This is a genomic window from Paraburkholderia dipogonis (genome assembly GCF_046027395.1).
GTDB classification, from domain to species: Bacteria; Pseudomonadota; Gammaproteobacteria; order Burkholderiales; family Burkholderiaceae; genus Paraburkholderia; species Paraburkholderia dipogonis_A.
The window spans coordinates 1-114,298 of sequence record NZ_JAQQEG010000017.1 but is presented as its reverse complement, the minus strand read 5'-3'; the positions used below and the strand labels follow the sequence as shown (position 1 = coordinate 114,298).

108 protein-coding genes and 1 pseudogene (1 of these 109 cut by a window edge) are annotated in these 114,298 nt (G+C 61.8%); 55 read left to right on the top strand and 54 right to left on the bottom strand.

Annotated elements, in window-relative coordinates; translation table 11 throughout:
- Positions 1-920, bottom strand: partial view of a nitric oxide reductase transcriptional regulator NorR gene (gene norR / locus PQR32_RS18850; RefSeq protein WP_408230092.1) — the 5' portion only. 673 nt of this gene lie to the left of the window's left edge; 920 of the gene's 1,593 nt are visible here — the first part of the coding sequence; the start codon lies at positions 918-920; its stop codon lies off the left edge, out of view.
- A gap of 112 nt (positions 921-1,032) precedes the next feature.
- On the opposite strand from norR, the gene hmpA reads away from it, so the two are divergent.
- Positions 1,033-2,214: an NO-inducible flavohemoprotein gene (gene hmpA / locus PQR32_RS18845; protein ID WP_408229910.1), complete on the top strand. Its 1,182-nt coding sequence runs from the start codon at positions 1,033-1,035 to the stop codon at positions 2,212-2,214.
- Positions 2,215-2,298: 84 nt separating this feature from the next.
- On the opposite strand, the gene PQR32_RS18840 is transcribed toward hmpA, so the two are convergent.
- The 4 genes from PQR32_RS18840 to PQR32_RS18825 form a co-directional block, all read right to left on the bottom strand.
- The gene (locus PQR32_RS18840; RefSeq protein WP_408229907.1) at positions 2,299-2,586 is read right to left on the bottom strand and encodes a hypothetical protein; all 288 of its coding nucleotides are present in this window, start codon (positions 2,584-2,586) and stop codon (positions 2,299-2,301) included.
- A gap of 487 nt (positions 2,587-3,073) precedes the next feature.
- Positions 3,074-3,598, bottom strand: coding sequence for a phasin family protein (locus PQR32_RS18835; RefSeq protein ID WP_408229904.1), 525 nt, complete (start codon positions 3,596-3,598; stop codon positions 3,074-3,076).
- 453 nt (positions 3,599-4,051) lie between these two features.
- On the bottom strand, positions 4,052-4,570 hold the full coding sequence (locus tag PQR32_RS18830) for a cupin domain-containing protein (RefSeq protein ID WP_408229901.1): 519 nt from the start codon (positions 4,568-4,570) through the stop codon (positions 4,052-4,054).
- The gene (locus PQR32_RS18825) at positions 4,567-5,304 is read right to left on the bottom strand and encodes an NAD-dependent epimerase/dehydratase family protein (RefSeq protein WP_408229898.1); all 738 of its coding nucleotides are present in this window, start codon (positions 5,302-5,304) and stop codon (positions 4,567-4,569) included. Before PQR32_RS18825 ends, PQR32_RS18830 begins: the two co-directional genes overlap by 4 nt.
- 136 nt (positions 5,305-5,440) lie before the next feature.
- Here PQR32_RS18825 and pdxR point away from each other — a divergent pair, with 136 nt between their 5' ends.
- The 3 genes from pdxR to PQR32_RS18810 all read left to right on the top strand — a co-directional run bounded on the left by pdxR (position 5,441) and on the right by PQR32_RS18810 (position 8,090).
- Positions 5,441-6,976, top strand: a complete 1,536-nt coding sequence (gene pdxR / locus PQR32_RS18820; protein WP_408229895.1) for a MocR-like pyridoxine biosynthesis transcription factor PdxR — start codon at positions 5,441-5,443, stop codon at positions 6,974-6,976.
- A 103-nt stretch (positions 6,977-7,079) separates the two neighbouring features.
- Positions 7,080-7,478 (top strand): bestrophin-like domain, encoded by a 399-nt coding sequence (locus tag PQR32_RS18815; RefSeq protein WP_408229893.1) that lies wholly within the window; start codon positions 7,080-7,082, stop codon positions 7,476-7,478.
- A gap of 114 nt (positions 7,479-7,592) precedes the next feature.
- Entirely contained in the window at positions 7,593-8,090 is a 498-nt protein-coding gene (locus PQR32_RS18810) for a low affinity iron permease family protein (protein WP_408229890.1), read from the top strand.
- A 103-nt stretch (positions 8,091-8,193) separates the two neighbouring features.
- Here the strand turns inward: PQR32_RS18810 and PQR32_RS18805 are convergent, their stop codons facing one another.
- The 3 genes from PQR32_RS18805 to PQR32_RS18795 all read right to left on the bottom strand — a co-directional run bounded on the left by PQR32_RS18805 (position 8,194) and on the right by PQR32_RS18795 (position 10,708).
- The gene (locus PQR32_RS18805; RefSeq protein WP_408229887.1) at positions 8,194-9,225 is read right to left on the bottom strand and encodes an alpha/beta fold hydrolase; all 1,032 of its coding nucleotides are present in this window, start codon (positions 9,223-9,225) and stop codon (positions 8,194-8,196) included.
- A gap of 126 nt (positions 9,226-9,351) precedes the next feature.
- Positions 9,352-9,666 carry a DUF4148 domain-containing protein gene (locus tag PQR32_RS18800; protein ID WP_408229884.1) on the bottom strand — a complete coding sequence of 105 codons (315 nt, stop codon included), beginning with the start codon at positions 9,664-9,666 and terminating at the stop codon, positions 9,352-9,354.
- Between the two features lie 238 nt (positions 9,667-9,904).
- Positions 9,905-10,708 carry a helix-turn-helix transcriptional regulator gene (locus PQR32_RS18795; protein WP_408229881.1) on the bottom strand — a complete coding sequence of 268 codons (804 nt, stop codon included), beginning with the start codon at positions 10,706-10,708 and terminating at the stop codon, positions 9,905-9,907.
- A 191-nt stretch (positions 10,709-10,899) separates the two neighbouring features.
- Here PQR32_RS18795 and PQR32_RS18790 point away from each other — a divergent pair, with 191 nt between their 5' ends.
- Genes PQR32_RS18790 through PQR32_RS18780 form a run of 3 tightly spaced genes read left to right on the top strand, consistent with a single transcriptional unit; the run spans position 10,900 to position 13,920 of the window.
- Entirely contained in the window at positions 10,900-12,003 is a 1,104-nt protein-coding gene (locus tag PQR32_RS18790) for a DmpA family aminopeptidase (RefSeq protein WP_408230089.1), read from the top strand.
- A 48-nt stretch (positions 12,004-12,051) separates the two neighbouring features.
- On the top strand, positions 12,052-13,161 hold the full coding sequence (locus PQR32_RS18785; protein ID WP_408229879.1) for a polyamine ABC transporter substrate-binding protein: 1,110 nt from the start codon (positions 12,052-12,054) through the stop codon (positions 13,159-13,161).
- Between the two features lie 39 nt (positions 13,162-13,200).
- Positions 13,201-13,920, top strand: coding sequence for a hypothetical protein (locus PQR32_RS18780; protein ID WP_408229876.1), 720 nt, complete (start codon positions 13,201-13,203; stop codon positions 13,918-13,920).
- A 46-nt stretch (positions 13,921-13,966) separates the two neighbouring features.
- On the opposite strand, the gene PQR32_RS18775 is transcribed toward PQR32_RS18780, so the two are convergent.
- A complete protein-coding gene (locus tag PQR32_RS18775; protein WP_408229873.1) occupies positions 13,967-14,953 on the bottom strand; it encodes a LysR substrate-binding domain-containing protein in 987 nt (328 codons plus the stop codon).
- A 131-nt stretch (positions 14,954-15,084) separates the two neighbouring features.
- Here PQR32_RS18775 and PQR32_RS18770 point away from each other — a divergent pair, with 131 nt between their 5' ends.
- The 5 genes from PQR32_RS18770 (at position 15,085) to PQR32_RS18750 (ending at position 19,808) form a co-directional block, all read left to right on the top strand.
- Entirely contained in the window at positions 15,085-16,311 is a 1,227-nt protein-coding gene (locus PQR32_RS18770; RefSeq protein ID WP_408229870.1) for a M20 aminoacylase family protein, read from the top strand.
- Complete coding sequence (locus PQR32_RS18765) at positions 16,308-17,096, top strand: ABC transporter substrate-binding protein (protein WP_408229867.1); 789 nt, start codon at positions 16,308-16,310, stop codon at positions 17,094-17,096. The genes PQR32_RS18770 and PQR32_RS18765 overlap by 4 nt, the downstream gene beginning before the upstream one ends.
- 29 nt (positions 17,097-17,125) lie before the next feature.
- A complete protein-coding gene (locus PQR32_RS18760; protein WP_408229864.1) occupies positions 17,126-17,815 on the top strand; it encodes an ABC transporter permease in 690 nt (229 codons plus the stop codon).
- Positions 17,812-18,525 carry an ABC transporter permease gene (locus tag PQR32_RS18755; RefSeq protein ID WP_408229861.1) on the top strand — a complete coding sequence of 238 codons (714 nt, stop codon included), beginning with the start codon at positions 17,812-17,814 and terminating at the stop codon, positions 18,523-18,525. The genes PQR32_RS18760 and PQR32_RS18755 overlap by 4 nt, the downstream gene beginning before the upstream one ends.
- Before the next feature lie 95 nt (positions 18,526-18,620).
- Positions 18,621-19,808, top strand: coding sequence for a porin (locus PQR32_RS18750; RefSeq protein ID WP_408229858.1), 1,188 nt, complete (start codon positions 18,621-18,623; stop codon positions 19,806-19,808).
- Positions 19,809-20,253: 445 nt separating this feature from the next.
- On the opposite strand, the gene PQR32_RS18745 is transcribed toward PQR32_RS18750, so the two are convergent.
- The 4 genes from PQR32_RS18745 to PQR32_RS18730 all read right to left on the bottom strand — a co-directional run bounded on the left by PQR32_RS18745 (position 20,254) and on the right by PQR32_RS18730 (position 25,003).
- A complete protein-coding gene (locus PQR32_RS18745) occupies positions 20,254-21,723 on the bottom strand; it encodes an MEDS domain-containing protein (protein WP_408229855.1) in 1,470 nt (489 codons plus the stop codon).
- 329 nt (positions 21,724-22,052) lie between these two features.
- Positions 22,053-22,913, bottom strand: a complete 861-nt coding sequence (locus PQR32_RS18740; RefSeq protein WP_408229852.1) for a class I SAM-dependent methyltransferase — start codon at positions 22,911-22,913, stop codon at positions 22,053-22,055.
- A gap of 305 nt (positions 22,914-23,218) precedes the next feature.
- Positions 23,219-23,659: an ester cyclase gene (locus PQR32_RS18735; RefSeq protein ID WP_408229849.1), complete on the bottom strand. Its 441-nt coding sequence runs from the start codon at positions 23,657-23,659 to the stop codon at positions 23,219-23,221.
- A gap of 99 nt (positions 23,660-23,758) precedes the next feature.
- The gene (locus PQR32_RS18730; RefSeq protein ID WP_408229846.1) at positions 23,759-25,003 is read right to left on the bottom strand and encodes a LysR substrate-binding domain-containing protein; all 1,245 of its coding nucleotides are present in this window, start codon (positions 25,001-25,003) and stop codon (positions 23,759-23,761) included.
- A gap of 521 nt (positions 25,004-25,524) precedes the next feature.
- Here PQR32_RS18730 and PQR32_RS18725 point away from each other — a divergent pair.
- Entirely contained in the window at positions 25,525-26,580 is a 1,056-nt protein-coding gene (locus tag PQR32_RS18725; protein WP_408230086.1) for a Dyp-type peroxidase, read from the top strand.
- The gene (locus PQR32_RS18720) at positions 26,573-27,376 is read left to right on the top strand and encodes a family 1 encapsulin nanocompartment shell protein (protein ID WP_408229843.1); all 804 of its coding nucleotides are present in this window, start codon (positions 26,573-26,575) and stop codon (positions 27,374-27,376) included. The genes PQR32_RS18725 and PQR32_RS18720 overlap by 8 nt, the downstream gene beginning before the upstream one ends.
- Before the next feature lie 18 nt (positions 27,377-27,394).
- Here PQR32_RS18720 and PQR32_RS18715 read toward each other — a convergent pair whose 3' ends face one another.
- Complete coding sequence (locus PQR32_RS18715; protein ID WP_408230083.1) at positions 27,395-28,384, bottom strand: LysR family transcriptional regulator; 990 nt, start codon at positions 28,382-28,384, stop codon at positions 27,395-27,397.
- 345 nt (positions 28,385-28,729) lie between these two features.
- Between PQR32_RS18715 and PQR32_RS18710 the strand changes: the two genes are divergently transcribed.
- Positions 28,730-30,157, top strand: a complete 1,428-nt coding sequence (locus PQR32_RS18710) for an aminotransferase-like domain-containing protein (protein ID WP_408229840.1) — start codon at positions 28,730-28,732, stop codon at positions 30,155-30,157.
- A 28-nt stretch (positions 30,158-30,185) separates the two neighbouring features.
- Here PQR32_RS18710 and cydB read toward each other — a convergent pair whose 3' ends face one another.
- From cydB to PQR32_RS18685, 5 genes are all read right to left on the bottom strand, one after another.
- Positions 30,186-31,193, bottom strand: a complete 1,008-nt coding sequence (gene cydB / locus PQR32_RS18705) for a cytochrome d ubiquinol oxidase subunit II (RefSeq protein WP_408229837.1) — start codon at positions 31,191-31,193, stop codon at positions 30,186-30,188.
- A gap of 4 nt (positions 31,194-31,197) precedes the next feature.
- Positions 31,198-32,586: a cytochrome ubiquinol oxidase subunit I gene (locus PQR32_RS18700; protein ID WP_408229834.1), complete on the bottom strand. Its 1,389-nt coding sequence runs from the start codon at positions 32,584-32,586 to the stop codon at positions 31,198-31,200.
- Positions 32,587-32,797: 211 nt separating this feature from the next.
- On the bottom strand, positions 32,798-35,578 hold the full coding sequence (locus tag PQR32_RS18695; protein WP_408229831.1) for an ATP-dependent Clp protease ATP-binding subunit: 2,781 nt from the start codon (positions 35,576-35,578) through the stop codon (positions 32,798-32,800).
- A gap of 392 nt (positions 35,579-35,970) precedes the next feature.
- Entirely contained in the window at positions 35,971-36,351 is a 381-nt protein-coding gene (locus PQR32_RS18690; RefSeq protein WP_408229828.1) for a TraR/DksA family transcriptional regulator, read from the bottom strand.
- A gap of 48 nt (positions 36,352-36,399) precedes the next feature.
- The gene (locus tag PQR32_RS18685) at positions 36,400-36,597 is read right to left on the bottom strand and encodes a hypothetical protein (protein WP_106313048.1); all 198 of its coding nucleotides are present in this window, start codon (positions 36,595-36,597) and stop codon (positions 36,400-36,402) included.
- Between the two features lie 77 nt (positions 36,598-36,674).
- On the opposite strand from PQR32_RS18685, the gene PQR32_RS18680 reads away from it, so the two are divergent.
- Positions 36,675-37,331: a DUF1345 domain-containing protein gene (locus PQR32_RS18680; protein WP_408229825.1), complete on the top strand. Its 657-nt coding sequence runs from the start codon at positions 36,675-36,677 to the stop codon at positions 37,329-37,331.
- Between the two features lie 47 nt (positions 37,332-37,378).
- Here PQR32_RS18680 and PQR32_RS18675 read toward each other — a convergent pair whose 3' ends face one another.
- Positions 37,379-37,627, bottom strand: a complete 249-nt coding sequence (locus PQR32_RS18675) for a hypothetical protein (RefSeq protein ID WP_408229822.1) — start codon at positions 37,625-37,627, stop codon at positions 37,379-37,381.
- Positions 37,628-37,874: 247 nt separating this feature from the next.
- Between PQR32_RS18675 and PQR32_RS18670 the strand changes: the two genes are divergently transcribed.
- Complete coding sequence (locus PQR32_RS18670; RefSeq protein WP_408229819.1) at positions 37,875-38,192, top strand: DUF6566 family protein; 318 nt, start codon at positions 37,875-37,877, stop codon at positions 38,190-38,192.
- Positions 38,193-38,252: 60 nt separating this feature from the next.
- Here PQR32_RS18670 and PQR32_RS18665 read toward each other — a convergent pair whose 3' ends face one another.
- Positions 38,253-38,612 carry a host attachment protein gene (locus PQR32_RS18665; protein WP_408229816.1) on the bottom strand — a complete coding sequence of 120 codons (360 nt, stop codon included), beginning with the start codon at positions 38,610-38,612 and terminating at the stop codon, positions 38,253-38,255.
- Positions 38,613-38,786: 174 nt separating this feature from the next.
- Complete coding sequence (locus PQR32_RS18660) at positions 38,787-39,719, bottom strand: LysR family transcriptional regulator (protein ID WP_408229813.1); 933 nt, start codon at positions 39,717-39,719, stop codon at positions 38,787-38,789.
- A 119-nt stretch (positions 39,720-39,838) separates the two neighbouring features.
- Between PQR32_RS18660 and PQR32_RS18655 the strand changes: the two genes are divergently transcribed.
- The gene (locus PQR32_RS18655; RefSeq protein WP_408229810.1) at positions 39,839-41,065 is read left to right on the top strand and encodes an MFS transporter; all 1,227 of its coding nucleotides are present in this window, start codon (positions 39,839-39,841) and stop codon (positions 41,063-41,065) included.
- A gap of 18 nt (positions 41,066-41,083) precedes the next feature.
- On the opposite strand, the gene PQR32_RS18650 is transcribed toward PQR32_RS18655, so the two are convergent.
- Positions 41,084-41,446 (bottom strand): cupin domain-containing protein, encoded by a 363-nt coding sequence (locus PQR32_RS18650; RefSeq protein ID WP_408229807.1) that lies wholly within the window; start codon positions 41,444-41,446, stop codon positions 41,084-41,086.
- Positions 41,447-41,731: 285 nt separating this feature from the next.
- Here PQR32_RS18650 and PQR32_RS18645 point away from each other — a divergent pair, with 285 nt between their 5' ends.
- Positions 41,732-42,601 (top strand): LysR family transcriptional regulator, encoded by an 870-nt coding sequence (locus PQR32_RS18645; protein WP_408229805.1) that lies wholly within the window; start codon positions 41,732-41,734, stop codon positions 42,599-42,601.
- A gap of 55 nt (positions 42,602-42,656) precedes the next feature.
- On the opposite strand, the gene PQR32_RS18640 is transcribed toward PQR32_RS18645, so the two are convergent.
- Together PQR32_RS18640 and PQR32_RS18635 are read right to left on the bottom strand one after the other, a co-directional pair.
- Complete coding sequence (locus PQR32_RS18640; RefSeq protein ID WP_408229802.1) at positions 42,657-43,643, bottom strand: zinc-dependent alcohol dehydrogenase family protein; 987 nt, start codon at positions 43,641-43,643, stop codon at positions 42,657-42,659.
- Positions 43,644-43,848: 205 nt separating this feature from the next.
- A complete protein-coding gene (locus PQR32_RS18635; RefSeq protein ID WP_408229799.1) occupies positions 43,849-44,784 on the bottom strand; it encodes a LysR family transcriptional regulator in 936 nt (311 codons plus the stop codon).
- A 133-nt stretch (positions 44,785-44,917) separates the two neighbouring features.
- Between PQR32_RS18635 and PQR32_RS18630 the strand changes: the two genes are divergently transcribed.
- The gene (locus PQR32_RS18630) at positions 44,918-46,468 is read left to right on the top strand and encodes an acetolactate synthase large subunit (protein ID WP_408229796.1); all 1,551 of its coding nucleotides are present in this window, start codon (positions 44,918-44,920) and stop codon (positions 46,466-46,468) included.
- Between the two features lie 206 nt (positions 46,469-46,674).
- Positions 46,675-47,022 carry a DUF4148 domain-containing protein gene (locus tag PQR32_RS18625; protein WP_408229794.1) on the top strand — a complete coding sequence of 116 codons (348 nt, stop codon included), beginning with the start codon at positions 46,675-46,677 and terminating at the stop codon, positions 47,020-47,022.
- A gap of 151 nt (positions 47,023-47,173) precedes the next feature.
- Here the strand turns inward: PQR32_RS18625 and PQR32_RS18620 are convergent, their stop codons facing one another.
- Positions 47,174-47,866 (bottom strand): GntR family transcriptional regulator, encoded by a 693-nt coding sequence (locus PQR32_RS18620; protein ID WP_408229791.1) that lies wholly within the window; start codon positions 47,864-47,866, stop codon positions 47,174-47,176.
- 219 nt (positions 47,867-48,085) lie between these two features.
- On the opposite strand from PQR32_RS18620, the gene PQR32_RS18615 reads away from it, so the two are divergent.
- The 7 genes from PQR32_RS18615 (at position 48,086) to PQR32_RS18585 (ending at position 56,295) form a co-directional block, all read left to right on the top strand.
- Positions 48,086-49,501: an MFS transporter gene (locus PQR32_RS18615; protein ID WP_408229788.1), complete on the top strand. Its 1,416-nt coding sequence runs from the start codon at positions 48,086-48,088 to the stop codon at positions 49,499-49,501.
- Positions 49,498-50,853, top strand: coding sequence for an MmgE/PrpD family protein (locus PQR32_RS18610; RefSeq protein ID WP_408229785.1), 1,356 nt, complete (start codon positions 49,498-49,500; stop codon positions 50,851-50,853). Before PQR32_RS18615 ends, PQR32_RS18610 begins: the two co-directional genes overlap by 4 nt.
- Positions 50,846-51,583, top strand: coding sequence for an MmgE/PrpD family protein (locus PQR32_RS18605; protein WP_408229782.1), 738 nt, complete (start codon positions 50,846-50,848; stop codon positions 51,581-51,583). Before PQR32_RS18610 ends, PQR32_RS18605 begins: the two co-directional genes overlap by 8 nt.
- A gap of 100 nt (positions 51,584-51,683) precedes the next feature.
- The gene (locus PQR32_RS18600; protein ID WP_408229780.1) at positions 51,684-52,229 is read left to right on the top strand and encodes a GlcG/HbpS family heme-binding protein; all 546 of its coding nucleotides are present in this window, start codon (positions 51,684-51,686) and stop codon (positions 52,227-52,229) included.
- 99 nt (positions 52,230-52,328) lie between these two features.
- Positions 52,329-53,093 carry a gluconate 2-dehydrogenase subunit 3 family protein gene (locus PQR32_RS18595; protein WP_408229778.1) on the top strand — a complete coding sequence of 255 codons (765 nt, stop codon included), beginning with the start codon at positions 52,329-52,331 and terminating at the stop codon, positions 53,091-53,093.
- A gap of 64 nt (positions 53,094-53,157) precedes the next feature.
- The gene (locus PQR32_RS18590) at positions 53,158-54,942 is read left to right on the top strand and encodes a GMC family oxidoreductase (RefSeq protein ID WP_408229775.1); all 1,785 of its coding nucleotides are present in this window, start codon (positions 53,158-53,160) and stop codon (positions 54,940-54,942) included.
- 9 nt (positions 54,943-54,951) lie between these two features.
- Positions 54,952-56,295, top strand: coding sequence for a cytochrome c (locus tag PQR32_RS18585; RefSeq protein ID WP_408229772.1), 1,344 nt, complete (start codon positions 54,952-54,954; stop codon positions 56,293-56,295).
- Between the two features lie 105 nt (positions 56,296-56,400).
- On the opposite strand, the gene PQR32_RS18580 is transcribed toward PQR32_RS18585, so the two are convergent.
- From PQR32_RS18580 to PQR32_RS18560, 5 genes are all read right to left on the bottom strand, one after another.
- The gene (locus PQR32_RS18580; protein WP_408229769.1) at positions 56,401-57,570 is read right to left on the bottom strand and encodes a porin; all 1,170 of its coding nucleotides are present in this window, start codon (positions 57,568-57,570) and stop codon (positions 56,401-56,403) included.
- Between the two features lie 181 nt (positions 57,571-57,751).
- Complete coding sequence (locus PQR32_RS18575) at positions 57,752-58,504, bottom strand: SDR family NAD(P)-dependent oxidoreductase (RefSeq protein WP_408229766.1); 753 nt, start codon at positions 58,502-58,504, stop codon at positions 57,752-57,754.
- The gene (locus PQR32_RS18570) at positions 58,501-59,802 is read right to left on the bottom strand and encodes an MFS transporter (protein WP_408229763.1); all 1,302 of its coding nucleotides are present in this window, start codon (positions 59,800-59,802) and stop codon (positions 58,501-58,503) included. Before PQR32_RS18570 ends, PQR32_RS18575 begins: the two co-directional genes overlap by 4 nt.
- A 117-nt stretch (positions 59,803-59,919) precedes the next feature.
- The gene (locus PQR32_RS18565) at positions 59,920-61,203 is read right to left on the bottom strand and encodes an MFS transporter (protein ID WP_408229760.1); all 1,284 of its coding nucleotides are present in this window, start codon (positions 61,201-61,203) and stop codon (positions 59,920-59,922) included.
- Positions 61,204-61,333: 130 nt separating this feature from the next.
- A complete protein-coding gene (locus tag PQR32_RS18560) occupies positions 61,334-62,695 on the bottom strand; it encodes an MmgE/PrpD family protein (RefSeq protein ID WP_408229757.1) in 1,362 nt (453 codons plus the stop codon).
- A 191-nt stretch (positions 62,696-62,886) separates the two neighbouring features.
- Between PQR32_RS18560 and PQR32_RS18555 the strand changes: the two genes are divergently transcribed.
- Together PQR32_RS18555 and PQR32_RS18550 are read left to right on the top strand one after the other, a co-directional pair.
- Positions 62,887-63,633 carry an FCD domain-containing protein gene (locus PQR32_RS18555; protein WP_408229754.1) on the top strand — a complete coding sequence of 249 codons (747 nt, stop codon included), beginning with the start codon at positions 62,887-62,889 and terminating at the stop codon, positions 63,631-63,633.
- 81 nt (positions 63,634-63,714) lie between these two features.
- A complete protein-coding gene (locus PQR32_RS18550; protein WP_408229751.1) occupies positions 63,715-65,100 on the top strand; it encodes an MmgE/PrpD family protein in 1,386 nt (461 codons plus the stop codon).
- 143 nt (positions 65,101-65,243) lie between these two features.
- Here PQR32_RS18550 and PQR32_RS18545 read toward each other — a convergent pair whose 3' ends face one another.
- On the bottom strand, positions 65,244-65,984 hold the full coding sequence (locus PQR32_RS18545) for a GntR family transcriptional regulator (RefSeq protein ID WP_408229748.1): 741 nt from the start codon (positions 65,982-65,984) through the stop codon (positions 65,244-65,246).
- A 335-nt stretch (positions 65,985-66,319) separates the two neighbouring features.
- On the opposite strand from PQR32_RS18545, the gene PQR32_RS18540 reads away from it, so the two are divergent.
- Together PQR32_RS18540 and PQR32_RS18535 are read left to right on the top strand one after the other, a co-directional pair.
- Positions 66,320-66,751 (top strand): VOC family protein, encoded by a 432-nt coding sequence (locus tag PQR32_RS18540; protein ID WP_408208600.1) that lies wholly within the window; start codon positions 66,320-66,322, stop codon positions 66,749-66,751.
- A gap of 131 nt (positions 66,752-66,882) precedes the next feature.
- Positions 66,883-68,196 carry an MFS transporter gene (locus PQR32_RS18535; protein WP_408229744.1) on the top strand — a complete coding sequence of 438 codons (1,314 nt, stop codon included), beginning with the start codon at positions 66,883-66,885 and terminating at the stop codon, positions 68,194-68,196.
- A 91-nt stretch (positions 68,197-68,287) separates the two neighbouring features.
- On the opposite strand, the gene PQR32_RS18530 is transcribed toward PQR32_RS18535, so the two are convergent.
- The 3 genes from PQR32_RS18530 to PQR32_RS18520 all read right to left on the bottom strand — a co-directional run bounded on the left by PQR32_RS18530 (position 68,288) and on the right by PQR32_RS18520 (position 71,254).
- Positions 68,288-68,620, bottom strand: coding sequence for a DUF190 domain-containing protein (locus PQR32_RS18530; RefSeq protein ID WP_408229741.1), 333 nt, complete (start codon positions 68,618-68,620; stop codon positions 68,288-68,290).
- 298 nt (positions 68,621-68,918) lie between these two features.
- The gene (locus PQR32_RS18525) at positions 68,919-70,130 is read right to left on the bottom strand and encodes a mechanosensitive ion channel family protein (RefSeq protein ID WP_408229738.1); all 1,212 of its coding nucleotides are present in this window, start codon (positions 70,128-70,130) and stop codon (positions 68,919-68,921) included.
- A gap of 164 nt (positions 70,131-70,294) precedes the next feature.
- Entirely contained in the window at positions 70,295-71,254 is a 960-nt protein-coding gene (locus PQR32_RS18520; RefSeq protein ID WP_408229735.1) for a GlxA family transcriptional regulator, read from the bottom strand.
- A 109-nt stretch (positions 71,255-71,363) separates the two neighbouring features.
- Here PQR32_RS18520 and PQR32_RS18515 point away from each other — a divergent pair, with 109 nt between their 5' ends.
- The 5 genes from PQR32_RS18515 to PQR32_RS18495 all read left to right on the top strand — a co-directional run bounded on the left by PQR32_RS18515 (position 71,364) and on the right by PQR32_RS18495 (position 74,705).
- On the top strand, positions 71,364-71,669 hold the full coding sequence (locus PQR32_RS18515; protein WP_408229732.1) for a putative quinol monooxygenase: 306 nt from the start codon (positions 71,364-71,366) through the stop codon (positions 71,667-71,669).
- A 95-nt stretch (positions 71,670-71,764) separates the two neighbouring features.
- Entirely contained in the window at positions 71,765-72,379 is a 615-nt protein-coding gene (locus PQR32_RS18510) for a hypothetical protein (protein ID WP_408229729.1), read from the top strand.
- Between the two features lie 105 nt (positions 72,380-72,484).
- A complete protein-coding gene (locus PQR32_RS18505) occupies positions 72,485-73,258 on the top strand; it encodes an alpha/beta fold hydrolase (RefSeq protein ID WP_408230080.1) in 774 nt (257 codons plus the stop codon).
- A 74-nt stretch (positions 73,259-73,332) separates the two neighbouring features.
- Positions 73,333-73,926 (top strand): cytochrome b/b6 domain-containing protein, encoded by a 594-nt coding sequence (locus PQR32_RS18500; RefSeq protein ID WP_408229726.1) that lies wholly within the window; start codon positions 73,333-73,335, stop codon positions 73,924-73,926.
- A gap of 2 nt (positions 73,927-73,928) precedes the next feature.
- Positions 73,929-74,705, top strand: coding sequence for a molybdopterin-dependent oxidoreductase (locus PQR32_RS18495; RefSeq protein ID WP_408229723.1), 777 nt, complete (start codon positions 73,929-73,931; stop codon positions 74,703-74,705).
- A gap of 75 nt (positions 74,706-74,780) precedes the next feature.
- Here PQR32_RS18495 and PQR32_RS18490 read toward each other — a convergent pair whose 3' ends face one another.
- Together PQR32_RS18490 and PQR32_RS18485 are read right to left on the bottom strand one after the other, a co-directional pair.
- Positions 74,781-75,269 (bottom strand): SRPBCC family protein, encoded by a 489-nt coding sequence (locus PQR32_RS18490; protein WP_408229720.1) that lies wholly within the window; start codon positions 75,267-75,269, stop codon positions 74,781-74,783.
- A gap of 189 nt (positions 75,270-75,458) precedes the next feature.
- A complete protein-coding gene (locus PQR32_RS18485) occupies positions 75,459-75,932 on the bottom strand; it encodes a VOC family protein (RefSeq protein WP_408229717.1) in 474 nt (157 codons plus the stop codon).
- Between the two features lie 246 nt (positions 75,933-76,178).
- Between PQR32_RS18485 and PQR32_RS18480 the strand changes: the two genes are divergently transcribed.
- On the top strand, positions 76,179-76,613 hold the full coding sequence (locus PQR32_RS18480; protein WP_408229714.1) for a MarR family winged helix-turn-helix transcriptional regulator: 435 nt from the start codon (positions 76,179-76,181) through the stop codon (positions 76,611-76,613).
- Between the two features lie 65 nt (positions 76,614-76,678).
- On the opposite strand, the gene PQR32_RS18475 is transcribed toward PQR32_RS18480, so the two are convergent.
- Positions 76,679-77,452, bottom strand: a complete 774-nt coding sequence (locus PQR32_RS18475; protein WP_408229711.1) for an enoyl-CoA hydratase — start codon at positions 77,450-77,452, stop codon at positions 76,679-76,681.
- A 206-nt stretch (positions 77,453-77,658) separates the two neighbouring features.
- Entirely contained in the window at positions 77,659-79,401 is a 1,743-nt protein-coding gene (locus PQR32_RS18470) for an IlvD/Edd family dehydratase (protein ID WP_408229708.1), read from the bottom strand.
- 383 nt (positions 79,402-79,784) lie between these two features.
- Between PQR32_RS18470 and PQR32_RS18465 the strand changes: the two genes are divergently transcribed.
- From PQR32_RS18465 to PQR32_RS18455, 3 genes are read left to right on the top strand one after another with little or no spacing between them, the layout of a single operon-like run.
- The gene (locus tag PQR32_RS18465) at positions 79,785-80,864 is read left to right on the top strand and encodes a sugar ABC transporter substrate-binding protein (protein WP_408229705.1); all 1,080 of its coding nucleotides are present in this window, start codon (positions 79,785-79,787) and stop codon (positions 80,862-80,864) included.
- Entirely contained in the window at positions 80,861-81,862 is a 1,002-nt protein-coding gene (locus tag PQR32_RS18460) for an ABC transporter permease (protein ID WP_408229702.1), read from the top strand. The genes PQR32_RS18465 and PQR32_RS18460 overlap by 4 nt, the downstream gene beginning before the upstream one ends.
- Positions 81,862-82,632 carry an ATP-binding cassette domain-containing protein gene (locus PQR32_RS18455; RefSeq protein ID WP_408229699.1) on the top strand — a complete coding sequence of 257 codons (771 nt, stop codon included), beginning with the start codon at positions 81,862-81,864 and terminating at the stop codon, positions 82,630-82,632. Before PQR32_RS18460 ends, PQR32_RS18455 begins: the two co-directional genes overlap by 1 nt.
- A gap of 153 nt (positions 82,633-82,785) precedes the next feature.
- Here the strand turns inward: PQR32_RS18455 and PQR32_RS18450 are convergent, their stop codons facing one another.
- The 4 genes from PQR32_RS18450 to PQR32_RS18435 are packed head-to-tail and all read right to left on the bottom strand — an operon-like array spanning position 82,786 to position 86,573.
- Positions 82,786-83,640 (bottom strand): amidohydrolase family protein, encoded by an 855-nt coding sequence (locus PQR32_RS18450; protein WP_408229696.1) that lies wholly within the window; start codon positions 83,638-83,640, stop codon positions 82,786-82,788.
- Positions 83,637-84,485 carry a sugar phosphate isomerase/epimerase family protein gene (locus PQR32_RS18445; RefSeq protein ID WP_408229693.1) on the bottom strand — a complete coding sequence of 283 codons (849 nt, stop codon included), beginning with the start codon at positions 84,483-84,485 and terminating at the stop codon, positions 83,637-83,639. The genes PQR32_RS18450 and PQR32_RS18445 overlap by 4 nt, the downstream gene beginning before the upstream one ends.
- Positions 84,482-85,222: an SDR family NAD(P)-dependent oxidoreductase gene (locus tag PQR32_RS18440; protein ID WP_408229690.1), complete on the bottom strand. Its 741-nt coding sequence runs from the start codon at positions 85,220-85,222 to the stop codon at positions 84,482-84,484. Before PQR32_RS18440 ends, PQR32_RS18445 begins: the two co-directional genes overlap by 4 nt.
- Positions 85,223-85,229: 7 nt before the next feature.
- Positions 85,230-86,573, bottom strand: a complete 1,344-nt coding sequence (locus PQR32_RS18435; protein WP_408229687.1) for an MFS transporter — start codon at positions 86,571-86,573, stop codon at positions 85,230-85,232.
- A 232-nt stretch (positions 86,574-86,805) separates the two neighbouring features.
- Here PQR32_RS18435 and PQR32_RS18430 point away from each other — a divergent pair, with 232 nt between their 5' ends.
- Positions 86,806-87,720 (top strand): LysR family transcriptional regulator, encoded by a 915-nt coding sequence (locus PQR32_RS18430; protein WP_408229684.1) that lies wholly within the window; start codon positions 86,806-86,808, stop codon positions 87,718-87,720.
- Here the strand turns inward: PQR32_RS18430 and PQR32_RS18425 are convergent.
- Together PQR32_RS18425 and PQR32_RS18420 are read right to left on the bottom strand one after the other, a co-directional pair.
- Positions 87,717-88,253, bottom strand: a complete 537-nt coding sequence (locus PQR32_RS18425) for a chromate transporter (protein WP_408229681.1) — start codon at positions 88,251-88,253, stop codon at positions 87,717-87,719. The two genes, PQR32_RS18430 and PQR32_RS18425, sit on opposite strands and share 4 nt — an antisense overlap.
- Positions 88,254-88,287: 34 nt before the next feature.
- Positions 88,288-88,914, bottom strand: a complete 627-nt coding sequence (locus PQR32_RS18420; protein WP_408229678.1) for a chromate transporter — start codon at positions 88,912-88,914, stop codon at positions 88,288-88,290.
- 429 nt (positions 88,915-89,343) lie between these two features.
- Between PQR32_RS18420 and PQR32_RS18415 the strand changes: the two genes are divergently transcribed.
- The gene (locus PQR32_RS18415) at positions 89,344-90,978 is read left to right on the top strand and encodes a D-alanyl-D-alanine carboxypeptidase/D-alanyl-D-alanine-endopeptidase (RefSeq protein ID WP_408229675.1); all 1,635 of its coding nucleotides are present in this window, start codon (positions 89,344-89,346) and stop codon (positions 90,976-90,978) included.
- Between the two features lie 600 nt (positions 90,979-91,578).
- Positions 91,579-92,427 (top strand): DUF6566 family protein, encoded by an 849-nt coding sequence (locus tag PQR32_RS18410; protein WP_408229672.1) that lies wholly within the window; start codon positions 91,579-91,581, stop codon positions 92,425-92,427.
- Positions 92,428-92,470: 43 nt separating this feature from the next.
- Here PQR32_RS18410 and PQR32_RS18405 read toward each other — a convergent pair whose 3' ends face one another.
- The 6 genes from PQR32_RS18405 to PQR32_RS18380 all read right to left on the bottom strand — a co-directional run bounded on the left by PQR32_RS18405 (position 92,471) and on the right by PQR32_RS18380 (position 98,051).
- Entirely contained in the window at positions 92,471-92,680 is a 210-nt protein-coding gene (locus PQR32_RS18405) for a hypothetical protein (protein WP_408229670.1), read from the bottom strand.
- A 31-nt stretch (positions 92,681-92,711) separates the two neighbouring features.
- Positions 92,712-92,915: a hypothetical protein gene (locus PQR32_RS18400; protein ID WP_243658557.1), complete on the bottom strand. Its 204-nt coding sequence runs from the start codon at positions 92,913-92,915 to the stop codon at positions 92,712-92,714.
- A gap of 174 nt (positions 92,916-93,089) precedes the next feature.
- A complete protein-coding gene (locus PQR32_RS18395; protein WP_106312758.1) occupies positions 93,090-93,722 on the bottom strand; it encodes a response regulator in 633 nt (210 codons plus the stop codon).
- Positions 93,700-95,349, bottom strand: coding sequence for a response regulator (locus PQR32_RS18390; protein WP_408229667.1), 1,650 nt, complete (start codon positions 95,347-95,349; stop codon positions 93,700-93,702). Before PQR32_RS18390 ends, PQR32_RS18395 begins: the two co-directional genes overlap by 23 nt.
- A complete protein-coding gene (locus PQR32_RS18385; protein ID WP_408229664.1) occupies positions 95,346-97,511 on the bottom strand; it encodes an ATP-binding protein in 2,166 nt (721 codons plus the stop codon). The genes PQR32_RS18390 and PQR32_RS18385 overlap by 4 nt, the downstream gene beginning before the upstream one ends.
- Before the next feature lie 198 nt (positions 97,512-97,709).
- Positions 97,710-98,051: a hypothetical protein gene (locus PQR32_RS18380; RefSeq protein ID WP_408229661.1), complete on the bottom strand. Its 342-nt coding sequence runs from the start codon at positions 98,049-98,051 to the stop codon at positions 97,710-97,712.
- 358 nt (positions 98,052-98,409) lie between these two features.
- On the opposite strand from PQR32_RS18380, the gene PQR32_RS18375 reads away from it, so the two are divergent.
- Positions 98,410-99,291: a transporter substrate-binding domain-containing protein gene (locus PQR32_RS18375; RefSeq protein WP_408230077.1), complete on the top strand. Its 882-nt coding sequence runs from the start codon at positions 98,410-98,412 to the stop codon at positions 99,289-99,291.
- A gap of 239 nt (positions 99,292-99,530) precedes the next feature.
- Positions 99,531-100,028: a hypothetical protein gene (locus tag PQR32_RS18370; protein WP_408229658.1), complete on the top strand. Its 498-nt coding sequence runs from the start codon at positions 99,531-99,533 to the stop codon at positions 100,026-100,028.
- A 23-nt stretch (positions 100,029-100,051) separates the two neighbouring features.
- Here the strand turns inward: PQR32_RS18370 and PQR32_RS18365 are convergent, their stop codons facing one another.
- The gene (locus tag PQR32_RS18365; RefSeq protein ID WP_408229655.1) at positions 100,052-100,201 is read right to left on the bottom strand and encodes an ATP-binding protein; all 150 of its coding nucleotides are present in this window, start codon (positions 100,199-100,201) and stop codon (positions 100,052-100,054) included.
- A 332-nt stretch (positions 100,202-100,533) separates the two neighbouring features.
- On the opposite strand from PQR32_RS18365, the gene PQR32_RS18360 reads away from it, so the two are divergent.
- The 7 genes and pseudogenes from PQR32_RS18360 to PQR32_RS18330 all read left to right on the top strand — a co-directional run bounded on the left by PQR32_RS18360 (position 100,534) and on the right by PQR32_RS18330 (position 109,983).
- Entirely contained in the window at positions 100,534-101,853 is a 1,320-nt protein-coding gene (locus tag PQR32_RS18360; protein WP_408229652.1) for an MFS transporter, read from the top strand.
- A gap of 49 nt (positions 101,854-101,902) precedes the next feature.
- Positions 101,903-102,871, top strand: a complete 969-nt coding sequence (locus tag PQR32_RS18355) for a dihydrodipicolinate synthase family protein (protein WP_408229649.1) — start codon at positions 101,903-101,905, stop codon at positions 102,869-102,871.
- A gap of 128 nt (positions 102,872-102,999) precedes the next feature.
- Complete coding sequence (locus PQR32_RS18350) at positions 103,000-104,076, top strand: LacI family DNA-binding transcriptional regulator (protein ID WP_408229646.1); 1,077 nt, start codon at positions 103,000-103,002, stop codon at positions 104,074-104,076.
- A gap of 333 nt (positions 104,077-104,409) precedes the next feature.
- A pseudogene (locus PQR32_RS18345) lies at positions 104,410-105,688 on the top strand (MFS transporter).
- Between the two features lie 79 nt (positions 105,689-105,767).
- Positions 105,768-107,456, top strand: coding sequence for a GMC family oxidoreductase (locus PQR32_RS18340; protein ID WP_408229643.1), 1,689 nt, complete (start codon positions 105,768-105,770; stop codon positions 107,454-107,456).
- A 153-nt stretch (positions 107,457-107,609) separates the two neighbouring features.
- On the top strand, positions 107,610-108,527 hold the full coding sequence (locus tag PQR32_RS18335; RefSeq protein ID WP_408229636.1) for a TauD/TfdA dioxygenase family protein: 918 nt from the start codon (positions 107,610-107,612) through the stop codon (positions 108,525-108,527).
- A gap of 34 nt (positions 108,528-108,561) precedes the next feature.
- Positions 108,562-109,983 (top strand): aldehyde dehydrogenase family protein, encoded by a 1,422-nt coding sequence (locus tag PQR32_RS18330; protein WP_408229633.1) that lies wholly within the window; start codon positions 108,562-108,564, stop codon positions 109,981-109,983.
- A gap of 77 nt (positions 109,984-110,060) precedes the next feature.
- Here PQR32_RS18330 and PQR32_RS18325 read toward each other — a convergent pair whose 3' ends face one another.
- Both PQR32_RS18325 and PQR32_RS18320 read right to left on the bottom strand, forming a co-directional pair.
- Positions 110,061-110,411 (bottom strand): BON domain-containing protein, encoded by a 351-nt coding sequence (locus tag PQR32_RS18325; protein ID WP_408229630.1) that lies wholly within the window; start codon positions 110,409-110,411, stop codon positions 110,061-110,063.
- Between the two features lie 101 nt (positions 110,412-110,512).
- On the bottom strand, positions 110,513-111,676 hold the full coding sequence (locus PQR32_RS18320; protein ID WP_408229627.1) for a porin: 1,164 nt from the start codon (positions 111,674-111,676) through the stop codon (positions 110,513-110,515).
- Between the two features lie 291 nt (positions 111,677-111,967).
- Here PQR32_RS18320 and PQR32_RS18315 point away from each other — a divergent pair, with 291 nt between their 5' ends.
- Together PQR32_RS18315 and PQR32_RS18310 are read left to right on the top strand one after the other, a co-directional pair.
- Complete coding sequence (locus PQR32_RS18315) at positions 111,968-112,585, top strand: DUF2889 domain-containing protein (protein WP_408229625.1); 618 nt, start codon at positions 111,968-111,970, stop codon at positions 112,583-112,585.
- A 206-nt stretch (positions 112,586-112,791) separates the two neighbouring features.
- Positions 112,792-114,298 (top strand): winged helix-turn-helix domain-containing protein (locus PQR32_RS18310; RefSeq protein WP_494471420.1); only part of this gene is annotated, 1,507 nt, incomplete at its 3' end.

The following is a 114,298-nucleotide window of genomic DNA, read 5'->3' as shown; positions in this document are numbered from 1 at the left end:
AGAAAAATCGTGCCGCCGTCGGCCAGTTCGAATTTGCCGCGCCGGTCCGACGATGCGCCGGAGAACGCGCCCCGCACATGGCCGAACAGTTCGCTCTCGACAAGCGTGTCCGGTAACGCGGCGCAGTTCAGACTGATCAGCGGCTTATTCGCCCGCGACGAGAGCGCGTGGATCGCATTGGCCACGAGTTCCTTGCCGACGCCGGTCTCGCCGGTGATCAGCACGGTCAGATCGCTGCCGGCAACGATCTCGATCTCCTTCATCAGATGCGTGTGCGCGTCGCTGCTGCCGACCATCTCGCGCCGGCTCTGGCTGCTCGCCTGCCGGTAAGCCTCCGCGCGGCGCCGCTCCTCTTCGCTGCTGCGCGCGAGCGTGTCGATTCGCTCGACGACGCTCACCGTGGCGGCGGCCAGGCCCAGAAACGCCCGCAGCGACGCCATGTCGATGCTGTCGAAGCGTGCCGGGTCGAGCGCATCGAGCGTGAGCAAACCCCACGGCCGGCCGCGAACGAACAGCGGACAGCCGAGGCAATCGTGGACTTCGAGATGCCCGGCCACGCCTTGCACGAGGCCGTCGTAGGGATCCGGCAGATCGGAGTCGGCGGCGAAGCGGGTCGGCTCCGGCCGCGACAGAAGCTGCTCGAAGCGCGGGTGGTCACCGACACGAAAACGCCGCCCAAGCGTATCGCTGCTCAATCCGTCGATGGCGAGCGGCACCAGCATATCGCCCTCCAGACGCAATAGAGCGGCCGCGTCACCGGGGAACAGCGCGCGCAGGCTGCTGAGCAGACGGCGGTAGCGTTCGCGGTCGGACAGGTCACGCGAGAGGTCGAGGATCAGCGGCGTCAGGACGTCGAGAAGCGCTTCCGCAGTCAGATTGACTCCATCTGGAGTCTTTTCGACTAAAGTCGAATTGACCATCATTAAATTCAGATCGTTGATTTAATTGCATTTTATACCTGGCACGAAACATGGATAGAGAAGCACGTCAGTCGAAGCCCGACTGGATCTCCACCAACAACCAGGACTTCCTATGCTTTCCGCCGAACACCGCGCCATCGTCAAAGCCACCGTTCCTCTTCTCGAAAGCGGAGGCGAGGCGCTGACCACGCACTTCTACGACATGCTGATCAGCGAACATCCCGAAGTGCGTCCCATGTTCAACCTCGCCAACCAGGCGAGCGGCGCGCAGCAGCGCGCGCTGGCCAACGGCGTGCTGATGTACGCACGTCACATCGATCAACTCGAACAACTTGGCGGGCTGGTCTCGCAGATCATCAACAAGCACGTCGCGCTGAATATCCTGCCGGAGCATTATCCGATTGTCGGGCAGTGTCTGCTCAAATCCATCCGCGAAGTGCTCGGCGCCGAGATCGCAACCGATGCGGTCATCGAAGCGTGGGCCGCCGCCTATCAGCAGCTCGCCGATCTGTTGAGCGGCCTCGAAGAGAAAATGTACGCCGAGCGGGCAGCGGCGCCGGGCGGCTGGCGCGGCACGCGGCTCTTTCGGGTCGCCCGCAAAGTGCGGGAAAGCGACGAGATCACGTCGTTCTATCTGCGTCCCGACGACAACGGCGAGTTGCTCGCGTTTCATCCGGGGCAATACATCGGCGTGCGGCTCTTTATCGACGGCGAGGAAGTGCGGCGCAATTATTCGCTCTCGGCCATGTCGAACGGCCGCGAATACCGTATCAGCGTCAAGCGCGAACCGAATGGCAAGGTGTCGAACCATCTGCACACGCGCGTCAATGAAAACGACACGGTAGAACTGTTCGCGCCGGCTGGGGATTTCAAGCTCGAACACAACGACAAGCCGCTGGTGCTGATTAGCGGCGGCGTGGGCATCACGCCTACGCTGGCCATGCTGCAAGCCGCGTTGCAGACCGATCGCCCTGTGCACTTCATTCACTCGGCGCGTCACGGTGGCGTTCATGCGTTCCGCGACATGATCGACCAGTTGGCCGCGCGTCATCCGAAATTGAAGCGTTTCTATTGCTATGAGCAGCGCCGCGCGGAAGATGCCGACGCGCATGGCATCGGCTATCTCGACGAAACGCGCCTCGACGCGTGGCTGCCCAAGACGCGCGACGTCGACGTCTATTTCCTCGGACCGATCGCGTTCATGAAGGCCATCAAGAAACACCTGAAGGCGATTGGCGTGCCGGAATCGCAAAGCCGTTATGAATTTTTTGGTCCGGCTTCCGCACTGGAATAAAGGCGCGGGTTGCGCTCGACGTGCAAATAGCCGGAGCCGGCTATTTGCATGCAACCGTCGGTCGCGTTGAAGTGACTTACGCCCTCAGCAAAGCGTTGCGCTCGTCACCCAGGACATGCTCTTGAAGCGCGCGATCATGGCATCCACCAACTCGCGTTGCGCTTGAGCCAGCGCGATCGTGACCTCTTCAAACCCGCTGCCCGGAAGCGTCGTCACAGCGACTGTCTCGACGTTGCGGGAGAAGGGAAATAGCACCTGCCAGATTGCGGCAATGCGCATACCATGAAGCGCCGCGCGCACCACGAGTCGATGACGGCCCGAGGTTTGCGACGAAAGCACCTGCAAACCGCTCTCAGAAGATTCACTGGTCATGTCGTACCCTTTTATATTGACTGAGCCGCATTGCTCGCGGCATTCAGATGTGTGTTCGATTCTGCCGCCTTATTAAGGCATCTTGATGATCCCGCTTAAGCGTCTCAGCAAAGCGTCAGCATGCTCCCGATCGACCTTTGATATTTCACGCTGATTCAGTATCGTCTCGATGCGTTGACGCCAATAATCCGGCTCATTGACTACCGACGTGCAAGCCATCGAATCACCTTTTGAAAGCAATCTCTCTAGCGTTGTGACTATCGTTTCAATGTGCGAGAGATCGTTCTTATAAGAAGCGTGACTTCCCATTACATTCCCGGCTAACTTTTTTAAGCGCCTTCGGATCGCCCTTCGAACGAGTTGGCAAGCAATGCGATACCCATTTCGTTTCCGAATCGGCCGATCCGTCCTGCTTGGAGGAAAGCGAAACAACAGCCCTGGAGCGTTTGCTCCAGGCTGCGTGAGCATTGCTGTTGGCTGAATTGCGTTATTTGGCCCGCGCCGAGGCAGGCGCGGTCAGCTGACTGGCCTCCGCCAAGGCAATGGCTTGCGCGGTGGCTTTGCGCATCGCGTCGTAGGCGGCGCCCGCACTGGAAACCGCCGACTTGAACGCGGTGACCGCGAGTTCGGAGCCTGCCGGCGCGTTGCGCGCGAAGTCGTCGAAAACCGTCTGCATTTTCGTGTTGGACTGGGCAAACCGGTCTTCGAAAATCTTCAGAAATTCGGCCTGGGCGGCATTGGTAAGGTCAACCACGTGACCGTTATAAGACAGTACTTTCTCTGCGACGGGTTTCGCGTTGCTGGCCTGATGAATAAACAGTTCGACCGGCGTCTTACCCGACACCGCCATCTGCCACGCCTGTTCGCTCTCCGCGAACGTGGCCTTGGCCGCCTGCAGGTTCAACTTAGCCAGCTCTTCAAAATACTGGAATGTTTGCTGCGCCAACGAAAACGCGACGGCAACATTGGCACTTTGAATGGAGACGAATTGCTCTGGCGTCGAAAAATACACTCTGCACTCCTTCTTTAAACGTTCACATTGCTCAGACAAGAGGTATGCGATACCAGTCGGGACGCAAGCAGTGGCTAGCTCTTCGGCTTGAGCCAACCCGCTCGAATCGTTCTGCGATGCAGCATTAGATGAAACATTCTAACTTTGTTAAATCTGCAGTTGGCGCACTGTTTTGTAAGTAATTACCCTTGGGCGACGGCATGATTTTGGCTGAAGAAAGGCGCGACTTTGATCGTCGAAAGATCAGCGGAATATTCGCGACCTCGGCGTATGCGCCGACCTGTGGGAAATAGCGTGGGAAGCACTGTCCGTAAGCGGCTTGATCGCGCGACGAAGTGCATGAGCAGATGTGCGATAGACGGTCAAATGCATGCGTATGCGACCGTCTATCTCATGAGGAAAGGACAAAATGTGATGCGGATTTACAACCAATTGGCAGTGACACTGCCGGCCTCAGTCAGGCGGCAATACCAGCGGACCGCAATTGGTATCAGCGATGAATGTCGCAAGTAACTTCGCCGGGCCGACCGGATCGGGATTCTCAGCGAATAAATGAAGCGCGCGCGGCGGCTCGAACCAGGTCTGTCCAATCGCGTAGTTGACGGGCGGCCCACCTTGCAGTTGCGAGCGGATCGTCCCTTCCAGCACGACCGCCGTCACTGAGCCTGGGTGACGATGCGCGGGCGTAAAGCCGAGCGGCGGAAAGTCGACGATGGCCGTCGTCACCGACTTGCCCGGCGCGTTGGGCAGCGCTTCGCACGACAGTACTTTCACGGTCGATGCAGGGCGCCTCGCTGCGTCGGTGCTCGTCGATGCGTTGGACATCAATGAATCGCCACCGCAGATGTCGGCGAACCAGTCGATGGCCGACCGAGGCGCCGCCGGGCCGAGCGCCAGCATCGTCATCGTGGCCAGTGCGAGCATGGCGGGCTTGCGCGCAGGACGCGGTAGCGTCAGTGTCAGCGGATTCATACGCGCGCCGCCGATCGCATATCCGGCGACCAACCCAACTCACGGCGCGCCTTCGCGCTCGTCACTTCGGCTGCGTCTTGCGCGACGTTGTACACGCCGGCGTTGCCCCGTTGAAGCGCAAGCAAGGCCGCAACGGCCGCCGCTTCGACGTGCAGCGGACTTGCACCAGCCGGGGCATCGGCGCCTGTGCCAGGTCCGTAGATCTGTCCATAGCGAAGCACCGTGCCGTTCAGCGACGCCGCTTCCAGCACGTGCCGCTCGAGCGCCGCGACGCCACGCACGCTCGTGCCGCGCGCGCCCGGCGCATCGATGTCGAGCGGACAGCTTTCGTCGTAAGGCGTCGTTCCCGGCCGGTACGCCCATGCAATGCTTTGCGCAATCATCCGGCGGCTGCCCGCCGCGATCGCCGCGGCCACCAGATTGCGCGTGCCCTCATCGCGTATCCGCGCGTTCGCCGTCACTGCCTGGCCCATTCGAGCGGGGTCGAGCCCGGGTGGCAGATCGGTCAATTGATGAAGCACGCTCGCCGGCGCGATGCGCACGAGCGCGTCACGCAGCGCGGCCGCATCGAACACATCGACGACGACCGGCACCACGCCCGCGTCCTCGAGTTCTCTCGCGCGGTCGGCGCGCCGCGTGCTGCCGAACACCGTATAGCCCGCGTCGATCAGCAGCGGCGCAAGCGCGCTTCCGATGGCGCCCGTTACTCCGGCGACGAACACCTTGTGTGCCATTTCCTTTCTCCCGAGAGTCATTACGCGAAATCGGCGACATGCCGCGTTTCCAATGACCCCCAGCATAAGACTGTGAATGGTCATCAAAAAGGTCCATTATTCGGAAATTGATTGAGCCAATTCGACGAGGACCAGAGTGCGGCGAGCCGAACAGATTGAACTTGCGCTAGCGCCCAGGCCGGAAGGCGTGCCGCTTCAGCGCTGGCTCTATGACGAGTTGCGCAAGGCGATCTTGTCCGGGACGTTGCCGCCGGGCGCGCGCCTGCCTTCCACGCGCGATCTCGCGGCATGGTTTCGACTGTCGCGCGGAACGGTGCTGGGCGTTTTCGCGCAACTCGACGCCGAAGGGTATCTGTCGGGCGCAGTGGGGCGAGGCAGTTTCGTTGCGGCTGAGCTGCCGGATCGGCGTATCGACAGCGGCGAGCAGACGTCGCCCAGAAAGCGCAGTGGCCGGCCGCTCGCCCGCGAGCGTCATCGCAACGGCGACAGCGGCACGCAGCCGCCTGGTGTCGAATTGTCGGCGCGTGGCCGCTTGCTCGCGCGGAGCGCATTTCAACTCAGCGGCCGCACGCGCCCTGCGCGCGCGTTTCGCGCCAGCCAGCCCGATCTCGACGCGTTTCCATTCGAATTGTGGGCACGGCTCGCGGCCAACCGGGTGCGTCGCGCGCAGCGGGATCTGCTCGGCGATGGCGAGGCGCAAGGCTATCGGCCGCTGCGTGAAGTAATCGCCGCTTATGTCGGTCCGTCGCGCGGTATTCGATGTTCGGCGGACCACGTCGTCGTGTTGGGCAGTGTTCAGCAGGCGATCGATCTGACCGCTCGCCTCCTGCTCGATCCGGGCGACACCGCGTGGATGGAAGATCCCGGTTACCCCGGCGCCCGTTTCGTGCTCGAAGCAGCGGGCGCGCGGGTGATCGGCGTGCCGGTCGACACGGCCGGCGTCGATGTCTCATGGGCTCGTCAGCACGCGGCAGCAGCGCGGCTGGCCTATGTCACCGCCGGGCGCCAGGCGCCGCTGGGCCCGCCGCTCGCGCTCGAACGGCGCCTGTCGTTGCTCGAATGGGCGCGGGCTAGAGGCGCCGTCATCATCGAGGACGACTACGACAGCGAGTACCGCTTCGTGGGCCACCCGCTCGCCGCGATGAAGAGCCTCGACGACCACGGACACGTGATCTACTGCGGCACCTTCAGCAAGCTGCTGTTTCCCGCTTTGAGAACCGCGTACGCGATTTTGCCCGACCGGTTGGTCGAGCCGTTCGTGGCCGCGCTGTCGTCGACGGCGCGGCATGTTCCAACCGATCAGCAGTCGGTGTTACACGACTTCATCGCCGACGGCCATTTCGGCCGGCACATACGGCGCATGCGCATGCTCTACGGGGAGCGGGCCGAGGCGCTGACGTCGGCGGTCGAGCGGCATCTCTCGGGCTTGCTCGCGCTTGCACCGATCGTGGCGGGACTCGATGCGCCCGCCTTCCTGCCGCAAGGCGCGGACGACGCCGACGCGGCGCGGCGCGCGGCACGCGAAGGCATCGAGACGCGCCCACTGTCGCTGTATGCGATCGACCGTTCCGCGCCGCCGGGGCTCGTGCTCGGTTTTGCGTCGATCGATGTCGAGGAAATAGAGTCGGGCGTGATCGCTCTGGCTCGAGCGTTGACGCGCCGTTCGCGATGAACCATCGCGTACGCGCAGACCGGATTGACGCTACCGCGTGGCCCAGCCCGTAGACCGTTTACGACGTTTTGTCTGCGAACGCAAATGGAGGAGCAGCGACCCGTTGCTGGTTTCCGACAAGACTTCCGAACAGTTGCTCAACGACGTCGGCAGTGGCTTGAGAGCCCTCACGCCAACCGACGAGCAGCATCTTTCCGTCTGGAACGACGCTCGCCAGGAATACCGCAGGATCGTGGAGTTGCGCTGGGCTTTGCTCGAGCAGGCGGAGGGTTCGATTCCCCCGCCAATCGTCGTGATGGTCGTCATGTGGTTGCTGCTGATATTTGCGAGTTTCGGATACCGGGCGCCGCGCAATACCGTGGTCGTCATCAGCCTCCTCGTCGCGGCGGCGTTAATGTCGGGAACGATCTACCTGATACTGGAACTGGACGCTCCGTTTTCGGGGCCGATCAGCGTATCGCCCGCCCCTCTGCAACGGGCGCTGGCGGAGATGACACGGTAACGCGGCGCAGCGACGAAATTTGTACGCGCCGCCACGTCGGCAGGACGCTCAAGGGAAAAGGCGGCGGCTGAGTCTGTGCGATCATGCCTTACGTCGACCCGACTCCCGGAGATCATGATGAGCGGCAAATGGTTTTCGAAGTTCTCAAGCTACCTTTCCACGATAACCGGCAGGCCGGCCACCTTTGTGCTGGCCGTCGTCATGGTGATCGTCTGGGCCTTCACCGGCCCGCTCTTTCACTACAGCGATACGTGGCAACTCGTGATCAACACGTCGACCACGATCGTCACATTCCTGATGGTCTTCCTGATCCAGAACACCCAGAACCGCGACACCGCCGCGATGCAAATCAAGCTCGACGAATTGATCCGCGCATTGGAAGGGGCTCATAACGCCCTGCTCGATCTTGAAGAGCTCGAGGAAAAAGACTTGACGCGCTTCCGGAAGCATTACGAAAAACTGGCCGATGAAGCGCGGACCGCACTGCGTGCCGGTGGCAACGACACCGACTCGCCGTTCGTCGACAATCGCGATGACGATGGCGGTGACGAAAACCGAAGAAGCGGTAAAGATCGAGATAGCAAAACAGGAGCGGCGGTGCAACGCGATTAGTCAACGCTTCGTCCGCGACAGTCCCGCCATCAAGACCTGCCAGGCTTTTGGGAGCGCCAGCAAGGGAGCGGCGCTTTGAATCAGTCACTAACACGCAGTCCGCTTAGAAACGTGCGATGTCGATCACGGCATCGGCAAATGCTTTCGGCGCTTCCTGCGGCAGGTTGTGTCCGACCCCACCGCCGATGTTCCGGTGCGCGTACTTGCCGGTGAACTTCTTCGCGTACGCCGCCGGTTCGGGATGCGGTGCGCCGTTCGCGTCGCCTTCCATCGTGATGGTCGGCACGGAAATCGTCGGCGCCGTTGCCAGACGCTTCTCCAGATCGTCGTACTGCGCCTCGCCCTTCACCAGCCCCAGCCGCCAGCGATAGTTGTGAATCACCACCGCAACATGGTCCGGGTTGTTGAACGACTGCGCCGAGCGCTCGAACGTCGCATCGTCGAAATTCCATTTCGGCGACGCCGTATGCCAGATCAGCTTGTTGAAGTCGTGGCGATTCGCTTCATAGCCCGCATAGCCGCGCTCCGTGGCGAAGTAGAACTGATACCACCAGGCCAGTTCCGCCTTCGGCGGCAGCGGCGTGCGGTTCGCCTCCTGGCTGCCGATCAGATAGCCGCTCACCGACACCATCGCCTTGCATCGTTGCGGCCACAGCGCGGCGATGATATTCACCGTACGCGCGCCCCAGTCGAAGCCGCCGAAAATCGCCTTGTCGATCTTCAATGCATCCATCAGCGCGATGATGTCGACCGCCACCACAGCCTGCTGCCCGTTGCGCGGCGTGTCCGCGGACAGGAAGCGCGTCGTGCCATAGCCACGCAGATACGGCACGATGACGCGATAGCCGGCTGCTGCGAGCAACGGCGTGACTTCGGCAAAGGCATAGATATCGTACGGCCAGCCGTGCAGCAGGATCACAACCGGTCCGTTCTGCGGACCCGCTTCGGCGTAGCCGATGCTGAGCGCGCCGGCGTTGATCTGCTTCAGGTTGTCGAACGAGGCGACACTGGCTCCCGCCTTCGTGCTATCGGACTGCGCGTTGGCAATTCCGCTCAGGCCCAGTTCCATCAGGCTGAGGCCCGCAACCGTCGTTCCGAGCAGACGGCGGCGCCGGGTGTTGATCTGATCAGACATGGCTAATTCTCCTTATGTGCGACAGCGCTGAATTGAACGGTGCGCCCACAGGAGGCACCGAATGGTTAAATCAAAACACCGCGAGGCGTGGCCGGCAGAAACACTCGCCCTCGAAGCGGGCCTCCCTTACGGCTTGGCGTAAATCGCGCCGAGGCCGATTATTGCCGAGTCCGACGCACGCGAGCCCGATGCCGAGTTGCCGCCCGTCGACGGCCCGTATGACGACGCGACCACGCCGTGCTGGGCACTTACGCGAGCCTCGGCAGCTTCGATATTCCTTGGATACTGCGTTTCATCGCCGGCGGGGTTGTAACCGGCCTTCTCCAACTGGACGAGTTCCGCGCGGACCTCCGCCCGAGTGAGCGGCTGGTTCGATTGCGCGAACGACAAAGCCGGCAAAGCGATAGCAGCAGCGACGATAAGCGATTGAATGACTTTCATGACTTTCACCTCGAGAAAATGTCTTCCACGCAAACGCCCGTCTGCGCTTCCAGTTAGCAAGGCCAGTTCGGCTGGCCTGGAAGCATTAGACCCCGTGGACGTATCTGGCTTATGTCGGCAATGCCCGTCGGTGAAACGTTATGTACCCTGCTACGGCGCAGATACATTGCGATACAAAGAAGGCGGGCGACGCAAAGCCGCTCGCCTGCTTGAGATTGCCGATCCGAATCGGGCTGGTTCAGCCTGCCTCTGATTCCCCATCCATGATGAGCAGAAAGAGTGTTGCCTGGGAGGAAATATTCAGTTTCCTGTAGAGATTGCGCCGGTGAACTTTGGCAGTGGCGGGTGAGACACCCAGTTGCCTTGCCATGTTCTTGGTCGAGTGACCGGCGAGGATCATCAGCGCGATCTCGATCTCGCGATTGGTCAGCGATGCATTGGATCGCTTGCGCAACGCCTGTTCGAAGTGAAGGCGCCGGTCGCTTCCCGCAGCCGAACTCGCCGGCGGCGGCAGCACGGCAGTCTGCGCGGAGAGCGCATGGCACATCAGTGGAAGTAACCACGCGCCGTAAAGGCAGAGGGTGCCGATTTCGGCCGAACTGAAGCGCCGCTCACTGCCCATCGACACCGACAGCGTTCCTCCCGAGGGCAGCGGCGCCAGAAACTGCACCTCGTCTTCAAGCACGTTCACCGAAAAATAGCGGCGAAAGTATTCGGTCTCGCGGAAATGATCGGGCGCGACTTCATCCAGACAATACACGCCGGGGCTGATCGCGCCCAGGCTGAATTGATAGAAAGGGTCCAGCAAATAGACGCTGTTCAGATACCCCTTGAACAGATCGTCGTGCGGCGTGCGGGTTTGTATCTCCGCGATCAACTGAGGTTTTCCGTTGGGCCAAAAGATCATCGCCACCCAGTTGTCGAAGTGGACCACTTTGCGCAACAGGTCGATCAGCGTATGCCAGAACTGTTTGTCGTCGAGTTTTTCGACCAGACGTCCGAGCCGCTGATGAAATGCAACGTCCGATACCTCAAGCGGCATGTCAGTTTCCCCCACTACCCCTAAAAGGGTAGGTCGCTCCATCGTTCTAGCCCTTCGGCCTGATTTTCACCCGTTTCTCCCCACCCTACCATCTGAGTACCCGACGCATGCGCGCGGGCAACACAGCAACCATCTTGCATGGGACCCGAGTAACGAGCTTTGCATCGAACTCTCGTCGACAGGAGAAAAGTATGGGTATCAGAGACATCGGTGTTCGAGTCGGCCACGGCACACCAGGTCCATTCAACAGCATCACCGACGTGCAAGGCGTCAGAGTCGGTCATCGTACCCTGGTCGAAAATCGGGCAGAAGTCTCGGTTCGGACCGGCGTGACGATCATCGAGCCGCGCCCCGGCATCGCACGGTTCGATCCATGTTATGCCGGCGTTCACGTGCTCAACGGAAACGGCGATGCCACCGGCCTGGAATGGATACGCGAATCCGGTTTGCTGACCACGCCCATTGCCTACACCAACACGCACAGCGTCGGTGTGGTTCGCGATGCACTGGTTGCCGCCGAACGTGCAACGCTCGGCGATAGCCAGTACTGGTGCATGCCGGTCGTGCTGGAAACTTTTGATGGGGTGCTGAACGATATCTGGGGGCAGCACGTTACCGCGGCGCATGTTCATGAGGCGCAGTCCGCGGCGCGCAGCGGACCTGTCGAGGAAGGGTCGGTTGGCGGCGGCACCGGCATGATTTGCCACGAGTTCAAAGGCGGCATTGGCACCGCGTCGCGCCGGCTTACGCAGCAGGACGGTGGTTGGACCGTCGGCGCATTGGTCCAGGCGAACTATGGCCGCCGCGATGCGCTGCGCGTGGCCGGCTATCCGGTCGGCGACGTGCTGCGGGATCTGCCGTCGCCATTCGACAAGCGTCAGGCGGGCGTCCCCGGAATGGGGTCGATCGTGGTGACGCTCGCGACTGACGCCCCGCTTCTTCCCCATCAGTGCGAGCAGGTGGCACGACGCGCAAGCATTGGCCTGGCGCGCGTGGGAGGCGGCACCGAATATTCCAGCGGCGACATCTTCATCGCGTTCTCGGTCGGCAATCACGGCATACCTCCGGCGGATTACGGCAAAGCGGTCGAACCTGTCATCAGGGTGCGTAGCGTCACTCACGATTTCATTTCTCCGCTATTCGTCGCGGCCGCCGAAGCAGTCGAAGAAGCGATTCTCAACGCGCTTGTCGCTGCTGAAGATACAAACGGACAGCGCGTGCAGGTTCCCGCGCTGAGCGCGGCCCGACTGCTGAAAGCATTGGAGCAGGTTGGCTGGCGCCCGTTCACCAACTGACTCTTCTTCCCCTTGTATGCGTTCCTTCATTCAAACCGAAAGGTCACTATGACATCCCGCCATCTCATCAGCATCGTCACCGGAATCCTCGCAGCCTCGGGGATGCTGGCGGCGACCACTCACCATGCCGACGCCGAAGAACTGAACGTCTACAACTGGTCGGACAATATCGCCGAGGACACCGTGTCGGGCTTCGAAAAGGAAACCGGCATTCACACGCGCTACGACGTGTATGACGGTGACGACACCTTGCAGGCAAAGTTGCTAAGCGGTTCATCGGGCTATGACGTGGTAGTGCCATCGTCCGCCTATGCCGGCAAGCAGATTGAAGCGGGCGTCTATCGCAAACTCGACAAGAGCAAGATTCCAAACCTCGCCAATCTGGATCCCGTTCTCATGAAGATGCTTGCATCCGCCGATCCCGGCAATCAATACACGGTGCCGTGGTCATGGGGGACGGACGGCATCGGCTACAACGTCACGAAGGTCACGCAAATACTGGGCAAGGACGCACCCTACGATAGCTGGGACTTGCTATTCGATCCGCAATACCTGTCCAAACTGAAAACCTGCGGCGTTTCCGTACTCGACTCTGCGGAGGACGCCTTCTCGGTCGGCTTGATCTACCTGCATAAGGATCCCAATAGCACCAACCCGGCTGATTATCAGGCCGTGTACAAGCTGTTCAAAACGATTCGCCCGTACATCACCCAGTTCAATTCATCCGGCTATATCAACGACCTGGCCAATAACGATGTCTGCATCGCGCTAGCATGGTCGGGCGACGTCGGGATTGCGAAACGGCGTGCGGAAGAAGCGCACCGCGCCTACGAGATTCGCTACGTCATTCCCAAAGGCGACGGCGTGCTGTGGTTCGATCTGATGGGTGTGCCAAAAGATGCGCCTCATCCGGAAGCTGCAATGCAATGGATCAACTACATCCTTCAACCGAAGGTCAGCGCGGCGATCACCAATCAGGTTTACTACCCGAACGCTAACGCCGCCGCGCGTGCTTATGTGAAGCCGGCTATCCTCGACAATGATGCGGTCTATCCTCGCGGTGAGAAGATGAAATCGCTCACTCTGTCATTGCCTTTGCCGGCCGAAATCCTTCGCCTCCAAAACAGGCTGTGGACACAACTCAAAGCGGGGCGGTAACTTACAATGCTATAGATGAGCCCCTCATCCACAGCATCGATGCGAGACGTACTGACTTCCTATTTCTGGAGTGGCGATGCCATTCGCAGTCGAAGCGTGAGTGACATCGTGCTGTCAGGCACGCTCGACTTGCCTGTGCCCCCTGCTCGTGTGCTCGCGGATTGGGACAGGGAGACGTCGTCGCGCATGGTCCTCGAACCCGGTGACGTCGAGGTCATGCGGTTGGCGAGAACGCAGATGCGCTGGCCGGACTACACACGCTGCGTGCGGGCGATGTCCGAGTGGACGGGTGCGCTCGGACTGCCCGGGGTGCTTGCCTCCAGTGACATCGCCCTCATGGCCTGCCGTGGCGCGAGGTATCACCATGACGGCGCGCAATATGGCGGTGCGGCCTTTTGCAATCTGTTCCTCAGCGAGGACAAGGGGCTGGATGTGCATTTCCCCGGTACAGGTCATCGCATTCCTCTGACTCGCGGAACGGCCTTGATATTCGACACCGGTCAGCCTCATGGTGTGATCCAACGCGGCAGCAGCGGCTTTGATGCGGCCGACTTCGCGCTGGATCAGGATTGCACGCAAATATTCCTGACGTGGGAGCTTCCGGTCGAAGATATTCGTGTTGCGCGTGCGCTTAACGTTGACTTCGACATCGACATAGCCCCTTCGACCCGATTGCAAGCGGATGAAGAGCAAGTTTGCGTGAATGGTGAACCGGCTATCGTGTGCCCGGAATCCGGTCGCTGGTGCCGGGTTGAATGAGACGGTATCGTCGATTCGCACGCTCCCGGCATGCGCGGACGCGATATCAAACCAGTATCGTCAGGGTGTCGAACAAAGCGAGATCTTCTTTCTTCGCCGATCGCGCGTGCTTGCGGATCACCTGCAACAGGCATTCGATAAAACAACGTGCCGCGCCGCCAAGCGTACTGTTTCGACGCGTGACAATGCTCAGTTGTCGCGAATCGAACTTCTCTTTCAGCGGCAGCGCCACCAGTTTGCCTTCAAACAGAGGAGCCGTCTGGAGGACGGTCGGGCACCACGTACACATGTCGGCACGTTCAACCAGCATCTGCAGCGTGCCTAGCGAATGGGCCCGCACAATGCGGTTCGCTTCGATCTGCGCTCCATGGCGCGTGAACAGATAGTCGATAAGCGCATCCTGCCCGTCGGGCGCGAAGTTGAGAGCCCAGTCCTGGTCCAGTAAATCGTGAATCGAACGGCAGTGCTGGCGCGAATGTCCCCGGCGAACCATCACAGCCGTTTCATAGTTCAAAACCGGTTCACAGGAAAACTCCTGAGTGGCCGCCGACGACTGCAACTGGCCAATCACGAAGTCCATGTCACCGGCGCGTAAAAGCGGTTGCGCGACCGCCATGAGACTCTCGAACAACTCCAACTGAATATCGGGCATTCGCTTGCGAAACAGCAATACCGTCTCGGCCAGAAACGTCAACGTAATCCACGGTGTCACCCCGACGCTAAGTCTCCCCTCCGCTCGTCCGCGCAATCTCGCCAGGTCGTTCTGCGCGTGCTCCAACTGATTGAGGACCAGCCGCGCGTGCGTCAGCAACGTCTTGCCGTATTCGGTAAAGCTGATTCCCTCAGGCGCGCGTACCAGCAGCGGCAGTTGCTCGGTGGCTTCCAGTTCGCGCAGCGCGCGCGTGACAGCGGCCTGTGAAAGTCCCAATGAACGCGCGGCCGCTCTGATGCTGCCCGTTTCCGCACTGGCGACCAAGGCCTGCAATTGATGAATCTTCACGAAACCACCCCGACAACAAATGGTTGTCAGCATAACAAAACTGCGGCTTCACCCTCGATATTTAGCTGAATAGCATTCCGACCAATGCAGACAATTGCGCGGCCCGAAATTCGGCCTGACGGGTCGCGACGACCGGATCTGCGGGCTTTCCAAGGACTTCATCGATGATTCAAGACTTCGTTTTGCCCGGCATCGCCGCTATTCAGGAAGAAATGATCGGCTTGCGGCGCCGTATTCACGCGTATCCGGAACTCGGCCTTCAGGAGGTCGCCACCAGCGAACTGGTCGCCGAATGCCTCGACAAGTGGGGCTTTCAGGTCACGCGCGCAGTCGGCAAAACCGGCGTGGTCGGCACGTTGAAGAACGGACTCGGGCGGTCCCTCGGCTTGCGCGCCGATATGGACGCGCTACCCATCCACGAAACGACGGGCCTGCCCTATGCCAGCCGGAACAGTGGCGTCATGCACGCATGCGGCCACGACGGGCATACGGCCACATTGTTGGCCGCAGCCATGCATCTCGCCGAAACACGCGCCTTTTCCGGCACGCTGAACCTGATTTTCCAACCGGCCGAAGAAGGCCTCGGCGGCGCGCAAAAGATGATCGAGGACGGTCTCTTCGAACGCTTTCCGTGCGATGCCGTGTTCGCTCTTCATAACGTGCCGGGGTATCCGGCGGGCCATCTGGGCTTCTTTAACGGCGCGTTCATGGCGTCGGCCGACACCGTCAACGTGCGCGTGGTGGGCCGCGGCGGCCACGGTGCCGCGCCGGACGAGGCGATCGACCCGATCGTCGTATGCGCGTCGATCGTGACGGCGCTGCAAAGTATCGTGTCACGCAATGTGAGTCCGCGCGATCTGGCCATTATCAGCGTCGGTTCGATTCATGCGGGCACCGCATCGAATGTGATCCCCTCATCGGCGCAGATGCTCCTGACGGTCCGGGCTCTTGCGCCGGATGTGCGCGACTTGCTCGAACGCCGGATTCACGAACTCGTGCACGGGCAGGCGGCGAGTTTCGGCGCGCAAGCGGAGATCGACTATTTCCGTTGTCATCCCGTGCTGATCAATCATCCTGCGCAAACGGACTTCGCGCGCAAGGTGGCTACGGACTGGTTCGGCGCGCACTCCGTCATCGACGACCTTGCACCCTTCACGGCCAGTGAAGACTTCGCCTGCATGCTCGAACAATGTCCGGGCAGCTATCTCGTGATCGGTAATGGCGACGGTGAACGCGGTTGCGCGCTACATCACTCAGGCTACGACTTCAATGACGACTGCCTCGCCGTGGGCGCCACCTATTGGGTCAAGCTGACCGAGCGATTTCTGGCCGAGCCTGATTGCCCCGAACACCATCATTTCAACAATGACATTGAGGAGAAGCACACATGAAGAAAAAACTCGCGGCGATCTCGTTCGCTTTGGCCGCGCTGTCCGCCAGCGCCCACGCCGCCGACTGGTCAGGCAAGGAGATCAGGCTGGCGGTGGACCCGACGTATCCGCCGCTGGAGTACAAGACGCCGGACGGCAAGCTGACCGGCTTTGGCGTGGACATCGCCAATGCACTCTGCGCCGAACTTCACGCACGGTGCGTATGGGTCGAAACCAGCTTCGACGGAATGATCCCAGGACTGCTGGCGAGAAAGTTCGATGCGATTTCTTCGTCGATGACCATCACCCCCAAGCGCATGCAGCAGATCGCGTTCACGAACAAGATCTCCAATGCACCCGCGCGGCTGGTTGTCAAACGCGACTCGGATCTGCAGCCGACCGCTGCCTCGCTAAAAGGAAAACGTGTCGGCGTCGAACAGGGCACGAGTCAGGAAGATTACGCCCGCGCACAGTGGCAACCGGCCGGCGTGCAGATCGTCTCGTACCAGAACCAGGACCAGGTCTACGCGGATTTGACGTCGGGCCGACTCGACGCGGCGTTTCAGGCATCGATCGAGGCGAGCGATGGCTTTCTCAAGAAGCCCGAAGGCAAAGACTACAAGTTTGCCGGCCCTGCTCTGGACGACCCGAAGTATTTCGGTCTTGGCGACGGACTCGGACTTCGCAAAGAAGACATCGCGTTACGTGATGCCTTCAATCAGGCACTCGCTGCCGTGCTGGCCAATGGCACGTATGCGCGGATCAATCGCAAGTATTTCGACTTCGATATCTATGGTGCGAAGTGAGCGGGCCTGAGCCAGCCACAGGAGACAAAATGATACTTGGAGGATTCGGGCCGGCGTTCGTCGCCGGTACCTATGAAACGATCGAGCTCGCGCTGCTGTCGCTACTCGTTTCATTTGTGTTGGGGCTGTGCGGCGCCGCGGCCAAACTGTCCGGCCGTCGCTACCTCGTCCGGATCGGCGTCGGATATACGACCTTGATCAGGGCGGTGCCGGATCTCGTGCTGATGCTGCTGCTCTTTTATAGCATCCAGATCGCCCTGAACCATATCACCGATACGTTGGGCTTCAACCAGATGGATATCGATCCCTTCTCGGCCGGTGTCGTGACGATTGGCTTCATCTATGGCGCGTACTTCACCGAAACATTCCGAGGTGCGTACATGGGCGTACCCAAGGGGCAACTGGAAGCGGGCATGGCATTCGGCATGTCGGGCTGGCAGATATTCACCCGCATCCTGTTTCCGCAGATGATGCGACTGGCGTTGCCGGGTATCGGCAACAACTGGCAGGTTATCGTCAAGGCGACGGCACTAGTGTCGATCATCGGACTGTCGGATGTTGTCAAGGTGTCGCAGGATGCCGGCAAGTCGACGCAGGATTTCTTCCTGTTCACGGTTGCCGCCGGCGCAATCTATCTGGCGATCACCACGCTGTCCAACGTGGTGCTGTGGCGACTTGAAGTACGGTATTCAGCGGGTGTGAGGCGCGTGACGACATGATCGATATCGTTCGCCAGTATTGGCAAAACTATCTGTACACAGACGGCTTCCAGTTCACGGGGCTTGCCGTCACATTGTGGCTTCTGGTGGCATCGCTCGGACTCGGCTTTATGCTGGCGTTGCCGCTCTCGGTGGCACGGGCATCGCGCAACCGGCTTCTGTCGATGCCGGTCTGGCTGTTCACCTATGTGTTTCGAGGAACGCCGCTCTACGTCCAATTGCTGATTTGCTATACGGGACTGTACAGCTTGCATGTCGTGCATTCACACGCGCTGCTCGACGCATTCTTTCGCGATGCCATGAACTGCACGCTACTTGCCTTCGCGCTGAACGAATGCGCTTACGCCACGGAGATCTTTGCGGGTGCAATCAGGGCAACGGCATACGGAGAAATCGAGGCCGCGCTCGCAGTGGGCATGTCCACATTTACCGTCTACCGCCGGATCATTCTGCCTTCGGCACTGCGACGTGCGTTACCCATGTACGGCAACGAGGCGATTCTGATGCTGCACTCTACAACGCTCGCCTTCACCGCCACGATTCCCGACATTCTCAAGGTAACCCGCGACGTCAATTCGGCAACGTATGCATCATTCGAGGCATTCGGAATTGCGGCGCTACTGTACGCAATGATTGCTTTCGCTCTGGTCTGGATATTTCGGCAGCTTGAGCGACGCCTTCTGGCGTATCTGAAACCACGAGGCGGATAACGGCACTTTGCCCCGCGATTTTCCATTCTGCCGAACGACTCGATTGGTCAATGAAAATCGATTAAAAAAAACCACTTCACATTCAGGATGACGAATTGAATAAGAAAATCTTTTGTATCGCAATAACGTCAGTATTTGCAACGTCGGCTTTTGCGCAGAGCAGCGTCACCCTCTATGGCGTCATTGATGAGGGGCTCGACTTCACGAACAACGTCGGCGGAGGCCACGTGTACGAAATGGCAAGCGGCTATGCCCAGGGCAGTCGCTGGGGACTGAAAGGCGCCGAAGATCTGGGCGCAGGGCTGAAAACGGTCTTCCAGATCGAAAGCGGCTTCAACGTCAACACCGGCAAGCTCGCACAAGGCGGTTTGGGGTTTGGTCGCCAGGCGTACGTCGGTATCGAGAGCGAGCGGTACGGGTCGGTTACGCTCGGCCGCCAATACGACTCGGTGGTCGACTATCTTGCGCTGACAACGGCCAATGGCAACTGGGGTGGCTATCTGCTATCCCATCCGTTTGACAACGACAACACCGATAACACGTTCCGCGTGAACAACACAGTCAAGTATGCGAGCCCGGATATTGCCGGCTTCCAGTTCGGCGGCGCATATAGCTTCAGCAACAGCGCGGGCTTCGCCGACAACCGGCAGTTCAGCATCGGCGCACAGTACACCTACGGCGGCCTGTTGATCGCGGCTGCCTATCTGAATGCGGACAACCCGGGATCGACGTCCGGCGGCGCGATTGCCGGTTCGAGTTCGACCGTCTCCGCGGACGCGAACTTTCAGTCCGAGCGCTTGCGCATCTTCGGCGCGGGGATCAACTACACAATGGGTCCGGCGACGGTAGGCTTCGTCTATACCAACACGAACATCGGCAATCCGGCGGCGAATGTCGCCTACCTCGGTGCGCAGGAGAGTATTCAGCCGACCAGCGGCGCCCTGGCAGGCGGAACACTGACCCGTCTGAAATACCAGAATTTCGAACTGAACGGAAAATATCAGTTCACACCGGCGTTCTTTGTGGGCGCGCAATACGTCTATACGCTGGAGAACTACGATGCAACGACAGGCAGCGTACGCCCGAAGATTCACACCGTCGGCTTGATGGCGGACTATAACCTCTCGAAGCGCACCGATGTCTATGTCCAGGGCGCCTTTCAAAAGATCGCCGGCGATGCAACCGGATCGGCGTTAGATCAGGCATACGTGCCCGGTGCGCAGGACCTGTCGTCGTCATCGAGTCAGATCGTCGTCCGGGCGGCGATCCGGCACACGTTCTAACCTGCACTGAGTGGTTTGCATGTGGGCAAAGTTAATTTGCCTTGCTGGAGCACGTTCTTGGGCGATGCCGACGCATGGCGGCATCGCCCATTCGATCAAAGCGACGGTCTTCGAGAGGGGAAGCACGGAACGATCGAATACCGGAGACGCTCCGCATCTAAACGCGGCCTTGATTGCTCGCGCGGCCTCGTCTAATGCTTCGGCCGTTGCAAGTGGAACTCGTGGGATTGCGTTGCCTGCTGCTGCGCTCGTCGGTCGCGCGGCCTGGTCGGGGTAGGACGAAAACTCGACTATCGTGTCCGGCTTTCGGATCCAGGACGAAGCCGGGAAAAGCGCTGAAGACCGACCACCCCTTGCGCATCAATTCACCGAAACGCGCGGCGTCAGCTGAGCCCTGCCTCGTGCGGACAACGGCCTCAAGATTGGCCTCCAGGCAGCCGTTAACCTAGCAGCAGATGCCTTGCGTGACCGGTGCAGCGCAAACCGCTTCGCACTCTTGTGCTTCGGGCGCGATCGTCCTGACTGGCGTGACCATGCTTGCCAGCGGCAAGCGCACCACGAACTCAGAGCCGCGACCGAGTCCCTCGGAAAACGCCTCGACGGCTCCGCCATGGCTCGCGACGATATCGCGCACCACCGCCAACCCGAGTCCATGACCCTTGGCGCCCAATGCGCAGCCCGCAAGTCCGCGCTGGTAGGGCTTGAAGATGGTCGCAAGCTCGCCCGGCGCGATGCCGATCCCTTCATCGCTCACGCTGATATAGCAGTAACGCCCGGCGCGGGACGCCGTCACCTTGATCGCATCCGCAGCCGCCGAATATTTGAGCGCATTGACCAGCAGATTGACGAACACCTGGGTCAGCTTGCCGAAGTTGCCTTGCACCCGCAGCGGCGCATCGCTCGCCGTCAGTTGAATGGGCGCGTGATCTGGCGCGCCCGCTACCGCCACCTGAACACAATGCGCGAGCAGATCGTCGACGTCGACCGGCGCGGGATGCGCGACCGTTCTCTCGTGCGACGCACATGCCAAAGCGCCCAGCGCCGGTTCAAGCGAACCAGCGACCTCCGCATCATCCGGCGCCATCAATTGCTCGGCCAACTGCCCGAGCAGGCCTGCTTGCCGCGAGAGCAGAAGCGCATACCGCATCAACTGCTGGTCATGGCCGTACTGGGTGTTCAACAGACGCGCGAGCAGGCCAAGCGGCGTGATCGCATTGCGGATCTCGTGGCCTATCGTTGCAGCGATCGATGCTTCTTTCGTTTCATCGCTACGCTCGGCACGGGTCACTACGTTCTCCGAACATTGGACGCTCTGCCGACCCGCTTGTGCGCGCGAATCCCCGGAAGTCCCGACGCGCGGCGGCTCGATCTTCGCATCGTGCAGGCGCTCAATTTCCCGCGCCTGTGCAGTGCGAAGCTTTTGCACGCAGTACGTGCACAAACCGATGATCGGCCGCGCCGCCAGCTTCTCCTTCAATGAGGCTTCGTAGTCGAGCAGCGCGACCCAGTCGGTGGTTTCGTTGCAGACGGCGTCGCCGGCCACGCGCAGTCCTTCGAAGCCTCGCCCCAGCGCGTCGTTGATCGCCTTCGACCACAGACCCACGGTGGCGCCGCCGTTGAAGCCCCTTTTAGGCGAGGAATAGATCTGCGCGCCGTCGAGAATCTGCAATTGGCCCGCGTCGATATATCTAGCGAGTGCGGGCGCGGTTCGCGTGAGCATATAGCGGGCTTTGTCGGGTCCCAGCAACGCGGGCGCGACCCACACGGCCGCTTCGCGATTGGCGAGTCCGGCATGGAGGAAGTCCGCGGTGACGCTGAGCAATTCGCTACGCGATTCGTAGAAGTGGCACAGATGTGAGCCCCAAGAGAGGGCTCCAAGCGCGGGAAAACCGCTGTTGCGCGTTCCGGTGGTCATCGTTTCCCTGAAAGTGCGTGGGTCAGAACCACAGTCGCGCTAGGTTTAAACGATGGCCCGCGCGCTCGAATAGGAATGTCACGGCACCTCCCGCGTCGATCCCGCGATCCTGAAGGACAGGAAGCGGAATTGCCGCGCTGGTGCTCGATATTTGGGATTCAGCAGGATTTAAAAGTACGCGAGGGGAGATTTTGAATGAATAGTTGTTTTCCCTAGGCATGTTTTTTGAGGCAAATAAGCGCGTGGTCCTATACGCGTCAATAGCAATTGGTATAGGACGTGGGACGTCGTCCGTGCGCTCATGTTGATCGGATCATGCGCGGGCAGCTCTACGTGTTCGCTACAAGCAGTTCCTCCGCATTGTTCGGCGGACGCAGATCGTCAGTCCTGTCCGCGAAGTAGCGCTGCGTAAGATCGGCCGCCGAGACGTGCCGTGCCTCTCTAAAGCCGGCTTCACGGGCCAGCGCCAGCATCTCCGGCGGGCTGAAGAAGCTGAGAAAAGGTGTGCCGCTTGCTCGCGCGCCCTTCTCCGCCATCTCGAGCCCCGGCCGTACCTCCGGGTCCGCCAGCTCCAGCGGGAGCAGGAACGTCATGGCGAGCGTCGATCCCGGGGCGAGGGTCGCGACCTGGCGCAGCGCGGCCGCGTTCGCGTCTTTGGTGAGATACATACTGACGCCCGTGGAGACCACGATTGCCGGCTTGCTTTCATCGAAGCCGGCAGTCATCAACTCGTCCCGCCAGTTCCGGCCCGCCTCGAAATCGACCGGCACGAAGCGCAGCCAGTCCGGGACGCCGAAGCCGAGTTCGATCAGGCGCTGACGCTTCCATGCTTGAGGACCTGGCTGGTCGATCTCGAACACCTTGAGGCGGGACGCGATCTCCGGCCTGCGCTGTGCGAAGCTGTCGAGGCCGGCGCCGAGGATGACGTACTGACTCAGCTCTCGCCCGGCCTGTTCCACGACCAGGTCTTCGATGAAGCGAGCCCGAGCCACGATCGAGGCGCGAAAGGGCCGCGTGAACTGCGGGTCCATGTCGCCGCGGGCGCGCCAGTCCTCGTCCGGAGCCAGCAGCTTAAGGCCGATTTCGTCTTCCAGCACATGCGGCGGCGGGTCGGCCTCGACATGCAGCGCGCGCCACAAGGCGACGCGCGCCGCTGTACTGTCCGGCGCTACATCTCGCTTGTCGTTCATGACTTTCAATCCTGTTGATTCGTTCTCGGCTCCTACGCGCCTTCGCACGGAATCACCTGCGGCGATCCTGCCGCCCACAACAGGCTATGATGGAGAAGTGGGTATGACGAGCCGATGACGAGGGACAGCGTGTCACAGACAAGCCCTGATCGCAAGACGACGTTCAGCAAACGCCTCTTATGGTTCGTTGGATTGTGGCTGCTCGGAGTGGCCGGGGCAGTGCTGCTCGCGCTGCCGTTTCGTCTTCTGATCGCTGCGGCAATGCATTATCAGCATTGAGACGCTGCCGATACCCGATGTCTGCTTCAAGGCCGATCAAGCATTTTTGGCAATTGTCCAAGCTGTCGAAACAGCGATAGCCAGTCCTCGAGGTGCCAGGTTTTCTCGATCAGATTTCCACGCATCTGATGGAACGAATGAATCGCGAATCTCACGTGCTTGGAACTCGCGTCAATGCCGAGCAGTTTCCCGGTTTGCGTACCGCTGATCTCCGCGCGAACACCTATTCGGTCTCCATGCACCAGCAAGTCGAGAATTTCGACTTTCATGTCCGGGAGCGCGGTCGCAATGTCATGGAACACCTGAACCATTTGACCGGGTCCGTGCGCGGCCCCGCGAGGCTCCGGAATATACTGCCAGTCAGGGGTGACAACTTTCCCCAACAATTCGACGCTTTTCTGCTCGAACGCCCGATAGAAGCCTTCAACCGCTTCACGAGCCGCCACTTCGTCGGTACCTGAGGTCATGATCCGTTGCTCCTGAAGATGCAAGTCACCATGTTAGACCGAATCATCTCGGGCAGCTTCAGGCATTCGCGTGACAAGCAAGTATCCGGCGCGCCGCCATCAGCCAAGTGGTTTGCGAAAAACACTTCCGCCATAGCCGCGCACGATATTGTCGACTTCGAACGGTGACGCTTCCTGGGCCTCGAGGATGAACGCAACGCTGCCGGAGGTAAGCTTGCTGGTTATCGATGCAACCAGTTCATTATCGAGTGTTTCCTTGATCGCATGCCCGGCCAGTCCGCCGCTCGCACCGATCGTGAAGCCCACGAGCGCGCCTGCCGGTCCACCGAGCATGCCGATCAGGCCGCCAGACAGCGCGCCGATCACGGTCCCCCAGAACGGCCGCGTGTGCTCGTCGAGCACGTTCAGTTGACCTGTGGCGTCTTTTTGCACCAACACGCCGCTCTCGATCTTGAAACCAAGGTCTTTTTCTTCGAAGTTCCTGAAATCCCGTCCCGCTCTTTCGGCTACGTCAACGTTATCGAACACCGCGACGATCAACTGTTCTGCCATTTGATAGCTCCTCACATCGCAAACGTTATCTGTCAAAGATAGCGACTTCCGGAAAGCGCACCACTTTTTTGTTTCCGATTCCTGGCATCGGTTGGAACAGGAAGCGGCCGCCGCGCGCGCTCCCCGGAGAATTTCCGGCACGCACTTCAGCAGTATCGCCACGATCAGCCGCACCGGCGTCGGCACCTCGTGTTGTGTTTGAGTCAACAGATTCAGCTCGAAAGGCGGCAGATCGAAACCCGGCAAAAGTCGAACCAGCCGACCGGCCGCGAGCGCGTCGACGCAGGCCGGCTCTTCCAGCACGCCAATGCCCGCACCCGCGACGATCATTTCATACACGGGCCGCCAATGACTGGTCTTCACCGCGGCATGGGTAGGAACACTCTCCACGACACTTGTCAGATGCCTGAGCGGCAACTGGTCCGCGCCGAACATGCCCCGGACTCGAATGAACGGATGTTTTTCCAGGTCGGATGGCTCGCTGATCGGACCATGCCGATCCACATAGCCCGGCGCGGCAACGAGGACACGCGCAATCTGCCCGAGTCGGCGGACAATGAACGCGCCATCTCCGACTTGCCCGACACGAAAGGAAATATCCACGCCCTCCAACCCAGGATCGGCGATCCTGTCGTTCAGCACGAGTTCCAGATCCAGTTGCGGATAGGTTGCACAGACAAGCGCCAATGCCTTCGGCACGACCGTCTCGCCGACGCAGTGAGGCGCCCCGATGCGAACCGTGCGAGGTCGATGGTATGCAAAGGATTTTCTCTTCGGTTTGGACTGGTTCATGCTGTCGCTCCAATCCGTAGCACGCAATCGACTCGTGCCGACGTCGCTCGGTGGCGGCTCATTGCACCAATATCTATTTGCAATGCGAACGAATCTCTCGTGTCCTTTAGCCAATCCGATAGACAGGCTGGATGGATTGCCTTCCTACCGGCGGATATTAGCGAGGTGACAGTGGAATGAAAAGCCGCTCGACCCGATATGAAGTATCGAAAGGAACCGCGAGTGCTGGCGCGGAATCACCGTAGAATTTATCCTGTCGCGAAGCCGGCGCGCAGTTTCCACAAAGTACCTGCTCGGTATAACATCTGTGGGGCGTGATGGACGTCAAGCATGTCACGCGTGTTGCGCCCTCCCGGCGACGAGGCAAGGCGGTACGCATGCCCGAGGTGGCCGCAACAGCTAACCTGCTTCAATCATTCAAACGAAACTCGCGCCCGCCTCCGGCATGTGAAACGCTTAGGCGGAACGACATGGGTTCTACTGCTGTCGGAACCCGTAACGGTCTCTCAACACTCAAGCCGATGCCCAACGAAACCCCGGAACCGCAAGCAATTTGTAATGACGTCTCCCGCAGCGCGATCTTTATTGTCGCGACCATCGCGAACGGCCGCGATCAGGAGGCCAAGGTGCGCGAATGGTGCGGCGACATTGCCGCCCTCGTGCGCTCGGTCGGCAAGCGTGCGCCTTCCGGCAATCTGTCGTGCGTCTGCTCCTTCGGCTCCGACGCATGGGACAGGCTGTTCGGCGCGCCCCGGCCCGCCCTCCTGCATCCATTCCGGGACATCGGCGAAGGCGAACGTCGCGCGCTTGGAACGCCGGGCGATTTCCTGCTGCATATCCGCGCCGATCACATGGATCTCTGTTTCGAGCTCGCCACGCAGTTGCTCGGCGCACTCGGCGACGCGGTCACCGTGGTCGATGAAGTTCACGGTTTTCGCTACTTCGATATGCGCGACATGGTGGGCTTCGTCGACGGTACCGAGAACCCGACAGGCCGCGCCGCCGACGAGTTCACGCTCATCACCGAAGACCCGGGATTCGAGGGCGGCAGCTATGTGCTGGTGCAGAAGTACCTGCACGACATGGACGGCTGGAATGCGCTTTCCGTCGAGACTCAGGAGCGCATTATCGGCCGCAAGAAACTGTCCGACGTCGAGCTCGACGCAGCGGTCAAACCGTCGTCGTCGCACAGCTCGCTGACCACGATCACCGAGAACGGCAAGGAAGTGAAGATCTTGCGCGACAACATGCCGTTCGGCCGCCTCGGCGCGGGCGAATTCGGCACCTACTTTATCGGCTATGCCCGTTCGCCCGCGCCGATCGAGCAGATGCTGGAGAACATGTTCATCGGGCGGCCGCCGGGCAACTACGACCGGCTGCTGGACTTTAGCCGCGCCGTCACGGGTGGCCTCTTCTTCGTGCCGTCAACCACCTTGCTCGAGGAACTCGCGGACCGCGATCCGCCGAGCGTCACGGCCGCTATTGAATCACAGCCCGAACCGGCGTCGCCCGCCGAGCCGCGCCACGACGGCTCGCTGAATATCGGCTCTCTCAAGGGAATCTCCCAACATGAATAACCTGCATCGCGAGCTTGCCCCCATCTCCAGTGCCGCCTGGTCGCAGATCGAAAACGAAGTGGCGCGCACGTTCAAACGCAGCGTAGCCGGCCGTCGCGTGGTCGACGTCAAGGGTCCCGGCGGAACCGAGCTGTCCGGCGTCGGTACGGGGCATCAGATTGCGATTACCGCGCCCCAACAGGGCGTCGCGGCGAAGCTGGCGGAGGTCAAGAGTCTCGTCCAGTTCACCGTGCCGTTCGAGTTGCAGCGCGATGCGATCGACAGCGTGTTACGCGGCGCGAACGACGCCGACTGGCAGCCCGCGAAAGACGCAGCGAAAGAGCTCGCCTATGCCGAAGATCGCGCGATTTTCGACGGATATCAGGCTGCGGGAATCGGCGGGATTCGCGAAGGCTCGTCGAATCCGCCGCTCGCGCTGCCCGCCGACATCGGCGACTATCCGGACGCGATCAGCAACGCGCTCGAAGAGTTGCGGCTTGCCGGCGTGGACGGTCCCTATTCCGTACTGCTCGGCGCGGACGCCTACACGGCGCTCAGCGAGGCGCGCGATCAGGGCTATCCGGTGATCGCTCACATCAAGCGGATCGTGAACGGCGACATCATCTGGGCACCCGCGCTGACGGGCGGCAGCGTGCTCTCCACGCGTGGCGGCGACTTCGAGTTGCACCTCGGTGAAGATCTGTCGATCGGCTATCTCAGCCATACCGACACGGTAGTGCGCCTCTATCTGCGCGAGACGCTGACGTTCCTGATGTTGACGAGCGAAGCGTCGGTGTCGTTGACGCTCGCCGAATAAGCGCTGGTCGTTGCGGGCTCAGGCACGCAACGACGGCTTCAGCAGCGCGGCGTCAACGTCGTCGGCCAGCACATCAAGACCACGGGCCAGTTTCCCGCACTCGAGGTGCACTCTCTCGATGATTTCCGGCGTGCACTGTTTCAACATCGTCACGATCAGGCGTACCCGCGGCGGCACCGGACGTTGCGCCTGAATCAGTACATTGACGTCGAAGGGCAGCGCCTCGAATTGCGGCAACAACCGAACCAGCCGGCCGTCCGCGAGCGCCTCGACGCACGCCGGCTCTTCCAGCACGCCAATGCCCGCACCCGCGACGATCATTTCATACACGGGCCGCCAATGACTGGTCTTCACCGCGGTACGGATGGGGGCGCTCTCCACGACGCTCGCCTGATGTCTGAGGGGCAGTTGGTCCGTGCCGAACATGCCCTGCACCCGAATGAAAGAATGTTTGATCAGGTCGGACGGCGCGCTGATCGGACCATGCTGGCTCAGATAGCCCGGCGCTGCGACGACGACACGGCCAATCTGCCCGAGTTGGCGGGCAATGAACGCCCCTTCTCCGAGTTGCCCGAGACGAAAGGAAATATCCACGCCCTCCGTCACGAGATCGACAATCCTGTCGTTCAGCACCAGTTCCAGATCCAGTTGCGGATAGGCTGCACGTACGAGCGTCAACGCCTCCGGCACGACGGTCTCGCCGAAGCAGTGAGGCGCCGCGATGCGAACCGTGCCTCTGAGCGCCTGCTCGTCATTCGACACGTCCGCGACCGCCTGCTCGACGGCGCACAGAATCCTCTTGCTACGCTCGTAGAAGGTCACGCCTTCGGGCGTGCAATTGAACGCACGTGCACTACGCAGCAAAAGCCGGCAACCAAGGTACTTCTCGAGCCGCTCGATGCGTTCGCTCGCGGCGGGCTGCCCGATATTCAGATCCCTGGCGGCGCCGGAAATGCTCTCGCGCTCCACCACTCTCACGTAAATGCGCATGGCTTCGAGCAGATTCATCATCCCCCGCCTCCGTTTGCACCGGTCCTGCGTGATGCCAACGTCGAAGCGTCGGGACACTGACGGCGTGCGTGGCGGTTTCCCTTCAGATCTACGTCTTGCATGGTTTGGCTCCAGTCTTCTCGCATCCAAAGGCCCCTGTTCCGGGCCCCGTGTGCATTCGTTCGATGAAGAACAGAGTAAGGCTGGGCGGTCTGCCGCAGAGTGCACAAATCGGCCCGGCTGGCATCAGTACAGTTCTGCTAGGATTTGCGCACCGGACGGCAGTACACCCACGCGAGCGCGTGTCAGCCGGCGGACTGACTGGTGCAACTTGCCGTTGCGAAACGCCAGGGAAATCGTCCGATGAATCTCTATGAGAAGCTTGCAGACGACATAGAAAAGCTGATCCGGCAAGGCGTCTACAGCCACGGCGAACGCCTGCCCTCGGTGCGGCAGACCAGCCAGCAGCATCGGATCAGTGTGACCACGGTCATCCGCGCCTATTTATTGCTGGAAAGCCGAGGCCTGCTCACGAGCAGGCCGCAATCGGGCTATTTCGTCAATTTCCGCGGCGACGGAGGGGAGCGCAAGACACTCGAACTGCGGCCATCGAAACCGATTCCGATTTCATCGCCGGTCGACGTCAGCCGGTTGGTGCTTTCCACGCTACGCTCGATCGGTGTCGACGACGCCGTGCCGCTCGGTTCGCCCTACCCTGACGCGAGCCTGTTTCCCTTCGAGAAACTCAACCGCTACGCATACGACGCGGGACGAGGCAAGACACGGTGGGGCGTGACCGACGCGCTGCCGCCGGGCAATGCGGCACTGGTGCGCCAGATTGCGCGTCGCTACCTCGAGAACGGCATGGCCGTCGATCCCAACGAGATCATCATCACGGTCGGCGCGACCGAGGCGATCAATCTGTGCCTGCAGGCCGTCGCCAAGCCAGGCGATACGATCGCCGTCGAGTCACCCACGTTCTACGCGATGCTGCACGCGATCGAACGGATGGGCATGAAGGCGATCGAGGTGTCCACGCATCCCGAACATGGTATCGACATCGAAGCGCTTGCCGCGATCGTGGAATCGCAGACGGTCACCGCCTGCATGGTCATGCCGAACTTCCAGAATCCGCTGGGGTTTCTGATGCCCGACGAGCGCAAGCGCGAGCTCGTCGAATACGTGACGAAACGGGATATACCGGTGATCGAGAACGGGGTCTACAACGAGTTGCACTTCGATAGCACGTATCCGAGCACGTTGAAGTCCTACGACACGAAGGGATTGGTGCTTCACTGCGCGTCGTTCTCGAAGACGCTCACCGCAGCGTACCGGATTGGCTGGGCGATGCCGGGCCGCTATCGCGATCAGGTCGAGAAGCTCAAGTTTCTGAACACGTTGACCACGCCGACCATTCCGCAACTGGCGATCGCGGAATTTCTGGAGCGCGATGGTTACGAGCATCATCTGCGGCGCGTTCGGAAAACGTATGCGCAGCAGGCGAAACTGATGAAGGCGATCGTCTCGCGCTTCTTCCCTGAAGGTACGCGCATGTCCAACCCCGCGGGCGGCTACGTGCTGTGGATCGAATTGCCGCCCAAGGTCGACGCGATGCGGCTTTATAAGCTTGCGCTCGAACAGGGCATCACGATCGGACCGGGCTACATGTTCTCGGTCTCCGAGACGACCTATCGGAATTTCATCCGCCTGAATTACAGCAGCCCCTGGTCAAGCGAAATCGAACAGGCAGTGATTACTGTCGGCAAGCTGGTTGCTCTGTGCGCGCGCTAACCGCCGTGCCCGCGCAACCCTTCTCCCCTCAGTGGTAGCCAGCATCCCCTTCCCGCACCTTGCCGCGAAACACGCGGTACTGCATGGCGTTGTAGACGAGGATGATCGGCAGCACGATCACCGTGCCGACCAGTGTAAAGAGCTGGCTCGAATGACTCGACGAGGCTTCCCAGATCGTCAGCGATGGCGGCACGATGTTCGGCCAGATGCTGATCAGCAAGCCGCTATATCCGAGAAAGCACAGCGCAAGCGTGAGCAGGAACGGCAGCGCTTCATGCTGAAGGCGAAGCGAGCGAAAAATGCCCCACACACAGGCGATCACGAGAATCGGCACCGGCATGAACCAGCCGAGATAGCCGCTCCCGAACCAGCGATGCTCGACCGCTGGCAATCCGATCACGGTCCAGAGACTCACCACGAAGATTATCCCCAGCAGCACGGCCAGCAACGGCCGCATCACCTCGCGAATCTTGCGCTGCAGTTCGCCTTCCGTCTTCAGGATCAGCCAGCCGCAGCCGAGCGTCGCATAGGTGAACAGCACACCGATCCCGCAGAACAGGCTGAACGGCGACAGCCAGTCAAACGGGTCGCCGACGAAACGGTCATCGACGATCTTGATGCCTTGCAGCAGCGATCCCAGCACGATGCCCTGGCAGAGCCCCGCGAGCGCGGATCCGGCAATGAAGGCGAGGTCCCATGCGTGCTGGGTCCGCGTGGCCTTCGCGCGCAATTCGAAAGCCGCCCCGCGGAAGATCAGCCCCACGACCATCAGGATCAGCGGCAGATAGTTCGCCGGCAGCAGCGTCGAATAGACGACGGGAAACGCGCCGTATAGCCCCGCGCCGCCGAGCACGAGGAACGTCTCGTTACCGTCCCAGACCGGCGCGATGGTGTTGAGCATCACTTGCCGATCGGCTTTTTCCTCGAAGAACGGAAACAGCAGGCCGATGCCGAGATCGAAGCCATCCAGCATCACATAGATGAAAACGCCGAGTCCGATGATCGCAGCCCACACAACCGGAAGATCGATTTGCATGGCGTCACTCCTGTTCCAGCGCGTCCAGCGGACGATTGCGCAACACCGGGTGCTTGACGGACTGGCGGGCGTCGACATGTTCCTCCGGTCCGCGCTTCATCATCTTGAGCATGTAGTAGACCCCCATACCGAATACCAGGAAGTACACCAGCACAAAGATCAGCAATGAAACGCCCGCTTGCTGGGCACTGATCGGCGAGAGTGAGTCTTCTGTGCGCAGAACACCGTAGACCGTCCAGGGCTGGCGGCCGACCTCCGTCGTGACCCACCCGGCCAACAGCGCGACGATTCCCGACGGGCCCATGCACAGCACGAAAACCTGATACCACCGCGTCTCGTAAAGCCGGCCTTTCAACCTGAGCAGCAGCCCCAGCAACGCGGTCAACAGCATCAACATGCCGAGGCCCGCCATGATCCGGAAAGTCCAGAAGATGATTGGCGAATACGGACGGTCTCTGGCGGGAAACTCCTTGAGCCCGCGGATTTCTCCGTCCCAGCTATGGGTCAGAATGAGGCTGCCCAAATGCGGTATTTGCACCGCGTAGCGCGTGACCTCCGCTTTCATGTCGGGCAGACCGACCAGATTGAGCGCCGTGCCGCCTTTCTCGGTTTCCCACAGGCCCTCTATCGCCGCGATCTTGGCGGGCTGATATTCGCGGGTATTGAGGCCGTGCGCATCGCCGACGAAAATCTGGATCGGCGTCAGCAAAAGCAGAATCCACAGCGCCATCGAAAAACTGCGCCTGATGGGTCCGTCGCGCCGGCCATGCAACAGGTGCCACGCCCCGCACGCGGCGACGATGAAGCCCGCAACAATGAACGCGGCGATGGTCATATGCGCGAGCCGGTACGGGAAAGACGGGTTGAAAATCACTTTCATCCAGTCGACCGGCACGATCCGGCCGTTCTCCATGGCGAATCCTTGCGGCGTCTGCATAAAGCTATTCGACGCCAGAATCCAGAACGTGGAAAGCAACGTGCCGACCGCCACCATCAGCGTGGCGAAAAAGTGCGCGCGTGGACTCACCCGCTGCCAGCCGAACAGCATGACGCCGAGAAAGCCGGCCTCGAGAAAGAATGCCGTCAATACTTCATAAGTCAGGAGCGGCCCTGTGACGTTGCCGGCTATGGTGGAAAATCCACTCCAGTTGGTGCCGAACTCGTAGGCCATCACCACGCCTGACACCACGCCCATGCCGAAGCCGACCGCAAAGATCTTCGACCAGAACAGAAACATGTCCTTGTAGACCACGTCGCCGGTCAGCAGCCATCGCCCCTCCAGCACGGCGAGGAAACTGGCCATTCCTATACTGATCGCGGGGAAAATGATATGAAATGAAACCGTAAATGCAAACTGCAACCTGGCGAGGTGGAATGCATCGAAGATTTCCATGATTGATCGGCGGCTCCAGGTTGTACCGGCACTTGCGTGAAGATAAATGCCTCGTGAAGCTGAGGCATCACTCAGCTGACGTGCCGTGCGCCTCTTGTCTCCCCGTTCGTCGATGAACTCGAGAGGCATCAGCACGTCCGCTTCCGGATAATACGCGCCACACCGCCGACATGCGCGCAGCGTGCACTTGCCCGTTGCTCACGCCCTGTATTCAGGACCCGGCGCCTTGCGTGGACTCAGTGCTGCTGACTTCGTCGGACGACTTTTTCTTTGCCCGGCTATTGGCGCGCTTCGCCTTAGGCGGCGGCGCCTCGCTACGAGTGAACTTCACTTCGCCGCTGTCCTTGTCGTAGCTGACCTCGACACTGTCGCCCGACTTCAGGTCGCTGTTGAGAATCTCCTTGGCGAGTCGCGTTTCCAGTTCCTGGCGGATCTGGCGTTTCAGTTCACGGGCACCGAATTCCGGCCGATAGCCGGCGTCAGCAAGGTGATCGACAATAGATTCGTCCATCCTGAGCGTAATGTCTTGCGCCGCCGCGGTGCGCGTGACCCGTTCGAGCTGGATCTGCACGATCGAGCGAATATTCTCGCGCGAGAGTCCGTGGAAGACGATCACCTCGTCGATCCGATTCAGGAATTCCGGACGGAAGTGCCCCTTCAGCACGCCCATCAATTCTTCGCGCATCGCCTTTTCGGCGAGGCGTTCTCCCTCGGGTTTCTCGAGGTTGTCCATGATGATGTGCGCGCCGAGATTGCTCGTCGCAATGATGATCGTGTTGCTGAAGTCCACCACGCGGCCCTTCCCGTCGGTCAACCGGCCATCGTCGAATACCTGGAGCAGCACGTTGCTCACGTCCGCGTGCGCCTTCTCGATCTCGTCGAGCAGAATCACGCTATACGGCCGCCGCCGGACCCGCTCGGTCAACTGGCCGCCCTCGTCATAACCGACATAGCCCGGCGGCGCGCCGATCAAGCGCGCTACGGCGTGACGTTCCATATACTCGGACATGTCGATCCGAATGACGGCCTGTTCATCGCCGAACACCGTTTCCGCCAGCGCCTTCGCGAGTTCGGTCTTGCCGACGCCGGTCGGACCGAGGAACAGGAAGGTCGCGATAGGCCGGTTCGCCTGCCCGAGTCCCGCGCGCGAGAGGCGCACGGCGTCGCTCACGGCGACCACCGCGTCGTCCTGGCCGACCACGCGTTCGCGCAGCTTGTTCTCCATGTCCAGCAGCTTCTGGCGTTCTTCCTGTGTCAGTTCCGTGACCGGGATGCCTGTGAGACGCGACACCACTTCGGCGATTGCCGCCACCGTCACTTCGAGCGTTTCCGAGCCGGTCTTGCGCTGCCATGCCTCCATCTGCTCGTCGAGTTTCGTCTGCTTTTCGCCGATACGTTCCTCGAACTTCTTCGCTTCGTCATAGCGCTTGCGCGAGGACGCATAATCCTGCTCACGCCTGTGCTGGGCGATTTCGGCTTCGAGTTCCTGGATGTCCGCCGGACGCGAGGTGGCGCCGATGCGCACGCGCGCGGCCGCCTGGTCAATCAGGTCGATGGCTTTGTCGGGCAAAAAGCGCGACGTGATGTAACGGTCCGACATTTCGGCGGCGGCGACGAACGCATCATCCGCAAACGTCACCTGATGATGCGCTTCGAGCTTGTCGCGAAGCCCGCGCAGAATGACGATGGTCTGCTCGACGGTCGGCTCGGGCACCAGCACCGGCTGAAAGCGCCTCTCGAGCGCGGCGTCCTTTTCAATGTATTTCTGGTATTCGTTGAGCGTCGTCGCGCCGATCAGACTGAGTTCGCCACGGGCCAGCGCCGGCTTGAGCACGTTCGCGATGTCGAGGCCACCCTCGCCGCCGCCCTGGCCAGCACCCACGATCATGTGCAATTCGTCGATGAACAGAACCAGTTCGTCCTTCTTTGCCGTCACTTCGTCGATCAGCGTTTTTGCGCGTTCTTCGAACTCGCCGCGATACTTCGCACCCGCCACCATCGAATTGATGTTGACCTCGACGAGCCGCTTGCCGCGCAGATTTTCGGGGACGTCGTCGTTGACGATACGCTGCGCCAGACCTTCGACGATCGCGGTCTTGCCGACCCCGGGCTCGCCGATCAACACCGGATTGTTCTTCCTGCGCCGCGCGAGCACCTCGATCGTACTTTCGATTTCCTGCGCGCGACCCAGCACGGGGTCGAGCTTACCCTGCCGCGCGAGAGCCGTGAGGTCACGCCCGAACTTGTCGAGCGTGGGCGTGCCGGTCGGCGTGTCGACGCGGCCGTCCTCGGCACCTTTGCCGACCACTTTCACCACCTTCTGCCGCAGCGATTCCGGCGTCACGCCGTACTTCTTCAGCAAGGTGCCCGCGATACTGTCCGGCACCGCCGCAAGCCCAATGAGCAAATGCTCCGGGCCGACATAGGAATGACCCAGATCGCGCGATGCCTGGAACGCGTTCTGGAACACTTTTTTCATGCGAGGCGAGATGGTCATCTTCTCGATCGGCGCATCGGGATTCGCGGTGCCCTTCTGGGCATGCTGATCGATATAGCCTTTGATGTCCTGCGGCGACAACTTGAGTTCCTTGAGCAGCGCCGCGCACACGTCCGTGTCCGCCAGCACGTAAAGCAGGTGCTCGGTGTCGAGTTCGGTGCGTTGAAGCTCATGGGCTTTTTCCGCCGCACGCTGCAACAATTCGAGCGTCTGTTCGCTGAAAGCGTCGGTTGCGTCGACCGATTCGCGCGGCAGCTCCGCGGCGAACCCTTCGTCCTCGTCATCTTCCTCGGCCGCGCCGCCAAGACCGCCGAAGAACCGCGACAGACCGCCTCCTCCCAGCAGCGAGTCGAACGGGTTCGCCATGCTCTGGTGCCGCATTAATTGCCGATAGTCGTAGTCGCAGATCGATAAAGTTTTCCGCTGGCCGTTCTGCACAACGGTCACACGGGCGACAGCGGGACGGGCGTTACAGATTTCGCAAAGGGCGGGCATCGTAAATTCACCTTTATCAGTTAAGGCATCCGACGTTGTTGAAGGTTATGGGACGCGTTCATGTGTGGGGCGAATGCTCGAAACCTGTCGCCGGCCTTTCGATTTGTTGTGCGCCAGGGACCGATGCTTCGCCGGTCAGCGTTCAAATGCCGGCGTCTCTTTCGGAGAGAAAGAGACGCGCGAGCGGCTTCCGGCAACCGGCATGCGCTCGCGTGTTCGCGCTACGCGCCTGATCACCACATGATTGGCATAACGAACCTAAAAAACCGCCCTTGAATTCTATGAGTGGATCGTTAGTAAGGGAACATTGGTTTTTCCGATGATAGGCATTGGCAGGCATGCCCAACGCTATCAGGCTGCGAGATGACGCGCTTGAACGCGCGTGAATGCCCCTACTTGCCGGTCTCTCGGCGGCTCTGCTCCGTAACGGTGAGGATCGCCTCAGGCATGACCTCGAGCCGCTCTTTGGGGATCGGCTGGCCGCTTTCATCGGAGAGACCGTAGGTGCCTTCGTCGATCTTCCGCAGCGCACGCTGGATATCGGCAACGCGCTGGTCGTTCACGTCATGCAGCGACTGGTTGATCTCATTCTGTGCCATGCCCTGCGCTTCGTCCTCATACTCCTCGGCCTCGTCGCCATGCTCCTCCTGAGCCGTTCTCTGGTCTGCGATCGTATCTTCCTCTCCGCCCAGCAGTTCCCGACGCAGCGCCTCGAGGCGCTTGCGCTGCTGCGCGATGAACTCGTCACTCAGCTCACCCTGTTGCTCCGGCATGGTCTTCTCCCTCAGCTTGATTCGCTCTACTCGCCGTAGAGCCAGGCGTCACGCACCCAGTTCCTGAAATACGTGGCCGTTGGCCTCGAGTCCTTTCAGCAGTTCGGGTGTCAGTTCGCTTTGCCAGACATGCCCCTCGAATTGCCAGTCGCTCTTGTCGGCGAGGTCGGGCAGGCCCGCGCCATTGCGTACATAGAGTCCGAGTGTCGGCTTCTTCAGGTTAATGTAGAAATCGAATTCCTGCATTGTCACCACCTCATGCAAGTTAAGGTCTCAATGACTAGAATCACCGGAACAGATATCCGCGGCGCTCCGTTCATACAATGAGTCTATATCCCCAGGTGCTTCGCAACCGGCCGCACATGATGATCGGTCTGCTCGCCGGTTTGAGCGCCTGCATGCTCGCGCCAGCCTCGATACGGATCACGGCGCGCCTGCTGCTCGGTTGGGACATCGCGATCTGGACGTACCTCGTCATGATCTGGTTCCACATGGCCTTCGCCAGCGAAGAAGACGTGCGAAGCCACGCCCGGCGCGAGGACCAGAATGCGGTCACGGTACTGACGGTGATTTGCGCGGCGACCATTGCCAGCATTCTCGCGATCGTGCTGGAGCTCGGCACCACCAAAGATCTGACCTTCGAATCGAAGGTGTTGCATTCGCTGCTGACAGGACTGACATTGTTCGGCGCCTGGTTTCTGATCCCGACCATCTTCACGATGCACTACGCGCGGCTCTACTATGGCTCCGATCCGAATGCGTCCGCGCTCGCCTTCCCCGATAACACACTCGTACCGGACTATTGGGATTTTTTGTACTTCTCCTTCACGATCGCGGTTGCGTCGCAGACCGCGGACATCAGCCTGCGAGGGCGCAGCGCCCGGCGCGGTGTGCTCGCGCAATCGATCCTGTCTTTCTATTTCAACGTTGCCGTGCTGGGTCTGTGCGTGAATATCGCCGCGAGCATGCTGCGCAACTGATCGGCATCGGATCGGGCCCTCATCCGCTACCGGTGTCCAAAGACGCGTCAACTATCGTCGACGTTGTCCGCGTAATGGTCGACAGTCACTTTGCATTCGTCGACCACGACCTGAAGGAAAGCGGGATCGTTTCTTTCCACCCATCGCTCCACGTGAAGGAAACGCTGCGTGCCGAGATCGGCGACGCGTTCAGCGTCCGAGGTCGTGACGTCGACGGTGACTATGCCCCGGCTCCCTTGCAGAGGCGAGATCGTTGCGGAAAACAGGAATCGTCGATATGAGAATTCTTGTGCCATAACGCCTCCTTACCAAAGATCAGTTGAGCCCACGATTTCTTCATACGAGTACGCGTCTTCGCGTGCGGCACGCCACATGGGATTCTATGAGCAAGTCACGACCCGGTGAACGTAGGTTTCTCCAATGCTAACTATCGGCGAAATACGGTCGGCGTGCGCCATTCAAACGCAATTTTCTTTGTGTCGGAATGCTGAGATTACGGCATGATGGCGCTGAGCAGAGACCCGCTCGCTAAAGGAGAAAACGATGCCAGCATCTACTGTTTTTTACGGCGAGTTTGAGATGGTCGTGCGCCCCGAGACCAACAAGTTCGGCGCATGGATCGCGAGCGTGAGCCTGAAGAATGGCGCGGGAAAAGTCGTCGATATTCGCCCGATGACCGTTCAACCTGAATGGCTGACTGAAGAAGAAGCGATTAGAGACGCGGTCGAATGGGGCCGCCGGTTCATCGATCGTGAGTTCGAGACGCCGCAACCGCACTCCTGGGTCAGCGCCAGGTCTCGCGCAGAGGTCTGGTTCCGCGATGCGGAAGAAAAATCGCACGGGCCCGAGATCAGCTCCTGAACGTCTCATGGCCGCGCTTGCAAAATCCTTGCAGGCCCGGTGAAATTCCCTCTCAGCCGATCACTGCTTGCGCAGACGTGCCTCGATTTCCTGGGTACTGAGCGCCAACAGATCCTCGCTGATCTGCTCGAATATCAATCGACGCGTGTCCTCGCTCAGATTCGAACGCACCATGCCGAGGAATTTCGCCTCGATGGCGAGGCGCAGCCGATTGTAGAGTTGATGGAGCCGCCCCTCCTCCAGGTAGTCACCCACGCGCTTTGCAAACTTCTCCCGATCTTTTTCAGTCAAGACCGTACCGGTGTATTCATCGTTGACGAGAACTTCGACCTCCTGCAAGTCCAGCGTGAGCCCAGGCATCCGGAAAACACGCGCGCGACCTCCGTCAGCCACGACAAGCCAGGTAACTTCGACCATCATGCACCTCTAAGCAGGGATTTTTCAGCGCATATGCGGCGCTCGACCGCCGACTGTACTGATGACACTCACTCAAGATAGCAGTTCGGACCGGATACGCCCAAGGTCAATTCACCGATTCATCGTATCGGTCTGAAGTTCACCACTCGCCCGGCATCGGTACAACAGCTTCGAACGCTACGAGCGCTTGCCTCTTGCCGGAGTTCTGAGCCGTTTCGCATCCGCAGCAGGCAGCAGATTCGCCGCGAGGAAATCGACAAAGACCCTCAGCTTGGGCGACACGTACGGACTCGACGGCCACACCGCGCGGAACACGCCGCTGTGTTCGACGTACTCATCCAGCACCATCACGAGGCTGCCATCGGCAAGTTGCCGGCGGATCGCAAAGTCCGGCACGCAGGTCACGCCGAGCCCTTCCTCGGCGAGTGCAATCAGCGGCTCGATCGTGCTCGACGAGGCCGTCACGGGCAGCGCCACGTCATTGCCGGAAGCCGGCGTCACCAAAGGCCAGCGCTGCAACTTGCCGCTGGTCGGATAACGGTGATGCAGGCAGGCGTGATTCAACAGGTCCTTGGGTTTCAACGGCGTGCCGGCGCGAGCGAAGTAAGACGGCGCGCCGACGAGTTGAAGCCGGTAAGCGCCGAGCGTGCGCGCGATCAGCCGCGAGTCGCTCGCGTCGCCGGTGCGCACGACGACGTCGAACCCGTCGTTGACGACATCGACCAGGTGATCGCTGAAATCCAGATCCAGTTCGATCTCGGGATAGGCGCGCATGAAGCCGCTCAAGGTCGGCATCATCAGCATGCCGACCATCGGCAAGCTCACGCGAAGCCGGCCCTTGGGCGCGCCTTTGGATTGCGCGAAGCCGGATTCGATCGCGTCGATTTCGGAAAAGATGCGGCGACAGCTCTCGAGGAACTGCTGGCCTTCCTGCGTCAGTGTGATGCTGCGCGTGCTGCGGTGAAAAAGGCGCACGCCGAGACGCTTCTCGAGCCGCGCCACCGCTTTGCCGACCGCGGACGAAGACAGGCCGAGCTGCTGGCCGGCATCGGTGAAACTGCGCAGTTCAGCGGCGCGGGAAAAGACTTTCAATGCGTTGAGACTGTCCACGCCGCGTCCCCACGATTGCGGACATTGGTGTCCGATAAGTCGGGAACTCTAGCATATTGATGGCCGCGAACGCCGCCCTCAGAATCATGCAACGCATCACTTTCGCCTTGAGGCATTGCATGAAATCCGCACACGCTACCTCCGCTCTTCCCGCTCCGATCTACTGGCTGGCGCTCGGCGCTTTCGCGATCGGCACCGAAGGCTTCATGATCTCGCCGCTCTTGCCCGGACTCGCTGCCGACCTCTCGGTGAAGATCGAAACCGCGGGCCAGTTGGTCACCGTTTTCGCTCTGGCCTATGGCCTCAGCTCGCCGGTGTTGACGGCGCTAAGCGGCAGTCTGAATCGCCGCACCTTGTTGCTCGCAAGCATGATCGCCTTCGCGCTCTCCAACGTACTCGCCGTTGTCGCACCGAACTTCTGGGCGCTGATGGGCGCGCGCGTGCTGCTGGCGCTGTCCGCCGGTCTGTATGTGCCGGGCGCGAATGCGCTGGCGAGCGTGATCGTGCCGCCCGAACGCCGTGGCCGTGCAATCGCGGTGGTGAACGGCGGCATCACGATCGCCATCGCACTCGGCGTGCCCCTCGGCGCGGTCGTCGGCCATGCGCTCGGCTGGCGCATGACGTTTGCCGGCGTCGCCGGACTGGCGACGCTCGCCGCGGCCGGGCTGGTCATCGGTCTTCCGCGCGACATTGGAGCGGGCATCCCGGTTGCAACGCTGCGCGAGCGCATCGCGGTGGCGCGCAACCCGGTCGTGCTGGCCACGCTGCTGACGACCACGCTCTGGGCCACCGGCGCCTATACGGTCTACACCTACCTCTCGCCGTTTCTCGCCAGCGTCGCCGGTCTGGCCGGTACGCAGATCGGCATGGTGATGTTCATGTGGGGTCTCGCTGCCGCGGCCGGCGTCGTGACCGGCGGCAACGCCAGCGACCGGTTCGGGCCGCTGGCCGTGATCGTGCCGACGATCGCGTTGTCGGGCCTCGCCTTTGCCACGCTGTCGATCAGCGCACGCTTCCTGTCACCCGCCGCCGCATTGCTGCCCGTGCTCGCGGCCATCGCGTTGTGGGGCGTCGCGCACTGGGCGTTCTATCCGGCGCAGCAGGCGCGGCTCATCGACATCGGCGGCCTGAAGGTCGCGTCGATCGTGCTGTCGCTCAATGCATCCTTCATGTACATCGGCTTCTCGATGGGCGCCGCGCTCGGCGCGCTAACCCTGGCTCATGGCGGCGTGGCCGGCCTCGGATGGGTCGCGGCGGCTTGCGAACTGGCGGCGGTGCTGCTGGCGCTGGCGATCGTCGGACGGCCTGCCGTGGTGAGCGCGCCTTGCCAGGCGGAGCGTGGATAGTCGCCGATCATCGCCCTGCTAGCACTCAGGACGCCCTGTCCAATGCGGCGGCGCATCGCACTGGACAGTCGTCGCATCGTGCTTTTCAACCGTGAGATTCACGGAGCGCGCACCAACCGCCCGCGTTCGATGGTGCGTGCCCGCAGGCACGGTCAGCAATTGGCCGGCTTGCAGGTCGATTGACCCGTCTTCGAAATCGATGGAAAGAACGCCTTCGACGACGAAAAATGTTTCGTCCGAATTCGGATGAAAGTGCCAGAAAAATGGCGCGTCCATCACGCTCAAATGGACGTCGTGGTCATTTACGCTCGTCAGTACCTTGTTTGAATATCCTTCGGGCGTGTCGCCGGCGACCGCCCCAATATCGATCATCTGGATCATGTCGTCTCCGTTTAACGTTACAGGCAGGATTGAGCCACTAGTGCGCAGAGCACGCCCGGCGTACTGACTGACTCGGCACGTCCAGCGTACCCGGTATCGACGTGGTCGCTAAGGCAGAAATTTTCGTGAGTATGTGAGCGAGATTCGCCGGTCGCCGCACGCTTGCCGATGTTCCTGCCCGTTAAGCAAGACCGTTCCGAAGATGACGTGGTCGTCGGCATCGCCCACCGCCAAACCTCGAAGTTCGGTACGATAAGCCCGCCTGTCGCACGAGCACATCCTGCTATGAACGAAATGACCATGGACTGGGGCGATGTCCGCGTGTTTCTCGCGATTGCCCGTTGCGGCACACTGGGCGCAGCCGCGCGCCAACTGGGACAGACCCAGCCCACCATGGGCCGCCGGCTGCGTGCGCTCGAAAACGCGGTCGGCCAGGCGCTGTTCCAGCGCACCGCCGACGGCTTCGTCCTGACCGACGAAGGCAATGCGGTGTTGAGTTTCGCGGAACGAATGGAGGAAGAGGCGCTCGCGTTCACACGTTCGCTCGCAGGAACCACGCAGCAGTTGACGGGGTTGCTGCGCGTGTCGTCTTCGGACTGGTTCGGCATTCATGTGCTCACACCCGTGTTCGCCGGGTTCCTCTCGCGGCATCCGCAGCTCGCGATCGAGTTGATCACCGATTCGCGACGCTACAGTCTCTCGCGCCGTGAAGCGGATCTCGTGTTTCGCATCACGCCGTTCGACGAACCCGACGTCATCCAGCGAAAAATCATGGATTTGAACTACGCGCTGTACGGGCACGTCGATCTGGTGGCGCCGCACGCCGGCGATGGCGCGGGGCAATCGCTCATCACGATGGACAGCGCCTTCGAGGCGTTGCCCGATGTGACTTGGATCCGCCGCATGCTGCCGAATGCGCGGGTCGCGTACGCCAGCAACAATCGTGGTGTCCAGGCGCGCATGTGCGCCGAGGGCGGCGGCTTCGCGGTCCTGCCGTGCGCGCTGGGCGACAACACGCCGGGCCTGCGGCGCATCGACCTCGGCGAAACGCCGCCGGGCCGCGAGGTCTGGCTCGGCTACCATCGCGACCTTCGGCGGCTTGGGCGGTTGCGGGCGCTGATCGACGTGGTCGTCGACAGACTCGCCAACACCTGACAGGCATCTGGCCGCCGCTGAAATCACTCGCGTTCGCCGACTCGCGAGACCGGCGTCACTCGATATCGACGACGATTTTGCCGCGCGCGCTGCGATCGGTGATTGCGTCGTATCCGCGCTCAGCCGAGCGAAGATCGAAGCGGCGCGGATCGAGCCGCGGCGTCAATCGACCCGCTTCGGCGAACCGCGTCGCCTCGCCCAGCATCTCGCCGTGATGCGCCCGATTCTCGCCGGTCAGCAGCGCATGCAGGGTGAACACGCCGGAGTAGGTCGCCTCGCGAAACGACAGCGGCGCAAGTGCATGTGTACCCCAGCCGAGCGCGCTGACGACATGGCCGAAATGCTTGACCGCCGCGAACGATGCATCGAGCGTTGTACCGCCCACCGTGTCGGCGACCAGATCGAAACCCGCGCCGCCGGTATGCTGCGCGACGTATTGCTCGACATTCTGGGCGGCATAGTCGATCGGCGTCGCGCCGAGGCGCGTGAGCTCGTCGTGATCGCGCGAGCTCGCCGTGGCGAACACTCGCGCTCCGAGCGCCCGCGCCAGTTGCACCGACACGTGACCCACGCCACCCGCACCGCCCTGCACGAGCACGGTCTGTCCGGCCTGAAGCTTCGCGCGATCCACGATCCCCATGTAGGCGGTGATGAACACCAGCGGCAGCGCGGCGGCTTCGCGCATCGACAGATTGGAGGGCTTCAGCGCGAGCAGATCCGCGTCAACGGCGGCATATTGCGCAAGCGAACCCTGGATGCCGCCGACGCCGCCCGTCATGCCGTAAACCTCATCGCCCGCTTTGAAGCGGGTTACGCCCGCGCCCACCGCCTCGACCACGCCGGCCATGTCGATGCCAAGCACCAGCGGCAGCGGATGTTTGGCATGGGCGGCGCCGCCTGCACGGATTTTCGTGTCGAGCGGATTCAGACCGGCCGCCGCGATGCGCACCAGCACCTGGCCAGGCAACGGCTCGGGGCGCGCCAGGGTAGTGAGTTCGAGCGGTCCGTTGTACTGGGAGAGAACGAGGGCTTGCATAGTCATGGTGAACGCTCCTTGCAAACACCGGTAAGGGAAAAAGCAGATGAAGCGAATGATGGCCCATGCAAATCGGTCTGAAAACTTACAAATCTGCACACCTGTCATGCATTAACGCATGGCATGATTCTTCGCCCGGCGCGGCCGGTCGGCGGTGAATGGGTCATACGGTATGGCGGGCAGCGCTGACGGCGGCCGCGAGCCTTCCGCGTCACCGAAACATCGAGGCATCGTCGATCAGCGCGGGCGTCACTCGGGCCTTGAGCAGATCGAGCCACGCCTTGGTCTTGGCATCGAGAAAGTGTCTGGAGGGATACAAGGCGGAGACAGTGACATCAGGCGACCGCCACGACGGAAGAACGCGAACCAGACGCCCGTCACGAATCGAATCCTTGACGGTGAACCACGGCAACAATGCTATACCGCTGGCTTGCTCCGCGGTCTTCAGAAGAACGTCGGGATTGTCCGCGATGATGGGACCGACGGCTTGCGCCTGATATGCCCGCTTGCCCGACATCAGTTCCCACTCCGAGGTGACGGAAGGATTGATCAGCCGAATGCAGGCATGGTCCGCCAGGTCGCGCGGATGCCGGGGCGCACCGTACTGTTGTATGTAGGCAGGCGCCGCGCACATGACACCGAACACCGTACCCAGCGACAGCGCCACCAATCCCGAATCCGACAGCTGTCGCGACAGGTAAATGCCCACATCGATTCCCTCCGCAAGCAGCGCCGGCGCGTACTGCGAAGTCGCGTACTCGATGCTCACTTTGGGAAACGCTGCGCAAAATTCAGCGATCAGCGGGACCACATAGTAATTCCCGAAGCTACCCATGCATTGAACCCTGAGCCGCCCCGCCGGCTCGATCGTCGCCCCGGATGCGTACGCCTCCGCCACATTCACGCGCTCGAGGATATCGCGGCACTGAATCACATACGTCTCGCCGGCGCTGGTGAGCGCAATCCGGCGGGTCGTTCGCTGCAGCAGCTTGGTGCGCAGGCGCTCCTCCAGTCCTGAGACGAGCCGCGAGATCTGCGCGGTCGTGAGCTCCATCTGCTCGGCGGCGGATGTGAAGGTTCCGGCATCCACCACCCTGACAAATGCCGTCATCGCGTGAAGCAGTCCGTAATCCAGATTTTTACGCATGATGTAACTAAGTTTCCAATCCGACTTGATTGTTACTCACAGTAGGACTACCGAGAATGGTCGTCAAGCCGGCACTGCGTCCGAATCCATCAGACAGCGGCGCCCCCCTTTTCGACATCTTTGGAGCAACACCATGAACGGTGCAGAAAGTCTGCTGAAGTCGCTGGTTGCCAGCGACGTGGAAGTCTGTTTTGGAAACCCGGGCACATCGGAAATGCATTTCGTTGCAGCGCTCGATGCGGTGAAAGAAATGCGACCCGTGCTCGGTCTTCAGGAAAACGTCGTCACGGGCGCCGCCGACGGCTATGCACGCATGGCCGGCAAGCCGGCCGCCACGCTCCTGCATCTGGGACCGGGGCTGGCAAACGGTCTGAGCAATCTCCACAACGCGCGCCGCGCGTCCAGTCCGATCGTGAATATCGTCGGGGACCACGCGTCGTCGCATGCGAGGTACGACGCGCCGCTCGCCTCGGATATCGCCGGCTTTGCACGCCCGGTGTCGGACTGGGTGCATTCGTCCACGAGCGCCCGTTCTGTCGGCGCGGATGCGGCACGCGCCGTCCGCGCAGCGCGGGAGGCGCCAGGGAAGATCGCAACGCTGATTCTCCCGGCCGACACCGCCTGGGACCCCGCAGTTGAAGTTGCAACTCCACTGCCGCTTCAGCCACGCACCCACGCGGCCGGTTCGACTATCGATCGCGTAGCCAGCAAGCTGCAGGCAGGGTTAAAGGCGGTCCTCCTCGTTAGAGGCGACGCGCTTCTCGGCGAAGGTCTGGTAGCGGCGGGCAAGATCGCGGCGAAGACCGGGGCGCGGCTGGTGTCCGATACGTTTGCACCTCGTTTGGAACGCGGCGCGGGTCGCGTACAGGTCGAGCGGCTTCCCTACTTCGGCGAGCACGCCACTGAATTCCTGGCCGGGACAGAACTGCTGATTCTGGTCGGCGCACGTCCCCCAGTCAGTTTCTTCGCGTATCCCGACAAACCCAGCTGGCTGACGCCCGACGGCTGCGAGATCGCTGTGCTAAGCCATCCGCACGAAGATGGCGCGGCCGCACTGGCAGCGCTCATGGATGCCGTGGATGCACAAGGCGTCGAGGGACGCGTCGTCACGCGGCAAGCGATGCAGTTGTCGCTCGACGGCGCACTCGACGCGAAAAGCATTGCGCAGATCGTGGCCATGCACCTGCCCACGAACGCGATCGTGGCCGATGAGGGCATTTCGTCGACGCTGCCTTACTACGACCTCCTGAACAACACCGCGCCACATGATTTTCTCAACCTGACCGGCGGCGCGATTGGCAGCATGATGGCGGTGTCGACCGGTGCCGCTATTGCGCGTCCGGACCGCAAGGTTGTGACGCTGGTCGGCGACGGCAGCGCGATGTACACCGTGCAGTCGCTCTGGACCCAGGCGCGCGAAGACCTCGACATTGTGACCGTGGTGTTCGCCAATCGCGGTTACAAGGTGCTGAACAACGAGCTGGTTCGGGTGGGCGCGTCTTCGAATGGACCGGGTTCGGGGGCCATGCTCGATCTGGGCACTCCGACGTTGGACTGGGTTTCGATTGGACAAGGCCTGGGTGTCGCCGCTGTCCGCGCGAATTCCCGCCGCGCGTTCGAGCAGGCGTTCGTCTCGGCGATAGCGCAGCGTGGCCCGCGCCTGATCGAGGCGGTGCTCGAGTAAGCGTCCAGAACCTGGGGACCAGGGGCAGGCTCTACATGTCATTTTCGTAATGAACCGGTGGGGATCGCGTCATTTGCAGAAGCGCAATATGGCTTCCAGACGCTCAGAGAAGAAAGACCCGCGCAATACCAGTAGCGTCGAAGCAGCTGCTGCTATTCAGCGAATTTCCATCAGTCACCCATCGTATTTATTTCGGAGTCTAGATCATGAAGAAAGCTATTGTTTGCCTCGCCCTTGCTGCTGCCGCCTTGTCCGCTCCGGTGCTCAGCTTCGCGCAATCCGACGGTCCGGTGACACGTGCCGAGGTCCGCAGCGACCTCGTGCAGGTGGAACAGGCCGGCTATAACCCGGCGCGAGCCAGCGACCCCGACTATCCGGCCGACATCCAGGCCGCCGAAGCAAAAGTCGCGGCGCAATCGGGTGACCAACCGACGACGCAGGGCTACGGCGGTGTGCCGGCGAACAGCACGTCGTCAGGTGGTTCGGCGCACACGGCGATGCGATCGACCTGTGTCGGTCCGGTCAGCTTCTGCACGCCATACTTCGGCAAATAAGTGACATGCCGTGCAGGTCCCGTGCTTGTTGCTAAACGCACGGGACCGAACTTCATCCTGAAGCCCACCGGGCGGCATAACGAAGATTCAGCGTTGACAACATCTAGCTGAATGAAACCGGGGTTGCTCCAAGGCGCGCCGAAGACGCGCGTCAACCCTTACCGAATTCCGTCTCCCACACCTGCTCGATGGCCTGCAATGCAGTCAATACGATCGACCGGTTGAGCGCCGCCGCGAGCGTGCCGTCGCGCTCCGCATACGCCTCGCACAGCCGTTGGTGATCGGCGCACGAGCGCTGCATCCGTCCGGGCAACGACGTGCTGAGGTGCCGCAGACGGTTGGTGCGCATCCGCATCGAATCGAGCACTTCCTTGAAAATGCCATTGCGGCTCACCCGTAGCTCTTCATCCCGAAACGCCACGTTGCCCCAGAAATAACCGTCGACATCGGCGCGCGCGGCCGCGTCGGCTAGACGCGCGTGCGCGCGCCACAACGACTCGATGTCTTCGGCGGTGGCGTGCTCGACGATCGCGAGCGACACCTGCCCGTATAACAGCACGCGCAGTTGATAGATCTCGCGCACTTCCGTGAGGGTCATCGACGACACGCGCGGGCGCCGCCGCGGCGACCAGTCGACCAGCCGTTCGCGGTTCAGCACGAACAGCGCTTCGCGCACCGGCGTGCGGCTGACGTTGAAACGTTTCGCGAGATCGACCGAATTCAGGTCATCGCCCGGTTGCAGCCGGCCTTCGATGATGCCGCGCGCCACCCAGTCGACGATCTCCCCGACCGGCGATGCGTCGCCCTGCTCCTCTTCGTCGCGTGTGTCGACAGTTTCGTCCATCCCGTTATTCCTCGATATCTCTTGGCGTGCCGCCCGGCTGCGTGGACGGATTCTAGCAAACCGACGCCCGGCCAACCCGGTACGGCTGCCTGCCCGATTTCCACAAGTGTGCACAGTTTATCGAATTTATCTTGAAATTGATCCGAGATTCGCCATACACTTGGCGAAAGTGTCGACACTACCAATATAGGACGCCAAGTCCAGATCGGAGACGCAAGCATGTACATCGAAAAGGAGATCGCCGGCACACCCGGCGTCGAGGCCAGCGTTTCGGCGCGGCTCGACCGCCTGCCGCCGACGCGTTATTTCAGCGGTCTCGTCGCGCGCATCGCGATCGGCGGCTGGTTCGAGTTTTACGAAATGTTCATGGCGGCCTATATCTCACTGGGACTCATCGGCAGTGGTCTGTACCGCGCCACCACGGTCGGCCTGTTCGACGTCAACGGCTTCGCCAGCTTTCTCGGCTCGTTTTTCGCCGGGATGTTCGTCGGCACGGTGGCGCTGGGCGGCTTCACCGACCGCTTCGGACGACGCGCCGTGTTCACCTGCGCGATGCTGATCTATTCGGTCGCGACCTTCGCCGCCGCGTTCCAGCATTCGCCGGAATCCATGGATCTCTGGCGCTTCGTCGCGGGCCTCGGAATCGGCGTGCAGCTCATCACTGTCGACACTTATATCTCCGAGCTGACGCCGCATCACGCGCGCGGCCGTTACAGCGCGTTCAGCATCCTCGTGATCCTGACTTCCGTGCCGACAGTCGCCGTGCTGTCGTTCCTGCTCGTGCCGCACACAATCCTCGGTCTCGAAGGCTGGCGCTGGGTGATGATCATCGGCTCGGCGGGCGCCGTGCTGATCTGGTTCATGCGGCGCGGGCTGCCGGAATCGCCGCGCTGGCTCGAAAGCAAAGGCCGTGTCGATGAGGCGCGCGCCATCGTCGATGCGATCGAGGCCCGCGTGGTCGCCGAAACCGGACGCGCGTTGCAGGCGCCCGCGCAACACACGCCGGAACCGCCGGCCGGCGAGCACAGCGGTTCATGGTCGGAGATGTGGAAGGGGCGCTACTTCAGCCGCACGGTGATGCTGTCGTTCTTCAACTTCTTCCAGACCTTCGGCGTGTACGGATTCGGCGCGTGGGTGCCGGTGCTGCTCTACACGAAGGGCATCACGATCACGCATTCGCTGCTCTACACAATGGTGATCGCGTTCGCGACGCCACTCGGCGCACTCGGCGCGATGGCGTGCGCCGAACGCGTCCAGCGCAAGTGGCAACTGGTCGGCTGCGCGATCGTCGTCGCGGTGGCCGGCGTGTTGTTCGGCATGGTGCGCGAACCCGTGCTGATCCTGCTGTTCGGCGGCGCCGTGACCATCGCGAACAACTGGCTGATCGGCATCTTTCACACCTATCAGGCCGAGCTGTATCCGACCCGGATTCGCGCCCGCGCCGTCGGTTTCGTTTTTAGCTGGAGCCGTCTGAGTTCGATCTTCGTCGGTTTCTGGGTGGCGGCATTGCTGAAGCATTCAGGCGTGCCCGCCGTGTTCGTGCTGATTTCGTCAGCCATGTTTGTGATCGTCGTGATGGTCGGGCTGCTAGGGCCGAAGACCAACGGCATTCGTCTGGAGGAGTTGTCTCAATGAGTTCCATCGCCGCCGCATTCGCGCACGGCCTTTTCGCACTGGCGCAGCGTCCGCTGCCGGTTCCGGTCGCAGAAGAAGCCAGGCGCTCCTTGATCAATGTGATCGGCACTTCGATCGGCGCATCGCAGCATCCTGGTGTCGACGCGATCCTCGCCGCCGCCCAGGAGCTAGGCGTCGCGCAGATCGCGCCCGTGCCGGGCCGCAGCGAAAAAGTCGACCTGCATTTTTCGGCGCTCGCGACCGGCTTTGCCGGACATCTCGACGATTTCGACGACACCCATCTCGCGACCGTCATTCACCCGGCCGCTTCGGTGCTCGCCGTGCTGACGGCGCTTGCGCCCGACACGCGGCCCACCGGCGCGGCCGCGCTGACTGCTTTCACGCTCGGCTGCGAAGCGCAGTTGCGGGTCGGCGTCTCGATCTCGCCGGAACACTACGACCGCGGCTGGCACATCACCGGCACGTGCGGCGTGATCGGTTGCGCCGTGACGGCCGCGCTGCTGCTCGGTCTCGACGAAGCAGGATTGACGCAAGCCGTGTCGATCGCGGCCTCGATGTTCGTCGGCCAGCGCGAAGCATTCGGCACGATGACCAAGCCCTATCACCCCGGCAAGGCGGCCGCGAACGGCATTGCCGCCGCGCGTCTCGCGCAGCGAGGCCAGCGCGCCGCCGCCGACATTTTCGAAGCCGCCGGCGGCTACTCGCATTCGCTGTCGACCAAGGTCGATTTCGAACTGATGAACGGTGCGTTCGGCGAGCGCTGGGAACTGCTCTTCAACACGTACAAGCCGTATCCGTGCGGGATCGTCGCGCATCCGGCGATCGACGCGGGGCTGGCGCTCGCGCCGCAAATCGACGACGTGCAGTCCATCGAGTCGATCACGCTGCGCTGCCATCCGCTCGTGCCCGAACTGATGGGCAATCCGCAGCCGAAGGACGGCCTGCAGGCGCGCTTCAGCGCGATTCACGGCGTGGCCGCCGCGCTGTGCGACGGCCAGGTCGGTCTCGCGCAATACGAAGACGCGCGCGTGGTGCAGGACGACGTCACGGCGGTGCGCGCGCTGACGAAGCTCGCGCCCGACGCATCGGTCAATCGCGACGAAGTCTTTATCGCGGCGACGCTGAAGGACGGCACGGTCGTCGAGCATCACGTCGAACATGCGCGCGGCAGTCTCGCGCGTCCGCTGACCGATGACGAACTGATGAACAAGGTCCGTCTGCTGGTGGATCCGCTGCTTGGCGACGGCGTCGCCGCACAACTCGCTTCCGTCGTGGCGACACTCGACAGCGCCGCCAATCTCGACGCGCTCTTTGCACTCTGCGCACCGTCTGAGGAACTGAATCATGCATAACGCCGCTCAACATTCCGTCGTCTCCGACGCGCTCGTCGGCTTCGCCATCGCCACGCTGCCCGCTTCGGCCGACGCCGCACTCGACGCCGCCCGCGACGCCCTCACCCACGCGCGCCTGATCACCGATCCGGCGACGCGCTCCACCGAGCAGATCAGCGCACTGCTGCAATCGCAAGGCAGCGCGACGACCGATTCGCGCACCCGCGCATGGATTCTCGGCACGTCGCTGGCGACGCAGGCCGCCGCGTCGCCGGCGATGCCGGTGCTCGCCGCCGTGATCGCAGCCGGCGACACGCTCGGCTCGTCCGAAAGCGACGCGATCGCCGCCGCCGCGATCGGTATCGAAGCCGCCGCGCGCATTCTCAGCGCGGTCGATAGCGCTGAATTCCGCGCGCGCTGGAACGTGGCGTCGTCGGTGGGCCTGCTGGGCGCGGTGCTGGCGGTCTCGCGCCTGCTTCGTCTCGACGAAGTGCACACGCGTCATGCGCTCGGCGTCGCCGCAACGCAAGCCGCGGGCCTCGCGCACAACGCGGACCACGCGATGGAAGCGATCGAGATCGGCAAGGCCGCAGCGGACGCGCTCGAAGCCGCGATGATCGCGAAGCATGGCTTCACGAGCGCGGCTGCGTCGATCGACGGACGGCGCGGCTTTGCAGCGCTGATGGCGTATCGCTTCGACGGCGCCGCTATCACGGAAGCGCTGGGTACGCGCTGGACTTCGCTCGACTGAACGTGACGCGCTTCGCCCGATGTGTTTGGCGCATTGGGCGAAGCTGTCACCGACCGCCAATGCTCGACGCCTTTTATCGGCCACACCACGGGAATCCAATATGACCAGCAAGCGAATCATCCAAGCCTCGTTGCCCGCGCTGTTCTCGCTGTGCGCGGTACTGAGCGGCACGAACGCCATCGCGCAGACGCCCGCGTCGCAACCGTCGGCGGGCGGCCTGCCGGCGCACTCGCCGTTCGATATTCCATACGGCATGCCGATCAGCCTGCAAAGCGCCAACCAGGCGCTCGAAGCCGCCGAGGCTGAAGCCGCGCGGCACGGCTGGCCCGAAGCAATCGCCGTGACCGATCCCAGCGGAGAACTCGTTGCGTTCGCGAAGATGGACGACACGCAGAACGCGTCGCCGAAAATCGCGCTGCGCAAGGCCGCGACGGCCGCGCGCTTCCGCCGTGATACGCGCACGTTCTATAACGCCTTCGAAACCGGCCACACCTATTCGGCGACGCTCGATCCTTCGGTGGCCGCGTCTCCCGGCGGCTATCCGCTCGTGATGGGCGGCAAGATCGTCGGCGCGATCGGATGCAGCGGCGGCAGCGGCGATCAGGATGCGGATATCTGCAAGGCGGGGGCGGACGCGTTGAAGTAAAGGCGTGGGTCGCCGTTTTGCAGCGCTTACGCTGGTCGACAATCCTGCTCGCAAGCCAGATCGATCAGGATGCCTTTTTAATGCACGGAGAAGTTCATCATGAACGATAAACTCGCTGCCGCGTCAGCGGTGCCTCCCAAAGCATCATCGCGGCGCCGGTTCCTGATCAAAAGCGTCGCGGTGTTGCCGGTGGCGAGCGGCCTCGCTGCGTGTGATCGACCCGGCGGCGTGACGCCGTCGGCATCGGCGTCGACCATTGCTGGCACCGACGGCTCCAGCGCGACACCGTACCAGCCGAAGTTCTTCAAGCCTGACGAGTGGAGCGTCCTGCAAGCCGCAATCGACCGCTTGATTCCCACCGATGCGGAAGGACCGGGCGCGCTCGAACTCGACGTCGCGGCATTCATCGACCGGCAGATGGAAGGCGCGTTCGGTCACGCAGCAGCGTGGTATATGCATGGCCCGTTTCATCCGGATGCCACGGCGCTCGCCGGCTATCAAAGTCCGATGTCCCCTCGTGACCTGTACCGCACCGGCATCGCCGCGCTCGACGCCTATTGCAACGCGCACTTCGGCGGCAAGCCGTTCGTGCAATTGACTAAGGCGCAACAGGACACGTTGCTGCATGGCATGGATAGCGGCAAGGTCAAATTTGAGCAAACCTCGGCTGGTCATTTCATCGCGTTGCTGTGGCAGAACACGAAAGAAGGCTATTTCTCGGATCCGATTCACGGCGGCAACAAGCACGCCGCGAGCTGGACCATGATCGGCTTTCCCGGCGCCCGCGCCGACTATCTCGACTGGGTCGCGCAACCCGGCAAAGTGTATCCGCTCGGATCCGTGACGATCGAAGGCAAGGCGTAGCCACCGCCTTCATCCAGCAACGCGCACAGCAGCATCACATAAAACACACGCCGGGAGGAGACACATGGCGAACATCAGTAAACCCAAAGTGGACGCGGTGGTCGTCGGCATGGGCTGGTCGGGTTCGATCATGGCGATCGAACTGGCGGACGCCGGCCTCACCGTGGTCGGCCTCGAACGCGGCGAAAACCGCGATACGTATCCCGACTTCGCGTATCCGAAGGTCGCCGACGAACTGACCTACGTGCAGCGTTTCAAGCTGATGCAAAGCCTCGCGCACGAGACCGTCACGATCCGCCGCCAGGCGCAGGAAGTGGCGCTGCCGCTGCGCCAGTATGGCGCCTTTCTGTTCGGCGATGGCGTCGGCGGCTCGGGCGTGCACTGGAACGGCTTCACGTATCGTGCGACCGAAGCCGAGCTGAAACTGCGCACCCACTACGAGCAACGCTACGGCAAGGGCTTCATTCCCGACGACATGACGATTCAGGACTGGCCCGTCAGCGCCGCCGAACTCGAGCCGTTCTACGACCGCTTCGAATATGTGGCCGGCACTTCGGGCAAGGCTGGCAACCTCAACGGCCAACCGGTCAGCGGCGGCAATCCGTTCGAAGCGCCGCGCTCGCGCGACTACGCGTTGCCGCCGTTGCCCACTGCGTATCCGTCGATGCTGTTCGAACAGGCCGCGCGCGAAGTCGGCTTTCATCCGTATCCGACGCCTGCGTCGATTGCGTCGAAGGCGTATACGAACCCGTATGGCATGCAGCTTGGGCCGTGCAATTTCTGCGGCTACTGCGAGCTGTTCGGCTGCTACATGTTTTCGAAAGCATCGCCGCAGACCTGCATTCTCCCGGCGCTCGCGAGGAAACCGAACTTCGAACTGCGCGACCGCTCGGCGGTCGTGAAGGTCAACCTCGACGCGACCGGAAAACGCGCGACCGGCGTCACCTATATCGACGCTCAAGGACACACCGTCGAGCAGCCGGCGGATATCGTCGCGCTGTGCGCTTACCAGATGCACAACGTCCGCCTGCTGCTGTTATCGGGCATTGGAAAACCATACGATCCCGTCACCGGCGAAGGCACCGTCGGCAAGAACTACGCGTACCAGAAGAACAGCAAGATCCCGGTCTTCTTCGACAAGGACGTCGCGATCAATCCGTTCATCGGTTCGGGATCGGGCGGCGTCGTCTACGACGATTTCAATGCCGACAACTTCGATCATGGTCCGCTGAACTTCATCGGCGGTGCGATTACCTTTGCGACGGTGACGGGCGGCCGTCCGATCGCGCAGGCACTGGTGCCGCCCGGCACGCCGAAATGGGGCTCGGGTTGGAAAAAGGCCGTGAAAGACCACTATCTGCATTCGTTCGCCATCTCGACGCAAGGCTCGGTGATGTCGTACCGCGACAACTATCTCGACCTCGATCCGACTTACAAGGATGCGTACGGCCTGCCGCTATTGCGCATGACGTTCGACTGGAAAGACAACGAAGGCCGCATGACGCAGTTCGTCAGCCACAAAGCCGCCGATGTCGCGCGCGCGATGAACCCGAAGCCGCAATCGGTTGCGATCAACGCGGGCAAGCCGGGCGATCACTTCGACGTCGCGCCGTATCAAAGCACGCATACGACCGGTGGCGCGATCGCGGGCGACCGGCCGGACAACAGCGTGGTGAACAAATATCTTCAGTCGTGGGATGTTCCGAATGTGTTCGTGGCCGGCTCCTGTTCGTTTCCGCAAAATCTCGGCATCAATCCGACCGGCACGATCGGCGCCATGACGTACTACGCGGCGAAGGCGATCCGCGAGACGTATCTGAAGAATCCCGGCCCTCTCGTTCAGGCGTGAGCGACCGTCATGAAAATCACATTCGATCGCTTGAGACAGTATCTGATTCCCGTGTTTGCGCTGATGTGCAGTGGCGCGCCCGGCGGCGCAAATGCGCAAACCCCGAACGCCGCGCTCACGCCGGCGGCCGTCGATGCACAACTGGCCAAAGGCGCCTATCTCGCGAAAGTCGGCGATTGCGCTGCCTGTCACACGGCGAGCAAGGCGCAACCGTTCGCGGGCGGCCTGCCGCTCGCGACGCCCTTCGGAACGCTCTATTCGACCAACATCACTCCGGACCCATCGAACGGCATCGGCGGATATAGTTACGAGGACTTCGCCAAGGCGCTGCGTCAGGGCATCGCCAGGGACGGACATCGCCTGTATCCGGCAATGCCGTATCCGTCGTACGCGAAGATCGACGATAGCGATATGCATGCGCTGTATCAGTACTTCACGCAAGGCGTCAAACCCGTCGAGCAGCCGAATCGCGCATCCGAACTGCGCTTTCCGTTCAACGTTCGCACGCTGATGACGGTGTGGGATCGTTTGTACGCGCATGACCCATTGCCTTATCAGGCCGATCCACACCAGAGCGTCGAATGGAACCGTGGCGCGTATCTGGTGCAAGGGCTCGCGCATTGCGGCGCATGTCACACGCCGCACGGCATGCTCGGGCAGGAGAGCGTACTCGACGAGAAGGACAACACCGCGTTCCTGTCCGGCAATACGCTAGCGGGCTGGTACGCGCCAAACCTGCGTGGCCATATGGCGCAAACGTCGGACAGCGATAAGGTATGGAGCAGGGCCGATCTTGTCCCCTATCTACGCAGTGGGCGTATGCACGATGGCGCGGCATTCGGCCCGATGACGGAGGTCATCGACGACAGCACGCAATATCTGCACGACGACGATCTGAACGCGATTGCAACGTATCTGACGTCGCCCTCATTGCAAGCGGGCGCGACGCCGCCGGCCAAGCAGCAAACCAATCGAGCGGACCCGACGGCTATCGCGCTGAGAGCCGGTCACATCGATTCGACCGGCGCGCATCTCTATCTGGACAATTGCGCGGCCTGTCACCGCACGGATGGCACCGGCGCGATGCCGGCCTTCCCCAGCCTCAGCGGCAATGCATCGGTGCTGAGCAGCGATCCGGCATCACTGATTCATATCGTGTTGAGCGGCTCCCATATGCCGTCCACCGCAGCCGCGCCGACGCCGCTCGCCATGCCCGACTTCGGCTGGCGTTTGACCGATCAGCAGATCGCCGATCTGTTGAGCTTTGTGCGAAGCAGTTGGGGAAATCGCGCGGCTGCCATCACTGCTGGTGAAGTCGCCAAAGTTCGCGGCGTAGCGATCAGCGCGAAATAACCTGGCAGCGTTGGCGTGAAGTGTTAGCGCGCAAAGCTTGGATGCGTGAATGAAGCCCAGGGCCTCGCTCGACGCCCTGGGCTTTACACGTGAAAACGAGCGCCCTTAGAACTTGTGATGAATCGCGACGCGCGCCACGGCCTGATGATTGTTCGACGAATCGCCGAGACTGCCGATATCCGCAACCGCCGCAGCGCCGGTGGAGCTCGTGCCGCTCGCGGTCTGGAAGGTGCCGAGGAGATAAACATCGGTACGCTTGGACAGCGCGTAGTCGAGCAGCATCGAGAACTGGTTGTACTTCTGGTCGCCGATGTCGCCCCTCACCGCATTGCCCTTTGTATAGTTGTATTCGCCCGACAGAGACAGCGCCGGCGTGAAGCGATAGAGCGCGTTCAACTCGTAGCTGTTGAACGTCGCAGTTGCGCCACCGAATGCGCCGATATTCATGTACCTGGTATTCGAATACACCGCGCCGATTTTTGCCGGGCCGAAATCATACGAGCCGCCCGTCGTGATGATTTGCAGCGAGTTGGCGGGCTTCGTGCCGAGATAGCCCGAGTTCAGCGAATTGAACGTCGTGGCGCTCGCGTTGCTGTTCAGAATCGAGCCCAACGCGGACGGGTTCTTGAACAGTTCATACGCGACCGCAATGCCGAACGGGCCGTGACCATAATTCGCACCGAGGCTGTACCCGCTCGACTGCGAAATCTCGCCTGCAACACCGCCCAGACTCACCGTGCCGCCGAACGTCAGCCCGTTGAAGTTGGGGCTCGCGTATTTGATCGTGCTGTTTGCGCGGAACGTGTGATTGACGTTGTCGAGGTCGCCCGGATGTTCCGTCGTCGATCCACCGTAGGCTGCAGCATAGCCGTAGTTGCCGACGTAGTCGTTGATGCTGTCGTACTGGCGGCCCAGCGTCACGGAGCCGAACGAGCTGCTGGCGAGGCCTACATAGGCTTGCCGGCCGAATGCGGTGCCGCCTTGTCCGAACGCGCCCGTGCTGACGTTGATGCCCGACTCCAGCACGAAGATCGCCCTCAGGCCGCCGCCCAAATCCTCGGCGCCCCGGATGCCCCAGCGACTGCCCTGCGTGCCCGCGTTGGAATCGACCGAAAATTGCCGGCCGCCCACGTTCTTGCCGTTCACCACGTTCTTCGCGTTGGTGTTGATCATCACGCCTTCATCGACAATGCCGTATAGCGTCACCGAGCTCTGCGCATGAACAGTCACAGCAAAGGTACTCAATATCGATAATGCAAAAAGCGACTTTTTCATTCTTTCATCTCCACCAAGTCATGATTTATTTGTGCCTTGAACATTTCAATCTGTAATACTAATTAATTTGATGTCTCTACCGCATAAGCAATCCTCCCGCGAAACCCGCAACGGCGAGTCCGACTTGAAACTGTTCGACAGCGGCGCGCAGGTGTCGCCTGCCGCGTCGCCTCGGCAACGATCAGCCTAGAAAAGCGCCGCCGTTCGCGTGAATCGCCTGGCCCGTTAGATAACGCGCTGTCGGGCCGCACAGAAACTGCACGAGGCTCGCCACCTCGTCGGGCTGGCCGCGCCGGCCGAGCAAGGTGGTGCGCTCAGCGTGATGCGCGGGTTCGGTATTGCCCGCCGCGCCGCCACGCACGGTCGCGATCAGGCCGGGCACCACGCAATTGACCGTGATGCCGTCCGGACCCAGATCGTGCGCCAGTGCGCGCGTCAAACCTACAAGACCCGCTTTCGCGGCGATCACGTGCGCGCGCCCCGCCGAACCCGCATGCGCGGACATGCCGCCGATATTGACGATCGCGCCGGCCTTCGATTGCCGCAGATAGGGCAAGGCCGCGTGCGCGCACAGATACGCGCCGTCGAGAATCACCGACATCACCTCGCGCCAGCGCGCGTAATCCAGCTCCGCGAACGGCACTTCGCGACGCACGGCGGCATTGTTGACGAGAATGTCGATCTGGCCGAAATGGTGAATCGCCGCTTCCATCAGACTTTGCGCGCCCGCCGGTTCGCTAACGTCGGCCAGATGCGCGGCCGCGCGGCCGCCCGCTGCCTCGATCGCGCGCACGACTTCGGCGGCCTCGGCGGCGGAACTGCGCGCGTTGACTAGCACCGCATTGCCCGCTGCCGCGAGTTGCAGCGCGATCTCGCGGCCGATATTGCGCGCCGCCCCAGTGACGACCGCGACGCCGATGACTTCTCCATTCATGAATGCACTCCCAATGATTCCGTTGATAGTGTGGGTTTCGCGCTGGCTTGCAGCGGCCGGTCGGGACGAATCCAGAACGACAGCGCGATGCCGACCAGCAAGAGCGCAATCGACATCACGAACGGCAGGCGATAGCTGCCCGTCATGTCGGTGATCAGACCGAACGCGACCGGCGACACGACCGCCGCGAGACCGGCCGCGGTGCTGATGAAGCCGCTTGCGACGCCCGCAAAGGCCGGCGCGATATCCATCGGCACGGCCCAGATCGGGCCTTCAGTCGATTCGAGGCAGAACAATGCGGCCGCGAGACACAGCGCGATCACCGTCCGGTCCCGCACGAACAGCACGCACGACAGAAACAGCAGCGAGCCTGCGAAACCGATGATGATCACGTTGCGCCGCGCCGTATTCAGATTGCCGGTGCGTCGATAGATCGCGTCGGTCAGCAGACCGCCTGCGGTATCGCCAACCACGCCAGCGAGAAACACGCCCGACGTAAACAGCGCCGTGCTCTTTAAATCGATGCCGTACACGCCGACGAAGAAACTCGGCAGCCAGCTCAGATACAGCCACAGCGTCCATGCATGACAGAAGAACACCAGCGTGACCGGCATGATGCGCCGGATCAGCGGCCACCACGGCACCGCCGTGCGATGGCGCGGCCCCGCATACGGCGGCAGTGCATCGACTTCAGCGGCGGTAATCGACGGATGCGTGCGCGGATCGTCGCGGAAATACAGCGCCCATACGACCACCCAGATCGCGCTGACGCAGCCGAGCGCGACAAACGCGCCTCGCCAGCCGAGCAGCGGAATCATCAGCACGAGCAGCGGCGGCGTGACGGTGGCCGCCAAGCGCGCAGCGGAATGCGTGAAGCCCTGGGCGAAGCCGCGTTTTACCTGCGGAACCCAGTTGGCCATCGCCCGCGTGGCGTTCGGAATTGTGCCGGCTTCGCCGAGACCGACCAGCGCGCGCGAGAGCACCAGCGTCGCGAGGCCGCCGGTCACGCCGGTCGCGAGCGTGCCGAGCGTCCACAGGATGCCCGAGAACGCCAGCATCCGGCGAGGTCCGATCTTGTCACCCAGATAACCGTTGATGACCTGGAAGATCGCATAGCAGTAGCCGAACGCCGAAAGCGCGATGCCGAGCTGCGTGTTCGACAGATGCATCTCCGACTTCAGCAGCGGCGCCGCGATGGAAAGATTGACCCGGTCGACGTATTCGATGAAATACATCGCGCAGATGAGCATAAACACTCTGCCCGTGGTGCCGGTGAACATGCCTGCTCGCGCCTTCATCTGGAACCGCCCTGCCCGTGACCGCGACTGTGACCGTGCTGCATGGTTTGCTCCTTCAGTTTCGATTGCCGCCGACGCCCTGCGGCGCCCGACGCACATTATTCGTAATACGTAGGATCATCTCTGCAGTGCCCGATGCGCGGTTTCCGGCGCCCACTTCACGCAGAACAGACCGACCAGATAGATCAGCGAGACAGCGGTGATCGCGAGCGGATAGGAACCGAACATCGCCGCGAGTGCACCGACAATCGACGGCCCCGCCGCCCCGAGCACGCGGCCGAAGCTGAAGGCGAATCCGGAACCGAGCGCGCGCTGCATCGTCGGAAACATTTCGGGCAGCCAGATCGTGAACAGCGAAAACACGCCGCTCGTGAAAAAGCCGAGCAGCGGCAGCGTGATCAGGAATAGCGGCAGGCTTTTCAGCAGCACCACAATGCCGAAGTACGACGTGACGTTGCAGATCAGGGCGCCGGTGAAGAACACGCTGGCGACCGACTTGCGACGCGGAATCCAGCGCACGATCCACGGCATGGCGACGCATCCCGCGAGCGTGCCTACGCTCAGGATCAAGCCGCTCAGCGAGCCGAGATACTGCGCATCGGCAACGGATGCGCCGCCCGCGCGCTGCCAGGTGATCACGAGCGTCGGAATCCAGAATGTCGACGACCACAGCCCGAAGATCAGACACGTCATCATCAGTGCCGCCGACCAGGTGGTGCGCGCCATGCCAGGCGCGAACAGGTCGCTGACGCGTGCACGCGGACCTTGTGCGCGTCGCTGTTCTTGCCAGCGACGCGACTCCGGTACGCCGAGCCGCAGCCAGATGGTCAGCAACGCGGGCGCGCTGCCGATCAGGAACAGGACGCGCCAGCCGCCCAGCGGCAATATCACCAGCGCGGCGGCCGACGCCAGCAGAAAGCCGATCGGCGTGCCGGTATGCAGCCATCCCGACAGGCGTTCACGCAGATGCTCCGGCACCGACTCCTGCAACAACGGCGCACCGGCGGCCCACTCGCCGCCTATGCCGAAGCCGGTCAAAAACCGAAAGATCGCGAACGACACGATGCCCGGCGCGAGCCCGCAGGCGCCGGTGAAGATCGAATAGATGAAAATCGTCGCGCACATGGTCGGCACGCGGCCAAAGCGATCCGCGCACCATCCCCAGAACATCGAGCAAGCCCAGCCGAGCATGAAGAGGCTGAACATCAAACCGCCGAGCCGCGCGATGTGCGCGTGATCGGCCACGAAGCCGCTTTTCGGCAGTAACTCCGTCAACGCCGGCACGATCACATAGATGTAGATGGCGTTGTCGAAGCCGTCCAGCATCCAGCCCGCCCAGGTGGCGATAAAGACGCGATACGGACGCGCTACTGCGACTGCCACACCGACGGAACTCGACATCTCGTCTCCTGAATCCACGGTCCGCCGCGTTCGTGAGTATCGCGGCTTGTGTTATGTCGACAATGTTATCGATGACGCGCGCCCCTGCTTGCACGAGGCGCGTGTCACCGGTACTGCACGTGTGCGTCGTTTACGACGTCTTCTCGACAGGGCGCGCCAACTCGGCCAGCGTCGCGATGTTGTCCAGCGATTCCATCTGCCATCCCGCTTCGAGCAGCTTCGCGGCGTGCGCGCCGCCCAGAATCGGTTCGACCAGATCGGTGAACTTGGCGGCCAACTCGGCATTGCTCATCGGCCGATCGATGCTGCCGATCGCGTGCTCGACATGTTTCTCGAGCCGCTCGCCGCTGGTCAGCGTGACCGTGATGTGGACGGCGTCAGCCGGCATCGCGGGATCGATCTCGGCAGTGACCTTGTCGCGCAGCCGCACCGTCGCGGCGTCATGAACAGCCGCATCGCTGTACTGATGCTCGCCGGCGCGACCGTCGATGATCGCCACCGCCGCCGAGTGATAGACACTGAACTTGCCGTCGAGCCCGGTCTGCGGCGTGCGCTTGCCGGTCAGTTCGAGCACGAGCGGATGCACCTTCAGCAGCACCGACGCAACCGCGTCCGCCTTCAGCGCATGTTCGTTGCGCAACTGGATGCATCCGTCGATCGCCGGATGGATCACGATGCCGCACGCAAACGGCTTGTAGGAATTCAGCAGACTTTCATGACGTTCGCCGAGCCCTTCCGTGATTTCGGCGTAGTTGCGATGCGTGCTCGTCACGTTCGCCCAGCCGCGTTTCGCTTCGATGCCCTGCTGCGAACTCGTGTAGCCACGCGCCGCCAGCAACGCCGACACGAGGCCGTTCTGGGCCGCGCGTCCTGGATGAAAGCTCTTGGTCATCGTGCCGAACATCTCACGCAGGCCGACCGGCTGCGTCGCCGCGAGACCGAGCGCCCAGATCATCTGCTGTTCGTCGAGCCCGAGCAGCTTGCCCGCGGCGGCCGCCGCGCCGAACACACCCGCCGTGCCGGTAATGTGCCAGCCGATATCGTAGTGGTTGGGATACACCGCATTGCCGATCCGGCATTCGGTCTCGATGCCGAGCGTCAGCGCGAGAATAAACTCCTTGCCGCTGACCGGTCGATACTCGGCCAGCGCAAGAATCGCCGACGCCACCGGCCCCGCCGGATGGATCACGGTCTTCAGATGCGTATCGTCGAAGTCGAACACATGCGAGCTGATGCCGTTGAAGAGCGCCGCGCTCAGCACGTCCACCTTTTCGGTGCGGCCGAGCACGCTCGCCTGCGCCGGGCCGCCGAAGGGCGCGAGCGCCGCCATCGCGATCTCGACCGCTTCATGCCGCGACGCGCCGACCGCACAGCCCATCCAGTTGACGAAAGTGCGCACTGCGTGGTCGCGCACGGCTTGCGGCAGGCTGTCGGCACGCGCGTTGACGAGGTAGCGCGCGAGAGTTTGGGTGACGCGATCGGCTTGGGTCATCGGAGCGGAAAGAGTAGTCAAGGCATGAAAGGGAGCCGCTAAGGTACAAGGTCGCATTGTACATATTGTCGACAATACGCAAATCATGGCAAGTTCTAGTTGCGCACCTGCGCTGTGGATAGTATGTTGTCGACAATCTTCAAGACACAATGTGCGTTGTACACTGCCGCTTTCCTCATACAGGTCCGTCTATGTCCCGCCCCACCACTTCGCTCGAGTTGCTTCGCTCCGTCACGCTGTCCGGTCTCGTGCAAGAGGAAATTCTCCGCCGCATCAAGACGGGCGAGCTGAAGGCCGGCATGAAACTCAATGAGATGGATCTCGCCGACCACCTGAAGATCAGCCGCAGTCCGGTGCGCGAGGCGTTTCGCGCGCTCGAGGAAGCCGGTCTCGTGTTGCTCGAAAAGAATCGCGGCGTCTACATCCGCGAGATTTCCGACGATGAAGCCGCCGACCTCTATGAAGTGCGCGCCGGGCTCGACGAGATGGCCGGCCGCCGGCTGGCATCGAAGATCACGGACGCGCAGTTGCAGGAGCTGCACGCGATGCTCGATCAGCTCGAAGCCAGTTCAATCCACGGCGAGTTGAACAATTACTTCACGCTGAATATTGCCTTTCATGACCGGCTGGTCGAACTGGCGGGCAACCCGACGATGCTCGGTTTCTACCGGCAAGTGGTCAATCGCACCCATCTGTTGCGCCGGCGCGGTTTTTCGATTGCGGGCAGCTCGCAGGCGTCGCACGCCGAGCACCGGATGATTCTCGACGCGCTCGCTACCCGCGATCCCGAAGCCGTCGCGCTGGCAATGCGTCAGCATGTGCAGGCGGGTTTCCAGCGCGCGATCGCCGCGCATAGCGCGGAAGACGCCGCGGCTGCGGCCGCGGCCGGCGCCGCCGGTGAAGCGGCGCAAACCTCGCTCGCCGACGGTCCGCGCTAGCCGCGCGACACACCTGCTTGTCAGGCCCGCGCGCGAGACAGCAGCGCACGCATTTCATCACCGACTCGGAGTGGTCACCCTATGAGCGTTGAAAAACCAGAAGGACACGGAATCATTGGCGAAAAACTCGGCGCCTGGATTGCTGATGTGCACGCGTCGGCGTTGCCTGCCCAGACTGTCGAGATCGCGCGTCTGCTGCTGCTCGATGTGACGGGTCTGTGCATTGCCGGGCGCGACGAATCGTATATCCGCGCGACGCTGCAAGCCACCGATGCGGGCGGCGCCTGCACGGCGCTCGGTCACGCGGGCAGCTTCAGTGCATTCGATGCGGCGCTGATCAACGGCACCGCCGCGCACGGCGAAGACTACGACGACACCTTCGAGGGCGGTCCGGTGCACTCGGGCGCGGTGGTCGTGCCCGCGGTGCTGGCAGCGTGCGAACGCGAAGGCCTCGGTGGCGAGGCATTGCTGCGCGGCATCGCCGTCGGCACAGAGCTGATGTGCCGGCTGAGTCTCGTTGCGCCGCGCGCGATCCATACCGCCGGCTTTCATCCGACGGCCGTGATCGGCGCACTCGCGGCAGCGGGCGGCGTCGCGAGCGCGTTACGCCTGAATCCGCAGCAGGCCACATCGGCACTCGGTATCGCGGGCAGCATGGCGGCGGGGATCATCGAGTATCTGGCCGAAGGCACCTCGACCAAGCGGATGCACGCCGGATGGGCCGCGCAATCGGGCATTCGCGCGGCGCTGATGGCGCGCGGCGGCTTCGACGGCCCGCGTACGGTACTCGAAGGCAAGCACGGTTTCTTCAAGGCTTTCGCACCGTCTCGCGCGCCGGATTTCTCGCCGGTGCTCGATACGCTCGGCAAGTCGTGGATCATGGAGACCATCGCGTTCAAGCCCTATGCGTGCGGGACGATGACCCAGCCGTATATCGATTGCGCGATCGCCCTCGCGGAGCGCGGCGTGCAGGCGGATCAGATTCGCGACATCGTATGTGAGGTGGGCGAAGGCACGGTGCATCGGCTGTGGGAAGACCTCGCGGTCAAGCATCGGCCGCCGACCGCTTACGCCGCCAAATTCAGCACACCATTCTGCATGGCCGTGGGCTTCTTCGACCGCAAGGCGGGCTTCAGCCAGTTCACCGAAGCGCGCATTCACGATCCGGCGGTGCTCGCGCTGGCCGGCAAGATCCGCTATGTGATCGATCCCGACAACGAGTACCCGAGCAATTTCACCGGCCATCTGCGCGCGACGCTCAACGACGGCACCGTTCAGGAAGTGCGTCAGCCGCATATGCGTGGCGGCGCACGCGAACCGCTGTCACGCGCCGAACTCACCGCCAAATTCACTGACAACGCGCAGCACGGCGGCTGGAGCGCCGCACTCGCCGACGAGGCGCGCGTATGGTGCGAGACGGTGTTCGGCGAGCCGGCGCTCGGCGCGCTCACGCAGTTCCGGCAATAGACTGGTCGATGCGAACGACGTCCTGACTGATGGGCGTCGTTCGTTGATGACGTGCAGCGTTTTTGAGGCGCGAGGCAGACGCCGCGACCGCGTCAAAGCAGTCACTCAGGCGAACCGCCCTCCCCGCCGCCGACGCACGTCGCTCAATCCTGCAAGCCACGCACGTTCCGATACGAACAGCGGCTCGAATCGACGAAGCGCACGCGAAATTCGACCGGCTGGTCCTTGAACGTGTAGGCCGTGCGCTCGATGCGCAGCACCGGCGCGCCGACCTCGATATTCAGCGCGCGCGCCACCTCTTCGTCGGCGATCGCGCCGCCTAGATCTTCCACCACGCGCACGACCGAAATGCCGAAGTGCTCCTGGTAAAAGCCATAGATGGAGCCGCGCCGTGCTTTGAACATCTCGGCTTCGAGCGTCGGGAACACATCGAGCGGAAACCACAAACGATCGAGCATGACAGGCACGTCGTCATGCAGCCGAAGATTGTCAGCGGTGGCAAGCCGTGCGCCGCGCGCGAGCTTGAGCGTCGCGGCAAGCGCCGGGCTCGCGCGCTCCTTGCCGAAGCGCAGCAGGCGCGCGGTGACCTTCAGTAATTCGCCATCTGTATCGACGAAGCTGAAGTAGTGGTCGAACGCATGTTCGTCGGCGAACTTCGCGACGATCGTGCCGCGCCCTGCCCGGCGAATCAGCAGACGCTCGGCCACCAGTTCTTCGACGGCGCGGCGAATCGTGCCGATGCCGACACCGAATTCCTCGGCCAGTTGCGGCTCCGTCGGGATCTTGTCGCCGGCCGTCCATTGGCCGGTACGAAGGCGCTCGAGAATACCGGCGCGGACGATTTCATAGAGCGGTTGCTCTCCCGGAGTACGAAGTCCTGGCATTCAGGTCAGTGTCAGAGTGAAGAAAAAGGAATCGGAAAAAGCCGCTCGATCCGCGATCGAGATGGCCGCGAGACGCACACGTTTCATGCGCTGCCTCCGGTCGGATTCGCGGCCCGCACGGCGAATTCCGGAAGGATACAGGATCGACACCCGCATGCGTGACTGTGATCGACGCCACGCCGATACCGAGCGTGATGGTTGAAGGCAATCGGCATCGGCCCGAAGCTATCCATTAATTCGAATCATTCGAATGATTCGATTGACTGAAGGAACATGTCGTCTTAGACTGATCTTCATCGCGCAACCACGCGCGCTTACATCAGAGGAGATGGGCCATGCCGAATTTCATCAAGCACATTGCATTCAAGGTTGAAGACGTCGAGAAGGAACGCGCGTTCTATGAGAACGTGTTCGGCTACAAGCACGTGAATACGGTGCGTCGCAAGGGCAAGAACGGCGATCACATTTCGCATCACCTGACCGACGGTTACATGGACCTGACGCTGATTCACTATGAGAAGTCGGACTCCGATGAAGCCGATTTCGCCGGCCCGGCGCCGTGCATTCACCACATCGGCATGGAAGTGGAAGACCTCGACGCGTTCATCGCGCAGATCAAGGAAAACGGCGGCGAAATCCTGACGGCGCCAGGTCATCTGCCGGTCAAGTTCCGTTCGCCGAACGGCCCGGTTGCCGAAGTCGTGCCGATGCAACGCTGGGAAAAGAAGACGCTCGCCGCCGGCGTACACGGCGAAGTACTCGAGTAAGACGTTTCAGTTCGCATCACACCAATTCATAGCGAACTGTTCGACGTACGGCGACGTGGGGCGACCCCCATGACGCCGCGACACAAAACGCAACGGCGTGTGCCGTTGCGTGGTCGCAAGGAGGAGACACGATGGAATCGATCCGCCGCCGCAACCGCTTTTCCGCGACGACAGGCGTACTGATTGTCCTGTGCATCATGTCGTTCCTGATGTATGTGGACCGCACCAACATTTCGACCGCGGCTCTCGCGATCCGCCGCGATCTGCATCTGAGCAACTCGCAGCTTGGCATCGTGTTTTCCGCCTTTGCGCTGACCTACGCGCTGGCGATGATTCCAGGCGGCTTTATCGGCGACCGTCTCGGCGCCCGTAAGATGCTCGCGGTGTGCGGCGTGCTGTGGGGTCTCGGCACGCTCCTGACCGGTTTCGCCGGCGGGCTTGGGACGCTGCTGCTCGCGCGCTTCGTCGTCGGGCTGGGGGAGAGCCCGATCGTGCCGGCATCGGCCCGCGCGCTGACCGCGTGGATGGAACCCGAGCGGCGCGGGTTTTCACAAGGCATCACGCATGCCTGTGCCCGGCTGGGCAATGCCTCGACGCCGATCCTCGTCGCCGGTCTGATTACCGCGTTTTCGTGGCACATCGCTTTCATCGTGCTCGGTGCGGCGAGTCTCGCGTGGGTCGTGCTGTGGGTCTGGTATTACCGCGACAATCCCGCCGATCATCCGGGCATCACGCCCCAGGACATCGCGCGCCTGCCCGCGAAACTCGGCAAGACACGCGTGCCGATGCGCTGGCCGCCGCTGCTGCGAGCCCTGTGGCCGGCTACCGTCGTGAGCTTCTGTCACGGCTGGATTCTGTGGTTCTTTCTGAACTGGATGCCGTCGTTCTTCGCGCAGGCGTATCACCTGAATATCCGGCATTCAGCCATCTTCAGTTCGGGGATTTTCTTGAGCGGCGTAGTCGGCACGACGCTCGGCGGTTCGCTCAGCGATCTGATGCTGAAGAAGACGGGCAACATTCGCCGCTCGCGTCAAACGCTGATTACGGTCGGTTTTCTCGCGCCGATCGTGTTCTTCATACCCATGTTCCTGCACACGTCGTCGACGCTCGCCGCGCTCTCGCTGGCTGCCGCGCTGTTTCTATCCGAACTGGTGACCGCGCCGCTGTGGGCCGTCGCAATGGATCTCGCGCCCAATCACGCGGCGACCTCGAGCAGCATCATGAACACGGGACTCGGCATTGCGGCATCGGTATCGCCGCCGCTCGTCGGCTGGCTGGTCGATACGATGCATTCATGGCAGCCGGTGTTTGCGCTGTCGATGTTCTTTCTCGTGCTCGGGCCGATTGCCGCGCACTGGATTCGCCCCGACCGCCCGTATCTCGGCGAGCCGGACGCAAAGGCGAAAGAAGCCGGCGGCTTTGCAGCGCCGATGGACGCTTATTGAACGCGCCGCCTGCCGATACATGTCGATGCATGTCGGTTTGCGACAAGCCGGGCGCGTCGAGGCTCGCGGAGTTTGCGCACGCAATCGTATGCTAAGAGTTCGCAGTGTTCCCGCTGCCGATGACCCCAAACTCGACAGGCGTCTTGACGTAGAACAGATGCACACCATCCGCGCGCAGCCGGTCGAATAGTCGGTCGGCTTCGTCGCTCGTCATTGCCATCACGACGGACAAAGGCTGGTCGGCCAACTCAAAGAAGTGTGCGGAGTGAATGTGGTGATGTTGGCCGACTCCTTCGCAGCCTGGTATCACGGTCGCGCCGCGCAGGCCGAGTTCGCCCGCTAGATGGACGAGCCAATCGGCCAGCGGCTTGCCGTGATGGCGGCGATCCTGTTGAGTGAAGAACGTGACCTGATAGCCGTTCATGTCGGTGTCTCCTCTGTCGACCAGAGGTCGCGCTTTAGCGCCTTACTCTGGTCCCGTGCAAGACGGTTGCTTTCCGCGCTGGATCGCCGTTGATCGTTCTTGTCAGCGGAGAGGCGCGGCAATACCTGCGTCGCTTGTTCGGCGCAGTCGGTGGCATCATCAGCCAAGGTATGGAATAAGTGTAGATGCCGGGCTGAACTAGTACTAGCCCGAGGCGGCTTTCATCAAGCCGACGTTCCATTGGTCCGGCCACCGGCTGGAACGCCCCGATGCGCGATGCCCGCGATTGCGCCTGCCGCTACGGCTGCCGGGATGACGGGCATTGCTGCTGCCAGCAGCGTAGGCCGAACAGCGGCACGAGGCCATAAGCATGGTCCAGCATGTCCGACTGCAGGTTTTCGTACGGTTCCCAGCGGGTCTCGTCGACGTAGAGAAAGATCTCCAGCGCGACGACGGGCTGGCTCGACTGCACCTGGCGAATCACGAGGGGCATGTCGTGACGGATCGCCGGATGGTCGCGAAAATGCGCGGTCAGATAGAGACGGTACAGGCCGAGGTTCGTGCGCCGTGCGTCGCCGGGCGCAAATGCCGAGAGCGGCGGGTCGATAGCGTTGTGCAGCCGGGCGAGCAGCGCATCGTCGGGAAAGCGGACCGTGTCGGCGTCGAAATGAATCGAATGCTTGACGCGCCTGCCGCCCGACTCCGTCATGCCACGCCAGTTCTTCACGCCGTTTGTCAGCAGGACGTAGCTCGGCAGCATGACGATCGAGTTGTCGAAGTTCTGAACCTTGATCGTGTTCAGCGCGATGTCGATCACGGTGCCGTCGGCGACGTAGCCGGGCACTTCGATCCAGTCGCCCACCCGCAGCATGTCGTAGGCGGCGAGCTGGATGCTCGCCACGAAGCCGAGCAGCGAATCGCGGAAGATGATGATGAGAAGCGCCGTCATCGCGCTGAGGCCAGTGAGAAAGTAAGCGGGCGAACGCTCGAGCAACACCGAAATCACGGCAATCAGCGCGATCACGTAGAGCACGATGGTGGCGATCTGCAGGAAGCTTTTGATCGGCCGCTCGCTCGCGGATGGGAAGTGGCTGTAACGCTCGCTGACACTCTCGAGGAACGCGAGCGCGGCGCGCAACAGCGTGTACACCATGTAGCAGGCCGCCAGCACCGACAGCGGATGCCCGAGCGCCGCGATCAGCGGAAACGTGATGCCGGAAAGCAGCGGGCCGGCCGCGTAGACGATCGCGGCGGGCACGAGCGGCGCGAGCCGATGGAAGACCTTGTGACGCTCGGCGGCTCGCAGCCACTTGTGCCGCTCCTGCCGCGCGAGGCGGCCGACGATCAACAGCATGATCGAGCGCGTCAGGTAGTAGCAGACCGCGCTCGCGAGCAGAATCGCGAGCAGCAGCGCCACGACGAGCAGTACCGCGACGAAATCGCTATCGGTATAGACGTGGAAGTGATGCCAGTCCGGCCCGCCTTCGATACGCAGCGCCTTGTCGAACATAGACTCTCCCATTGCCGGCGAACCTGTTTCGCGGGGCAGATCCGGCCTGGCTGTTTGATCGGCGTGCTGTAGCGGCGAGCGTGGCGCACGATGCTGCGGGTGTCACTACCGTGCGAACTCTACCGCACCGGACGGCGAGCGCATCGCACGATGGCTAGTGTGACTCACGATCCCCGCAACTCACGCACTCCCTTACCCAACCGCCGCCGCAGCAACGTTCGCAAAGTGTGACCGTCTGCATACCCGACCTGCTCGGCAATGCGATCAACCGTGAGCTTGGTCGTCTTGAGTAATTGAACGGCACGCTCGATCCGCAAATCCTGAATGTACTCGACGGGCGTTTTACCGAGCACCGCGTTCAGACGTCGCGTCAGCGTCCGCGTGCTGGTCGCCAATGCCTCGGCGACGGCGTCGAGCGAGATTGCCGTGTCGAGACGTTCACGCACCCAGCGGTCGAAACGCTCGACGAGCGGGTCCGAATGGGAAAGGTGATCGGAGATCGCATACGCGGACTGCGACAGCCGCGAATCGAAGACGAGGTAACGAGCGACGAGCGCCGCAAGCTCAGGACTGTTGTTGCGGATCAACCAGAGTGCAAGGTCGACGTGGCTCAGAGCCGCCCCTGCCGTCAGCGCGCCGCCGCTGGAAACGACGATCCGATGTGCATCCAGATGCACGTGCGGGTAACGCTGCCGGAACAGTGGTGAGAGCCACCAGGTGGTCGTGGCTTCGCCACCATCGAGCAAGCCGCTTTCAGCCAGCACGAACGTGCCCGTACAGGCGGCTGCAACGCGGGCGCCGCCGCTGCGCCACGCACGCAAGGCACTTGACGCATCGATCACATCATCGCGGCCGAGCAAAGGCACAAGCGCATCGGCCGTTATGCGGTTGAGCGCCGGCAAGACGACCCAATCCGGCGCAGGAGCGTCGGACATATCGCAAACGGGTACCTGCATCCCGAGCGCGGTATGCACCTCGGGCCGCAGTCCCACCACGGTAATGTCGAAGCCCGGCGTGGTCATTCCTGTCGCTTGCGCAAGGCCGTTGGCCATCGTCAGGCTATCGAGCACAGTGGTGAGACCCGTGTCGAACACTCCATCGAGCGCAAGGACAAAAATTCGCATGGCAGAATTGGTACCAAAATTGTCGATTGAGACAGTATTCCCCTGCGCACTCTGTTTGTACAGTGTCACTCACCGCGTGAACCCGTCACGCGGACACTGGAGAACGAAGATGATCAAGCACGCCTTTTTTGTCCGACTTGAAGCCAAACCGGGAAAGGAGCAGGCGGTAGCAGACTTCCTTACCAGTGGCCTTGAAATGACCAATCGCGAGGCGACCACGCCGATCTGGTTCGCCCTCAAGTTCTCGCCGACCACGTTCGGCGTATTCGACGCCTTTGCGAGTGAAGAGGATCGTCAGGCACACCTGCTCGGTAGCATGGCCAACGCTCTGATGACAAGCGCCGACGAGATGCTGGCAAGCCCCCCGTCCATCGAACCGATCGACGTCCTGGCCGTGAAAAATCAACTGCCCTGACACGTTCGCGCCTCGGCAGCGCACAAACCCGCCGCGGGAGATTGCTGCAACCGCGGCACCCCGATTCAATCGCATTCATGTAGATGGAGTAACTCGTGTCGATTCATTACAAACTAGGCGTTGTATTCGCTGCCGTTGCGTTTGCCAGCTTGTCTTTCGCGCAAACGCCTGACGTCAAACCGCAACGGATTCGTGGCGATATCGTGTCGTTCAAAGGCGAAATGCTGACCGTACACCGGAACAGCGGCGACACCGTCTCGATCGACGTCAAGCCGGACGTTGGAGTGTCGGCTTTCAAGGCCGCCAAACTTTCCGACGCCAAAGTCGGTTCGTACGTCGGGACGCCGGCGCTTACTGGCAGCGACGGAAAATTGACGGCCACTTCAATGATCGTTTTTCCTGAAGCGGCACGTGGTACGGCCGAAGGGCATTTCGCCTATGACTTCGGTCCCCAAAGCACGATGACGAATGCAAACGTCGTATCGGTTGTCACCGGCGCCAGCGGCCGTGAGCTTAATCTGTCATACAAGGGCGGATCCAGCACGGTGACCGTGCCGACAAACGTGCCGGTCGTGACGCCAGTTCCGGTCAGCAAAGCCGATCTAATCGCGGGAAAGAAAGTCTTCGCCGTGGTAACCCCAGGCGCGAACGGCGTTTATGACGCGCACGTGCTGTTCGTCGAAAAGGACGGCGTGGTGCCGCAGTTCTAACGCATGATGCCGGCAGTGGCCGGATATCGCAACATTTCAATCTTCGTTTCCATTCATTCACCAATCCTAATCTATTGTTGCGCCTCTATTATTCAAGGATTCACCATGCGTTTTCCCACGTTACGATCTGCCGCGTCGCGAGCCGCCGCCGCACTCTGCCTGCTTACCACTGCCGCCGCGCCTGCTTTTTCCGCACCGGTTAAGAACATCGTCGTGGTCCACGGCGCATTCGCCGACGCCGCGGGTTGGCGCCCTGTCTATAACATTCTGACAAAAGATGGCTACCACGTGACACTGGTGCAACAACCGCTGACATCGTTTAACGACGACGTGACTGCCACAAAACGCGTGCTCAGTAGCCTCGACGGTCCGTGCGTACTCGTCGGTCACAGCTATGCTGGCGCAATCATTAGTGAGGCTGGGAACGACGATCACGTGAGCTCGCTGGTCTACATCGCCGCGCATGCGCTCGACGCCGGCGAAACCATCGCGGCCAACGGCAAGAAGTACCCGGGTGCGCCCATCTCCATCGTCGGCACGCCGGATAATTTTGTCTACCTGAAACCGGCCGACTATCCGTTGCAGTTCGCGCCCGACCTGCCGCGTGCGCAGGCCGAGTTCGAAGCGCACGCGCAGATACCGCTTGCGGCGTCCGAGTTCTCGGCGCAGATTTCCGATCCGGCATGGAAGACAAAACCGAGCTGGTACGTGGTCGCGAAGGCCGACAAGATCATCAATCCGGACCTCGAGCGCATGTATGCGGCGCGCGCTCACGCAAATACGGTCGAGATCAACGGTGCGAGCCATGCGGTGTTTGAATCCCATCCGCGGGAAGTCGCGGCGTTGATTGAACAGGCCGCGCAGAAGTCTGGCCAATAAGCGATTGTTATTCCGAGCCAGCCGCCGGCCTGACGTTTCCGACGACGAGCAACCTCATCAATCACGAGCTCGCTTTGAATCACGCAACGATTCAACCCGCCTGGGTCCGCATCACCCACTGGATCAATGCACTCGCCGTCGTCCTGATGGTGATGAGCGGCTGGCAGGTCTATGACGCCTCGCCGATCTTTCCGGTCTTGCGATTTCCCTCTGCCATCACATTGGGCGGCTGGCTCGGCGGTGCATTGCTATGGCATTTCGCGGTCATGTGGCTGCTGGTGGCGAATTTCCTCGTCTATATCGGGCTGAATCTCGCTACCGGCCGTCTGCGCCGAAAACTGCTGCCGATCAGCCTCAAGTCGTTTGCAACCGATCTCGTCGCCGCGCTGCGTGGCACGCTCGAGCATGAGGACCTCACACGCTACAACGCGGTACAGAAGTTCGCCTATCTGGTCGTCATCGTCGATATCGCGGTCGTGATCCTGTCGGGACTGGCGATATGGAAGTCGGTGCAGTTCCCGCTGCTGCGCACGCTGATGGGCGGATACGACAACGCCCGCGTCGTGCATTTTGTTGCCATGAGCGTGCTGGTTGCGTTCTTCGTCGTGCACGTCGTCATGGTCACGCTGGTGCCGCGCTCCCTGCTCTTGATGATTCGTGGACGCTAACCATGTCCAGGAAGCCCGATACGTTTCTCTCCTCTCACGCTGAATCCATCATCAAGGATGCGCGCAACGAACTGAAAAGTCCCGCGCGCCGCCTGCTTGGCAGGCGAGTGCTCACGCTCGGCGGCTTGGCTTTGCTGTCAGGCTGCGATTTGACCAATGACAAGTCCGTGAACACCATGCTGCGCAGAATGTCGTTCTTCAACGATCACGTGCAAGCCCTGCTATTCAATCGGAACGAGATGGCCCCGACCTATCCTGAGTCGATGATCACGCGACCGTTTCCGTTCAACGCGTTCTACGATGCCGACGATGTGCCCGAAGTCGACGCCGCTACCTACCGGCTCCAGGTGGGCGGCCTCGCGAATGGCAAACGCGTCTGGACGCTCGACGAACTGCGCGCACTGCCGCAGGAAAGCCAGATTACGCGTCACATCTGCATCGAAGGATGGAGTGCGATTGGCCGATGGGGCGGCGTGCGCTTCTCCAGTTTCCTGAAGCATTCGGGCGCCGATATCACAGCGAAGTACGTGTCGTTGCACTGCGCGGACAACTACTGGACCAGCATCGACATGCCCACTGCACTGCATGCACAGACGCTGCTTACGCTGACCTACGACGGCCAGGTGCTGCCACCGAAATACGGCTTCCCGATGAAGCTGCGCATGCCGACCAAGCTCGGCTACAAGAATCCGAAGCATATCGTGGCGATCAGTGTGACAAACGAATACCCCGGTGGTTACTGGGAGAACCAGGGCTACAACTGGTTCGGCGGCTCCTGAACGGCACACTTCATCGAACAGCCGGCGAATTCGTGCTTGCGCTGATTGAACCCCTGCTCCAGTCGCGACGAAGCATCATCCATGCTCGATGCCAAGCAGCCGCGCGTCCAGCCGCCGCGCCAGCGCCGCGCCGCCTTCGCGCATCACTGCATCGTGGTTCCATTGGAAAACCGGTCGCAACAACGGCGCCAATGCATTCATCCATGGGCGGTTCGTATGCACGCACCAATCATAGCGGACCACAGTCAGGTTGCGTCCGTCGCTCGAAAAGCTCCATCGGCCGGCGCCTTCGACATCGCCACTGGCTTCCCCCTCCAGCGCGACCAACGGGTCGACGCGCGTCACCCGCATATCGAACACGAGGCGATAAGGCAACCAGCCTTTCCACGTATAGCGTTGCACGACGCCCACGCCTTGATCGGAACCCGCCTCCAGCTGGTCCACGCGCTCGACGTTATGCCACCACTCGGGCCAGCGCGCCGAATCCTGGATTGCCGCCCACACTTCCTGCACTGGCGCATCGATGCGCCAGATGGTGGAAAAGCGGTATTCGACCGTCCGCAAGTTGCCTCCCTTCTTGGTATTTTTCTAGAGATTTTGTCAGATGCTCACTGCACTTGCCATAACCGGCGAAGCAGTGCCGCGTTTGCACGCCTGGCGTTAGGGTTCCTGAAAACGAGTGAGATAAGCGTCGGCAGGAAGCGGGCAATCCCGACCGACGCCCCATGACGCCCACGAAGCACGGGGGCCTTTTTAATCCGTCGTCCCCGCATAGGCGGATTTCAACGCGGCGATGTCGAACTTCACCATTTTCAACATCGCGCCGGCAACGCGCGCAGCCTTTGCTGGATCGGGGTCGGCCATCATGTCGAGGACATCGGTTGGAACGATCTGCCACGAGACGCCGAAGCGGTCTTTCAGCCAGCCGCACTCCTCGGGCGAACCGCCGCCCTCGAGAAGAGCGTTCCAATAGCGGTCAAGTTCTGCCTGATCCGCACAGTTGACCATCAGGGATATCGAATGGTTGAACGTGTCGAGTCGCCCCGCGCTCATGGCGATGAAAGGCTGTCCAAAGAGAACAAACTCGACAACCTTCGTGGAACCGGCGCTCGGCACGGCGGTGACCCGAGTGACGCGCGAGTCTGGAAAGATATCCGCGTAGAAAGCAGCGGCCTCCTCAGCTTCCATGGAATACCAAAGAAAAGGCGTGATCTTTTGAATCGCCATGGCAAATCTCCTGTCAGTGGTGGCTGAATGCGGAGGCAAGCCGCATGCTGCCATTGAGACGACGAAGGAAGACCATCAAAATTGACACGGCGGGAAGAAAAAGTTCAGTTTTTTATTAGCTTCAGCCATGCCACACGGCCGTCGCCTCTCGTCCGATATGGCTTATGCTAAGATAAAAGTTCGTACACGAACTAACTTCCAGTGAAGACGCTCCGTCCTCTGGAGCGCAACAGGCGAGGTTGAAGCATGGATCATCGGCTCGTATATCTGCTCAATGTGGGCCAAAAGCGCCTGAATCGATGGTCGCAGACTCGGACAGCCGCAGGTGGCGTGACTGCAGCGCAGGCGGGGCTGCTTTTCTTTCTCGGGAAAAACGACGGAGCCCTCACGAGCGAGGCGGCCGCGGCGCTCGATCTCAAGGCGCCGGGCATGAGCGGGTTGGTCGATCGAGTTGAGCGGGCCGGTCTTGTAGAACGCCATTCGGACGAACTCGATCGACGCGCGTCGCGGCTTTGGCTGACCGCCGCGGGACGCGCCGCACTCAAGCGGTCGAAGTCGGGTCTTGCCGAGTTGAATGCACGGCTGACGGAGGGATTTACGGCGTCCGAGATCGACGTGGTTGCGCGCTGGCTGACGAGTTTGCAGGACAAGTTTCCCGACGTCGAAGAGGAAGCGGCATAGGGTCACACGCGAACGCGACGGCACCATCGCGCCGCCGTTTTGCCCGGCAGTGTACGCCGCTCACATCATCGCGGAATCTTCGTGAAGTCTGGCCGGCGCTTTTCGGCAAACGCCAGGAATGCTTCTTTCGCCTCCGCGCTTGCAAGCCGCTCCACGAATATGGTGGTTTCCCGATCCATCTGGGCTGTCAGCCGTTCTGCTTCCCGCATGAGCCGTTTCGTTGCCGTCAGTGAACCGTAGGGCTTGGTGGCAATTTTCTCCGCAATCCGGCGTGCTTCTGTACGCAGTTCCGCAACGGGGACTAACCGATTTGCAATGCCCCAGGCAACTGCAGTATCGGCCGAAACCGGGTCGCCGAGCGCGAACATTTCGAATGCCCTGGCATGTCCAATCTGTAGCGGCAGGAGGTAGCTCGACGCGGCTTCGGGAACCAAGGCGAGATTCACGAAGGGGGTCATCAATTGCGCCTCTTCAGACAAAAGCACGTAGTCACAATGGAGCAACATCGTCGTACCGATTCCTACGGCCTTGCCCTGAACAGCGGCCACGATAGGCACCGTCGCGTTAGCCAGGTCTCGAACAAAGCGGACTACGTGACGTTCCTGTGGACCGTTGCCCGTAGCCTGCATGGCGAACTCCGAGAGATCGTTACCGGCTGTGAACATGTCCCCATCTGCCTGAATCAATAATGCGCGCACGTCATTATCGACATTGGCCCGCTCGATTGCATCCGCAAGCGCGCCATACATCACGTTTGTAATGGCGTTCATTTTTCCGGGTCGCGAGATCGTTACGACCAGCACGCCGTTTGCAAGTTCTACATTCACTTCTGGATTCATTGCCTCGTCTCCAAAGATTTGCTCAGACGATCTACGGTATGCACGCCTGCGCACATCGGAACGCCTCTAAACGTTCGCATGCGAAGTATATAACATTCGCATGCGAAGTAAACGTCTTCATGATCGAATAGACATGCGTACAGGAAGCTGCAGCGAGGCACGCGCTGCGCCAAATGCTCCGCTGTTGATCGACCTCTCTCTGCCGCTCAATGCGAATGGCGTGGCACTTCCGCGCCCCGGCAGCCCACCAGAAAGTCGAAGTCACATCCCTGATCGGCCTGCAATACGTGCTCAACGTACAGATGCCGATAGCCGCTCGCGTCGGCGGGATCGTCCTGGCGTGCTTGAGTCCATGCGGCGAGACGCGCAGCGAGTTCGTCATCGCTGACGTCGAGATGCAGGCGCCCGGCGTCGCAGTCTACTTCGATCCAGTCGCCGTCCTGGACCACCGCAAGCGGGCCGCCCGCGCGAGCCTCGGGCGCTACGTGCAGCACCACCGTTCCGTATGCGGTGCCGCTCATCCGCGCATCGGATATCCGCACCATATCCGTTACGCCTTTAGCCAGCAGTTTTGGCGGCAGGCCCATGTTGCCGACTTCGGCCATGCCGGGATAGCCCTTGGGTCCACAATTCTTCAGGACCAGCACCGAATCGGCGGTCACGTCCAGGTCGGGCGCACCGATGCGTGCCTTGTAGTCTTCGAAGCTTTCAAAAACCACCGCCCGTCCACGTTGCCGGAGCAGCGCGGGTGTGGACGCGGAAGGTTTGAGCACCGCCCCGTTGGGCGCAAGATTGCCGCGCAGTACGTATAAGCCGCCGTCGGGAAAAATCGGCTTATCGAGCGTGCGTATGACTTCCTCGTTGTAAAGCGGGGCATCCTTGCAGTTGTCCCACAGCGACTGACCATTTGCAGTCAACGCACCCGGATGCGGCAGCAGACCGCCTTCGCCGAGCCGGCGCAAGACCGCGGGCAGGCCACCTGCGTAATAAAACTCTTCCATCAGGTAGCGACCCGACGGCTGCAGGTCGACCACCGTCGGCGTACCGCGTCCAATCCGGGTCCAGTCATCGAGTTCAAGGCTCACACCGATGCGTCCCGCAATAGCCTTCAGATGAATCGCCGCATTCGTCGAGCCGCCGATCGCTGCATTGACCCGAATCGCATTTTCGAATGCCTCACGCGTGAGCAGTGCCGACAGACGTAAATCGTCGAGCGCCATCTGCACGATGCGCATGCCCGACATATGCGCCAGCACGTAGCGGCGCGCGTCTACCGCGGGAATCGCGGCATTGTGAGGGAGCGTGACGCCGAGCGCTTCCGCCATGCAGGCCATCGTCGAGGCGGTGCCCATCGTATTGCAGGTACCCGCCGAGCGTGACATCCCGGCTTCGGCGGACATGAAGTCGTGCAGCGAGATTTTGCCCGCCTTCACCTGCTCGCTCAGTTGCCAGACGATCGTGCCCGAGCCGATATCGTGGCCTTGATGCTTGCCGTTGAGCATCGGACCGCCGGTGACGAGGATCGCCGGTACATCGCAGCTTGCCGCGCCCATCAGAAGCGCGGGGGTCGTCTTGTCGCAACCGGCCAGCAGGACGACAGCGTCGATCGGATTGCCGCGAATCGACTCCTCGACGTCCATGCTCGCGAGATTGCGTGTGAGCATCGCCGTGGGGCGCAAGTTCGACTCGCCATTGGAAAACACCGGGAATTCCACCGGGAAACCGCCCGCTTCCAGCACGCCGCGCTTCACGTGTTCAGCAAGCTTTCGAAAATGCGCATTGCACGGGGTCAACTCAGACCACGTGTTGCAGATCCCAATAATTGGTTTACCGTGAAATTCGTGATCGGGAATGCCCTGGTTTTTCATCCAGCTTCGATACATGAAACCGTTCTTGTCGGCTGACCCGAACCATTGGGCAGAGCGTAGCGGGCGCTTTCCGTTCTTCATGTCCCTCTCCTTCCAGGTGCCAACTCGATAGTAATACTATTAAATCGGTGTATCGTGCACATCATTCCAACGACACGTGATTCCGCGGCCAACGAGCCAGACCTGTCCGGTCATCGTGTTGCACCGCACCCCGAGCCGCGAATGAAAAAGGCGTGAACTGCGGGACAGTAATTAATTAGTCAGACTAGTTAAGGGTATACATCGATTAGTAGGCAAAAGTGCGTGATATAGCATTTTCTGAGGGGTAGTCATGCGTACGCGCGTGCACGTGGGCTTTCCGAAAGGAGTGATGCCCGGCTCCGGTGCCTGTCTTGCCGGAGCTTTTCCTGCTTGCGCCGTTATAAACAGTGAAGTGTTCAACAACTGAGAGACGGGAGACTGAGATGACGCAAGCGAAGGAAGACAAGGACGAAGTACAAGGCATGCGTCGCGGATTGCTGCAAGGCGCAGGCCTGTCTGCAGCACTCGCGCTAATGGGTGGAATGATCTCGCCGGCCCAGGCGGCGGAAGCGGGTTCGTTCCCGGCGCACAAGCGATGGAAGATCGTATTCGTCAACCATGTCACGACGAATCCATTCTTCGTGCCGACGCAATACGGCATTCAGGACGCGACCGCTTTGCTGGGCATGGACTATCAATGGACCGGCTCGGCCAATGCCGACATCGCCGAAATGGTGAATGCGGTCAACGCGGCGATTGCCTCGAAAGCCGACGCGATCGCAGTACCGATCGTCGACCCCAAGGCATTCGACAAACCCATCCAGGCCGCGCTCGACGCCGGCATTCCGGTGTTCGCCTATAACGCCGACGCACCTTCGGGTTCCACGAATCCGCGCCTTGCGTATATCGGCCAGGATCTTTATCTGTCCGGTTATCAGATGGGCGAGCGAATCGTGAGTCTCATCGATAGCGGCCTCGTCGCGCTCTTTATCGCCACGCCGGGCCAGCTCAACATTCAGCCCCGCCTCGATGGCGCGGCGGCTGCCATCAAGAAATCAGGCAAGAAGATCGACGTGCAGACCATCGCCACCGGCGCGACCGTCAACGAAGAACTCTCGAAGATCAAATCATTCTTTCTCGGCCACCAGGATCTCAAAGGCATGTTCGCCGTGGACGCGGGCAGCACCCAGGGCGTCGCCGAGGTCATGAAGGAATCCAACCTGCCGTCCAAGGGCGTTCACGGCGGCGGCTTCGATCTGTTGCCGCGCACGGTCGATCTGATTCACGACGGCTTCCTCGACTTCACCATCGACCAGCAGCCGTACGTGCAGGGTTTCTATACCGTGGTCGAGGCGTTCACCTTCCTCGCTTCCGGTGGGCTCGTTGGGCCGGCCAATGTGAACACGGGTCTGAAGTTCGTCACCAAGGGTACAGTCGATCCGTATCTGAACACGTCGACGCGCTATGAAGGCAAGAGCACGAAATCCCAGATCGTGCCACGCACCGGTGCGATCAAAGGGTGACGTCTTCCGTGACGGACACCCAGAAAGCCGCCCAACGTCCGAGGCGCTGGTCAGGCGCGCTCGGACGTTCCAGCGAGATCCGCATCTTCGCGGTAGCGCTCATCCTCTGCATCTACTTCGAGACGGTCAACCATGACTTCCTGCTGACCAGCGCGAGTCTGCAGAATCTCTCGCAGTTCATCGCGCCAGTGGCGATCATTGCCTTCGGCGAAATCATGCTGATGATCGGCGGGGAGATCGATCTCTCCGCCGGGATGGTCTTTGCGTTCGCGCCTTTCATCATGCATTTCGCCATCGAGGCGGGCTTGCCCCCGTGGCTCGGCATGCTCACCGGCGTGGTTGCCGCGGGCCTCGTCGGGCTGATCAACGGCGCGGTGACGGTGTACCTGCGCATCCCATCGTTCGTGACGACGCTCGGCACGTTGTTCTTCGTGAACGGCCTCACGCTGACAATCTCACGAGGCACGCCGGTTTCGCCACCGGAAAACTCCGCGTTTGCGGCATTCATGGGCGAATGGGGTTACAGCGAAATCATCTGGACGCTTGTCATTGCGGCACTCATGCATGTGCTGCTACGTCACACGCGCTGGGGTTTGCATACGATCGCGTCGGGAGCGAATCCGCTGGGCGCGAGCGAGGCGGGGATACAGGTCAGACGCCTGAAGCTCGGCAACTTCATTCTTGCCTCGCTGCTCGCCGGCTTGACCGGAATCCTGGAGGGTTTCCGCATTACGTCGATCGATCCGCAAGCAGGCGGCAACCAGATCATGTTTCTCGCTGTCGCCGCTGCCGTGATTGGCGGCACGCCCCTCGCCGGCGGATCGGGCACGATCATAGGCGGGCTGATCGGCGCGGCGGTGCTTGGCATTCTCAACGACGGCTTCACGCTGATCGGCATCAACGCCTTCACCTTCAACATGATTCTCGGCGCGGCGATTCTCGGGGCCATGATCTTCAACATCCACGTGGTTCGTCTCGCACGCAAGGGGGAGCTGTAATGTCCGAGGTGCTGGAGGCGCTGCGCGGTGAAGACATTGTGAAGCGTTTCGGCGCGGTCACCGCGCTCGATGGCGTGACGCTGACGCTGAGACAGGGCGAGATTCTTGGCGTACTCGGTGACAATGGCGCAGGCAAATCGACGCTGATCAAGATTCTGACCGGCTTTCATCAGCAGACAAGCGGCAAGCTTTTTGTCGGCGGCGAGGAAACGATGCTTCGGTCGGTCGATCACGCCCGTTCGCTCGGCATTGAATGTGTCTATCAGGATCTGGCGCTCGCCAATTCCCTGAGCATCTATCACAACATGTTCCTGAATCGGGAAATCATCCGTCGAGGGCCATTTCGCCTGTTGAACAATCGCGCAATGCGTGAGCGCGCCGCGGAGTGTCTTGAAGAAATCGGCGTGCACGTGCCCTCGGTCGACCTGCCCGTCGAGCAGCTTTCCGGCGGGCAGCGACAGGCTATCGCGGTCGCTCGCGCGGTCAATTCGAATGCAAAGATATTGCTGCTCGACGAACCGCTGGCCGCGATGGGCGCCCGCGAGGCTGGACTGATCATCGACCTGATCCTTCGGCTCAAGGCAAAAGGCGGCCTGTCTATCGTCATGATCATGCACAACTACGCTCAGACGCTCGACATCGCGGATCGCGTGATGCTCATGCAACGTGGACGGGTGACCTACCAGCGGGAGGCAGCCAGCACGTCAGTCGAGGAGCTCATGGATATCGTGCGACGCGAATATCGGGCAATGCGGACAACGACGCATTGATACGCTGCGGCAAGTCGTGCTTCTCGGGTCAATCGCAGTGGCAGCGCAGCGACGGCGCCTTCATCGGAACGCGCACGGCGTCCACGTTATGCCGCTGAAAGAGCTGGTTATAGATCTCGGGCGCTCTTGCCTGCCGAACAGGGTCGCCGACGCTCATTCAACGGCCGTGATCGCATTACAGCCGTCGAAGCCAAACAAGCTGCGAGGCGTAGTCCACAAAACACGCCGCCGTGCGTCCGGATCGGGAATCAGACACTGGACCAACGTCAGCAACGGAGCATAGTCCATCCGCACCGGCGAGCGCAGGAACGGCCAATCCGAACCCCACACACAGCGATCCGGGCCGAACGCGCGAAGAATCTGCCGCGCGAAAATCTGCGCGTCTTCGTACGGATACTCAAGCTGCGAAAATTTTTGCAAGCCGGAAATCTTGACGACGGTGCGCGCGGTGTCGGCAAGACGCAGGAGCGCCTGGAAACCGGACTGATTCAAGCCCGCCGCAACATCGGGTCGGCCGCAGTGGTCGATTAGCACCCGCGTCGCAGTCCGCCCGATCAGCGGTTCGAGCGCGACCAACTGATCGCCCGTCACCTGGATCTGCGCGAACATATCGAGGTCGGCCAGCGTGTTGAAGAGCGAGTCGGCATCGTTGAGCGCTTCGACACCCTCCATCGCCGGATTGAAGGCGACGCCGACGACGCCCGCACCCTTCATCTCCAGCAACGCTTCCCGGCTCACGTCGTTGTCCACCACGGCGATGCCTTTGAAACGATCGCCATGACGCGCGATGGCATCGAGCATGCAGCGATTGTCGGTGCGATAGCCGCTGGTCGGCCCGACCAGCAACGCATGTCGCACGCCGCACGCGTCCATCACATGGGCGAACTGCGCAGCGGTGCCGATTTCCTGCATCGATGGCCGGTACGCGGTGTCAGCGCGATAAGGAAAGCGTGCGGGATCGAAGATATGGTTGTGACAGTCGATCTTCTCTTCATCGAAGATATTCATTGATGCGACTCTCCGAGTGATTCGTGACGGCGGCGTGCAGCTTCAAGCATAGTGCGCGTGCTTCGGTACGCAAGCTCGAGCCGGTCCTTCGCGGGCAGCGACGGCAACGGCATCTCCACGCCCAAAGCCGTGCCGGCAGGCAGCGCGTCCAGCAAGTCGATGAGCGGCAACACCCCTTCACCCGGCGGCAGGCGGCCGGTGCGCGCTTCGAGGATCGTCGCATCGTCCCCGACCGGCGCGTGTGGCGACGCGTCGCAAAGCTGCACGGCACGCACCATCCCCGCCGGCAGTGCCCGGATGTCCGCCGGGCTGCCGCCCGAGCGAGCGAGATGCAACGCGTCGACGAGAATCGCGAGGTTGGCATTGTCCACGCGCTCGACCATCGAGCGGGCCTGCTTCAGCGTGCCGACATGACGCCAGCGCATGAACTCCAGATCGACACGCAAGCCATATTGCGCGGCCAGTTCGCACAGGGCCGCCAGGTTGGCGGCAAGCCGCACAGCGTCGGGATCGTCGCCCGAGACTGTCACGCAACGGGCGCCCAGATCGGCCGCAGCGTCGAACATCGGTGCATAGGACGCGACGTCGATATCGGGCAGCATCGGAATGAACTCGACGTCGTGCACCGTCACGCCCTCGTCGGCAAGCACACGCCGCAGCGCGCGATGCGCTTCGCTCCCCACGCTCGACGGGTACGCGATCGCGTCCGCGGAGGTCGGGTTCAGCCTCAGCCCCACCGCGTCGAATCCCGCGCGCGCCGCTTGCGTCACCCATTCCAGCGGGGCCAGTTCCAGCGCGGTGAGATGCGCGACGGCAAGCTTCGGCGCTTCTGTCCGCGCGCTCAATATGTGGCCCTCCCGCCGGTCAGATCGAAAGTGAAGCCGCTCGTAAAGCTGCATTCGGGACTCGCGATCCAGCTGACCATCGCGCCGACTTCCTCGATCTGAAGAAAGCGGCCCATCGGAATCTTGGCCTTGCTCGCCTCGATATGCGCGTCGGACATCTCGCTGAACAGTTCGGTTTCGACCATCGCCGGCGCGACGCAGTTGATGAGCACGTTGTCCTTCGCCAGTTCCTTCGCCGCGGCCTTGGTGAACGCGATGACACCCGCTTTCGCCGCCGAGTACCCCGAGATGAACTGAACGCCTTCCTTGCCCGCGATCGACGCCACGTTGACGATGCGGCCGCCGCCACGCGCGCGCATATGCGGAATGGCGACGCGGCAGCAGTAAAACACGCTATTCAGATCCACGGCGATCACACGTTGCCATGCATCCACCGGATATTCCCAGCACGGCGCCACCGGTCCGTTGATGCCCGCGTTGTTCACGAGAATATCCACTTGACCGAGACGGTCGAGCGTGGCCGCGAAGGCCTGTTCGACCGAGTCGATGGCGGCGACGTCCACCCGCTGAATGTGGTCGGGCGCGAAGCCCAGACGTTGCGCGCCGCAGTCGTCCACATTCAGGTCCCACACTGCCACGCGTGCGCCGTCCGCTTTCAGCTTTTGCGCGATACCTAGACCGATGCCACGCGCGGCGCCCGTGACGATGGCCACTTTTCCGTCGAGAGAACGAGTCATACGAAATTTATTCCTTTGCCTGGAGAATGTTGTCTTGCAGTTCAATGCGCCTGATATCACCCACGACGAAGATGTACGAAAGCGCGCCGACCAGCGTGACAGCCGAGATGAAGGCCAACGCGTAGACGAACGAACCCGTCGCGTTGACGATCAGGCCGATCACCAGCGGCGTGACGATCCCCGCTGCATTGGCGAACAGATTGAAGATGCCGCCGCTCAAACCGAGCAGACCCTTCGGTGCGATGTCCGAGACGATCATCCATGCGAGCGCCGACATCCCTTGAGCAAAGTAGGCAACGCAAAGAATCGCGATGACGGTTGCGGTGGACTCGACATAGTTCGCAAGGACAATGCTCGACGCAGCGAGCAGACCCACGATCACCGGCAGCTTGCGCGACCAGTTCAGAGAGATGCCCCGGCGCAGCATGGCGTCGGAGATCCAGCCTCCCGCGAGCGTACCCACCGAGGCGGCGATGAACGGCAGCACCGCGATCAGCCCGACCTTCAGCCACGGCATATGACGCTCGGTGACGAGGTAAGTCGGGAACCACGTCAGAAAGAACACGTTGGTCGAATTGCAGGCGAACTGGCCGAGACAGATGCCGAGCATGCTGCGCCGCTTGAGGAGCGCGCCGATGTCGGACCAGCGAAAGTGCGTGGCCTGCTGGCTTCCGTCGACCACGCCGCCGCCATCCGCGATGTAATCGAGTTCGGCGCGATTCGCGCGCTTCGACTGATGCGGCTCGTGAAAGCGCATGAGCCAGATGCCGCCGAACACGACCCCGACCGTGCCGACGATGCCGAACAACGCGCGCCATCCATAGCGTTGTTCCAGCCAGAACAGAAACGGACTCAGGAAAGCGAGGCCGACGTATTCCGCGAACGTGTAAATGCCGGTTGCGCGGGCGCGCTCGCTCTGCGGAAACCAGATCGCGACCACCCGGCTGTTAGTCGGAAAACACGGCGCTTCGGCAATGCCGATCAGCAGACGCATGATCAGCAGCGACACGAAGCCCGTTGCCAGGCCCTGCAATCCCGTGAAAAGAGACCATAGCGTGAGCGCGAAGAAGTAAGTCCAACGGGTTCCCACGCGGTCCAGCATCACGCCGCCGGGAATCTGCGAAGCCGTGTAGGTCCACGAGAACGCTGAGAAGATCACACCCATCAGCGCCGGATTCAAGCCGAGTTCGTGACTCATGCTCGGCGCGGCAATCCCGGCGACGCTGCGGTCCAGATAGTTGATCATCGTGCCGACCGCCAGCAGCGCGAGTATGCCGAAGCGGGCGCGGGTCCGCCGCGCGGTCGTGGCAACGTCGATTGCCGCGACTCCAGACTGAGTTGCGTGATTCATCGTGTCTCCATCCTGTCTGCTCGTGGCGCGCTTCGCGAGCCGCCGCTTGCCCGTGGCTCGTTGCCCGCTTCGCAGGCGCTGTTCAGATCGTGCGGTTTGTGCGCGTTACGCAATGCGGGAGACGGGCTCCCGTTGAGCAGATACTAGATAGTTGCCGCAAGCTTGTCGTATGCCGAGTTTCAGCTAACCTATAACTTTTGGTTAATATCTCCGCATACGTTCTGGAGGATGCATGCGGTTCAAGCTCAGGCAGATGGAAGTGTTTCGTGCGGTCATGCTGACCGGCTCGATCAACGCAGCCGCGAAGATGCTCTACGTGTCCCAACCGGCTGTCAGCAAGCTCGTCTCCCACACGGAGACCACCTTGGGGCTGCGCCTCTTTGAACGCACGAAAGGCCGGCTGATACCGACAGCGGAAGCGCAGGCGCTATTCAGGGAAGTGGAGCAGGTCTATCAGGCGGCGCTGAGCGTCGATGAATTCGCGCGGGCGCTGGCGCTTGGGCCGGCGAGCCTGTTGCGGGTGTCGTGCAGTCCGTCATTGGCGACGTCGATCGTCGCGCCCGCCATCGTCGAGTTGAAACGGCAGTTGCCGGGGCTTAGCGTGGATTGGCACACCACGCTGATGGCCGACATGCCGCTTGAAGTGTTGAGCAAGGCTGTCGACGTGGCGGTCACGTCGATGCCGATCGAACATGAGCACCTCGACGTGGTGCCGTTCATGCGCGGCAGAATGGTCTGCGTCGTGCCGCCTCTTCATCGTCTCGCCGCGCCCGAGCCCATTGCGCTGGCCGACCTGATCGGCGAGCCCATGATTCTCTTCAGGCGCGACATTCCGTTCGGCACGATGATCGCGCGCGCATGCCAGCAAGCCAATGTCGAACTGCAATCCGTGGTGGATGTCACGCGCGCGGACCAGGCGCTGGCCCTGGTGAAAGGCGGACTCGGGCTCGCTATCGTCGACGAGTTTGCCGCGGAAGGTCAGGGCTTTATCGTCCGTCCGTTGATCGAGGAACTCGAACTCGTCTCCACCTTTGTCTATTCGAAGTTCTCCCCGCCTTCCCGCAATACTGCTCTGTTGATGCATGCGGTCTACAAGCAGGCGCAACGCATCAACCGGCAGATTCCGGGTGCGTCGCTGCCGGACTAGAGCAAACCCGCGAAGTGCAGCATGACGAACGTCACGGCGCCGCCCGCTATCAACACCAAAGCGTTGATTCGCGTCGTCATCACCAGCACCGTTGCGATTGCCGCGGTAAGCCACGCTATCCAGCCGCCGTCGAGTTGTTTCATCAATACGTAGACGGCGGCCAGAATGAGACCGGCGGCGACGGGCCGCAGGCCCGCCTGCAATGCGTTTAGCCAGCGGGCGCCTTCATGTCTGTTCCACACGTGCACGACACCGCACATCAGGAACGCCGTTGGCCCGAACAAAGCCAGTGTCGCCACGAGGGCTCCGCCAAAGCCGCCCACCTGCCAGCCGATCAATGTCGCCAGCAGCGACCCCGGCCCCGGCGCGAGCCGCGCAATCGCGAAGTCGCTCAGGAATTCGGCGTGCGTCATCCAATGATGCACGTCGACGACCTGCCGTTGGACCTCGGCAATGATCCCTTGCCCGCCGCCGACCGTCACGATCGAAAGCGGCGCGAAAACCGAAAACAGTGCGATGAGATTTCTGGACACGTGATGTGGCTTTCTGAAAGTTGCCCGACTGTCGTTATTGCTGCCGCGGCGAACGGACGTATTCGTAGCCGACGCTCAGGGCGCCGGCTATCAACACGGTCCACACGAGCGACGCCCTGAATAACGCCACCGCCACGAACGTCGCGATCAGCATGAGATACGAAAAAACACGCCGCGGCAGCCTGCGCGCGGCGGTGATCGCCATCGCCGCGGATAGGCCGATCGCACCTGCCGCCGCACCGGCCAGCGCGGTATGCGTCAGCGGAAGATAGGCGATGGCCGAGAAGAATGCGCCGAGCAGCACGATCAGGACGGCCGGCGGGAAAATGATTCCGCAAAATCCGGCCAGCGCCCCACGCCAGCCCAGCAAACGATAACCGATCCAGATGGCAAGGTTCTTGACGTTGACGCCTGGCAGCGCCTGCGACAACGCCAGTCCGTTGAGGAACTCATCCTCGCTCAGCCAGTGCCGGTCGTGCACGAACTCGCGCAGAAACCAGCCGCTCAATCCGCCGCCAAAACTCGTGAGGCCGATGCGGGAAAAAATAAGGAACAGACCTAGCGCGGTCACCTTGCCCGGCGCACGTCCGCCGCCTTGCCCGATATTCTCGTGCGTCGATGCCGGGTCGAGAACCTCTTGCCCGTTGGTGCCTTTGACCAATGCTCCCTCCTTACGAACTGTGTGGCATAGCCGGTGAATCCTGGCGCGTCATTAGCGTCGTTGCGGCCACAACGACGCTGTTAGCCCGGTTTGCCCCGAGTGCTAAATGATAGCTGCAATAAGCCGGCCTATTTCACCCATCATGCAACAACGCCAAAGCTTCGCCGCCTGCGCGTCAATGCATACAGTTTCCTTGACACCCGTTCAGGACGGTATTTAATTCCACTATCTGCCGGCCGGCCCACAACGTAGAAGTACATTTACCTGCTGTTGCCGGAAATCCAATTTCGCACCGAGCGTGATTTTCACTTCATGCGGCGCCGTCGTTCGACTGACCGCCAGACCTTCCGATGCCGTGATCTCGCCGTGACGGGATGCATCCGCTGCGAATCGAGCCGCTTAACGAGCAGTCAACGCTGGAGACGTGCCATGAGCCCGACAATCGATCGACAGTGGAAACGTTGGGGCGCAATCGCGAGTGCCTGTCTGCTGGTATCGTGCGGCGATTCGCTCAATTCGAATCCGACGGTCCCCGATTCGATCATGCAGGTGATGCAAAAGCCGATCTACCAGAACTCGACCTGGTCGATGCAAGTGGTCGATCTCGACTCGGGCCATGTGATCTACGACATGAACTCGAGCACACAAATGCTGATCGGTTCGGTGCGCAAGCTCTTTTCGGTCGGCTCCGCGTTGAATCAACTGGGTGCGCAGCATCAATTCGTCACGCCGGTCTATCGGCAGGGTACGGTCAATGCGAGCGGCACCCTCACCGGCAATCTGATTCTGCTGGCAAGCGGCGATCTGACGATGGGCGGCCGAGCCAATCCGGACGGCACGATCGCCATCACGAACTTCGATCACAACGAGGCCAACTCACTGGGAAACGCGATACTCGCCACGCCCGATCCGCTCGCCGGCTTCAACTCCCTCGCGGCGCAGGTGGCGGCTACGGGCATCAAAACAATCAACGGCGATGTCGTGATCGACGACCGGCTTTTCGAGCCCTTCAACTTTCGCGACGAATTCAATGTGCGGCCGATCTTCGTCAATGACGACGTGGTCGACGTCACACTGAACCCGAGTGCCGAAGGCTCGGCCGTTCCATTCGACTGGCGGCCCAAAACGGCCGCGTTCAGCGTGCAATCCACGCTCGCGACGGGCAGCGCGGCCTCGAAGCTGGATATCGAACTCGCGCCTGAACTGCCGCCGTGCATCGGCTCGCCAGGTTGTGTGGGCAACATAGCCGGTAACGTGCCGGCCGGTTTCGTGCCGCCACTGACGAACGCCTACCCGCTGATCCGCACGTTCCGCGTGACTGAGCCTTCCAATTACGCCCGCACGGTGTTCATCGAAGCGCTGGTGCGCGCGGGTGTCACGGTCACGGCGGCGCCCGTCGCCGCCAATCCGGTTCAGTTGCTGCCCGCGCAAGGCTCGTATTCGAGCGCGACGCAGGTTGCGCAACTCACTTCGCAACCGTATGAGCAATACGTCAGATACATCATGAAGGTCAGCTATAACATCGGCGCGGATACGAGCCTCATGCTGTTCGGTCTTGCGAACAACAACGCCACGACGCTGACCGGCGCGTTGGCGGCAGAACAGAGCGAGCTGTCCACCACGTTCAAGATCCTGCCGAGCCAGTACCACTTCATCGACGGCAGCGGCGGCGGCGACTCGACTGCAAGTGGCGCGGCGGTCATTGCCATGCTGAGAGGCATGAGCACGACGCCGGTCTTTTCGCCCTACTTCGACGCGTTGCCGGTGCTGGGCGTAGATGGATCGCTGGCTACCATCACTGACTTCGAATCCGATGCGACGCTCGCGGGTGCGAAAGGCCAGGTGCACGCGAAGACCGGCACTTACGTCACGGAAAACCCGTCCGCGCCGTCGCTACCGTTCCTGAGAGGACAATCCCTCGCCGGCTATATCGATGCAAAAAGCGGCCACCGGATCGCATTCGTGCTGACAGTGAACAACGTTCCTATTTCGGGCATCAGCGACGTGCTATCGGTCTTCCAGGACGAAGGCACGATTTCGGCGATGCTCTGGAAACTGCAGTAGCGCGGCGGCGCGGCCTGTCTGTCGAGAGCGCGTTCCGATACACCGTGTAGTTTGGCCGGCTGCTCATCACGCTGAGCAGCGTCGCGGCGGTGCGTGCCGTCGCGCGGCTGTCGGGTGTGCCGCTGCCATTGGTCGGAAACCTGAAGGATTCCCTGACCCAAAGTTCAGCATCGACCGCTCTCATTTTCTTGATCTCCTGACAGCACCACGAAAACTGGCCGCATACGATGAACGCACGCCGATCGTCCTTCATCCGAGTGCTGCCATGGTGCCCTGTCTGTCCGAAAGAGAAAACTCGATCGAGCACGTCAACGCAATGTGCTTGCACCTCTTCGACCGGTGGTGCGAAACCAGAAGCGTCGTGCCACTGACGTATCTGTTAAGAGGCTGGCCGATGATGAACAGCGACCCCGAGACCCTTCGGCGCCTTGGAACCGAGTTACGCGAGCTAAGACGGCAACATCTGCACGACTCCAACGATGCGGCCTTTCAGGAAGTCTGCGAGCTATCGGACTGCGTCGAGGATCTGCTGATTCTGTCGACTCTGCCAACGTGGCTGACGAGCGGCTGGTAGCGCGAATGCAAACGTGGGAGGACAGCGTGCATTTCAACGAAATCAGTGACGAAGAGTGGCTGCTGCTCGCGCCCGTTCTGGCGGATCCCCCGATTGTTCACCGGCAGCGCGGCCGGCCACGCGCATCCGTTCGCGTCGTGGCGAATGCCGTGCTGTGGGTACTGACAACCGGCGATTCCTGGTCTATGTTGCCGAGCTACTATCCCTCGGCACCGACGTGCCGGCACCGCTTCGAGGCGTGGCGTTCGAGCGGCGCCCTCGCGGAGATGTACCGGATTCTTTCGAGCACCGGACGCAAGTTTCGGTGCGGTCCGCAACTGACACTGGAACGCCGCGATGCCCTGACGCGCGGCATCGATCGCCAGATTCGGGACGAAGGTTTTCGCCGGGTATTCTGGAGAGATCAGGCGTCGTGGCAGACACCGCGCGAGACATGGCAGTCATCCCGAACGGCGGATACGTCCAGGGATATCGCGCGGCAACTCCCGAATCCCGTCAACTCCGCGCATGCCGTACCCGAGCGGATCGAGTCCCGCGCACCGGTGACACCCCTTCAGTCCATTCATCGAACGGCGTCACCGTGGATGGGCCTTGCGTCGAAAGGACAAACTGAATGCGACCCGCGCGGCTACATCATCTACATTGCCGCCGACCGGCTGGCGAACACCCGTTTCCGAGGATGGGCCGAGATTGTGCGTGATAAAAGGCGAGTCGCGCGTTCCGGACTGATCGGTCCGAGCTTCAAAAACTGCGAGATGGCACAGCAGTACGCGCTCGAATGGGCGCGGCGATGGATCGACGAGGAAAGCGGTGAAGACAACGACGACGCCGACCTGAACAACGGCGTCCTGCAACAAAAAGCACGCTCCGGGTGAGCAAACGCATCGACGCGGCGGATGCCCCGGCGCGACTGACGCTTCAATGCACCACACCGAAGATCGCGTTGACGCCCTCCGCGGGCGTCAGACCCACATCGAAATAACCTTCCAGCCTCGAAGCGGTCGCGTCGTCGAGTATGAAAGGCGGCCGGATGAAGCCGGTCGCGAATGCGTGGTCGTACCATTCGCTCAACCACGCGCGCAATTTCGTTTCGTGCCCTGACAGTGTCCCCAGGTTGTCTGCGTTCATCGATGATCTCCTTTGTCCGGCCTCGGTCACGTCACCCGACGAGCGGCTCGAAGCTCATTCTGCACAGGTTCTTTGCCGGCGGAAAGACGTGCCAGGTACCGTCGTCGTGCCGGAAAAAGAACAGCAGGATCGGACCGTCCGGACGCCTGATCTCGACGCATACCCGGCAAGTCAGACCGTCCTGCGAACCATGCAGCGTGAGCACCCGGACCGGCAGCGTGCCCGCCGTTGCCAATAATTTCTCGCGCAGTCCGCGTAGTGAGCTTCTCGTCGCATCCACATCTGCCCCCGCACCTCAGGTTCCCATTTGACAATCGTGGGACAACGGCGAGGATTCTTCAGTCAGCAGCGCCGGATTGTTGATTCGGGAAACGCTGCTTCGAGCCTCAGGATTTCCCTAACGGCTCCGTCACTCCGTGACCAGACCGTGCCTGATCGCATACCGGATCAGCTCGGCGTTGTTGTTGAGGCCGAGTTTCTGCATGAGACGCATCTTATGGGTGCTGATGGTCTTGGCGCTGAGCGAACACGACTCGGCAATCTCGTTGATGCTTTGACCGGCGGCCAGCATCCGCAATACCTGAAACTCACGGTCGGACAACACTTCGTGCGGTGGGGCGTCGCCGGAATGCGTTTCGAAGACCATCGCGTCGACCAGTTTCGGATCGATGAACCGCCCGCCGCCCGCCAGCTTGCGGATCGCCGCAAGCAGCACGTCCGGATCGCTGTCTTTCGTCACATAGCCCGTCGCGCCGGCGCGCAGCGCGCGCGACACGACCTGTGCCTCGTTGTGGATACTGAGCACGAGAATCGGTAAAGGGGGCTGCTCGGCACGTACGCGCCGGATCAGATCGACTCCGCTGATGCCGGGCATCGTCATGTCCAGCAGCACGAGATCGAACCGCCTCGCGCGCAGCCGATCGAGCACTTCCGAACCTTGCGCGGCCTCGGCGGCGACGACGATATCCGTGGTCGTCGCGATAATCTGTTTCAGGCCGCCACGCACCACGGCGTGGTCATCAGCAATCAGGACGTCGATCATTTTCTGCCCCGCCTGTAAGCGGAATGTGAATGGAAATAGCGGTGCCCATGCTCTGCGCACTGTCGATAGTCATCGCGCCGCCGATCAGGCGGGCGCGCTCCTGCATGCCGAGCAGTCCGTACGAATAGCCCATGCGCGCCATGCCTGGATCAAAACCGCAGCCGTCGTCGCTCACGTGGAGTTCGAGCGCCGTCGCCGTGCTGGTCAGCGTCACGTCGGCCCGCGTCGCATGCGCGTGGCGCCCGACGTTGGTCAGCGAAGCCTGAACGATACGAAATACGGCTGTGGCACAAGCCTCCGGCAACACCGGTTCGCCTCCGTTGATATGCAACTGGCAAGGAATGCCATGGCGTCGCATGAAGTCCTCCACGAGCCACTCCAGCGCCGACACGACCCCGAAGTTCAGCGCCACCGGCCGCAAATGGTTCGCGACATTGCGTACCATCCAGATCGTCTTTTCGACCAGTTCCCGCATGTCCTCGGCTTTGCGCATCGCGTCCGGATCCTTGCCGAGGCGCATTTTCAACAGCGAGACGTCCATCTTCAGGGCGGTCAGCAACTGGCCGAGTTCATCGTGAATCTCCATGGCGATACGCTTGCGCTCTTCCTCGCGAATCGCCTCCATATAGGCGGACAACTCCCGCAATTGATTGCGCGATTCGAATAGCTCCTGCTCGATACGCTTGCGCGACGTAATATCGCTCAGGCCCACGTAGATCGCCGGCGCGTCGCCGAACGTCGCCACGCGCGCGGTCGCCATGGCCCAGAACACCGAGCCGTCCACGCGCTGCATCTGGACTTCGCTATTGTTGAAACTGCCCTCCGTGCGCAGATGCGACACGAGCCGGTCACGGTCGCCCGGATCCACATAGAAATCGACGATATTGGTCAGCGTGCCCATGCCCGTATCGATACCGAACAGTTCTCGCAGCGGTTCATTCGCGTACAGGATGACGCCTTCGGGCATCGACGTGATGCACAACGGGATCGGGCTGGTTTCGACAATCGTGCGAAAACGCGCTTCGCTCGCCTGCAATTTCGCTTCCGCCCGGCGGCGCTCGTCGACCTGAGCGGAAAGCCTCGCGTTCGACTCCGCGAGTTGCCGCGTGCGCTGCTCGACCTGCTGCTCCAGTGCATCGCGTGCGCGCGACAATTCGGCCTCGGCCTGGTGGCGCACCGCCACCTCGTTCAGGAGCTGGCGGTTCTGCACGACAAGCTGCCGGTGCATCACACGCAAGGCGAGATGGGTCTCGATGCGCGCCATCATTTCATTGACACGGACGGGCTTCGCCACGTAATCGACGCCACCGGCCGAGAAACCCTCGACCATGTCTTCCGCACCCGTCAACGACGTCATGAAAATTACCGCGATATCGCGCGTGCGCGCGTCCGCCTTGAGTCGCCGGCAGGTCTCGAAGCCGTCGATACCAGGCATCTTCACATCGAGCAGGATCAGATCGGGCTGGGAAAACAGCGCGCGTTCGAGCGCTTCTTCGCCGTCGAGCGCAACGAGCACCCTAAAGCCGCGATCCGTCAGGCTCTCCACGACCACGCCGAAATTCGCCGGCGTGTCGTCCGCAATGAGGATCGTCGGCCGTTCGCCGGCCTCCACGTTGGGCTCGTTCATGGCTTGGGCTCGACATTCAGATGCCGCTCGACGAGATGGAGTATGGCTTTCGACTGGTAGTCGCGAGCGAGCGCGCAGAGTTGCGCCGTGAACGAGCGATAACGCGAATCACGCGCCGCCACGCTCTCGGCCCAGACGATGATTTCATGCATGTCGCCAAGGCGGGCAAGATGATGCAGTTCTTCCATCTGTTGCCGAGGCACGGCCGCAAGACTGATTTCGGGTGTAGCAGTGCGAGTGGACAGCGCCGGCGACGTAAGGGTCCACTTCAGTCCGAGCAGCGTGGCGATCTCTGCCAGCAGCGCTGCGAGGTCGACCGGTTTGGACAGGAATGCGTTTGCCCCCGCTTCAATGCTCATCGCCCTGTTGACGCCGGATGGGCTGGCGGACATGGCAACGATCGGAACATCCGCGAACTCCTGCAATTGACGCAGGTTGCGTGTCAGTTCGAAGCCGTCCATTTCGGGCATCACGATGTCCGTGAGAATCAGCGCCGGTCGTTCGCGCTGCGCCTTCTCGAGTCCGTCGCGACCGTTTTCCGCCTCGACGGTATCGAAGCCGAGACGGCCTAGCAGATCCACAACGATCGCGCGATTGACCTCGACGTCGTCGACGACCAGCACCTTCCTGCGCGGCCCCTCATAACCCGTCGCCGTGAACGGGAGCGGCGCAGGGCCTGTCGTCTTGCGCAACACGGGTGTCGCGCTCGCTGCCGGCAGTTCGAAGCGGAAAGTACTGCCCTGCCCGATTTCGCTTTTCACCTCGATCTCGCCGCCCATCGCGCGCACGAACTCGCGGCTGATGGCCAGACCGAGGCCGGCCCCGCCTGCTCGCCGCTCGGCCGCGCCCAGTTGCTCGAATGGCTCGAAGATCGTATTCAACTGATCGTGGCCAATGCCGATCCCCGTGTCGCGCACGTCGAAACGGACGCGGTTCGACTCGGACCTCGAGATATGCAGGCCAACGCAACCCGAATCGGTGAACTTCACGGCGTTGGCAAGCAGGTTGAGCATGACCTGCCGCAAGCGCCGCTCATCGGCACGCACGCCGACGGGCGCATCCCCGGCAATTTCGCAGATGAAGTCGAGGCGCTTCTGCTCCGCTTTCACGTCGATGATGTCCCGAATGACATCGACAAACCCTGCCAGCGGCACGTCGCCGATTTCGACACGCAGCTTGCCCGCTTCGATTCTCGCGAAATCGAGCGTGTCTTCGATCAATGTCAGCAGATGTTCGCCACTATGGCGGATGGCCGCCACGCGTTCGCGCTGCCGCTCGCTCAGCGTGGCATCGCGCTCGAGGATCTGCGCGTAGCCGAGAATGCCGTTCAGCGGTGTCCGCAGCTCATGACTCATATTCGCGAGGAATTCACCTTTGGCCCGATTGGCCGCTTCCGCCAGATTGCGTGCTTCGCGCTCGGCCGCCGTGTCCTGCTCGTCGCGATACGCGCAGTACAGCCGCGCGCCCATCGCGTTGAATGCGGCCGCCACGCGATCCAGTTCGTCCGGATCGCGCCGTTTGCGTCGCTGGAGACTGAACGGCTGGGGCGGTTCACGGAAATCGTAGTCTTCCACCGTGCGCGCGATGGCCGCGACGTGCCGCATCACAAGACGGGACAGGATGTAGACGATGAACAGCGAGACGAGAAAAGTGTTGGCAGCCTGAGTGACAAGAATCATCGCGGCGGTTCGCATCAACTCATGGTAAAGGTCGAGCAGCGTCGCCTCGACGTAGAGCTTGCCGATCTCGCGCTCTTTGCCCTGCACGCTATAGAGGAGCGGAAACTCGCGGGCAATCACGGGACCGGCTGAGCGCTGACCGGCGCTCAGGTACGCAGATTGACTGTCTTTCCCCGTCTCGCGGATTTCCACGGCACGAATGTCCGCGAGACGCAGAATGCCATTCAACTCCAGTTGCAGCTGGGCACCGTCCAGGCGCCAGAGCGCTTCCGCGAGACTGTCGCGATTGCTGCGGTCAATGTCCGCAAGGCGATTTTCAATCTGCTCTACGCCCCGGTAGTAGTCGCGGTAAAGCTGCAACCCGGTCAACAACACGGTGACCACGCAGCTGACGAGCAGTACCGTCACGAGAAGCCGCGACACAAGGCTGCTCCTGAAGCTGCCGATCAAACTCCACCATGCATCGAACAGGTTGTGCTTCATACATCCCCGCGAGTGCTACGGTTCTTGTTTCGTCTATTCTGCACTCGTTGCCGCTGCGCGGCCCAGATCAATCGGTCGCCGCATCGGCAGGGTGGCGACTTAACGTTTGCCTGCCCCGGTCAGCCAGTCACTCTCATTTCCTGGTCCGCGCCGGCGCTCATTCTGGGTGAAACTCGCCCTGATCAATCTGGCGAGAATCTACATCACGTACATGATCGGCTCGACAGGCGGCGAATCGGTGATGGCCCGCGGCAAGCAGATCCGCGGATACAGCAGAATCTCATCGATGCATGACGTCAGCTCGCCGAGGATCGGCCGGACGCGGCCGCCGAGGGCGTCGGGGTTCGACATCTTCAGTTCGCGCAGTCCGTCCGACAGTCGCTTCACGGACGCGTATCCCCAATCCGGCAATGGCCAGCAGTGCAACAGATAGCTGAGCGGTATGACGCTTCTGCTTTCACACCAGATGTCGAACAGGCGCTCGCATGCGGTGTTGAGGAATTCAACCGCGATTTCGCGGTTTTCTGAATGACCGTTCATAACGGGTCCGCTGATATAGACGATTTCGATAAAACATCCTAGGGACGCCGACGGCGACACACAGTCAGGAAGCCCGGAAAAATGCACTTCCGATCTGCTGAAAATGCCGTCAGGAAATCCTGAATGGCTGCGCATAGGCATTTAGACGCCGGTCTGATGCCGCACGGGGCATCGAAAGTCATGCTCTGCGCAATGCGTCGGCCTGTTCCGGACAACATCACGCCCTTCCTGACAAAGGGATTGCACGGTTTGTCAGCACGGTCAGGACGTGGCACGATGAAAAACCGATCAGGCGAGAATCTGCGCGGACATGCGCCTGGTTGAGCGCGTCACTCCCGTTTCGAGAAACTATCCATTCATGCATCGCAGGCGCTTTGTACTGGCAGCGCTGAGCGCGGCGGGCGTCACGCTTCGCGCGCGTGCCGCACCTGCCGACCCTCCCGTTCACTTCGACATCGTCTATCCCCGCATTCGGCCCGCCCGCGACGTGCACGCCGCATTTGCGCTTGCGGTCCTCGATCTGGCCATGAAAACGGCCAACGCATCGTACACATTGCGCTCGGCCGACATCGAAATGGAACGCGGTCGCGCGCTGGCCGAACTGGCCGGCACCAACAATTTGATCAATCTGCACTGGACGAGCATGGAGGCGCAAGCCGAGCGCGGCAGGAATGTAGTGCGGATTCCGATACATCGCGGGCTGATTGGCCACCGGGTGTTCGTCATCCGAAAGGATCGACAAGCCGATTTCGACAAGGTCGAGCGTTTCTCCGATCTGAAGGCATTCATTGGCGGGCAGGGAATTGGGTGGATCGATACGGAGGTCCTGAGAGCAGCCGGCCTGAACATCCAGACCTCGACCTATGACACGATGTTCGAGATGACCCAAGGTGGCCGGGTCGACTATTTTCCACGCGGCTTAGTTGAAGCATTTACTGAGGTCGATGGACGCCAGCACCAGGAACCGGATCTCGTAGTAGAGAACCGTCTGTTGCTGAAGTACCGATCGGATTTCATTTTTTATGTCGCCTCGGGCCACGAAGCGCTGGCGCAGACGATCGAAGACGGGCTCATCGCCGGGTATCGCAATGGCGCCTACATGCGACTGTTCAACTCTCATCACTACATTCAGGACGCACTGTCACGCGCCAGGATCGCGTCCCGGCTGACCTTCACGCTCGACAACCCTTTCCTCTCCGATGCAGACCGCAGGATTCCAGACGAGTACTGGATGAGCTGACGTCGTCCGCGGCGCGCCGCGCCGTCGGAAGGGATATGCCTGGGCCAAAATCAGGAAATCCTGACATCAAGCCGCATGCGGCGTCGCCGTATACATGGAAAGGCGGCGCTAGTCCCGCGACGCAACTCCATTTCAAATGCACGCGGCCATAAGGAAAAGAAGTGAGCAAATTCGTCCACACCGTCAGGTTCAAAGTCATTCATCGCGACCCACGAACGCCTACCCATGGACACTAACTGGTGAAGCCGCAGACGTTCGTCCTACAGGCGCGGCTTTGCGATCGCGCCACGGCGCTCAAGACGCGCATGGCCGAAGCGCATGACAAAGCGAAGGAACTGGCCCGGCGCGCGGAGGGCTGTCTCGCGGTGCTGGATCACCTGCGGCAGGGCACGTCCGCCGCGGCAAATATTTCCTTGGCGGACGATGCCGGACCTCTTATCGAGGCGCTATATCGAGCGGAGAGTGACTGGCACGGGCAATTGCAGATGTTAAAGGGACTGCTCACTGAACTCATGGATCAGAGTCAGAGCAACCGTGACGAGATCGAGTCGCTCGCCGCGCACGCGTTTCGCTCGCAGACGACTCCTGAGGCGATTGCCGCTGCCGGGCGCGCTGTCGAAGTGCACGAGGGCCACTTTCAGGAAGTCGATGCGCAATTGGAAGCGGCGCAGTCATGGTTCGAACGCTTCGATACGCAGATCAACGCGATTGTCGCCCGTTTGCGAAGGTCGCCTTGACGATTCAATCGGGTTCTCGGTAGCTACGCAGCGTCGACGACCGGCATGCGCAAGGTGATCGACGTGCCGCTGCTCGGCGTGCTGAGCACCGAGATCTCGCCGCCCAGAGTTCGCGAGATATCCGGTCCGGCTCCAGGCGAAGGAGCGGCAAGCCGCGTTTGCGCCTTCAACAACGTGGCATTCGTCCGTAAATGGCTGGGGTTTACCCTCCAAAACCGCGCTAACGCTTGCAATCTCTTCGTAGTAAGGCTCAAATGTAAGCGCTATCATCTAGCCTATAGAGGCGAAATTGCCAATAAAATCCTATGAACAGCTCAAAAGCATCGCTAAATGTAAGCGCTAACATGCACCGCTGAACGACGCTCTCGCCTTCGCGCAGAATGTCGCCGCGCTCTACGTGATGCGCAAAGGCGCGCAGAGGTGGATGCGCAATTTCCGGCCGCCCGACATCGCATCGGCGCGGCTTGCTCACACCAATCGAAGACATGAAACGGAGACAACGATCATGAGCGCAACACCGAGCCTCGAGCAGGCGCCACCGAGAATCCGCCGCGCCCAGATCGTGGCGCTCACGCTGCTGATGGTGAGCGGCATCGTCAACTATCTGGACCGCGGCACGCTCGCGGTCGCCAATCCGCTGATCCGTCATGACCTCGGGCTGTCGCTCGGACAAATGGGGCTGCTGCTCTCCGCGTTCTCGTGGAGCTATGCGCTTTTCCAGTTGCCGGTAGGCGGCCTCGTCGACCGGATCGGACCGCGCAAGTTGCTGGGCATCGGCCTGATCATCTGGTCGCTCGCGCAGGCGGCGGGCGGGTTCGTCTCCACTTTCGGCTGGTTCATCCTTGCGCGGATCGTGCTGGGCATCGGTGAGGCGCCGCAGTTTCCGTCGGCGGCCCGCGTGGTCAGCAACTGGTTTCCGCTGCGTGCGCGCGGCAAGCCGACCGGCATTTTCAACTCGGCGTCGCCACTCGGCACGGCGCTCGCGCCGCTGTGCCTGTCGGTTCTCGTCGTGCAATTTCACTGGCGCTGGGCGTTCATCGTGACGGGCGTGGTCGGCCTCGTCGTGGCGCTCGTGTGGCTCGCGGTGTACCGCGATCCCGTCAAGGCCACCATGACCGAAGCCGAGCGCCACTATCTCGAAGGCGACGAAGCCGACCGCAAGCCCGCACCCACGGTCACCTTCGCCGAATGGCGCTCGCTGTTTTCGCACGGCACGACGTGGGGCATGCTGATCGGCTTCTTCGGCTCGGTCTACCTCAACTGGGTGTACCTCACGTGGCTGCCCGGCTACCTGACGATGGAACGCCACATGAGCCTGATGCATACGGGCGTCGCGGCATCGATACCGTTCTTCTGCGGCTTTCTGGGCTCGCTGACGGCCGGCTGGTTCTCCGATCTCATCACGAGCCGCAGCACGAGCCCGGTCGCGAGCCGCCGCAATGCGGTGGTGATCGCGATGCTCGGCATGGTCGCATTCACGATTCCGGCGGCGCTGGTCGAGAGCAACACGATCGCGATCGTGTGCATCTCGGTGGTGATCTTTCTGGCGAATGCCGCATCCGCCAGTTCGTGGGCGCTCGCTACCGCCGCCGCGCCGCCGAACCGCGTCGGCTCGCTCGGCGCCATCCAGAACTTCGGCGGGTTTCTGGGCGGCGCCCTTGCCCCGATCCTGACGGGCTACATCGCGCAGAGCTGGTCGTTCGTCCCGGCGCTGTTGACGGCCGCGGGCATCGCGTTCATCGGCGCGATGAGCTACCTGCTGCTGGTGCGCAAGCCGATCGAAGACCCGTCCGCCCCAACCGAACCCCTGCGAGCGCCCGCGTGAACGCGCGCGCCGCCCCGACTCAACGAACCCTCTCCGGGAGATCACGAGCATGACCACTTCCAAACAAACCGCCACGTCGATCGAAGGCATCGTCCCCGTGATGCTGACGCCGTTCGACGATGCCGGCGCAATCGACTACGCCGGACTCGAACGCCTGATCGAGTGGTATATCGCGCATGGATCGGACGCGCTCTTTGCCGTCGCGCAGTCGAGTGAAATGCAGTTCCTGACGCTCGCCGAGCGTGGCGTGCTGGGACGTTTCGTCGTCGACAAGGTGGCGGGCCGCATTCCCGTCGTCGTCTCCGGCCACATCAGCGACGACCCCGAGGCGCAGGCCGAAGAGCTCAACGTCGCCGCAAACACGGGCGCACAAGGCGTCGTGCTGGTGACGAACCGGCTCGACCCGAAGCAGCAGGGAACGGAGGCGTTCGCTGCGAATCTCACGCAACTCCTCGCGCGCCTGCCGTCCGACATTCCGCTCGGTTTGTACGAATGCCCCGCGCCCTACCGCCGCCTTCTCTCCGACGACGAATTGAAGCTGTGCATCGACACCGGCCGCTTCATCATGCTGAAGGACGTGAGCTGCGATCTCGCCACGGTCAAACGACGTGTCGCGCTCGCCGAGGGTTCGCCGCTGAAAATCCTCAACGCCAACGCGGCCATCGCGTGGGACGCGATGAAGGCGGGTTCCGCCGGCTTCAACGGCGTGTTCACGAACTTCCACCCGGATCTGTACAACTGGCTGCGCAATGATGCGGCGCAAGACCCGGCTCTGGCAGAGGAACTCGCCACGTTCCTCGTGCTTGCCGCCGTCTCCGAATCGCTCGGCTATCCGGCTCTCGCGAAGATTTACCATCAACGGATCGGCACATTCGACTCGATTCGCTGCCGCGTGATCGACTACGACGTGCGCGAACGCTTCTGGGCCCTCGATGCGGTGCTCGACAAGATCGTCGCCGGCACTGAGCATTTTCGTGGCCGTATCGCGGCACTCGGCGCGAACCGCTCCGTTCGCTAGCGTTTGCCGGAAGGACTTCCGGATCACAGGAACGTCCGCTGAAACTGTCACGCGCGCTCACGCTTCGCGCACGTAGGCGGCGGTAAGATGGCGGGCGTTCCCCGATTCACTCTGCGCTTTCCAACCCGATGCCTGACTCCCTCGACCCGCCGGCCGCCACCCGCACCCAGACGAACCGCGCTCGCCGCAGCACAGGCCGCAGCGTGCTTTCCGATGTCGCCAAGCTCGCGGGCGTCTCCACGGCGACCGTCTCGCGGGTCTACAACGAACCGGACAAGGTCTCCGCGAACGTGCGTGAGCGCGTCGAGCACGCCGCGCTCACACTCAACTGGTTTCCGAATGCAGCGGGTCGCGCCCTCGCCTCCACGCGCAGCCACATCGCCGGCATCATCATTCCGACACTGGATGATCGCGTGTTCGCTTCACAGGTAAGCGGCATGCAGGCGGCGTTCGCGGCACGCGGCATCACGCTGGTGCTTGGCTGTTCGAACTACGATCCCGCGCAGGCGCTCACGCAGGTGCGCGCGATGCTGGCGCGCGGCGTGGAGGCGATGGCGGTGGTGGGCGAGGCTCATCCGCCCGAACTGTTCGATGCGTTGCGGCTCTACCGCGTGCCGTATGCGGTCACGTACGCATATCGCAAGGACAGTCCGCACACCTGCATTGGCTTCGATAATCACGCAGCCTATGCGGAGATCACCGAACATCTGATCAGCCTCGGGCATCGCTCGTTCGCGGTCTGCATCCAGCCGACGCGCGATAACGACCGAGTGCAGGCACGGGTCGCGGGCATTCGCGCGACGCTCGAACGTCACGGCCTCGCCGTGCGGCCGGAGCATAGGTTCGAAGGCGAATCGACCATGGGATTCGGGCGGCGCAGCCTGCGCACGATCTGGCAAGCGCCGGGCGAGCGTCCCACCGCGATCATCTGCGGCAATGACCATATCGCGCTGGGCGTGCTGCGCGAGGCGGAGGAACTGGGCATCGCGATACCCGGCGAATTGTCCGTCACCGGCTTCGACGATCTGGAAATGGCGCAGGAGATGCGCCCGGCCTTGACCACGATGCGCGTCGACACCTACGAGATCGGACGGCTTGCGGCGCAGTATCTACTCGACACGCTCGACGGCAAGCGTCCGCTGCACGGACACGAGGTGCATGCCCTCTTCCAGCTCAGGCAGTCGACGGGACCGGCCGCGAGATAGCCTCACGGCGGCGCCTTATCGACGGACTACAGCGCGGCGGTCACGCCGCCATCCACATAAAAAATGTGACCGTTGACAAAGTTCGAAGCGATGCTCGCCAGCAAGACCAAGCGTTCGATCAATGCCACCACCCCGGCCGGGTAGAACACCCTTCGCGACAATATCGGCATTGCTAACCAGACAATTCGCAATCCCGGAGAACAAGGTTTTCCCTAACCTACCTGTTCCGGGTGGTTGCCCACCCTCCCGTACCCTTTACCGTGGCGCTACAAAGTCCGCATGACCGGTCGGGACAGCGAAGCCCGCCAGCAAAAGGACGACAGGAGACAACCTATGACCGCTTCCCCCGATTTCCAGGCAAAGTCCGCGTGGACGATGACCCTCCTGCTCACGGGGCTCGCCCTCATCAATTTCCTGGACAAGATCGTGCTCGGTCTGGTGGCCGTGCCGTTGACGGCTGAACTGCATCTTTCGCCGGAAAAATTCGGACTTGTCGCCGGCAGCTTCTTCTGGCTCTTTTCCATTTCGACGGTCCTCGTGGGGTTTCTTTCAAACCGCTTCCCGACCCGCTGGCTACTGCTGGCGATGGGTCTGAGCTGGGCGGTACTCCAGTTGCCGCAAGCCATGGCGACGAGCGCGCTGGGGCTTCTCATCTGCCGCGTGATCCTGGGCGCCGCCGAGGGCCCGGCGTTTCCAGTCTCCGTGCATGCGTTGTACAAGTGGTTCCCCGACCGGAAACGCAATCTGCCGGTCGCCTGCATCAATCAGGGTGCGGCCTTCGGCATGCTGCTGGCCGGCCTGCTGATTCCGCTCGTCACGAGACAGTGGGGATGGCGGATGAACTTTCTGCTGCTCGGCGCGATAGGCGCAACGTGGAGCGTGCTTTGGGCGTGAGGGAGGACTGGGCAAGCAGCAAGCCGCCCCGATCGTGCGAGCTCAGGCGTACCGGCTGCCCTATCGGCGGATCCTCACGGACCGTTCGGTCCTCTCCGTGTTCGCACTCGGCTTCACCGCCTACTGGACATTGGGCCTGAGCCTGACCTGGATGCCCACCTACCTTGAAAAGGGGCTCGGATTCAGCGGCGTCGAAGCAGGGCGTTGCTTCGCCGTAGTGGTCGCGACGGCGACACCCGTCAACGTGGGCCTGAGCTGGTTATCCCAGCGCATGCTCGGACGCGGCGTGTCCACACGCAAGGCGCGCGTTCATCTGATCTGTTTGTCAGCGGCTACCGGGGCTCTGCTGTATGTCGCCCTCATGGTGCTTCATTTGCCGCCCTCGCAGAAAGTGGCGCTACTCGCGATCGCAGGCGCGCTGCCGACTCTGAGCTTCACGCTCGCTCCAGCGCTGCTTGCTGAAATGGTCCCGGACAGCCAGCGCGGATCGCTCGTCGCGATTCACACGGCACTCGCCAGTCTTGGCGCCGCCTTCGCGCCGGCCGTGATGGGACGGATCGTCCAGGTCTACGGCGGTGGTGACAGCCATGCCTATGAACTCGGTTTCACTGTCAGCGCCGTACTGCTGATCGCAGCCGCCCTCGCCGCTCTGCGCTGGCTTCATCCAGATCGCTCGCACAAAACACTCCATCACGTTGCTACGCAGGCCGCGGCTTGATGCCCCTCTGCCAAGCCAGCGCTGATGGCGGCAACGGCCGCTGTGCGTGCGCCAATCCCTTCCAATGAACAGAGGTGCCATGATCAGACCCAGTAACAACGCTCGCAGCACCATGATCGCAGCGGAGTACGACTATATCGTCGTAGGCGCAGGCTCGGCAGGCTGCGCGGTGGCCGCCAGACTGGCGGAGGACCGATCGGTCACGGTGGCTCTGCTCGAGTCCGGGCCGCATGATCATCACATGAGCGTGTGGGTGCCGATAGGTCTTGCATCGACCGTGCAAAAGGCCGGTCCGCGAAACTATGCGTACTACACGGAGAGCCAGGCCGGCCTTGACGGACGCCCCTCCTATCAGCCGCGCGGACGCGGACTGGGGGGCAGTTCGTCGATCAACGGCATGGTCTACATTCGCGGCCATCGCAACGACTACGACGAATGGGCGGCCCTGGGTTGTACGGGCTGGGGCTACGACGATGTCCTGCCCTACTTCCGCCGCAGCGAATGCAATCAACGCCATGCCGGGCGCACTGACGATCCGTGGCATGGCGGCGACGGCCCGTTGCACGTCAGCGACCTGCGCACGCCCAACCCGTTCTCCCATCGTTTCGTGAACGCCGCCCAGCAAGCCGGCTTGCCGCTGAACACGGATTTCAACGGCGCGCAGCAGGAAGGCGCCGGCCTTTATCAGGTCACGCAATTCAATGGCGAACGCTGGAATGCGGCGCGTGCCTACCTGCACAACGGCAATGCGAAAGATTCGAATCTGAACGGTGGCCGGCCGAACCTCGACGTACTCACGGATACGCAGGTCTTGCGTCTTGTCATCGAGGACAAATGTGCGCGTGGCGTAACCGTTGTGCGCGCGGGCGTCGAGCAAACGTTGCGGGCCCGGCGCGAAGTCGTACTCAGCTGCGGCGCCTTCAATTCGCCGCAACTGCTGATGGCTTCGGGCATCGGCCCCGCCGAGCATCTGCGCAGCCACGATATCGAGGTCGTCCAGGATCTGCGCGGCGTCGGCGAGAATCTGCAGGACCACCTCGACGTGATCGTCAACAAGCAGGTCAAGTCCAACGACCTCTACGGCTATTCGACAGGCGGCTTTCTGCGGCTGGCGTCCGGCATGTTGCGCTACCGGCTCAATCGCAACGGCATGGTCAGTTCCAACTTCGCCGAGGCAGGCGCTTTTGTGAAAAGCCGCCCCGAATTGGCCGTTCCGGACGTGCAGCTAGCGTTCATTCTCGCGCTGCTCGGCAATCGCAACGTGGCGAAACGCAGCGAGCTCGGACACGGCTACTCCTGTCACGCCTGCATCCTGCGTCCGCAGAGCCGTGGTCACGTGCGTCTGCATAGCGCGGACATGCGCGATGCACCGTCGATCGACCCGCGCTTTCTGTCAGCGGAGGCCGACATGGACACGATGGTGGCCGGCGTCAGAATTATCCGCCGCATCTTTGCCCAACCGGCGCTAGCCGAAGCGGGGGGCAAGGAAATGTCGACGGACGATTTCGGACCGGACGATTCGAACGAAGAGGCGATCCGTGCCTTCGTGCGCAGTCACGCCGACAGCGTCTATCACCCCGTCGGCACGTGCAAGATGGGAATCGACGCAACGGCCGTGGTCGACCCGAGCCTGCGTGTACGTGGCATCGCAGGTCTGCGCGTGGCCGACGCGTCGATCATGCCGACGCTGATCGGCGGCAACACCAACGCGCCGGCCATCATGATCGGCGAGAAGGCCGCCGATCTGATCCGCGCCGACAACCGGTAGATTGTCGCTCCGCGCGCTGAACCGGCCAGTGAATGGCGATGCACGAAAGAAGAAACCGGCATACGCAAACCGCGTTCGCCTGTGAAACCGCCCCAACCGCAGCGAGCCTCGCGTTCTGCGGTATATGCGGACCCAGACAAATAGAGACATGACATGCAAGCAACAGAGATCGCGCCCGCTTCGACAGTGGCGCACCCGGATTCCGACGCCTGGCCATTCGCCATCGAACGCTACACGCCGACGATCGGCGCGGAGATTCGCGGCGTCGACCTGCGCGATCCGCTCGATGACGAGACTTACGCTGCGTTGCGCCGCGCACTATTGAAGTTCAAGGTTCTGTTCTTTCGTGACCAGGACATCACACCGGCCCAGCACGTCGCCGTGGCAAAACAGTTCGGCGAACTGGAGATTCATCCTGCGTTCCCCCATCATCCCGAGCATCCGGAACTGGTGATACTCGGCCGCAACGATACCAAACGCGGCCGGGAGAACCTGTACCACTCCGACGTATCGTGGCGCGAGATCCCGTCGATGGGTTCCATGTTGCGATGCGTGCAGTGCCCGGAGGTCGGCGGCGACACCATGTGGATCAACATGGTGGCGGCCTACGAGAATCTGCCCGATGACGTGAAGGCGCGAATTGCCGGCCTCAAGGCGGTCCACGACTTCCTCCCGCTCTTCGGCATTGCGGTTCCCGAAGACCAGCACGCGGCGATGCGCGCGAAGTTTCCGCCCGTCGAGCATCCGGTGGTGCGCGTCCACCCGGAAACCGGCGAGAAGATTCTCTACGTCAACGAAGCCTTCACGACTCATCTGTCGAATTACGGCCGGCTGACCGCCAGCGAATATCGCGTCGGCTTCGACTACAAACTCGCCGAGATGGATCTGCTGCAGTACCTGTTCCGCCAGGCCCAGGCGCCCGAATATCAGGTCCGCCTCAAGTGGCGCCCAAACACGGTCGCCTTCTGGGATAACCGCTCGTGCCAGCACTACGCGGTCCAGGACTACTTCCCGGCTCCGCGTCACATGATGCGCGCGACGGTGATCGGCGATCGTCCGGTCGCGGCCTGAGTTCGACGCGGCCTGAAGAACCTGAGGAAACGAAATGAAAACGCTGAACACCTTCTATATCGATGGCCAATGGGTCGAGCCGTCTGCCGGCAGCACGCACACGGACATCGTCAATCCGGCCACCGAGACGCTGACCGGACGGCTGACGATGGGGACTGCGCAAGACGCGGATCGTGCCGTCGCCGCGGCGCGGGCCGCCTTTCCAGCCTGGTCGGAATCGAGCCGCGCCACGCGGATCGCGCTGCTCGAGCGGATCATCGAATGCTACCGCGCGCGGCTCGACGACATTGCTGAAGCGGTTCGCATCGAGATCGGCGCGCCCATCACGCTGTGCAAGCACCTGCAGGCCGCCATCGGCCTCGCGCAGCTTCAGGCCGCCCTGGACACACTGCGCGATTTCGAGTTCGAGACTCATCACGGCAAAAGCTACGTACGCCGCGAAGCGGTCGGTGTCGCGGCGCTGATCACGCCGTGGAACTGGCCGTTGAACCAGATCGCCGCCAAGGTCGCGCCGGCGTTGGCAGCGGGCTGCACCGTCGTGCTGAAGCCTTCCGAGATCGCGCCGCTGGACGCTGTCATCATCGCGGAAATCATGCATGAAGCGGGCACGCCGCCCGGCGTCTTCAACATGATCTTCGGTGAGGGACGCGTCGTCGGCTCGCGTTTGTCGTCGCATCCTGACGTGGACATGGTGTCGATCACCGGGTCGACGCGTGCCGGCGTCGAAGTGGCCGTCAGCGCCGCGCCCACGGTCAAGCGCGTGGCGCAGGAACTCGGCGGCAAGTCGCCGCTGTTGATTCTCGACGACGCCGATCTGCAGGCAGCGGTGACGAGCGGGGTGGCGCAGTGCATGGTCAATTCCGGACAGACCTGCGTCGCACCGACCCGTATGCTGGTGCCGCGCGAGCGTTACGACGACGCGATTGCGATCGCCGCGGCGGTCGCCAATGGGATCGTCGTCGGCGATCCGGCGGACCCGGCCACCAAGATGGGCCCGATCTCGAACCGCGCGCAATACGAGAAGGTGCAGCACATGATCCGAGCCGGCCTCGAGGAAGGCGCGCGAGTCATTGCTGGCGGTCCCGGCCGGCCGGAAGGACTGGCGCAAGGGTTCTATGCGCGCCCCACTGTCTTCGCGGATGTTCACAACGACATGACAATTGCGCGCGAGGAAATCTTCGGACCGGTGCTGGTGATGATTCCGTACGACGACGAGGAACACGCCATTGCGATCGCCAACGACACGGAATACGGACTGGCCGGCTATATCGCCAGCAGCGACGCCGAACGCGCGCGCCGCGTGGCCGCGCGCCTGCGTGTGGGGTCGGTGCGAATCAACGGCGCGATGCTGGATATTACGGTTCCCTTCGGCGGCTACAAGACGTCGGGCAATGGCCGCGAGTATGGTCACGAAGGCTTGGCTGAGTTTCTCGAGTGCAAGTCGGTAACGGGCTGAGGCCTTGTAAATCAAAGGGCCTGCTCACCAACCATGAGCAGGCCCCGATGTCATTGCAGAAACGCTTGATATCCGTTTTACAACGTGGACAACGTCAGCGTGTTCGCCACTGACGTCACGCCTTCAACGCCTTCAGCAGCCTGAGTCGCCAGACCGACCTGCGACTGCTCGGGCACGGTTCCTTCCAGTATCACCGCGCCGTTATGCGCCCGCACCGTAATCGTGGCAGCCCTCAGCCCTTTCGTCCTGCTCAGCGCGCGAATCACGTTCTTCTGTAGCGCACGGTCGGCGGCCTTGGCGGCTTTCGCGTCCGATGCATACGGCTGGGCGGGCATAGGCGCAGCATCGCTGCTCTGCGCGTACACGTCGAGTGATGCCAGTACGAGCAGCGCCCCGCCTGCCAGCGTGAATAGCTTATTTTGATTCATCGATGTTTTCCTGTTGTTATATCGGACCCGTTGAGAACAGATACGACAGCGCACACGAGCGACGTCGCCGCGCGACGCCTTCCCGATAACGCGTGCCGTCGTCAGAAACGATGCGTCATGCCGAGCACCGCGAGAACCTGCTTCGAACCGGCGGCGACGCCCGTCACACCAGGCCAGCTCATGTTCGCGCTGCCGTTGTTCTTCAGGTAGCCCGCCCGCATGTAGAGACTCGTCCGCTTCGACAGGCTGTGATCGACGCCGACTTCGATGCCGGGCGTGTTGTCGTGAACCCCACGCACATTCCGTTCGATGGCTGCGATCTCGATCACGTCCGCTGCGGTGGCCTGGATCGTCGCACCCAGCTCCATGATGCTGTACGAGTGAACCAGCGAAGCAAGCGGCAACCTGACCGCGGGCGTGACGGTGACCAGCGCACCCGCGGGCGCATCTTTCGGCCGGTTGTACGAATAGTTGAACTGGAAATTCACGATGCCCAGCCGGTATGCCACCGCGCCCGAAAAGTGCTCCGTTCCCATCAGATCGAAGGTCGTGAGCAGTGTCGGGGCAGTGGGCACCAGTGGCGCACTCTCTTGCGATCCGTGCTGATACTGGTAGCCCACGCCTGCGTAAAAACCATAGCCCGAATAGTTCGCCGCCAGGTCGAGCATCGCGCCGGAGCGAACCGGCACGGGTTGCGTCACGGTGGACGGCATCGCGTACATCGCGTAGACGTGCACGCCTTTCATGTCGGGCGACGTATAGACGATCGAATTGCTGGTTCGTCCGGACACGTACTGCGTCGCTAGCGTGGACCGGTCGGTCGCGCCGGCGAGGTCGGCTGCGGCAAGCGGCGACATGACTTCGTTGCCGCGGAACGGATCCGTGAAGTAGACGGCCCAGAAGCTCGGCTGATACTGACGGCCAAAGGTCAGCGAGCCATAGGTATCGTGTTTCAGCCCTACCCACGATTGCCGGTAGAACATCGTCGTCGTGTCGGCAAAGAAAGCGCCATTGTTGATATTGAAGCCGGTTTCCACGTCGAACACGGCTTTCAACCCGTTACCGAGATCTTCGGTTCCTTTCAGGCCGAACAGGGAACCGGTGGAACCGCCACTTCGTTCGGAAAACGAATGATTTCCGCCGTTGTCCAGATACTGAACAAATACGTCCGCTACCCCGTACAACGTCACGCTCGACTGGGCCGCCGCTCCTCCAGCGGCAAGAATCAATGTAGCCCCGCAAATACCCTGACTCATGAAACGCATGCATGTCTCCTCTTTGTGTTTGCCGTGTCCGATGGACACGGGTCAAGCAAACTCACGCAGCTGCCCGCCGGAACGACGGCCGGCAATACCGGACCGGTCGTTGCTAGCTCATATTGCAGGCACGTCCGGGCGGATAACCTCCCCAAACAGAGGGGGGGACGGGATTACCCCGAGCGATGCAGCGGGCTGCGATACGCATCGAACCTTTCCCCCCCAATGCAGGGGGCGGCCGGCGTGCGCCGCTCAAATAGGCTCGGTGATATCGAGATTGTTTTCACAAGCGAGAGACCTATGTCTGCCATCCCATCGAATCCTTCAGCAAGGCGGCTCCTGCATACTCGCCGCGTCGAGTGCATGGGCTTCGAACGAACCGACGGCCTGTTCGATATCGAAGGCCGCATGCGCGACACGAAGGCCGACGACGCCGATCTGCTGTTCAAGACCGTGCCCGCCGGTTCGCCGATTCACGAAATGCGCGTCATCGTCACGATCGATTCGACGCTCGTGATCCATCGCATCGAGGCTCATACCGACTCCGCGCCGAGCCGGTTTTGCGCGGAGATCAACGACGCGTATCGCCGGCTCGAGGGCCTGAGCATCGGGACGGGCTTCATGAAGGAGGTCAGGAACCGGCTGAGCGGTCCGAAAGGCTGCACGCACTTGACTGAACTGCTCGGCCCCATCGCCACGACGGCCATCCAGACGCTGATGGGCTGGCGCAAGACCACTGCCGTCCAGACCGATTCCGACGACGGCGGAAAAACGGTTCAGGCGCATTCGATGGTCGACACCTGTCACGCATGGCGCGCGGGCGGCGACGTCCTGCAATTCGTGTCGCGGCGCGAACACGGGAGACAGCAAGGCGAAGCGCGCACTGCCAATGCAGGCCGCCCGCCGCACAACGAATAATCCGGGAAGACACCACCCCTGCCAGTCGTGAAAACGCTACCCGCGCTGCGCTACAATGTGCCGATTATCATTTCGTCTTTTGGCCCACGCCGGCGAGGCGCGAAGCCGAAGCGCGTAAGGCGCAGGTCACGATGCCGCAGAATTTCCCTCCCGTGGATCCACGCCGCTCCCAAGGCGGTGCCGCGGAATCCCAAACTGATCCCCGCTTGATTCCGCCGCGCAGCACCGCCCGCATCGTCGCGCGCGAACGCCTTCTGGCGCAGTTACTCGATGCACGGCGCAACCGTTGCGTCGTGCTCCAAGGTCCCGCCGGTTGCGGCAAGACGAGCCTGTTGATCGCGTGGCGCGAGGCATTGCTTTCGCTCGGCTTCGATATCGCCTGGCTGACGCTCGCACCTGAGGACAACGAACTCGCGCACTTTCTCGACTACCTCGTCGCCAGCCTCGCCCACGTCGATCCGGCGATGTGCCGCGAAGCGGCCCTGCTGGACGGCCGCGGCATGGACGACGAAACGGTCGAACGCACGATCATCGCCCTCGTGCGCGGCATCGCGGCCCATTCGAACGACGTGGTGCTGGTGCTGGACGATTTTCATCACGTTGCCAATGAGCGCAATCACGAAGCATTGCAATGGCTGCTCGACCATGCGCCGGCGAATCTCCATCTCGTGCTCGTCTCGCGGGGAACCGTGCCGGTATCGCTCGGCCGCCCTCGCGACCAGGGCCTCGTGCTGGAACTGGACATGCGCGATCTGCGCTTCACCGTCGCCGAATCCGAAGCCTTCCTGAAGTCGCAGTTGGGCGAAATCAGCCAGCGCGACGCGCGGCAGATGCACGAACTGACCGACGGCTGGGTGGCGGGCCTGCAACTCTTCGCACTGCGTCTGAAGCGAAAGAAGCCGAGTGCGACGGACCTCACGTCGGCCGATCCGCCCGCTCACGCCCAGCTTCTGGACGCCCGCGGGTTCGCGGAGTATTTCGAACGCGAAGTCTTGTCTCGCCTTGCGCCTCCCGAAGTGGAGCTGCTGGTCCGGATGGCGAGCTGCACGCGTGTATGCGCGCCGCTGTGCATCGCATTGATCGGCGACGAGCAGTCGCCTGCCGAAGTGCGCGCGCTGCTGACGAGACTGGAAAGCGACAACCTGTTCCTCGCACCCATCGAAAGTTCGGGCAGCGAGTCGTGGTATCGGCTGAACCCGCTCTTTCGCGAAACGCTGCTCGAGCGTTTTCGCGCACGCAGCGAACTGCATCAACGTAACGTGCATCTGGCCGCGTGGATCTGGTTCCGCGATCACGAGCAGCCCGACGACGCCGTGCGGCATGCGTTGCTCGCGGGCGAGCCGGCAGCAGCGGCTGACCTCGTGCTGCATGTCGCGCGAACGATGCAGATCAGGGGCGACCTGCGCAAGCTGGTCGGACTGATACGTCTGCTGCCGCTCGCCGAAGTGCAGGCTCGCATCGGACTGCGGTTGTGGATGGTGCATCTGCAACTGTATGCGCGTGAATTCGACGCGTGCGCCGCCGCCATCGCGCGCCTGCACGCCGACATCCCCGCAAGCGACGCGTATTCGCGCTATCGGCTCATTCTTTTACAGGCGGCGCTGGCGGTCCAGCGCGACGACCTGCAGGAGGCGGTATCGGTGTTGCCGCACTTGCTGCACATCCCCGCCGAGGCCCCCCGCCCCCCCCGCGGGCCCCGCCCCCACCCGCGGG

Excerpts from the sequence above, each read along its gene's own strand:
- PQR32_RS18380 (WP_408229661.1), bottom strand. The coding sequence starts at position 98,051 with ATGAACGGTCATTCAGAAAACCGCGAAATCGCGGTTGAATTCCTCAAC.
- PQR32_RS18320 (WP_408229627.1), bottom strand. The coding sequence starts at position 111,676 with ATGCGTTTCATGAGTCAGGGTATTTGCGGGGCTACATTGATTCTTGCC.
- PQR32_RS18695 (WP_408229831.1), bottom strand. The coding sequence starts at position 35,578 with ATGCCCGCCCTTTGCGAAATCTGTAACGCCCGTCCCGCTGTCGCCCGT.
- PQR32_RS18545 (WP_408229748.1), bottom strand. The coding sequence starts at position 65,984 with ATGCCAGGACTTCGTACTCCGGGAGAGCAACCGCTCTATGAAATCGTC.
- PQR32_RS18520 (WP_408229735.1), bottom strand. The coding sequence starts at position 71,254 with ATGCGAATTTTTGTCCTTGCGCTCGATGGAGTGTTCGACACGGGTCTC.
- PQR32_RS18530 (WP_408229741.1), bottom strand. The coding sequence starts at position 68,620 with ATGAACGGCTATCAGGTCACGTTCTTCACTCAACAGGATCGCCGCCAT.
- PQR32_RS18435 (WP_408229687.1), bottom strand. The coding sequence starts at position 86,573 with ATGAATCACGCAACTCAGTCTGGAGTCGCGGCAATCGACGTTGCCACG.
- PQR32_RS18690 (WP_408229828.1), bottom strand. The coding sequence starts at position 36,351 with ATGCCGGAGCAACAGGGTGAGCTGAGTGACGAGTTCATCGCGCAGCAG.
- PQR32_RS18390 (WP_408229667.1), bottom strand. The coding sequence starts at position 95,349 with ATGAACGAGCCCAACGTGGAGGCCGGCGAACGGCCGACGATCCTCATT.
- PQR32_RS18615 (WP_408229788.1), top strand. The coding sequence starts at position 48,086 with ATGTACATCGAAAAGGAGATCGCCGGCACACCCGGCGTCGAGGCCAGC.
- PQR32_RS18540 (WP_408208600.1), top strand. The coding sequence starts at position 66,320 with ATGCCGAATTTCATCAAGCACATTGCATTCAAGGTTGAAGACGTCGAG.
- PQR32_RS18805 (WP_408229887.1), bottom strand. The coding sequence starts at position 9,225 with ATGTCTGATCAGATCAACACCCGGCGCCGCCGTCTGCTCGGAACGACG.
- PQR32_RS18570 (WP_408229763.1), bottom strand. The coding sequence starts at position 59,802 with ATGAAGGCGCGAGCAGGCATGTTCACCGGCACCACGGGCAGAGTGTTT.
- PQR32_RS18525 (WP_408229738.1), bottom strand. The coding sequence starts at position 70,130 with ATGTTCGACAAGGCGCTGCGTATCGAAGGCGGGCCGGACTGGCATCAC.
- PQR32_RS18780 (WP_408229876.1), top strand. The coding sequence starts at position 13,201 with ATGCGAGACGTACTGACTTCCTATTTCTGGAGTGGCGATGCCATTCGC.
- PQR32_RS18315 (WP_408229625.1), top strand. The coding sequence starts at position 111,968 with ATGTCTGCCATCCCATCGAATCCTTCAGCAAGGCGGCTCCTGCATACT.
- PQR32_RS18770 (WP_408229870.1), top strand. The coding sequence starts at position 15,085 with ATGATTCAAGACTTCGTTTTGCCCGGCATCGCCGCTATTCAGGAAGAA.
- PQR32_RS18685 (WP_106313048.1), bottom strand. The coding sequence starts at position 36,597 with ATGCAGGAATTCGATTTCTACATTAACCTGAAGAAGCCGACACTCGGA.
- PQR32_RS18505 (WP_408230080.1), top strand. The coding sequence starts at position 72,485 with ATGCGTTTTCCCACGTTACGATCTGCCGCGTCGCGAGCCGCCGCCGCA.
- PQR32_RS18795 (WP_408229881.1), bottom strand. The coding sequence starts at position 10,708 with ATGCCGCTTGAGGTATCGGACGTTGCATTTCATCAGCGGCTCGGACGT.
- PQR32_RS18735 (WP_408229849.1), bottom strand. The coding sequence starts at position 23,659 with ATGACCTCAGGTACCGACGAAGTGGCGGCTCGTGAAGCGGTTGAAGGC.
- PQR32_RS18350 (WP_408229646.1), top strand. The coding sequence starts at position 103,000 with ATGCCTGACTCCCTCGACCCGCCGGCCGCCACCCGCACCCAGACGAAC.
- PQR32_RS18740 (WP_408229852.1), bottom strand. The coding sequence starts at position 22,913 with ATGAACGACAAGCGAGATGTAGCGCCGGACAGTACAGCGGCGCGCGTC.
- PQR32_RS18415 (WP_408229675.1), top strand. The coding sequence starts at position 89,344 with ATGAGCCCGACAATCGATCGACAGTGGAAACGTTGGGGCGCAATCGCG.
- PQR32_RS18675 (WP_408229822.1), bottom strand. The coding sequence starts at position 37,627 with ATGGCACAAGAATTCTCATATCGACGATTCCTGTTTTCCGCAACGATC.
- PQR32_RS18725 (WP_408230086.1), top strand. The coding sequence starts at position 25,525 with ATGCCCAACGAAACCCCGGAACCGCAAGCAATTTGTAATGACGTCTCC.
- PQR32_RS18355 (WP_408229649.1), top strand. The coding sequence starts at position 101,903 with ATGACCACTTCCAAACAAACCGCCACGTCGATCGAAGGCATCGTCCCC.
- PQR32_RS18785 (WP_408229879.1), top strand. The coding sequence starts at position 12,052 with ATGACATCCCGCCATCTCATCAGCATCGTCACCGGAATCCTCGCAGCC.
- PQR32_RS18325 (WP_408229630.1), bottom strand. The coding sequence starts at position 110,411 with ATGAATCAAAATAAGCTATTCACGCTGGCAGGCGGGGCGCTGCTCGTA.
- PQR32_RS18680 (WP_408229825.1), top strand. The coding sequence starts at position 36,675 with ATGAGTCTATATCCCCAGGTGCTTCGCAACCGGCCGCACATGATGATC.
- PQR32_RS18765 (WP_408229867.1), top strand. The coding sequence starts at position 16,308 with ATGAAGAAAAAACTCGCGGCGATCTCGTTCGCTTTGGCCGCGCTGTCC.
- PQR32_RS18560 (WP_408229757.1), bottom strand. The coding sequence starts at position 62,695 with ATGACCCAAGCCGATCGCGTCACCCAAACTCTCGCGCGCTACCTCGTC.
- PQR32_RS18830 (WP_408229901.1), bottom strand. The coding sequence starts at position 4,570 with ATGAATCCGCTGACACTGACGCTACCGCGTCCTGCGCGCAAGCCCGCC.
- PQR32_RS18645 (WP_408229805.1), top strand. The coding sequence starts at position 41,732 with ATGAACGAAATGACCATGGACTGGGGCGATGTCCGCGTGTTTCTCGCG.
- PQR32_RS18670 (WP_408229819.1), top strand. The coding sequence starts at position 37,875 with ATGCCAGCATCTACTGTTTTTTACGGCGAGTTTGAGATGGTCGTGCGC.
- PQR32_RS18535 (WP_408229744.1), top strand. The coding sequence starts at position 66,883 with ATGGAATCGATCCGCCGCCGCAACCGCTTTTCCGCGACGACAGGCGTA.
- PQR32_RS18485 (WP_408229717.1), bottom strand. The coding sequence starts at position 75,932 with ATGGCGATTCAAAAGATCACGCCTTTTCTTTGGTATTCCATGGAAGCT.
- PQR32_RS18385 (WP_408229664.1), bottom strand. The coding sequence starts at position 97,511 with ATGAAGCACAACCTGTTCGATGCATGGTGGAGTTTGATCGGCAGCTTC.
- PQR32_RS18330 (WP_408229633.1), top strand. The coding sequence starts at position 108,562 with ATGAAAACGCTGAACACCTTCTATATCGATGGCCAATGGGTCGAGCCG.
- PQR32_RS18625 (WP_408229794.1), top strand. The coding sequence starts at position 46,675 with ATGAAGAAAGCTATTGTTTGCCTCGCCCTTGCTGCTGCCGCCTTGTCC.
- PQR32_RS18375 (WP_408230077.1), top strand. The coding sequence starts at position 98,410 with ATGCATCGCAGGCGCTTTGTACTGGCAGCGCTGAGCGCGGCGGGCGTC.
- PQR32_RS18720 (WP_408229843.1), top strand. The coding sequence starts at position 26,573 with ATGAATAACCTGCATCGCGAGCTTGCCCCCATCTCCAGTGCCGCCTGG.
- PQR32_RS18665 (WP_408229816.1), bottom strand. The coding sequence starts at position 38,612 with ATGATGGTCGAAGTTACCTGGCTTGTCGTGGCTGACGGAGGTCGCGCG.
- PQR32_RS18590 (WP_408229775.1), top strand. The coding sequence starts at position 53,158 with ATGGCGAACATCAGTAAACCCAAAGTGGACGCGGTGGTCGTCGGCATG.
- PQR32_RS18340 (WP_408229643.1), top strand. The coding sequence starts at position 105,768 with ATGATCAGACCCAGTAACAACGCTCGCAGCACCATGATCGCAGCGGAG.
- PQR32_RS18580 (WP_408229769.1), bottom strand. The coding sequence starts at position 57,570 with ATGAAAAAGTCGCTTTTTGCATTATCGATATTGAGTACCTTTGCTGTG.
- PQR32_RS18550 (WP_408229751.1), top strand. The coding sequence starts at position 63,715 with ATGAGCGTTGAAAAACCAGAAGGACACGGAATCATTGGCGAAAAACTC.
- PQR32_RS18595 (WP_408229778.1), top strand. The coding sequence starts at position 52,329 with ATGAACGATAAACTCGCTGCCGCGTCAGCGGTGCCTCCCAAAGCATCA.
- PQR32_RS18745 (WP_408229855.1), bottom strand. The coding sequence starts at position 21,723 with ATGACCACCGGAACGCGCAACAGCGGTTTTCCCGCGCTTGGAGCCCTC.
- PQR32_RS18605 (WP_408229782.1), top strand. The coding sequence starts at position 50,846 with ATGCATAACGCCGCTCAACATTCCGTCGTCTCCGACGCGCTCGTCGGC.
- PQR32_RS18600 (WP_408229780.1), top strand. The coding sequence starts at position 51,684 with ATGACCAGCAAGCGAATCATCCAAGCCTCGTTGCCCGCGCTGTTCTCG.
- PQR32_RS18585 (WP_408229772.1), top strand. The coding sequence starts at position 54,952 with ATGAAAATCACATTCGATCGCTTGAGACAGTATCTGATTCCCGTGTTT.
- PQR32_RS18825 (WP_408229898.1), bottom strand. The coding sequence starts at position 5,304 with ATGGCACACAAGGTGTTCGTCGCCGGAGTAACGGGCGCCATCGGAAGC.
- PQR32_RS18480 (WP_408229714.1), top strand. The coding sequence starts at position 76,179 with ATGGATCATCGGCTCGTATATCTGCTCAATGTGGGCCAAAAGCGCCTG.
- PQR32_RS18800 (WP_408229884.1), bottom strand. The coding sequence starts at position 9,666 with ATGAAAGTCATTCAATCGCTTATCGTCGCTGCTGCTATCGCTTTGCCG.
- PQR32_RS18475 (WP_408229711.1), bottom strand. The coding sequence starts at position 77,452 with ATGAATCCAGAAGTGAATGTAGAACTTGCAAACGGCGTGCTGGTCGTA.
- PQR32_RS18630 (WP_408229796.1), top strand. The coding sequence starts at position 44,918 with ATGAACGGTGCAGAAAGTCTGCTGAAGTCGCTGGTTGCCAGCGACGTG.
- PQR32_RS18650 (WP_408229807.1), bottom strand. The coding sequence starts at position 41,446 with ATGATCCAGATGATCGATATTGGGGCGGTCGCCGGCGACACGCCCGAA.
- PQR32_RS18620 (WP_408229791.1), bottom strand. The coding sequence starts at position 47,866 with ATGGACGAAACTGTCGACACACGCGACGAAGAGGAGCAGGGCGACGCA.
- PQR32_RS18760 (WP_408229864.1), top strand. The coding sequence starts at position 17,126 with ATGATACTTGGAGGATTCGGGCCGGCGTTCGTCGCCGGTACCTATGAA.
- PQR32_RS18515 (WP_408229732.1), top strand. The coding sequence starts at position 71,364 with ATGATCAAGCACGCCTTTTTTGTCCGACTTGAAGCCAAACCGGGAAAG.
- PQR32_RS18775 (WP_408229873.1), bottom strand. The coding sequence starts at position 14,953 with ATGCTGACAACCATTTGTTGTCGGGGTGGTTTCGTGAAGATTCATCAA.
- PQR32_RS18790 (WP_408230089.1), top strand. The coding sequence starts at position 10,900 with ATGGGTATCAGAGACATCGGTGTTCGAGTCGGCCACGGCACACCAGGT.
- PQR32_RS18640 (WP_408229802.1), bottom strand. The coding sequence starts at position 43,643 with ATGACTATGCAAGCCCTCGTTCTCTCCCAGTACAACGGACCGCTCGAA.
- PQR32_RS18840 (WP_408229907.1), bottom strand. The coding sequence starts at position 2,586 with ATGACCAGTGAATCTTCTGAGAGCGGTTTGCAGGTGCTTTCGTCGCAA.
- PQR32_RS18395 (WP_106312758.1), bottom strand. The coding sequence starts at position 93,722 with ATGATCGACGTCCTGATTGCTGATGACCACGCCGTGGTGCGTGGCGGC.
- PQR32_RS18470 (WP_408229708.1), bottom strand. The coding sequence starts at position 79,401 with ATGAAGAACGGAAAGCGCCCGCTACGCTCTGCCCAATGGTTCGGGTCA.
- PQR32_RS18450 (WP_408229696.1), bottom strand. The coding sequence starts at position 83,640 with ATGAATATCTTCGATGAAGAGAAGATCGACTGTCACAACCATATCTTC.
- PQR32_RS18495 (WP_408229723.1), top strand. The coding sequence starts at position 73,929 with ATGTCCAGGAAGCCCGATACGTTTCTCTCCTCTCACGCTGAATCCATC.
- PQR32_RS18810 (WP_408229890.1), top strand. The coding sequence starts at position 7,593 with ATGATGAGCGGCAAATGGTTTTCGAAGTTCTCAAGCTACCTTTCCACG.
- PQR32_RS18635 (WP_408229799.1), bottom strand. The coding sequence starts at position 44,784 with ATGCGTAAAAATCTGGATTACGGACTGCTTCACGCGATGACGGCATTT.
- PQR32_RS18655 (WP_408229810.1), top strand. The coding sequence starts at position 39,839 with ATGAAATCCGCACACGCTACCTCCGCTCTTCCCGCTCCGATCTACTGG.
- PQR32_RS18565 (WP_408229760.1), bottom strand. The coding sequence starts at position 61,203 with ATGTCGAGTTCCGTCGGTGTGGCAGTCGCAGTAGCGCGTCCGTATCGC.
- PQR32_RS18440 (WP_408229690.1), bottom strand. The coding sequence starts at position 85,222 with ATGACTCGTTCTCTCGACGGAAAAGTGGCCATCGTCACGGGCGCCGCG.
- PQR32_RS18700 (WP_408229834.1), bottom strand. The coding sequence starts at position 32,586 with ATGGAAATCTTCGATGCATTCCACCTCGCCAGGTTGCAGTTTGCATTT.
- PQR32_RS18555 (WP_408229754.1), top strand. The coding sequence starts at position 62,887 with ATGTCCCGCCCCACCACTTCGCTCGAGTTGCTTCGCTCCGTCACGCTG.
- PQR32_RS18335 (WP_408229636.1), top strand. The coding sequence starts at position 107,610 with ATGCAAGCAACAGAGATCGCGCCCGCTTCGACAGTGGCGCACCCGGAT.
- PQR32_RS18575 (WP_408229766.1), bottom strand. The coding sequence starts at position 58,504 with ATGAATGGAGAAGTCATCGGCGTCGCGGTCGTCACTGGGGCGGCGCGC.
- PQR32_RS18755 (WP_408229861.1), top strand. The coding sequence starts at position 17,812 with ATGATCGATATCGTTCGCCAGTATTGGCAAAACTATCTGTACACAGAC.
- PQR32_RS18730 (WP_408229846.1), bottom strand. The coding sequence starts at position 25,003 with ATGAACCAGTCCAAACCGAAGAGAAAATCCTTTGCATACCATCGACCT.
- PQR32_RS18405 (WP_408229670.1), bottom strand. The coding sequence starts at position 92,680 with ATGAACGCAGACAACCTGGGGACACTGTCAGGGCACGAAACGAAATTG.
- PQR32_RS18465 (WP_408229705.1), top strand. The coding sequence starts at position 79,785 with ATGACGCAAGCGAAGGAAGACAAGGACGAAGTACAAGGCATGCGTCGC.
- PQR32_RS18610 (WP_408229785.1), top strand. The coding sequence starts at position 49,498 with ATGAGTTCCATCGCCGCCGCATTCGCGCACGGCCTTTTCGCACTGGCG.
- PQR32_RS18710 (WP_408229840.1), top strand. The coding sequence starts at position 28,730 with ATGAATCTCTATGAGAAGCTTGCAGACGACATAGAAAAGCTGATCCGG.
- cydB (WP_408229837.1), bottom strand. The coding sequence starts at position 31,193 with ATGCAAATCGATCTTCCGGTTGTGTGGGCTGCGATCATCGGACTCGGC.
- hmpA (WP_408229910.1), top strand. The coding sequence starts at position 1,033 with ATGCTTTCCGCCGAACACCGCGCCATCGTCAAAGCCACCGTTCCTCTT.
- PQR32_RS18430 (WP_408229684.1), top strand. The coding sequence starts at position 86,806 with ATGCGGTTCAAGCTCAGGCAGATGGAAGTGTTTCGTGCGGTCATGCTG.
- PQR32_RS18455 (WP_408229699.1), top strand. The coding sequence starts at position 81,862 with ATGTCCGAGGTGCTGGAGGCGCTGCGCGGTGAAGACATTGTGAAGCGT.
- PQR32_RS18715 (WP_408230083.1), bottom strand. The coding sequence starts at position 28,384 with ATGAATCTGCTCGAAGCCATGCGCATTTACGTGAGAGTGGTGGAGCGC.
- PQR32_RS18360 (WP_408229652.1), top strand. The coding sequence starts at position 100,534 with ATGAGCGCAACACCGAGCCTCGAGCAGGCGCCACCGAGAATCCGCCGC.